This window comes from Mycolicibacterium obuense (genome assembly GCF_055397605.1).
In genome coordinates this window covers 337860-453202 of record NZ_AP043663.1, presented here as the reverse complement: position 1 = coordinate 453202, position 115343 = coordinate 337860, and the positions used below count along the sequence as shown (strand labels likewise).

Below are 115343 nucleotides of genomic sequence, written 5' to 3'. Positions count from 1 at the left end.
CACTCACGGGCTTCTGGAATCTTAGCAGCGCCGAATCATGGCAGCTACTACAACGAATCTATGTCGAACAGTATTCATTAGCAGGCCTTGAGAGACTCGCTGTGGCCGCCTACCAGAGACTCTATTCGGGCGATCCCAATCTCATCCTTGGCGAGATCCGAAATTTCTGTGACCGCCATATGCATCAAGACTTAACGGCGCCACAGCTAGCCAATCACCTCGTTGAGAAAGGCTTTCAAAGACGGCTTCTAGCCGGAGATACAAATGTAGGCAATCGGCTGCATCTCACTGTGCAACGTCAGCACCGCAGAGCTGAGATCGCAGAGCCTAGGTTTGGGTTGGTTCCACGACCCGAGTCTGCAACCCTCCGTGCACTACTAACTTCCCCTAGCTCGCCACAGATAACGATTCTGGATGGCGCTGCGGGAACTGGAAAATCCGCGGTAATCGCCGGCCTGGCCTCTAGCCTCGAGAGCGAAGGATGGTTTGTCGCGGTCGCACGAATGGACCACGGAATTCTAACCAGAACTTCTGACCAACTCGGTATACAAATGGGACTTTCCGAGTCGCCATCCGTACTGATTTCCGGGGTAGCCGATAAGTCACCCGGAATCCTTATTATCGATCAACTGGACGCCGTGAGCATCTTTAGCGGTAGGGCGCCGGACAGCTTCGATGCAGTCATCGATGTTCTCGAAGAAATCAGTCGTGCCCGGAACCTAAAACTTCTACTCGTGCTGAGGACGATTGACCTCGAACGTGATCCGCGAATGGCAGGTCTCTTACGTGGCAAACATGCGGTCGGGCGTATTACCCTGGCAAAATTGCCCCTTGAATTGGTTAGAGAATATCTCCAGGCGAATTATGCGAGTATGCCGTCACCTAACACCGTGGAACTGCTCCGAACACCGTTGCACCTCGCGGTGTATGACCGTCTTTCAGACGAAGCTCGCCAACAGTCATATCGCACTCGCCAGGAACTCTATCAAGAGCTGACAGAGGAAGTGCGGCGTCGCGCCGCGATCCGCCTGGGGAGCCTCGATTGGAACGGCATAACGTCGACGATGATCAATTTTATGAGCTCAAATGAGTCTCTTGAGGCTCCGATTTCGATTCTTGACCAGTTCGCGCCTGAAGCTGTAAGTGTTCTCGCTTCGGAAGAAATCCTCATACGTGACGATACTTCTATAGCGTTTTTTCACGAATCCTACTTCGACTACCTATTTGCTCGCGGATTTGTGAACAGCGGTGGCAATCTCCACAAGTTTCTCGCCGACTCCGGTCAACATTTGTTCCGACGTGGGCAGACACGCCAGATTCTTGAACATCTCGTCGCGACGGATCGGCCGGAATTTCGCCGAGTGGTCGCCGAACTCCTCGCCGCCGGGGACGTGCGGTCGCACCTCAAAGAGGTCGTTATCGAGGTACTGCGACAGATCGAACCGGTCGCAGCCGACTGGGAGGCCCTCGAGAACCTCGCCTGGTGCGACAACGCCGTCGCACTGAAGATTCGCACGTTACTATCCGGACCTAGCTGGTTCGATGCCGCAGATGAGCTCGGCAGGTGGGAGGCCTGGCTGGGGAACGATGATCGGGCCGATCTGGTCATACAACAATTAATATTCGCCGCGCGGCAACGCGCTTCTCGCGTGGCGGAATTAGTTAGACCCCACATTGGAAGTACTGAGTCGTGGCGGAACAGATTCAGCGCGTTGGTGGCTTGGTCGTTGACGCCAGAATTGGTCGACCTGGCGGTCGAACTGATCAGTGCTGGTGAGATCGATGACGCTCGCGGACCGATTGCCGTCAACAGCGATTTTTGGTCCATTATCTATGGTCTTGATGAGCATCCCGAAGCTGCGGCGCGCATGATTGGTGCGTACCTGACACGGGCTCTGTTCAGGTCGCAGGCTGCGGGCTCGATGGATCCTTTCAGATCGGAACATATCTCCTTGGACTCACAGAGCGCGACCATCATCAGGGAAGTTGCAGCACGGGCTCCTATGCAGTTCGTCACCGAAGTCCTGCCATTTGTGATAGCAGTTGCCACTGCAAACCAGCAATCGTTCAAAAACCGCCTGCCGACAGGTGGCCGCTGGGGTGTCCGATATCGCGACACCGCATTTAAGGTCGACGACCTTATATTCGCCGCAACAGAGACAGCTCTGCGACTCTTAGCGGAGCAGGGGTCAATTTCGGATTCGCACCTTCAGATGTTGGGTGACGCGGAAAGCAGTGAACTGCGTTTCCTGGCGTGTCGGACGCGAGCAGCCGGCGGCGACGCCGATGAGGCTGTCGAGTGGCTGCTTGGTGATCCGAGGAACCTAGTGCTCGGCTGGGCAGACAGTCCGAACTGGGCCTCTCGGGAGCTAATTCTCGCTCACTCAGCGGCCTGTTCTGGAGACCTGTTTGCGCGCCTCGAGGAGAAACTTCTCACAGACCCTTACTTGGCAAGCGTCGATCGGGAATACGAGCAATACACCCTGCTCTCGGCTCTTGATAACGAGCGGTCATCCCCGGACGCCCGACGCCGCTTGGGTGAACTGAGTCGACGTTTCAGCGAGCAAGCTCCCACGCCGCCGGAGCCGATCACTGCGCAGTGGGTGGGATCTCCAATTGGGGCGGATGCCACGAAGCGGATGTCGGACGAAAACTGGCTTAGCGCGCTTCGACGGCACCGCCACGACGGTGCAGACTGGCGGGGGAGAGTTCCAGTTGGTGGCGCGACGCAACTCGCGCAACTGCTTGGGCAGCGGGCAAACGAAGACCCAGATCGGTTTTCGCGTTTGGCGCTCAGGTTCGGACCCGAAATCCCCTCAGTTGCAATGGGTCACATCATCCGTAACATCGCGGCCGCCGTCGACGTTGACGCGCTTACGCAAGTCTGCGAACTGGCAGCGTCCTTATATGGCGAGCAAGTGGGCCATGACATCTGTATCGCCATCGCGTCGGCCAAGGTCGTGAATGCCCGTTTGGTATCCCTCGTCGAGAAATACTCTCGCGCAGAAGACCCGGACCAGGACGTAGCAATCGCGAGTGGCGAAGGTGCCGCTTTGTACGGTGGGGATCTGTTCAATGCCGGCCTTAACTCGACGCGCGGCGCCGCCGCGGTCGCCGCAACAAACATTCTCAACATCGGAGTCGAGTTCGCCGAGGCACTCCTTCCGACGATAACGCAGCTAGCGTCGGACCCCGTTGTTGCAGTTCGTACCCGTGCAGCCGAGGCGATCGTTGCCCTTAAGCAGCACCGACCCGAAATTGCCCTCACATTGGCCTCACGTCTGTTCGACTCTCGAGTCGAAGTCTTTGACGCTCCATCGACGGAGGAACTCCTGACAGACGTGCTCTTGGGCGATCCGGACCGCTTCGCTGAAACCTTGCAACGGATGCTCGACGGCCCGCCGCAGATTGCGAAGCGTGGAGGACGTATCTGGGCTATTGCCGGGCATCACGGGGCGCTCCGCCCGCCTCTGCCTCCGGACGTCACCCCACCTGACGATATTGGCGATCGCTGGCTGTGTAGGCGTGTTTGGGCGATCAGGCGCCCCCGTCAACGTCGTCGATTTTCACTGGGTTGGCCTAGATCACGCCGCAGTCTGCTATCAGCCGGCGCCAGAACCGGAGCTGCGGAAGTTCTTTCGGCGAACGTCTCTGAAAGTACGGAGCTCCTCGCAGTCCTCTTCAATGACCCCGAGCCTGAAGTTCGCCAGGCGGCCGCACGAAGTATGCGACGCCTTCCAGAAACGGGGACGCCTGACGTCGACGAACTAATCGAAAAGTTCATCGGAAGCGCGGCCTTCGTCGACCATATGGAAGACCTCATCGACGGGCTCGCCGTAGCGAGATCACGGCTTCCCCCAGCGACGCTCACTGCTTGCCAACGTGCCGTTGCCGTCGCAGCCGCAAATCTTGGCGATGTCAGAACCGGCCACGCCGCTATGGGGCAAAACTTGATACGCATCTTGCTCCGGCTTTACCGCCAGAGCGACGCCCCGACACGGGCGCAATGTCTCGACGTCATCGACACGATGATCGATCTGAATGCGTATGGGATCGCTCAAGCTCTCCAGGATGAACGCTGAGGTACGGAGATTCAGTTCTCGTCCGAAATGCGCCCGCATCACAGCGCGCCCGGCAATATTTGGGAATGAGACCGCAAATTGTGCTCGTCCCCGACCGAGACGGTGATCGCTACGACATGTCCACGTTCGAGCGTTTAAATTTCCTGCCAGGTATACGTAGACGCTTGTTTCATCACCCTTGATCACCTCTTCATCGGGGTGAGAGCTAACGAAAGACAGTGAGCCCTCCCCTAGTCGATGGCGGCCAGCAATGGTCAAGGCGCGGAAGTATCCGCGCACATGTTAGGAACGGACGCGGCCTGAAGACCGTCCGAATTACGTGCAGCGTTCCAATCGGTGGTCAGAATGGCGCCAACAGATCCGGCACACATGCATCCGTGCACGAAGGCAGGCGCGCCATAAAAGCTAGCGACGTCGCATATAGACCACGTTCGTCGGATCAGCCGCTCGGCTCATCGCCTCTAGCGCGGCCATCGTCTCTGCGTGATCGTCATCGAACAGGTGGGTGTAGACCGACAACGTTGTGGTGACCTTGGCATGACCCATGAACCGCGAGAGCTGTAGAGGCGGAATACCTGCCGCGACACACAAACTCGCGTAGGTGTGACGCAGCGCGTGAAACTTCAGCGCGGGCGGCAACACCGGATCAGGTCCGCCAAGGCGGTCGGCGCGCGCAATCGCAGGACGGAACACGGCCTTATAGAACGTCTGGTGACGAATCGGAGCCGACCAATCCAGCACCAGCCGGTCGGCGGCTTCATCGGCCGACAACGATGCCAGCGCATCGACGGCTGTGGGCGCGATCCGGTTGCCGTCGGAATCGGTGGCGCGCTTACCCGTCGGCTTGGCCGCTTTCAACGTAACCGCGCAAAACAGCGGCGCGGCAGGATCATCAGCGCGGGGATGCGCGGCCAGATACTCGCGCAACAGCTCGGTGGTCGCGCCCATCATCGGCACGCGACGACGTGACCCTTTCGTCTTGGGTGAGTCGTACACCAGCGCGCCGTCAACGGTGATCACGGTGCGTTCGACGTGCAGCGCGCCCGGCTTGGCAGGTGCGTTCGGGTTGATCGGCGCATCCGGCAACTCGACATCGCCAACCTGTAGGCCCGCCAGTTCTGCGGCGCGCAGGCCGCACCACGCGGCCAGGTGCACCATCACAGCGCACGGCCAGGGCGTCGCATCGACCAGCGCGGCCACCTGCGCGGCGGTGAGAAACATGTCGGGATCGTCTACCACGCCCGGCGTGCCGCCTTGGACGCTTCGCTCACTGGGCAACTTGACGTGATCGGCCGGGTTGACCGTCAGTCGTCCATCGGCCACACACTGCGAAAATATCTGTCGCACCACGAAATAGTGATGCCGCACCGTCGATGCCGACTTGCCCGCCTTGGACAGCTTGCCGACCCAGTTGGCAATGTCGGCGCGCCTGATCTCGTTGACCGGACGGTGGTCGAAAGTCGCCGCGATCGACAAGTCCGCGGTGCTCGCACCGTCGCCGTTGCGGCGTGCACGCGTCTTGGCGCTCAACAAGTTTGCGTATTCGGAGCGGGTGCGCGGCTTGAGATCGTGACGGCTGTCCAGCCATTGCGCAGCGACCACGCCAAACGTTTCCTTGCCGCGCTCGCGCAGGCTCGCCAACGATTGCCCTTGCGATAAAAGCGTTTTGGCGAGATCAAGCTTGTCTTGCGCCAGCTCGCGGGTGTCGCACGTCTCACGGTATTCGCGGCCGTGTTCGTACCAGACGGCTTGATAGCGCTTCACCGGTTTGCCGTTAACGCGCTTACCCGATTCGCGGACCCGAATGTGCATCGTCAGGTCGCGTCGGTCGGGTAGCCGTCGGCCTCGCCACGGCACGTTGGTTCGATCTCAAACGCCCACGAAAACGCCCGTGCTAAACAGCTTTCCCATTCCTCAACAACTTTCGCGCGTTTCCCGTCGCTCGTCGAGATCCACCGAAACTTGCCGGGATGCTGCGGGAACAGTAGCGCCGGGCTGTCGCCGCGATAGGGTGCGAATCCTTCGAGGGTCAACAGCGGCCAGGCCAATTCGGTCGAATCAGGATAGATCGCGCGCAACGCATCGTGGGCGTCATCACCGAAGCCGACGGCCAGGCGCGGTTGCACGATCGCGAGCTCTTCGCGCAGGTACGGCGAGCAGTTGTCGATCCATTCCTGTTCGGATGGAACATTTTTCAGCGGATGGCAGTGCACAACGTTAGTGGTATAGATGTCCATTTTGGTCAGCCCTGCATCTCTGAGCGCATTGTCCAAGTGCTTTCCGCTACCACCGTAGAACGGCTGTTGCTTCGCCATGCACGGGCTGCACAGGCTTTGGCCGACCACGACTACCGGTGAGCTGATGGCGCCGTAACCAGGTGATGATTGAGTGACGCCCTGCACGTTCATCTTGGGGCCGCACTTCTTGCAGGATCTGATCCGGTCTGCCAGCTTGTCGTGCGCGCGTTTGGCGGAAACAGCCATTAAGTACCCCTGTCAGCCCAGATCCGCCGATGATAACAATCCAACATGCTGAATACGCTACTTCAGCAATATCAATTTAGGACGGTACATGCGCATTTCAGAGGCGCGATACTGTGTTCCTGATCGCGCGGCGTGTCTCGTTGACCGTCATTCGACCGGGAGCTGGAGTAATTGCCCAAATGTCGCAAGTTGAAGCATTCGGCGGCTCAGCGGTGGTGAGCTCGGCTCTGACGTGGTACCCCGCGCAGAGCCTTCTTTCCTCCAAGGTCACAAGTATCGGCTTGGCTCGCGATCTTCAGCGCCTCTCAAGGGATATGCAGAAAACAGATTCACAACCGACCGGAGGCCAACTGGACCCAGCGCGTGTTACTACGGCTCCGAACGGTTGGGTGGGAACACCTGCCTGAACCACCTCAGCGCGGCTTCGCCGTCTTTTCTCGTGACATCGTTCATTGGCCGGCTATGCCGGATCGTATTGCGTAGCTCGGCGAGCTGGCCACATCGCATGTTGAAGTTCTCTTTTGTCCCGAATGCCAGCTCGAACCGGTCCCACAGGGTTTTGGCGGTGACGATGTCTTGAAGCTCACGGAAGTCGCTGTACTGAAGAAGCGCGTGAAGTGCTGTTAGTTCGGTTGCGGTAGCTGGGTTTTTGCGCGCCGCGTCGCGGACCTTGGCGTACAGCTTGTCACTGATGTGTCGGGGCAGCAGCGTAGTGTCAGTATCGAGCTGGGTGGCGATGAAGTCGCGGATGGCCAGTTCGACTTGTTCGATCTGGGTATCTAAATCCCTGACGTAGGGATCGGAATTCGATCCCGCGACGACGCCGCCGTCCGTGCCGAGGAACACATTGAGCCGATCAGCGATTAACTCCCGACGCCGAGCAAGAAACTGGTCGTAGTTGCTTAGCTCGTAAAGCGGATCTTCGTGCGGTATGCATTGGGCATCGAGGATTGCGGGGCCAGCTTGTTCGCATATGCCCGGCAGATACTCGCTCGGCGATTTGTCACTAATCCTGCGGTTAGTACGTCCGGCGATGAATGCGAGGTTGGCGATATCATCGGCGTCCCTTGCGGTTCGACCCAGCCTAGTCAGGACGGCTTTAGGGAAGATGTGGTGGAACTGGAGCTTGTGTTGGCTACCGGAGTGATCGAGTGCAATCGCGAGGCTGGAGTTCCAGTCCTTTGCTCCGCTTTGACGAAATGCGAGGAACATCGTCTTGAACAGCGCGCTGCGTTGATCGCGTCCACGAAGTTCGCCGGGCGTGGTGTCTAATCGACCCACTTGTTGCTTCAACCGTTCGATCAGATCCTGAATGGTGCCGCCATCGCGCAGCGTAGCCAGATCTTGATCCAAGACTGTTTCGCTCGATCCGCGGGAATAACGGCCTTTGGCGTTCGCTAGAAGAACCCACTGTCGCAGCTGCGCTGACTCATCGGGGTCGAGCTCGTAGTCACGCTTGTGACCAAAGTACGAGAGGGTCACGAGGAGAAACGGGGAAGCCATCAGGGCAGGACTGTCGAGCTCAGCGTTTCGTCGGAGATAGTTAAGCGCGAATTGCATGCCGCGCTTGCACTCTTCCCATGCCGACTGAAGCCGTTCGGTCTTGAGGCCGCCAACGACCGAGAATCGCGATTGTCCTGTGGTGATGGCGACCATGTTCCTCAGATGGATGGACAACTCGACCGGGAAACCGGATTGCGCGCACTCGTTCTCAAATTGTTGGAAAATCGACAGCGCCCCACGCCATTTCGAGGTCACCTGAGCGAGAGCGAGATCGGAGCTTCGTAGCTTGGCGCCAAGCGAGTTGACCCGAACGAAGATCTCAGTCACTTCCTCGTAGGACATGCTTCGCGGGAGAACATCCATCCGGTACACATACTTGCGGATATCTCTCAAACGGGCCAGCCGTTGGCTGTATTTGGCGAACCTAGGGTCGTCGAAATTTTGGACGCCGGCTCGCTTTAAGAACGGCGCGTCCTCCCCCGTTCTAAACACATCCGACACCCGTACCCATTGCGGAAGCCTTGCGATCTTTTTGTTCCCGACCACGAAGGTCATCCGGTTCACACGGTTCTGCAGCTCATCTTCGGTCGAGTCCGCCTCATCTTCAGCGATGTCGTCTTCGTCGGACTCTTCGTTTACTTCAGTGACCACCGCCAGCTCATCCGGATGGTCGAGGTTAAAGAGGAGCTCGATCGGCCTTTTACGGTTTCGGACGTAGACGGCCTCACCGCGGATCACGGCTGAGAGCGAAGTTAGTCGCTGCTGCCCGTCAAGCAGGAGTCGCAATGTGGTGTACGGGCTCACCTCTTGCTGAACGGCGAACTCTTGGAGCGGAACATCCTCGTCGGTTTCCCAGAGCAGGATCGCCCCTGATGGATAGTTTCGGTAGAGCGAATCGAGAAGGTCCCGGACGCGAGTTGACCGCCACACGTAGCGTCGCTGCATCTCCGGAAGGCGCAGGTCTCCGCGATGGATCATTCCTACAAGTTCTTCGACGCTAGCTTCGTGCTTAGCCACAGAAACCCCTCTGTCGTGGCGCAGTCGGGCAGTTGTTCCCTGGGTCCAAACCGTACAACTTGCGCCGATGGTGACATCGACGTACGGGAAGCAAGCTCATACGGAAGCAAGCCGAGCAGGTAGTGAACCGCCAACCCGCGGGTTCAATCCGGGCGATGTTAGATGCATGAAGCTGTTGCTAGTTGCGATGCGGACGGCCGAAGGTGAGATGGGCGAACTGTTGCCTGGTCCGCTTCAAACTGCGGGATGACCCGACTAAGCGCTGCGCTCAGTAATACTCGCGGACATAGGCGACAGCCTTCTCGTACACGTCGTTGTCGCGAATCTTGAACTGGATGTAGAGAGTCTTCCGGAGGGTCTGTCGAACGATCTGGTCGCCTCGGATCGTGGCTTGCCATCCGTCGAATCGAACAGCTTTCACGACTTCGTCTATGCGGTCGACTATGTTCTCTACGATCACAGGGGTTCCGTCGCTCTTCAGCGAGTTGAACAGCTCACTGAGAGCCGCTTTGCCCCGCTCTTCGCGCGGCACCTCGTTAATTTTTTTCTCGGCGGCGACGGTGTCACGGGCGAGTTGGAGCAGCTCGCGTAGAAAGTCCAGGCTTGACTGCTGGACGCCCTCGTACTTCTTCCGTAGCTCGTTGAGTCGCTTTCCCAGTTCGACGAACGTGGGGTTGTTTAGGTGGCGGGCGATGCGGGCGGTGATCTGCTTTTCGATCTCCTCAACCCGAACGTTCTTGTTCTTACCGCTCACGATGTCCTCGATGAGCTGGGCGTCCAGGACGATGGTCTCCAGGTCGGTGCGCGGTACCTCGACTACGACGTGTTCGTTGATCAAGTCCACCGTCTTGGACCCCAACGAGTGCCACACCAACCGGCCCGTCACATCGGCAGGACGCACCGACTCGTACACGTCAGTCAACCAGCGGTAGTCCTGCTCGTACTCGGTCAGCGTCGGCGACGGACTGATGGTTTCCCACAACTGCGATACCACGCTGTACGCCAGCCCGAAGGCGTCCTTGGCGGCATCCTCGGCGATAGCCGCCTGCGCCTGGATCAACCCTTCATAGCCGCCGACGGTGCGGTCCACACCAGGGAAGAACGACAGTGCCGCCGCAATCGCCGGCGCGAGTTGGCTCTTCAACTCCTCGATGTTGGTGATGAGCTGCTCGACACTCTTCTCGTCGAACTTGAACGCCTTCGCGACGTCGTCGAACACGCCGAGGTAGTCCACAACGAGCCCGTGGGTCTTGTTCGGCGGATACAGCCGGTTGGTACGGGTGATCGCCTGCAACAGCGTGTGCTCTTTGAGGGGCTTGTCGAGATACTGCGCGTACAAAATCGGGGCGTCGAACCCCGTCAGAAGCTTGGCCGTGACGATGATGATCTTCAACGGGTCGGCGGGATCGTTGAACCGGGCCAGGATGCGCTCCAACTCGTCGCCATCCGGGGTCCATGGCGCCCACGCCGGCGGGTCGGTGCGGCTCTTGCTCATCACCACCGTGGAGGCGGCGGGGTCGAGATATTTGTCCAATTCCGCTTTGTATGCGGCGCACGTTGGCTTGTCGTAGACGACAACCTGTGCCTTGAACCCTTCTGGCTCGACCTTCGTCGTGAAGTGCTCGGCGATGTCTGCGGAGACTTTGCGAATCCGCTCCGGTGCCTTGATGAGTGCTTCGATGGACGCCGCTTTCTTCGATAGCAGGGTCTTGTCGGCCTCGCTGAGCTGGTTACGCTCCGCCAATTCCTCGAACGCGGCGTTGATCGCCTCCTCATCGATGTGAATCTCGGACAGGCGCGGCTCAAAGTGCAGCGGCAGCGTCGCGCCGTCGCGGATCGAGTCGGCCATCGAGTACCGACTCAGGTAGCCGCCTTCGTCATCTTTGGAGCCGAACCACATGAAGGTGTTGCGGTCGCGGCGGTTGATGGGCGTACCGGTCAGGCCGAACAGGAATGCGTTGGGCAGGGCTTCACGCATCTTGCGTCCGTAATCGCCCTCCTGGGATCGATGGGCTTCGTCGACCATCACGATGATGTTGTCGCGGGAATCCAGCACACCCGACGCCTCGCCGAACTTGTGGATCGTCGTGATGATGACCTTACGAGCGCCCTGAGACAGCATGTCCTGCAACTGCACTCGGCTCTCAGCGGACACCAGACCCGGAACATCGGAGGCGTTGAATGTCCCGGTGATCTGAGTGTCCAGGTCGATGCGGTCCACCACGATAAGAATGGTCGGATTGGTCAACGCCGCCATCGCTCGCAGCTTTAGCGCGGTGAATACCATCAGCAGCGACTTGCCCGACCCCTGGAAGTGCCAGATCAGCCCCTGCTTGATGCGCCCCAGCAGCACCCGGTCCACGATCAGGTTCGTCGCCTGGAACTGCTGGAACCGGGCGATGATCTTGATCTTCCGGTACTTCTTGTCGGTGGCGAACACCGTGAAGAACCGCAGAAAGTCCAGCACCGCAGCAGGATTCAGGACGCCATCGACACCGTCCTTCACCGCCTCCAACCCGACCTTCACCGGCGCGTCATCAGGAGTGTCCTCATCCCGCCACGGACCCCACAGGTCCACCGGCATCCCGACACTGCCGTATCGGAAGTCTTTTCCCTCAGTTGCGAAGTTGAGCACGTTAGGAACGAAGAACATCGGGACGTTCTTCTCGTAGTCCTCGTTGATCTGTGCAGCCGCGTCGATCCACGTATAGGCCGGCCGGAATGGAGACTTCGCCTCGCCCACCGCGACCGGGAACCCGTTGCACCACAACACCAGATCGAACCGGCGCTCAACCCGCCCCTGAGCGAACGTAACCTCGGTTGAGACCATCCACTGGTTCGCCGACGGGTCCGGGTCATCGAACTCGATGAGCCGGACGGTGGTGTGGGAACCGTCGACCCCGAAAGGCATCGACTTCTGCCCCGTCAACCACGCCATGAACTCCTCGTTGGGAACGACCGGGTTGGCGGCGTGCCGCGCGGACAGGATGATCGCCCGCAACTGGTGCAGCACCTCCTCCGCTCGGTTCGGCTGAGCTTCGATCTCCGGATTGAGGCGGATCAGCGCATCAGTCGCCTGTTGTTCCAATATCACCTGGCTGGTGTTGCGCGGAAGTTGGCCGCCGGGGACGAATTGAACGTCGTCGGAGGAAACGAGATCGCGGACGAAGTCACGGACACTGTTGGCTTCGTTGAACTTCATGAGGCGCACCCGAACACTTCCGCACTGATCGCGCTCTTGGTCTTGCTCAATTCTGCAATCTCCCGAAGCACCTTCGAGCTCGCTTCGTCACAAACCCCCAGCTTCCCTAGGATCGCAGCTTGCTCGCGCAGAGAAGGCACCACTAAGGCGTGGCTTCTGACGTCTTTGCCGTTGATCTTCCAAATACCATTGGTAGACTTGGCCTTTTGTAAAAGTTTATGATGCGACGCTGCAGCGTTCCACTGTTCAGCGGCAAAATTGGATAGGATTTTCTCTTCATCCCAACGAAGCCGAATTAAGAGATCGGGGTAGACGCACCCCTCCGGTAGCCCTCCGGATACGAGACCACCCAACCCGACCAGATTCTTGTTTCCATTGCCCCTGACCACCAGGAAGTCCTTTGCTTGGAGTACAAAAGGATCGACGTCCACGTCGCCGAACTCGACGAACTTTATTGAGTCGCCTCCAACGACCCGGCCGCGGCGAACGGCACTGATGCTGAGTGTGGGGGTGCCCAGCCCCTGATCGTTGGCTGGAGCCGATCTTCCATTCGTTGGACCGCTTGTGAGAAGCTCTTGAACCGCCGTCGTTGGCCACTTTTTCTTACGACTGCTCGCTTCAAGAAATTGACCCAGTTGCATGGACTTCAAGCGTGAAATAGCTGCCTCTAGTTCGCGTAGCCGGTCCTTGGCGGCTTCGGCCTTTGACAGCAACTTCACAAGTCGTCGTTGCTCATCGAGGGGCGGAAGGTCGAACTCGTAGTCCGCGAGGTCACGCCAGTTCGTTCGTGGTGACAGCGACCCCGCCGAGGTTCCTAGCGCATGGTCGTAGAATCCGTCGCTTTGCACTAGGAATGGTAGGAATTCAGGAAGCACCTTCTGGGGGTCTGCCTCAAATACGAGGATGTCTCCTGAGCAGATGGCATCGAATTCGGCGTAAGCGGCTTTGCGCTGGTATGCACGGCGTTTGCCGAACAGGGTCTGTCCCGGACGGACGAGGCGGGTGAACGAAGTACCCTCCTCCAGATCGCCCCAACGACTGATCTTCAGTTCGCCAGGATCGAGGTGCTCCATAGCGATAATGCGACTGATGCCCGCCGGTGCGGGGTCCTTCACCGTGACGTTGAGATTCGCCACAACATCGCCGAATGCAACCCGCTTCCACGCGGTCCTATCGAGGCTCAAACTCACCGTGACGCCTCCTGGCCAAGAAGTGAAATCACCTGGGCGACTGCTTCGTCTGCAGCGGCTGCTGCGGTCCGCCATTGGGCGACCGCATCCTGGATACAGATCTCATCCTCGGGGTCAGTTGCGTTGCCGGCGACGACGTACAGCGGGATCGCCAAACTGTGCCCCTTGTCGGCGATCTGCTTCAACGTCGCAACGGTGGAGAAGCCCAGTTCGTCAGAGAAGCCTTGATATGTGGCGAGGATTCGCTTCTGGTGGTTATCCCGGAGGAAGGACTGTGCCTGCTCACGGGCCACCTCATTGAGAGCGTTGATGAACAGCACCTTCCCCTTCTGCTCAGGCGGCTTCTTGGCCCGGAGGGTGACCACGACTGCTTCCATGGGGCTGTTGTAGAACAGTCCGGCACCCAACCCGAGCACGCACTCCAGCAGATCGGACTTCACCAGTGCCTCACGCACCGCAGCTTCCTCGCGGCGGAACAGCACACCGTGAGGGAAGAGGATTGCGGCCCGACCCGTCCTGGAGTCCAGGCTCTTAGCTATGTGTTGGAAGAAGGCGTAGTCGGCGCGCCCCTGCGGCGGCACACCCCACATGTTGCGCCCGTAGGGGTCTTTGGAGAATGCGGCACGGTTCCACGCTTTGATGCTGTAAGGCGGATTGGCGAGCACCACGTCGAAGGTCATGAGTCGACCGTGGCGGTCGTGGAAGGCCGGTGCCGCGAGGGTATCGCCGTGGGCGATATGGGCATCGCCGATGCCGTGCAGAAAGAGGTTCATCCGGGCGATTGCGGAGGTGCCGTAGTTGAGTTCCTGCCCGTACAGCTTGAGGTTGCGCCACTCTTTGCCCTGTCGGCGCAGCTCGGCCACTGCGGAGATGAGCATGCCGCCGGTACCGCAGGTCGGGTCATAGATCGATTCGCCGGGTTGGGGTTGCAGCATCATCGTCATCAGGTGAACGAGCGTGCGGTTGGTGTAGAACTCCTGCGCGGTGTGGCCGGAGTCGTCGGCGAATTTCTTGATTAGGTACTCGTAGCCCTGCCCCAGTTCGTCCTCGGGCAGGTTCTCCACAGACAGCGTCTTGGACGAGAAGTGCTCGATGAGGTCGCTCAGAGTGGCGTCGGGAAGCAGATTCTTGTTGCCCCAGTCACCGTCGCCGAACACGCCAACGAGGGTGTCCGGATTGGCGGACTCGATAGCCCGCATGGCCTTGTGGATCGCCGCACCGACGTTCGTCGTGACCGTCCGGATGTCGTCCCAGTGCGCGCCCGCGGGGATGGCGAAGCGGTGGTTCTCCGGCAGATCAGCCAATTCCTCGTCGCCGTACTCCTGCAGGGCGGCAGCGTGCTCCTCGTCGTACACGTCCGACAGCCGCTTGAGGAAGACCAGTGGGAAGATGAACTGCTTGTAGTCTCCAGCGTCGATCAGCCCGCGTAGCAGTACCGCCGCGCCCCACAGGTAGTTCTCCAACTCGTTCTGCTTGATGCGCTTGCTCATTCGCTCAGCCCCCACTTCGCAAGCTCCTTCTCAAGCGCCGCCCGCGACTCGCCGGCGGCTGCGTGTGCGGCTTGCAGCTCAGCAAGTGCCTCGTCAAGGGTGACCTCTGAACCGGTGTCGACAGATTCGACGTAGAGCGGGATGTTGAGGTTGTAGCCGTTGGCTTTGATCTCGTCGAGGGTGGCGACGTGTGACAGCCCCGGTGACTCGATGAACGCCCGGTAGGCCTTCAGGATCGCGTCGGCGTGCTCGGGTTCCAGTGTGTTCTGATTGCGTCCACGCTTGAACAGGTGCTCGGCATTGACCAACAGCACCTGCTTGCTGCGGGCGGCGGACTTGCTGCCCCGCAGGACCAGGATGCAAGCGGCAAGACCCGTGCCGTAGAAAAGGTTTGGGGCAAGACCGATCACCGCTTCGATGTAATCGGCGTTGAGGAAGTGCTCACGGATACGACCCTCAACCCCCTGCCGGAACAAGGCACCCTGCGGCAGCACTACGGCGACACGTCCCTTGCCCGGCGTGGCCGACGTCAGCATATGCTGCACCCACGCCCAGTCCGCGTATCCGGTAGGCGGCACTCCTCCGAGTTGGTTGCGCCCCCATTTGTCAGTGGCCCATTGCTCGTGTCCCCAGTTCTTCAGGGAGAAAGGCGGATTGGCGATTACACAGTCGAACTGAGCCAGGTGTGGTCCATCGAAGTAAGCCGGGCTGCGGAGAGTGTCCTCGCGTACGACGCGATAGTCCTCGATGCCGTGCAGCAGGAGGTTCATCCGGGCGATACCCGAGGTGGCCAGAACCTTCTCCTGCCCGAACAACTTTCCCCACAGGGTTCGTGACTGTCCGCCTTCGGCTTTGACGTGTTCAATCACCTCGATGAGCATGCCGCCGGTCCCGCATGCGGGGTCGTAGACAGTTTCACTCTCCTGGGGGTCGAGGATGTTCACCATCATTCTGACCACCGAGCGCGGGGTGTAGTACTCACCGGCTTTCTTGTTGGACTGGTCGGCGAACCGCTTGATGAGGTACTCGTACGCCTGTCCGAACACGTCGGGCGGAACCGCCGCGTTGGTGAGCGGCTTAGTGGAGAAGTGCTCGATGACGTCAGCCAGCTTGGCGTCGGAGAGCTTGTCTTTGTTGGTCCACGGCGCGTTGCCGAAGATGCCGTACAGGGTGTCGGGGTTGGCTTTCTCGATCTCCCGGAACGCGGTGACCAACGCTTGCCCGATGTTTTCGGTACGCTCCCGCACGTCTTGCCACAGGCAGCCCTCGGGGATTGTGAAGCGGTGGTTCTCGGCGAACGCGGCGAACTCATGGTCACCGCCAGAGTCGGCCAGCGCGTGACCGTACTCCTCCAGGTACACGTCGCTGATTCGCTTGAAGAACATCAGGGGGAAGATGTACGCCTTGAAATCCGCCTGGTCGATTGACCCGCGCAGCAGGTCCGCCGCCGCCGCGAGATATTGCTCCAACTCGCTGAGGTTCAGCGGCTTGCTCGCGGTGGGGATCATCGACAACGCGATCACACGGGCTTCTTCCTCCGTCACTTCAAACGTCCCTCGGGATGATCGACAAACCGCCGCCGGATGGGGTGATAAGACCTAAGCGGCGAGCCATTACTCCCGGCGGAGGTTGCGATTGCGTCCGTTTGCGCCATGTTCTAGACGTCCTCCTAGTCAGCTTGAGGCAGGGGAAAGTTACCGCGAACCGCAGACACCGGAGGGAGGTTCAGGCCAGACGGCCGAAGTGTCCTGCCGCTGACCATTGTCGAGGCGCCAGACGACCCTGCTGCGGTGGCACAAGCTGTCCACCCGGAAGCGGAGCAACGAGCTGAGCGGACGACCGGGTCGGTGAGCTTCGCCCTGATCCCCCCCATTGTTTCCGGCACCTTCGACGTGACTGCGTGTGATCTTGTTGACCGCCAGCCCGATCTGGGCGAGGTCGGGCAGGAGGCGTGGGGCGTCGAGAATGGCCGGGAGGCAGTGTGCGGTCTGCGTCCGGTTATCACCGCAACCTCGGTTCTTCGACCACTGCGCCGTCGGAAAGGTACCGGTACACGGTGGCGCGAGAGACGCCCAACATCTTCGCGATGTCGGTCGCCGAGACGCCCTTGTCACGCAGGCTCCGCGCCTTCGCGGCGTCAGCATCGTCGACCTTGCGGGGCCGCCCGCCCCTACGACCGTTGGCTGCTGCAGCAGCCAGTCCTGCGCGCGTGCGTTCGATCATGGTGTCGCGTTCAAGTTGAGCGAAGGCCGCCATGACGGTCATGATGGCGATGCCCATCGGCCCGTCAGTAGTCAGCCCCTCGGTGAGGCTGCGGAATTTCACACCGCGTTCCGTGAGAGCATCGACCAGGTCAAGCAGATGCCGAGTCGAGCGGGCGATTCTGTCCAACTTCCAGACGACCAGAGTGTCGCCTTCACGGAGGTGTTCCAGACAGGCGTTAAGGCCCTTCCTCTCCACCGTCGCGCCGCCGACTCCCTGATCCCGAAACACCTTCTCCACGCCAGCTTCGCGGAACGCGTCGAGTTGAAGCGCCAAGTTCTGATCGGCGGTCGAGACCCTCGCATAACCGATGGTTGCCACTGCTTCTCCTGTCCCATAAATTCGTCCGCCGAGCGGTTATGAGAATAGAACTTATGAGACGGGTTTTCTAGACGCCAGCGAGCGGTGTAGGTGCAGGTGGTCGAGCAAGAAGTTGCTGGAGGTCTCAGTCGCAGCAACCCATCGTTTATGAGACATGCCCGACAATCGCACAGTATTCGCCTTTCGGATGAGGGTTAGCCTTGCCAGCTAGTCGGTGTCTTTAGCGGATCTACCCAATTATCTGTGACATCCAATACAGCCCGGGGCTGCGCCCAGCCCACAAGCAGGACGGCCACTCCAGCTCGCCGCACGAATGTGATTTGGTCGTAGCATCGGCTCGTGGACAAGTCGACCGGTCCGCTTCGGATCCTGGTCTACAGCGACCGCGCCCGCGTGCGCGAGCAGGTTCGACTCGCGCTTGGCAACCGCATTCGGCCAGAACTTCCTAATTGCAGCTACGTTGACGTCGCGACAGCACCCGTTGTCTTTAAGCAAGTTGCATCGGGCAACGTTGACATTGCGATCCTTGACGGAGAAGCCAGGCCAAGTGGCGGCATGGGCATTGCTAAGCAACTCAGGGACGAATCCACCAAGTGTCCAACCATCGTGCTACTCATTGGTCGCCCCGACGACTTGTGGTTGGCGCAGTGGTCTGGGGCCGAAGCTGTCGTTCAGCATCCCATCGACCCGTTTAAGCTGGCCGAGTCGGTCGTAGCCCTGCTGGAAAGCGACTCTGCCGTAGACGGCGACCAACACCTACGCACTCGCACCGGCAGTCCTACTCCACCCCGTACCGAACGTCCCACCGACACGCTGGAGAGTTCGCGCCTGCCAACCGAACAGCACACTGCAAGCGCAAAATTGAAGTCTGTCGAACCACCGGATATAGGGAGCTCGATGCTGAACGATGCTGACTTGAAAATTTTGTATCCGACCTTGATGGCGAAACCGTTACCGACTGATGTTGACGGCGCTCGATCACCTATCCAGCCGGCGTCGTTAGACCTATCGATCGGAGAGATCCACGTACCCGGTGCGAAGCCCGGCGAACTTGGAGCCGTTGAGACCCCTCAAACAGAGGCATTCTCCTTGAGCCCCGGACACACGGTCGTAGTAACGACGCTAGAGGAGCTGTCGATTCCGCCCACTCACGGGGCGATCGGGTTTCCTCCCACGACAATCTCCAATAACGGCATCTTGATGACGAACCCAGGCCACGTGGACCCGGGCTTCAAGGGTCGACTGACTTTTACTGTCATCAACATGGGCCGGCAACCCTTCGAATTGCGCCCTGGAGCACGCATCGTCACCATTCTATTTTTCAGGCTCGATCGCAGGCCCGACAAGGACTACGAGGAGCGGCGCACATCGTCAGGCCCAACCCCGATGCCAGAGCCGGTCACTCGGGGAAGGATGGACCGCTTGGCCCCGGATATGCTTGACGTTGACCGTCGGGTCAAGGCCATCACCGACGATGCAGAGTCCAAGACACGACGACTGGCGATCTGGGTTCCTCTGGCGCTTGCCTTGGTGGTCGGAGCCGGCACCATCATCGCCCCGATCGTGAGTAACTTGTTGAGCCAGAACGCCGACCTCCAACGACGCGTTTCGGTCCTCGAGGACCGGAAAAATCAAGAAGAGATCCAGAAACGGCTCGACCAACTCGAGCAGCAGGTCAGCACCTCAAGTCCGCCGCCAGCGCCTGGAGCACCAAGTGGAACTAGATGACGAAGAACGATTCTTAAGTGGTTTGATGGCGCCAACCGTCTTTACGGTGGCAAGACCAAACATCGACTGGACTTCAGTTGAGGCCTTCGAAAAACAAGAGGCAGTGTGGCGCAGAGGTACGGGTGTAACCGACGCGGACAACCTAGTCGAACTAGCCGGCCGGGTATGTTATCTCTCCTTCGGTGACCGACAGTCGCCCAGGACGAACGCCGAGTACATCACAAATCTCATCAACCGGGGACACGAGAGCGTCCTCGAACATGCCTCCTGGACTCTGGTCCTCACCGGTGTCTCCCGGGCGTTTACGCACCAGCTAGTCAGACACCGTGTTGGATTTTCCTACAGCCAGTTGAGCCAGCAGTATCACACGGAAGAGCGGGCTCGATTTATCGAGCCGTCATGGATCGCTCGTAACCCTGAGCGGCAGACCGAGTGGCGTCATGCGATCTTGCGGGCCCACGAGGCATATATGGCTTTGATCGCTGAAGAACGCGCAGATGCGATAGCACCCGAGAAGCTCAGTGAACGAGAATCCCTGCGCGCGCGTAGATCGGCCGCACGGAGCCTCCTACCGGCCGCTACCGAGACAAAGATCGTGGTCTCTGCGAACGCGCGCGCACTCCGCCATTTCCTCGCTGAACGTGGCGCCATAGAAGGCGACGAGGAAATGCGAGTAGTGTCTGCGCGACTGCTCGAACACATACGTGGTGATGCGCCAGCCCTGTTCGCTGATTACAGGATTGAAATCATGGCTGATGGTTCACCCGTTGTCCGTCAGCACTCATCAAGTTAGTCGCTGCCCGTCTGAGTTTCCGGGTGAGCGCTGCTAGCCCTTGAAGATGGATATGTGCCGCGCCGCGCGGCTCGCTTTCGAGCCGAACCGGAAGGCGAAGGGCAGACTCGTTCTTCCATTCAGATCCCTCGTTTCGGCTTGTTATGTCGACGGGCGTCGGATGGTGCGCCGCTTGATCGGGTAAACGGTGCTGTCGGGCGAAGTCTCTGAGATCTCTGCGTCCATTGGCGATTCGATGTCGTGAGGTAATTCTTCGACCACTTCGGTACTTGGGCTGCTTTCTAGCATCGCCCGCGATCGGCGAAAGGCTTCGCGAGAGCCGCCTTCGAGCACCATGATGCCGTTGAGTATCTGCTCGTACGGCTTAGGGGGTCCCACTTCTACTTCAACTGCATTCTTTGCCGCCAGCCCGGCCCGGTCGAGTGCGTCACGGATCGCTGCGAGCTTGACCGAATCAGCAACGTTGGCGTCGATCGCCATCTTCAACAGTTCGCACGCCATCCGATCGGCCGCTTCCTCTAGTCGTTGTCGCGCTTTGCGTTTCACCTGTGGCGCCTTGGCTCCGTGGAAGTCGCACACGTTGGTGCCGTGGCGGGCGGCGTTCTTGCACTGGTCGCCGTTCTTCCTGTGCGCGGTACATCGTCGCTCCGGGTGGGCACTGTGCGCCCAACGGTCGATAGGTCCAGCACTCGATAGGTCATTCATAGGTGCACCCCCTGTAGGCAATTGGAATGTCGACCTCTACCCGCCAGTAGGCGACGTAGGCGACTACATCGCACCGGGAGAACCTTCGACGGTAAAGCCAACCCACTTCTCTTAACCCGGCTCCCATCAATTGCGACGGATACAATAAGAAGCTGACTACGCTGCCTACGCACAGCTCAGAGTGTGTGTTGCAGCCAGCGACACGCTGCCTACTCGCCATCTATCGCACCGGCTTCCGCTACCACACGAAGCCTGGGCGCTGTGAGCGCACCGATGCTGTTGACCGTGTGCCGCAATCCAATCCCGGAGTAAACGCGAACTTGGTCGCCACGCCCACCACGGCGGCCGCGTGGGTCAATGACATCGCGGCCGAACGCAGCTACGAGCTTCTTTGTCAGATTCTCCTTGGTCCCAGCGTCATGTCCGGTCTGCTGGCACCATTCCTTCCACACTCGATGCAAGTCGTCCTTCACAACTGTTTGCCCTGATCTCAGTACACATCGCTCGGCCACGAATTGGGTTATGGGACTGGCGCCTTCGTGCAACAGTCCAAGCAATGAGTTGCTACTGGCGACAGGGGTGAATGCACCATGGCGAACCAACCGCTCCAAGCCATTCAGGCTCCAGTTGAAGATCCCGGGCAGTTCTTTCATCAGCTCGTCGACTAATGTCGTGTCTTCGCAGCCAAGGAATGATCGGGGCATGTAGAGCAGGATGAGGCGTCCAATGATCGCTCCAGAGCTGTCAGGCAGTGTCGGCGGCTCATTGCTCATGAACATGAAACGCGTGCCCAGTCGGCCCGTCCACGCCGGCTTGTACTTCTCTGCGACAGTGACCACATCTTCACCAGTGATCCTCAACAGCGTTTCAACAAACCGCTTCCCGTTCATCGACATTCGCTCGTCGGAGAACACAGCCAGTGTCTTATCCAAAAGGCTCGATAAGCCGAACTCACCCTGTAGGTCTCGGCCTGACAGTCCGATGTGGTTTCCGACTCCTACGAGCGCTGCGAGCACTTTGTCGATGGTGCCTTTGCCGGATCGGGTTGGGCCAATGAGCATCAACATCTTCTGAAGATCGGTTCGACCGGAGAGCACGTAGCCGAACCACTCTTGAATCGCCGCGATGGCTTCCGCATCATCATCGAACACTTCGGCTAGAAACCGTTCCCACCGTTCCGGTTTGGCTGCATGCGGCTTGTAGTCGAACGGTAGGGCAAACGTGTTGAAATAACATGGGGTGTGTGCCATCACAGTGCGATCCCGCAGCCGCACAAGACCGTTGGCGCACGCAATCACCGGTTCCGCAGTTCCGTCGAGCCAGCTCTGCACCGTTGTACCGTGCGGGAGGGCGACAACAGCTTTGAGGGCGTCTACGACCTTGTCGATTTTGGATTTGTCGGGATTCCAGGGAATTCGTTCCCCGTTCTTGTCGTAGATCGCCTGTGCGAGTTGCTGGTACAGAAACTGTCTGAATTCAGTCGGGCCGATGAATCTCCACTGCGGACCTTCCCACCACAGCCACTCTTCGCCCCAGTAGGCGACCGGCCGCCGCCGTACATTTGCGCGCCGAACTATCTCATCTGCGACCCGTAGGGGAGCGCTCGGCGACGGCCATTGGTTGCGATGCGCTCGCGCCCACAATTGCTCGGTCGTCCCGTCAGCATCAGCTGCGTGAATAGCGTCACGAAGCATGCGGTTGAACTCGTCACCATCCCCGTTCCGTGCCGGCGCGCCAATGGCGTTCTCCCACGCGGACTTGAGCTGATCCGCCGCCGACTGCGCTGGAAAGCATCCCGCCTTCGCCTCCCGCATCGCCCAGCACAGGGTGTCGTACATGGATCCATGCCGGCCACCGGGCGCCGGGTCGAAATTGTTCAGGATCGCAGCCAAGGCCGACGCATCGCGGCTGTCGTCATACTTCGACAGAAATGCCCTGGCGCCTACTTCTAGTTCAGCAGGCGTCAGAACACTGAAGATCTCCTGATCTGGAACGGCGTTGAGCTTGTCGCCGATTTCGTCGGGCAGCTCCGGCGCCACGCCGCCAGGTGCCGTCGAGTAGCGGCCACCTTCGTCAGCCCTGGGATGAACGGTTGGACCAAGAATTAGCGCACCACCCCAGCACCGGACCTCACCCCATGCTTGACCTCTGGCGGTCCTGAGCTTGCCTAGACCATTGCCGAATCGCTCGCCTGGTCGCAGCCGGAAAATGTAGTGCCCGCGGCGGCTCGTGGGCTCGCGCGTGGTTGGACGAAATATCGCCTTGCACAGTAACGGCCACAGCCACTTCGGCACCTTGTCCGGATCATCGACATCGACTACGAGGAATCCGCTGGCACCGGCGTGCATCGCGATCCCAGCATCTGGCCAACGTCGCCACCATGCGCGCACCGCGTCGACGTCGCAGGTTGCTCGGCGCTGCCAGCCCTTGCCGATATAGCTTCCGGGGTCTTTGGTGCCCGGTCGCACCGGCACAACGCAAACCCCGGCCTTCGCGTAGGTAAGGGCGGCCTCGACGTTCGACATACCGCTGACATCCGGCAGATTTGCGACGCGCATAGCGTCCGCGGGCTCGGTGATCATGCGCCTAACGACATTTGGTGGCGGTCACCCAACCGCGAAACCGCCCATCGCATCACGTCGTACTCCGACGCGAGGCGCTTCCCGGAATAGATCCCCGAAGCTAGCTCCTTGGCGTTGAAGGCCGTGACGACCGCGTTGCGCTTGACAGGCATGCCGCGGTCGTTGAGGAACTTCAGAGCGCCGTCCTTGGTCAAAGTAGGCAGTCTGCCGACGTTCTGAGAATCAAGCCACTGCTGCAAGTCGGCGGCCAATTCGCAGGTATAAGTCGATAGTGGTGGCCGGCGGTCCATTCTTGTCATACGGTTTAACTTCCGTGCGTGAGGCCTATTGAAGGCCACTTTCTGCGATCGATACCGGGCTTGGTGCCCGCTAATGTCCGATATTAGCGGGCACATATGTCCCACGTCCATACCAATGACCGACCATTCTCGATGATTACTGATCCATCGGGCCCTATAGCGTCTGAACTGGTCATACGATGCAAGAGCTGCCCGTTTTCACTTGATTTCGAGAAGGTTTGTTTCTAGTTTTTTAATTAAAATTAAGGACGTCTGCGCTCAGAGTATTTTTCCAACTTTGGCGACAGAATGATTTGCGTTTTGACGTTCAAAAAAGTTTTCAAGTTTCGACCATCTGAGCGCTTTTACGTTACGGCGTCCGAATGCTTTTCACGTTTTGGTGTCCGAAGCGCTTTTCACGTTTCGACCTTCGGCGCCTTTTCCGGGCCGATCTAACGATTCAGGTACGCCCAATCACCCCGGCGTCTGGTTGCGTCCAGCAGAGTGGTGTACGAGTCGGACCTGATCAGCGGTACCGGCGTGTCGTAGCCGAGTGATTGAAGGTCATCGCGTGATTCTTCGAGGGACCGACCAAAGTCACTCGAGCAAAGAAGGAACACACGCGATGACCACTGCCCACAATATCGACCTGCCCACCGTGCTGGCCGAACGACTCACCACCACCCACCCCGACGTCCTGCGCGAGCTGCTCGCCACGTTCATCCACACCCTGATGGGCGCCGAAGCCGACGCCCTGTGCGGCGCCGGATACGGCGAACGCAGCACCGACCGCACGAACTCCCGCAACGGATACCGGCACCGCCAATTCGACACCCGCACAGGCACAATGGACCTCGCGATCCCCAAGCTGCGGCAGGGTTCCTACTTCCCGGAGTGGCTGCTGGAACGCCGCAAGCGCGCCGAGCGGGCCCTGACCACGGTCGTGGCGACCTGCTACCTGCTCGGGGTGTCCACCCGGCGAATGGACAAGCTCGTCGAAACCCTCGGCATCACCAGCCTGTCGAAGTCGCAGGTCTCGGTGATGGCCAAGGAACTCGACACCGCGGTCGAGGCGTTCCGCACCCGACCACTGGACGCCGGCCCGTACACGTTCGTCGCCGCCGACGCCCTGGTCCTGAAGGTCCGCGAAGGCGGCCGCGTCGTCAACGTGCACGCGCTGATCGCCGTCGGGGTCAACAACGAGGGCCACCGCGAAATATTGGGCATCGACGTCAGCACCGCCGAAGACGGCGCCGGCTGGCTCACGTTCTGGCGATCGCTGACCGCTCGCGGCCTCTCCGGGGTCAAGCTGGTCACCTCCGACGCTCACGCCGGGCTGGTGGCCGCGATCGGCGCCACCCTGCCCGGAGCTGCCTGGCAGCGCTGCCGAACCCATTACACGACCAACCTGATGGCGCTGACCCCGAAGTCGTCGTGGCCGTGGGTGCGTACCTTGCTGCACTCGGTGTTCGACCAACCCGACACTGAATCGGTTGCCGCACAATATGATCGGATCATCGACGCGCTGTCCGACAAGCTCCCGAAAGTCGCCGACCACCTCGAAGCTGCCCGCCCGGACCTGCTCGCATTCACCGCGTTCCCCAAGGCGATCTGGCGCCAAATCTGGTCGAACAACCCCCAGGAGCGACTCAACAAGGAAATCCGCCGGCGCACCGACGTCGTGGGCATCTTCCCCGACCGCAACGCGCTGATCCGCCTCGTCGGCGCCGTGCTGGCCGAACAACACGACGAATGGGCCGAGTCCCGTCGCTACCTCGGCCTGGACGTCCTGAGCAAATCCCGAGCCGCCCAGAACTCACCGACCGAACAGGAGGACGTGCCAGCGGCCCTGACCGCCTGAACCATCACCTCGAAGAATCACACGACGACGTCGTACACCACGTCCCGGGACTTGACCCGGCGTCTCGACGTCCAGGCCGTCTCTGGCCTCAATGGACACTCTGATGGCCAGACGGCGCACCTACGAGCGCGACCGTCGAGGCCGGTTCGCGTCGACAGGCAGTTCTCGCGCCAGGCACATCGGCAGTCGCCTGCGCTACGTGCGCGGAAGCCTTGGCAAAGCGGTTCGGATCGGCCGCGTCGGCCCAGGTGAGTACGCGGGCGTCCACGTTGGAGCCAAACTGCGCACATGCCGCGCCGAGTACTACGTCGCGGCCCCAGCCGGTCGCCGGATCACTTCTCGTTAGCAATCGACAGGCTGCGCCTTCGGCCAGGTACTGATCGCCAGCCGTTCGGCGCTGTTGTCACGAAAGGCGGTCGCGCTTGAGGCTGCGAGAATCAGTCGGTGGGAACCGAGCCACCTAAGGGCCGATCAAAGCAGATCAAACGAGCGCCGGACGAAGACGGCTGGTATTTCGGCGAACGGTTGAGGCGGGATAACGGTGCAGGCGACATCGTCGCCCGAGTCGCTGATATAGACGGCTGCTCGGCCACTGAGCTGCAACGGGTGATGCGTGCAGAGCAACGCTCGGGGTTTGGTAGCCCCACGCTGCTGCTCAGCGACGTTGTGGAGAACTACTTTGACGAAGAAGAAAGTGTTGTTCAACCGGTCTCGTTCTCTTTGGTTGACAGTTCGTTGGCGTTGTCGATCAGCTTCATGCTGGACACGTGGATCGACGAACCCGAGGATCGCGCGAACCTAGCCGATGTATTTCAACCACTTCTCGCCCGCAGCCGCATGTCACTGCACACGCTAGAGCGCGACGACCACTACCTGGGTCCACCCTGGCTATGGCGTGCAGAGATGATCGTCAGCACGCGCAACAGAGCGCTGGTTGATCTCTATGAGATCGGAAAGCACGCCATTGCGCTTGCAGAGGCACTCGAGACCAAGCAGTTAACTCGGGAAGTTGCCCGCGACCTCGTTCGCGCCGGCCACATCGACGTTCTAGTAGGGCAGCAGGAAGGCCACTGGCTCGAAGTCAAACAACAGCATTACGATCAATCTGCCGTGTCCGGTCAGATCGCTTTGGCGCAGGCGGTCGCCAGATTTGCGAACGCCGAACTGGGCGGATTGGTCATCATTGGAATGTCTTCCAAGAAGGTTCCCGGCGGCGAGATGATAAAAAAGGTGTGCCCAGTTCCGTTGGACGGACACACGCTCCGGCGCTATCAACAGACAGTGGAAAATCGGTTGTTCCCGCCGCCTGATCATCTTTCGATCGAGGCTGTTGAGGTCGGTGACAGCGTAGTGATTCTGATCGACATACCGCCACAACCGGAGGAGCTCAAGCCGTTTCTCGTGCACGGCGCCATCGTCGATGGACGGACTGAAGGAAGCTTCATCAGCATTGTTCGCCGCCGGGGCGAATCGTCGATTCCCACGACCGCGCCCATGATTCACTCAACCCTCGCCGCCGGGCGGGCTTTGCTTCGCCGTGGACAACTGCCTGACGACTTCAAATCGCGGAACTAGCCGGGCGTAGCGCCCTTCAAACGTGGGTTCTCCGGAGTGGGAGGTCAGAATCAACTAGCGGCACCGGGGGTTGGCGGCCACTGCGCAACAGAATGCGGCCCGCACGGCTTGTGCCGACCCGCTTGAGGCCTACTCGAACGGGTCACTGCTGGTCCGGTCGCCGCCGAAGATTGACGCCGGCGGATGCAAGCCACTGTCTACTCCTGGCGGGGTATCGGTACATACCGGAACGAACATCGACTGCTCCTGTTTGCTGCGACTGACCGTCTAATGACCGTGAAGAGGGGGCGACAGGCATCTGCCAAGGGGTGGCAATAGGTCAGCGATGCTCGCCGGAAAGTGACGCTGAACTGCACCGACTCACGGCCTAACGACCAACTATTGATGCCTTCCAATCAGCGAGGATAGTCGCGAGGCAGCTTCCCAAGCTGAATACGCGGGTTCGATTCCCGTCATCGGCTCCACGAACATCGCATTGAAACATGTTGCCTGTCCATTCTCCGCGGTAGAGCGCCGCGTTTGCTCCCGCATTGTCCGCGGTTGCCACCCTGCGTTTTCGCTTCAGTGGTCTGCTGATTTCCGCATCTGCGGCGGCGTCTCGGTCCGCACGCGGGTGCGCTGCGAAGTAGTCGGCAAGCCGCGGATGTCGCTCTCATAAGTCGGACTAATACGCTCCAAAGTCCGATTTATTACTTCAAGTCGGACTAACGCTAGCGCTGATCCGAGTTAGGAGACGTCTATGCAACCCGTCGACGCGTGGCCGAGCCACACCGAAGAGCGACGCCCGTAGTCACAAACCCAAAGGGGTGTGGTACCCGCGAGGACAGGGCTCTTCGGTCCGTAACAGTGTCGCTTCCCCCCTACATCGCCAAAACCGACGCCACCATCGACGCGGATATCGCTGTCCAACTCGAAGCCGCCATGAGCGAGATCTCTCGACTCGACAGCACGCACGGACCCCACCTCGCAGCGCTCAGCACTCTCCTACTTCGAACAGAGGCGGTGGCGTCTTCGAAAATCGAGCGCGTCGAAGCGAGCTTGGACGACTACGCGCGCGCAGTGCACGGCGGAAGAGGCATTCGAGCGCGATCTCGATGGCGGCGGCGACCACCGCCCTGAACGAAATGATCGCGAGCGTCAATCGAGATGTCCCCGTACAGATGTCGGCGATCCTGCGCGCACACGAGGCGCTGATGCGAGACGATCCGACAGAGGGGCAGCATGCTGGTCAACTGAGGACTGTCCAGAACTCGATCGGCGGAAGCGACCACTCGCCGCGAGACGCGCTGTACGTTCCGCCACCGCCAGACACAGTGCACGCGTACATGGACGACCTGATGGAGTTCGCGAACCGAACCGACATTCCTGTTCTGATTCAGGCCGCCATCGCGCATGCACAGTTCGAATCGATCCACCCTTTCACCGACGGTAACGGCCGCATCGGCCGCGCACTCATCAACACAATCTTCAGGCGGAGGGGAGCAACGACGCGCCTCGTCGTTCCGCTGGCGTCGGCGCTTGTTGCTCACCGCGAGCGCTACTTCGGCGCGCTCAACACATACCGCGCCGGCGACCTACGCCCGCTGATCGTCACATTCGCGAACTCATCGAAGACTGCTGCCGCCGAATCACGCATTACTGCAGAGCGTCTGACTGAGATACCAGATGAGTGGCGAAGTATGGTCGGACCGATCAGGCGGCACAGCGCGGCCGACAAACTACTCCTGCTTTTGCCGTCGATGCCGATCCTTTCGTCCGACGACGTCGCAGCACGTGTCGATGCACCTCGAAGCAGCGTATTCGCTGCAATGAAACGACTGCACGACACCGGCGTTCTACGCCCATTGACTGACCGAAAACGAGATCAGGTATGGGGAGCCAGCCTCGTGCTCGACGAACTAGACGACTTGGGGCACCGGATCGAGCGAGCGAGCTCTTGAGCACGCGCTGTACATCTCACCGGCTCCGTGTGAGACGTGAACCGCAGCGAGTTCTGACGTCGTCGTCACAACCGTTTGTCGCGGTACGCCGGTGGTTACAGCCCTGATCATGATCACGCACCACCGCTGGCAGCTGTCCCTTGTCACCTGCGCCGCGGGTGCGAGTCTGGCCCTCGGCCTCGGAGCGGGAACCGCCGCCGCGGACACCGGTGGCACAGATTCCGCCCACGGCGCGAGCCAGTCCACCGAGCGCGCGTCCACGGCGAAAGACCGTCGAGACGCGCGGCGTGCCGACAGAGCCGCCAAGCAGACCGAACGCGCGAGCGATCGGGCTGAACGACGGGCCGAGCGCGCGGCCGCCAGGAAGACATCGGACGGTTCCGCGACGGAGACAAAACCGTTGCGGCAAAACAATTCCCGTCCGACATCAGCCGACGATTCGGCACCGTCGGAACCCTCGAACGGTCCTCTCGCCAACGCGTTGGCTACGCTCACCGGCGCCGCCTCCCGTCCGACCGCGGTGCGGACACCACCTACGACCGTGCCGTCAGTCGACGTCGACCAGTACCTCGGCACCTGGTACGAGGTCGGCAGCGTGAAGCAGTTCTTCTCGGTCGGTCTGGTCAACACCACGGCCGAGTACAGCCTCAACGACGACGGCACCATCAAGGTCGTCAACTCCGGCAACTACTTCTTCGACAAGGGGCCGAAGTCGACGATCAACGGCACGGCCTCTCCGGTGGACGACACCAACGCCAAGTTGAACGTCACCTTCTTCGGGCCGCCGTCCAACAAGGCCCCCGGCAACTACTGGATCGTCGACCTCGGTGACGACTACGAGTACGCGATCGTCACCGACCCCACCGGTCGAAGCGGATTCATCCTCAGCCGCGACCCCGTCGTCACCCCCGACGAGTACCAGGCTCTGAAGGCCCAGGCCAAAGCCAGCGGCGTGCGGGGCATCATCACCAAGACTCGCCAGCCGGGTGCACGGCAGGCTACCGAGATGACCACGGCGACAGCGCTTTTCTGACCGGCACCTCGTGCCCTGGTAGTGGCTCGTACACGAACCAGTTGCGGCCACCGAAGTCGAAGATCGCGGTCAGTGCAGCCTCCAGCACGGGATTCCACACGGGGCGCGCGGGATAGCCCAGCGGCAGGACCACGGCGTCGGCGGTGCCCGCCGGCGTCGGGATCGGGATGTCCTGCCCGGGTGAACCGTAGATTCCTTGCGATGGCGTCCCGGAGAACAGGTCGTTGACCCAACCGGCGGTGAGGATCTCGGCGGCTACGATGTTCTGCGGCTGCGAGAAGCCGGCCGTGAGGTATTCGACGAATTGGATGATCTTGTTGCCGCCCAGCATGTAATCGATATGCCGGCCGCCGACGAGGTGGACCCCGTTGAAGTCGTCAGGCCGGGCGAGTTGGAGCTTGTCGGCCATGTCGCCGTTGCGGCTCCAGAAGTAGCGATCCGACGAGATGAGGTAGATCGGCCGGTAGTTCTCTCCGCGGAGCTTGGACAGGGCGTTGTTGACGAACGGAGATCCGGCGGGTTCGACACCGTCGAGCATGACAATGCCTTGGAGGTCGGCGATCGCGCCATTGTCGACGAGGAAGCCGGCGACACTGGTGACCAGTGTGCCGCCTGCCGAGTGTCCGACGAGTATGAACTTCTGCGGCAGGACGATCTCGTATCCGGCTGCGGAGGAAGCACTTTGAGTGAGTGCCGCGCGATCGCCGACGAACAGCTCAGCGACAGCGCGCTGCACGGTCGAGCCGCCCACCCACTCCGCCGACGGCGAGAAGAAGTTCGACGACAGTGACGGCGCCACGACGATGCTGTCGGTGCGCTCGGCGAGGCGCGCGATCGTGTAGCTGTAGATCGGTCCGCTGGCGAGGAATCCGTGCTGGAAGTAGATCAGCCGTGTCGAGGCGTCGGCGTCCTCGGGGAAGTACCAGTCGGCCTGCACCGAGCGGCCCGCGCCAATGGGCAGCGTCAAGCTCGACGTCCGCACGGTGACGGTGCTGTTCGGTGGCAGAACGGGCGGCCCGTCGGCGAGGTGGATCAGCCCCACGAGGGTGTTGAGCACCAGCGATCCGACGACGTTGAGCAGTCCGGCGCGCCGCCCGGGTGCCGGCACCGGCCCGTCGTCATCGATCTGCACCCGGGTCGCGACGGACGGTACGGCCTCCGGCGCCGGCGGCGGCGTCGTCACCGCCCGGGTCGTGGCCCGCTCAGCCATGCGTTCCCGCGGAGTCACGCGGTCGACGAGCCTCTCCCGCACGGTCAGGCGTCCGGCAGCTTCGGGCGGAGCATCCACCGCGACGAACCGGTCATCGGCCGTGTTCGGTGCTGTCTCGTTCGCGGGTGCGCCGGTGCGCGGCGACGTGTGCCGCGCCTCGCGAGGTGCGCGCCGCGGCGCGGCTTTCGGGGTCTCGGCCGCGTCCGTGTCTTCGACGCGCGTATGGCGAGGTGTCAGCCATCGAGGACGGCGTTGCTCGGTGTCCGAGCGCTCGGCTCGACGGACGCGCGGGGAAGCCTCGACACGCGGCCCCGGTTCCGTGGGCGCACTCACCGTGGCCTGACTGCCGCCCGAATCCGGTTCCGCCGCAGCGATTCCCATGCCCAGGAACAACGCGGCCGAGATCGGTGCGGCCAGCACACCGAGCGTCACCGCCGTTGCAGTCCGTCGCTTCACAGCCATTCCCCTAAATAGACACTCAAATTGATTTGTTTATTTATAGATCGGCGACCTCGACACCGCAAGAGCGTCCGGCATAGGGTCGTCCCGAGGACTGCCAGAATGAGAAGACCCCCCGACGCCGCCGCTGCGGCACCGCCGCGCCGAGCACGAGGACGTCCTGTTGGCGGGGGCAACTCCGCCGACCAGGCCCGCACTGTCTTGATGGACGCTGCGGAGCGCTCGATCTTGGCGCGCGGGTTCCAGGCCTCCACCATGGAGCTCATCGCACGCGAGGCCGGCTATTCCCGCGCCGCGATGTACCGCCATTTCCCGAATCGCCAGCGCCTGCTCGAAGAGCTGGTGGCCCGCAAGACGCGGGGGCATCAGCAGGAGATCGGGGCCCGTCTCCCCGAGGGTGCGAGCCTGGCCGACATGCTGGTGGAGAGTCTCGTCATCGTCGCGGCGGAGCTCGTCGAGGACCCTCTGCTGCAGACCTTGTCGGAGCACACCGAAGACGGCACCATCGCGCAGTTGATCGCCAACGACCGTTCGCTGACCGAGCTGATCTCCGTGTTCGTCAGTTCGCTCGACGTCGACCGCGACGGACTACGCGACGGCTTGCGACCCGACGATCTCGCGCAATTCCTTGTCACCACTGCGATCACGTTGCTCATGGGGGTCGTCCCGAATTCCACCGATCCGCAGACGACGCGCCGCTACCTGCGGACCTTTGTGCTGCCGGCACTCCTGAGCGACCCGCCGGCTCCGGTGCGGGTGTTCACGACATCGCGCCCGGCGAGCAGATGATCGGAGAACAGAAAACTGGTGAGCCGACTCAGTTGACAGCGTCGAGCGACTCGTGGTCGTCGATGAAGGTCGCTATCCTCTCCCAGCACCGCTCCATGTAGTCGACAGGTTGCATGACCGGCTGGAAGCGGCCGGCTCCGATGGTGAGCAGGCTGAAGATCACCACGTGGAAGGGCTGTTGGCGGTATGCCAGCCAGGCCTCGTCGAAAGTCGGCGGTTGCGCGACACCCTCCTCGCCGAGGCGCTGCAGGTAACGCTCGAGCAGCTCGCGCTCCCACGCCCGTCGATCTTCGATGGCGAGGTTCACCGACATGGCGTACGCGTAATCGAGGGCCCATTCGCCCCTGGCAACGGCCTGCCAGTCGTAGAGTCCCATCCGACCGTCGGGGTCACGCAGCCAATTTCCTTGATGCACATCCTGGTGCAGCAGCGTCGGTACGCCGCGCGCGTTGAGGCGCAAGGCACGCATCGTCGTGGGGATCAACTCCTCCCGGCGGCGGAAGACGGCCGGCGGGGTCACCGATTCGATTCGATCGAGACCTCGACGGGCCGCACCGAGCAGTCCGACGCCGTTCAAGCGCTTCTGGAACACCTCGGTGTCGGCCAGCCTGCCCAGCTGCGTGGTCAGACGCGGGTCGTTCCAGAATGCCGCGTGGTAGTACGCCATCTGATCGACCATGTCCTCGGCATCGCGTCGGCTGATCGAGTCACCCATCGGGTCGGGGAACGTCCAACCTTCGGCCGCGAGATCGTCCATGATGACGAACGACCGATAGGTGTGGGGGTCGAAGGCGGCGTGGAACGCCCGTGGGCTTCGGAGCTTGGTCAGCTGCGGGCGGACATCCCGGTAGAAGATCGTCTCGCTTTCGGTCACCCCTCCCGCCACCAGCATCAGACGGGACTGAAAGCTGGACGCGCACTTGGTGAACAGGCGCGTGGGAAGACCCGCCCGCTCACCTTCGGCGTTGTAGCCGACCTGAAGGGCACGTCGGGAGCTCGTTCCGTCGGAACCTCCCACGACGTCGCAGGACACCACCGCTGCGCCCGGTGCGTCGCGGCACAGGACTGCGGTGAGCCACTCCGTCGTCACGGCCTCGGCCGTGTGCGGAACGTCGTCGAGCGTCCTCACCCGTCCTGGCCAGAACCGCTCACGAGCCACGTTGATCGCGAGTCTGGCCGCTATGCCCGGCAATTGCAGGTTGGCGGTCGTCATGTCAGCTCCTTGGCGACCAGACGTCGCCGATCGGCGGTGTGACTGACAACACTACCTTTTTTTAATTAGATTTCAATCTCTTGCACAACGTGACCCTGACCGCGCAGTCTTGGACACATGAGCAGGCCACGTCTCGCGTCGAACCGGCCCGACCGCGCTGCAGCGCTGCGCGCCGAGCGCGCCGCCCTTCTAGAGGTCTGCGAACGCCTCGACGAGTCGCAGTGGCAGGCGGCGAGCAAGGCTCCCGGGTGGAGCGTTCGTGACGTCGTCGCGCACGTGGGTTCCGGCTGCCATTCCATTTTCACACCATCGGCGCTGAAGGTGTTACGCAGCAAGGACATCGAGACCACCAATGACGATTTCGTGGCGCAGCGCCGGTCCTGGAACACCGCAGATGTCGTGACGGAGTATCGGGTGTGGAGCGCGCGGGTGGCGACACTGGCAGGTGCCATCTCCCGTACCCCGCTTGCCCGCGCACCGATGCCGCTCGCCGAGCTCGGCAGCTTTCCCGCCGCACTTCTCCTGGGCGGGGCGATGACTTTCGATCACCACACGCATCTGCGCCACGACATCCTGCCGGCACTCGACCTTCCCGATCCGGGCACAGATGCCAACCGCATGGGCGTCGTCGTCGAATGGATGCTGGCGGTGCTCCACAACCAGCTGAACTCGGCGCAGCCGTCGTGGCTGACACGCCCGATCACACTGGAGCTGCGGGGCGCAGGCGGTGGAGCCTGGACGATCGGCCGCGAAGGAGTGCGCATCGCGAACTCTCAGCGCACAGACACCCGAATCACGGCTGCAGTCAGTGAATTTCCCGAGTGGGCGACGAAACGCTGCGAGTGGCAGGGCCGCGCAGTCGACGTCTCCGGGGACGAGGGTTATGCCGCCACCGTGCTGGACCACATCAACATCGTCTAGGCCACCGAGATCACCTCTGCAGCATCAACTCTGCGGCGCGGTGCGCGATCATCATCGTCGGCGCGTTCGTGTTCCCCGAAGTGATGGTCGGCATCACCGACGCATCCACGACGCGCAGCCCGTCGATACCGTGCACCCGCAGCTGGGGGTCCACGACCGACTTTTCGTCCAGGCCCATGCGGCACGTTCCGACAGCGTGCCAGATGCTGCTCTCCGTCTCGGTCAGCCAGTCGCGGTCGTTGATGGCGGGCTCCTCCATGCGCGATCCCACCAGACCCTTCATCGCCGGTTGGTTCTCGATGAGGTCGCGGGTCATCGCGGCACCATCCATCAGTTTCGTCACGTCCGAGTGTTCTGCCAGCCGGGACATTTCGACGACGGGAGTATCGCCTCTGACGCTGACACGTCCGCGAGCCTCGGGGTGCAGCAACACCGTGAACACGCTGAACGCGTCCCGACGCTTGATGGCGGCCCGACCGCGGACGGCGTCGAGGAAGTATCGGACGGGGGTGATCGCCACCTGCAACTCGTCGGTGAACAACTGCGCCTCGAAAGGAGTCGTCGTCATCGGGCCGGTGCCGTGCCGGGCGAGCGAAGCGAGCCCCCGCGCGGCGGCCACCGGACCGAGGGTGTTGAGGGTGGGAACCCTGGATTCCCAATGCTGGTTGACCACGAGGTGGTCCTGGAAGTTCTCGCCGACCCCGGGAAGATCGAGCACTGCGCCGCCTGGCCCGATACCCGATCTGAGCAGCAGTGCCGGCGTCCCTATCGCACCGGCACTGAGGATCACGGCCTCGCGAGCTCGCACCGTCCCGCGGTCGCACTCGACCGCAACTGCTCTGCCTGACTCGACCACCACGCGGGTGGCTCGTGTCCGTGTCATCACCCGGGGGCGTTGTTCCTCGGGGAGTCCTCTGAGGTATCCACGCGCTGAGGAGAACCGGAGGCCGCGCCACTGATTGACCTGGCACCGGGCGACGCCGATCTGGCTGCGGCCGTTCTGATCCGGGTTGTGCTCGTGTCCGCCCTCGTTGGCCGCGGCGACGAACGCCGCGTCGAGTTCATGGTCGTGCCCGCACCAGGACACTCCGATGGGACCGGACTCGCCACGAAAGTCGTCGGAACCGCCCACCCAGCGCTCGAGGGACCGGAAGTGCGGCAGCACATCGGCGTAGGACCAGCCGGTTGCCCCGGCAGCAGCCCACCCGTCGAAGTCCGCTGCGCGTCCGCGGTTGAACACCATCGCATTGATGGAACCGCTACCGCCCACGACGCGACCCGCGGCGAACGCTGTGCGGTGCCCTCCCTTGCTCGGGTCCGGCGCGGTCGGGTACTTCCAGTTCGCGGTCGCGAACAGGGACGCCATCCCGAACGGGAGATAGACGTCGGGGCGTCGATCGGTGCCTCCTGCTTCGACGATCACGACGGTCGCGCCCGCAGACGCCAAGCGTGAAGCGATGATCGACCCGGCCGACCCGGCACCGACGACGACGTAGTCGGTATCGACGAGATGGTGGCGACTCACGGCTCTGCGCCTCCTTCCGCCGCGACACACCCGGTGCGTCTCCGGCGGACACCACCCTAGAACATTTTTGAATCTGAGTTCAACGAGAAGGAGCGCTGCCCTCTCACTCGTGTGACACGCTCGCCGGGCAGTTGTATCGATAGCGACTGCGAGCAACCATCGTCAGCTTCAGGTCGTCGATCAGCGGCTCGAGAAAGGTTCCCCGGTACTCCGAGTCGCTCACCACACGTGCCGAGATGTACATGAACGTCAGCGCAGCCAGGAACACCGTCATGTTCAGCAAGGCCTGCGGCACGGGAACCAGCATGCCGAAGATCTCCGCATCGGGCCGACCGCCATGGGCCCACCGCTCGAGCAACTCGGGACTGAGCACCACCAGCCCGATCACGAAGAACACGCCGGACGACACCAGCGACACCGTCAGAATCTGCGCGATCTGACTGGCCGCGAGAATGAAGACCTCGTTCCATCGCTCGCCCCGGGTCAGCGGGTCGGCGCGCGGCGGGTCAGCCATCTGCTCGAACGGCGTCCCCGCCAATCGCTCCAGATGGCGCGCCGACGCACTGGCCGACTCCAGCGTCGGCCTCGCCCGCTCGATCGTGCGCGACACCACGAACGTCACCGCGATCGTCACCAGGATCGCCACCAGAAGCCAAAGGCGCTTCGGCGTGATGGTGGCCGACATGATCCACACGTAGGTGTTGAAGAAGACGAGCACGATCAGCAGAACCACCGGCAGCACACCGATCATCAGCGCGCCGACAGCGCGCAGCTGCGCCCATGTGAGGCGGGTCGCCCAGCCGAGCACCGAACCGACGCCGGTGACCGTCAACGCCAGGATCGCGACGATGATGCCGCCGGTCGAGACCAGCGACAGCACGTCACGCTGCAGGACGTCGCAGACGATGGCCACGACGGACGCGACGGCCGAGACGATGGACTGGGACCGGTCGGCGTTCAGGCGAGCAGTCCGCCAGCCTGCGATCGCCGCCACCGGGACCGCGAGCGCGAGCACCACGAGCACCACTCGCTCGACGGTGGTCACGTCGATCGAGTCGATGGAGACGTACCGATCGCCGGTGAGCCAGTAGACCACCAGCCTGCTCACTGCCAGCACCGCAACGGCCGCCAGCGCCGGCGCCGAGCGGGGCCACACCGCAGTGAACCGCCCGCGCGGCGTGAGTACCGACGGCAGGCCCCGGTCCAGAAACCAGCGGTCCGCAGCGCGGGTGTCGATTCTGGAAGTCACGGATCAGGCTTTCTCACGGCGGAATTCGCGTCTCACAACTCTTCGGGAAGCGTCCTGCGCTTCGCCTTGTGTCGATACATGTCGAGATCCGCTGCGCGGATCAGTTCGGTAATGTCGCTGGGCACATTGCACGTCCACCCCACCGATGCGGTGACACTCACCTCACCGCTGTCGAGCTGATGACTCCCGCTCAGCGAGGCAGCGACGAGCGAGGCCAGCTGCGCAACGAGGTCGTCGGTGACGGAGTCGATCATCAAGACCACGAACTCGTCCCCACCCAGGCGATACGCCGAGTGGGGCGCCACCGCATCGGCGAGTCGACGTGCCGCGGCCTGCAGCACCGCGTCGCCGGCAGCGTGGCCGTGAGTGTCATTGATGCGTTTGAATCCGTCGAGGTCGGCGAACACGACTCCGACGGGCGAATGCGGCTGCTCTTCCCGGCATTCGGCGATCCGGGCCACCAGCGAATGCCTGTTGTGCAGGCCGGTCAATTGGTCGGTCACCGCAAGCCGGGCGAACTCGGCGTCGACCAACTTGCGGTCGGTGACGTCCTGGTACTGGCTCAGCACGACGTCGGCACCGCCGTGGGCGGCGGCGACGAGTACCGCGTGGCACTGGACCCAGATCGTGGCGCCGTCCCGACGCACATATCGGAACTCCGCGGAAATCTGCGGCGCAGAACGTTCGACGAGCTGACGCCACTCCTGCTCTGCGGCATCGCGATCGTCGGGATGGATGCCGTCGAGATAGTTCAGCGCCACTGCGTCTTCCCCGCGTGGGAGTCCGAACATCCGACACAGCGAAGGATTGGCGTAGAGCGCGTCTCCAGTCGTCGTGAACATCGCCTCGCCGAAAGGCGCGTTCTCTCTGCTGATGTGCAGCAGCCGTTGCGCCTCGTCCCGAGCTCGCTCGGCCTCGACGCGCGCCGTGACGTCGGCGACCTCGACATAGAGGCCCTGCACCGCACCGTCGACGAGATCTGGCAGATAGGACGCCTGAACGTGCCGGGTGAGGCCGTTCCCGTCGGTGAGCGTCTTCTCGAAGACCTGGTCGCGACCGTTCATCGCGGCCTCGACGTACGGTCGGCTGGTCTCACCGAGATCGCCGACCAACAACTCGAAGATGTGGCGACCACGAATCTCCGCCGGAGTCCTCGCGAAGAACTGCGCATGGGCGTTGTTGGCGATCACGTTGCACAGGTTGGCGTCCCAGTAGGCGACCATCGACGGCAATCGATCAATGAGCTGCCTCAGTCGCAAGGCGTCATCGGCTACCTCGTATGACATCGATCGACCCCTCACGCTCACCAGAATCCGTCGATTCCGTTCCGAAGCCTTCCACATCTTGCTGGTCACACACCGCGCTACGGAGTTCGGCTGCCTGCCATCCCCCGGGCGTCAGCCGGTCCGCAGTGTTCCCCCAGCCCGCGTCCAAACTCCGTCCCTACCCTCGCGGAGGCGTCGGGGAGCTCGAGACTAAGGAGCAGTCGATGAAGGCGAGATCGTTCATCACGTGCGCTGCGGTGACCGCAGGGATCGGCGCTGCCGTCCTCGGCCTGGGTGCCGCACCGGCGATGGCGCAGCCGGGTGGACCAGGGCCTGGTCCCGGCTGGCACGGGCCACCTGCGCCGCCCCCTCCACCGCCCGGCGGGCCCGGCTGGCAGGCACCTCCCGGTCCGCCCCCTCCACCGCCTGACTGGGGTCCGCCGGAAGGTCCCGGGTGGCGAGGGCATCCGCCGCCGTGGAGCGGTGGCCCGGCGCCGTGGGGCTGGGGTCCGCCACCGCCGCCCCCGCCGCACGGTCCGCTGCCTCCGCCGTGGGGGCCGCCGCCCGCGCCCTTCGACTACTGGGGACATCGGGTGACACCGGTTTTCGACCCCGGATTCCACGCATGGGGATTCTGGTTCTTCGGACTCTGGATTCCGCTCTGATCCCAGCGGTGCCGGATCGCCGCGCGGGGCGGTCCGGCACTGCATCAGATCTCGGTTCGGCGACACAACGGCCACAACAGAATCCGCCTACCGCTTCCGACCCTGACCAGGCCGTACATTGCGAAGACTATGGCAAAGTCCGCCCGCAAGGCTTTCCGCATCATCGCCCTCGTCGCCGCACCGGCGGTGGCCGCCCTGACCCTCGCCGGCAACGCGACCGCCGATCCGCCGCTACTCAACGGAACCTACGGCTCCACCGACGGCGATCCGTACAACGTCTGGACCATCGCCACCAGTTGCAGCCCCGCCGGGTGCACCGGCACGGTGTCCAGCAACCAGGGCTGGACCGCCCCCACCACGTTCACCGACGGTCACTGGGACTTCACCGTGTCCAAGCCGGGCGGACTCACCTGCGACGACGGCCACTACGAACCCGCCGTCGTGGCGATGTCGGTAGACCCGGTGACTCTCGCGGGCGTCGTCTCGTCGGATTCGAACTTCGGATGCGCGGGCGGCATCGTCACCCAGAGCCCGTTCCAGCTGCAGAAGGTCAGCTGACCTACAGCGACACTAGAGCGCATCCCGGATGTCGTTCTTCAGCACTTCGGATTGAGTGCCGAACACTGCCTGCACGTTGTTGCCCACCTCGATGACGCCCGCCGCGCCGAGCGCTTTCAGACGCCCCTGATCGACCTTCGACTTGTCGGCGACCTCCATCCGCAGCCGCGTGATGCACGCGTCGACGTTGACCAGGTTCTCGCGACCGCCGAACGCCGCGATCAGCTCCTCCGCCTTCGTCTGGGCCGGCGCAGCGACCGCTGTCGCGCCCGCAGAAGAAGGCGCTGCGTCCGCACCCGCCTCGAGGTTCGCCTGCTCCTCAGCCTCGAACTCGGCGTCCGGCTCACGTCCCGGGGTGCGCATGTTGAACTTCGTGATGGCGAACCGGAACAGCAGGTAGTAGACGACGAAGAACACCACACCCATGCCGATCAGCAGCGGGATGTTCTTCGCGGCCGGCGCCGTGCCGTAGAGCAGCAGGTCGATCAGTCCGGCGGAGAACGAGAACCCCAGGTGGATGTCGAGCAGGTAGGCGATCGCCAACGACAGGCCGGTCAGGACGGCGTGGATGACGTAGAGCGGGAACGCGACGAACATGAACGCGAATTCCAGCGGTTCGGTCACCCCGGTGAGGAACGCGGTCAGGGCGGCTGCCGACAGGATGCCGACCGCCACCTTGCGCTGCTTCTTGTTCGCGACGTGGATCATCGCCAGCGCCGCAGCGGGCAGCCCGAACATCAGGATCGGGTAGAAGCCGGACGTGAGAATGCCCGCGGTCGGGTCCCCTGCGGCGAAGCGGGTGAGCTCACCGGTGACGTTCTCCCCGCCCGGTGTCTGATAGTCGCCGTAGAGGAACCAGATGTAGGAGTTCGGAATGTGGTGCAGCCCCAGGGGAATCAGCATGCGGTTGGCGAAGCCGTAGACAAACGCGCCGATTGCTCCCGACCCACCGATGAATTCGCCGAGGCCGGTCAGACCCGCATCGAAGATGGGATAGAAGTAGCTCATCGCGAACGCGAGGAACAGACACGCCAGTGATACGACGATCGGGACGAAGCGTCTGCCACCGAAGAAGCCGAGATACGAGGGCAATTCGATCGTGTGGTAGCGATCGAACAGCCAGGCCGTCAGCAACCCGACCACGATGCCGGCGAACACGCTGTAGTTGATCAACGCCTGCTCACCGGATTTGTCGACCTCGCCGGCCAGCACGATCGGCGACATGGTCTTGAAGACTGCCTGCACCACGAGGTAGCCGACGACGGCAGACAGCGCGGTCGAACCGTCGGCCTTCTTCGCGAAACCGATGGCGACACCGACGGCGAACAGCAGCGGCAAGTTGGTGAACAGGGCGTCGCCGGCCGCACTCATCGCCTTGAAGAAGGCCCCGATGACTGGGACCTCGATCCGTCCCAGCAGGTCCGGTTGCCCGAGCCGCAGCAGGATGCCCGCGGCGGGCAGCACGGCGATGGGCAGCATGAGGCTCTTCCCCAGCCGCTGCAACTGGGCGAATCCGGGTATCCGCATACCTGATTTCTTCTGCGCTTCTTGTGGTTTCGCAGATCGATCCGTCACAGGTCAGCCTTCCTTCTCGCCGGTTTCGTGCCCGTGCGCAAGTTCTGCAAGCCTATTCTGGGTGCGATCGGCTTTCATCCGATCGACAAAAGGAGTTGCGCCTGTGAGCACCACATCCGTCCTCGCCCCCGTTGCGGGCCGCGCCGTCCCGCTCGCCGATGTCCCCGATCCGGTGTTCTCGGCGGGCATGGTCGGCTACGGCGCCGCGGTGGACCCGCCGCACGAGGTGATCGAGGCGGTGGCTCCGGTGGCCGGCAAGGTGCTCAAGCTGATGCCGCACGCCTACGTGATCATGACGGCCGACAACGTGGGTGTGCTGGTGCACCTCGGGCTGGACACCGTGGCGCTCGACGGTGAGGGTTTCACGACCCATGTCAGCCAGGGTGACGAGGTGACCGCGGGACAGACGGTGACGACCTACGACGTGCCCGCGATCGTCGCCAAGGGCTTGAATCCGATTGTGCCGGTGGTGGTGATGGACGAGCGTGAGCCCGGCAACATCACCCCGGACGAGGCCGTTCTCGAAGGCGCGGTGCTCAGCTCGGGCGACGGCCTCTTCACGGCCGGTGGCTGATGGAAGTCGTTGTCCTGCAGGATCGCACCGATATCGGCCGGATCGCTGCCGACGCGGTGAGCGCACTGCTGAACCGGAAACCGGATGCAGTTCTCGGATTGGCCACCGGGTCCTCCCCCTTGAGCATCTACGACGAGCTGGTGTCCCGGTACGAGGCGGGCGAGCTGTCGTTCCGGCAGGCCCGAGGTTTCACCCTCGATGAATACGTCGGTCTACCAGCCGATCACCCCGAGCGCTACCGCACCGTGATCGACGCGGTGTTCGCCTCCCGGGTCGATTTCGCCGATGGTGCGGTGCAGGGCCCCGACGGCCTGGCCGCTGACATCCCGGCGGCGTGTGCGGTCTATGAGGATGCGATCCGCGCCGCGGGCGGGGTGGACCTGCAGATCCTCGGGATCGGCACCGACGGGCACATCGGGTTCAACGAGCCCGGGTCGTCGCTGGCCTCGCGCACCCGGATCAAGACACTGACCCGGCAGACCCGCATCGACAACGCCCGCTTCTTCGACGACGACGTCGACGCGGTACCCACGCACTGTCTGACGCAGGGTTTGGGCACCATCTCCGAAGCGCGCCACATCGTGCTGGTCGCGACGGGGCGAGGTAAAGCCGAGGCCGTGCACCACCTGGTGGAAGGACCCGTCAGTGCGATGTGGCCTGCGACCGTGTTGCAGCACCATCCGCACGTCACCGTGCTGCTCGATGACGCGGCCGCGCGGCGGCTCCAGCTGGTCGACTACTACCGCGAGACGTATCGCAGCAAGCCCGACTGGCAGGGCATCTGAGGTGCTGCTGCGCGCCGATACCGTCCTCACCGGTCGAAAGTCGTTGCGGCCAGGGTGGATTGAGGTCGTCGGCAATTCGATCGGCACGCTCGGCGAGGGTGACGCGCCCGCGCCGGTCGACCGTGACCTCGGCGCGGTGAGTGTCGTGCCGGGGTTCGTCGACACCCACCTGCACGGCGGTGGCGGGGCGAATTTCACCGCCGCCGATTCCGAACAGACCGCCACCGCAGTCGCCACACACCGCCGCCGCGGCACCACCACGCTGATCGCATCGCTGGTGACCGCCGCTCCCGATGATCTGCTCCGCCAGGTGACCGCGTTGGCGCGCGACGTCCGGTCCGGACTGATCGACGGGATACACCTGGAAGGTCCGTGGCTGTCTCCGCAGCGCTGCGGCGCCCATCAGCCGGCGCTGATGCGGGATCCCGAGCCCGCGGAGATCAACGCCGTTCTCGAGGCCGGCGACGGCACGATTCGGATGGTCACCCTGGCCCCCGAACGCGCCGGGGCGATCGCCGCGATCGAACGACTCACCGCAGCGGGGGTGATCACCGCGGTCGGACACACCGAGGCGACCTACGCGCAGACTCGGGCCGCGATCGACGCCGGGGCGACGGTGGCCACTCATCTGTTCAACGCGATGCGGCCGCTCGATCGCCGGGAACCGGGTCCGGTCGCGGCGCTGCTCGAAGACGAGCGAGTCACGGTGGAACTGATCACCGACGGGGTGCACCTCGCGCCCGCCATCTATCGACTGGTGTCGCAAACTGTTGGGCCAGAACGTATCTCGTTGATCACCGATGCGATGGCGGCGACCGGCATGGCGGACGGCCGCTACGACCTCGGCCCGCTGGCGGTCGACGTGGTCGGCGGGGTCGCGCGGGTGGCGGGCAGCGACACCATCGCGGGCAGTACGGCGACGATGGACCAGGTGCTCCGCTGTGCTGTTCTCCACAGCAATGTTCCGCGCGACGAAGCCCTGCAGGCGGCGGTGACGCAGACGTCGGTGAATCCAGCCGCCGCACTCGGGCTACCCAGCCCCGAACTCGCCGCGGGATCAGCCGCCGACCTGGTGGTGCTCGATGAGCAGCTCTCGGTGAGTGCGGTGATGCGCAAAGGCGCCTGGCTCACAGCCGAACCGTCACCGCGTCCATCAGTGCCCGGGCGGCAGCCTTGAGCGAAAGGTCGGCCCGCAGTACGCCGAAGTTCTGCTCAGCGTCGGCAGGACTCGTTCCGCCGTCGACCAATTCGTAGTACATCAGCGGCCCGGCCCAGTTCCACAGCGCGACCTGGTCGCGAGCCTGCAGCATGATCGCCGCCTGCTGGTCCTCGGAGACGGCGTTGACACTCGTCCCCGTGGGCGCGCCGAATTCGGTGATCCAGACCTGCTTGCCGCCGTCAGCGTGGCTGGCCATGACGGCCTGCAGCGCGGGCAGGTCGTAGAAGCCGCCCTCCTGCGGTTGGGCAGGATCCATCGGCAGGTACGGGTAGCTGTACGGGTGCACGGCGATCGCATCGGCGAGCTGCGCGGTCCCGTTGGCGTACAGCTGTTCCAGGTACGTCACGGGAGGAGTTTCGCTGACCGCCCCGTCGTACTGGGGGCTGAGACCGCCGATGAGAAGCGTCGCGCGCGGGTCGACCCCACGGATGGCTGTCGCGGCTGCCCGGAAAACTCGACCGTATTCATCGGCGTCGGGCATGGTGGGCCAGAACTTGGCGGTGTTCGGTTCGTTCCAGACCTCCCAGGAACTCACCCCCAACGGCGCGTACCGCTGCGCGGCCAGCTGAGCGAACTTCGCGAAGTCGGCCAGATCGGTGGGCCGGGCATGGGTCGGCTCCGCCAGCGACTGTGTCGCCGACGACCGCGCCCACGCCGGGGTGAAGCCGAGCATCACGAGGACGTTCATCTGATGAGCGACCGCCTCGTTGACCAGCAGATCGGTCTGCGCCCAATCCAGGCGGCGCTTCGTCGACTGGACCGCCGACCAATCGATGTCGATGCGCACCCATGTCACGCCCATCTCCGCCATCAGGTCGAACTCTTTCTTGACGGTCGCCGCATCGGCGCCGCGCAGGTGCAGCGTCATCCCGATGCCGGACGCCGGATCGTCGTCGGCGATGACGACGTTGCTCTGACCGAGCAGTTGACCCGCGGTCCGGACGATCAGCGCCCCGACCGCGCTGGTCAGTTCGACGCGGACGATCTCGTCCGGCTCGTACTTCGTGTCTCCGATGACCGTGATCGGGATCGTCGCTGACGTCTGTCCCGGCGCGAACACGACTGACCCCGAGGCGGCGACGAAGTCCTCGCCCGCCGTTGCCCGATATCCGGTCCCGGTGTAGCCGGACACGGTGTAGTGGACGGTGACCGCGGTCTTGGACGCACCAGACAACTGGACTGTCACGAGCTGGACCTGAGGTCCGCTGTTCCCCTCGGTCACGTACGTCGTGCCCTGAGGGAAGCCCACGGTGATCGTCGAACTCGTCTTACTGCCCTTCACCGCCGCCTGCAGCTGCAGGCTCATCCGCTGGACACTCGCGCCGAACAGTCCGATCTTGTCTGCCAACGCCTCACGACGTGCTGTCAGTGCGGCGCCCCACACCAGCGGGACCGCCGCCGGTGAGACCGGTTCATCTCCCACGGACCGGGACTGTGCCCTTGTCTGTCGATCCGACAACCACATCCGTACCCGGGTGGTCGGTCGTGTCGACTCGGCAGGCGGCGGCGGCGCGTCGGTGACCACGCTCGATGCGATCCTCTCCGTCCTGTCGCGCCCTCGCGGCTCCTTCTCGACGTCGCTATCGCGAGCCTCGCGTGCGGTCACTCGGTGATCGATGTGCCGGGGGGCCACTGGTGTGAGGGCTTGTCGCCGCGCAGAGCGGGCCTCGTCGCGTGATGTGCCGCTGTCATGGACAGCGTTCGCTGTGCGCGACCGGGTGGGTGTTGATGCACTCTGTGTCGTCGAGCCGGCGCCGTCGGAGCCGCCGGTGTCAGCAAATGCCAGGCATGGCATGGACACCACGGCTGCACCGATCCCCAGCGCGACGGCGAGCGCGCCGGCACGCCCCACCCACGCGGAGCCGCGCGAGCCTCCGTGCCGGCACGCGCCGATCTGGGCTCGCGCACACTCAGTCCTGCATCGCCGGCTGTCCGCGGGCGAGCGCGGTTCACCCATCAGAGACATTGCGACGCCCGAAAGATCATGCTGTTCAGTCATTTTCACGACCACCCCCGACGAATCGACCCTGCCCGACACCGACATTCCCCGGCGTCCGGCAATTGACGGAAGTGTAACCGCCGGCATTTCCCGACGGGACCCGAACCGGTGCGACGCGGCTGTCGCCGGCCATGAGACCGCCTGGGTCCCACTCGGCCATCCGTGTCAGTCGTCGACACCCCGACGGCAATCCCGAAAGCCATCGACGATGACGTGCCGCGACGGCCGAGCAGGCGGCGTTCGGGCCTGCGGTGTGACTACGCTCACACGACAACGTATGTTGTCACCGGCGCACTTCCGAGGACGGGTGGTTTGCGGTGATGAGTACACGTGGTGCAGCGCGGCGGGCATGTCGACGCTCGACCGTTCGATCGATCGCCGCGACCGCGGCGCTCTGCGCGGCCCTGATGACGGCTCCGGCACCGGCTCTCGCGTGGGGGGACCCGGCCGACCAGGGCACCGAGCCCTCCGTGAGCCACCAGACCGAGGCGCCACAAGCGGTCGACCGCGCCGACGCGCCGAATGACACGTCTTCCGACCGGGATCGTCCGGAACGTCCCTCGTGGAAGCGCTTCACCGAGCGGCTCCAGGAGAACCGAGAGCAGCGCAAAGCTGACCGGGAGGCGCGCCGAGAGGCTCAGCTGGCGGCCGATGACGACGACACGGACCGCAGCGACAACGGAAGCCGGACCGCGGTCCAGACCGCGGCGGATGCAAGCACCACAGACGACGCCCCGCCGGCGCGCCACCTGAGACTCGTTCGCACCGATCAGCCCTCCCGGGACACCGTCCCCGAACCGGCTGCAGCCTCTGTCACCGTCACCGAACCCCCCACCGCCGACGCGCCGGCGCCACAGCCGCTCTCACCGCTGGGCAGGCTGATTCAACTGCCCGCGCGCCTGGTCAACACGGTGCTGCAGGTCCTGGACATCACGTCGTCGACCAGTGGCCCGCAGCCGCCCATCAAGATCATCCCCCCGATCAACGATCTGCTGTTCGCGATCTTCCGCGAGGGCGAGAAGTGGCTGCGCCTGGATCGAACCCCACCGCCACAACCAGCCATTCCCGAGGTGACCTACGACGGACCCCCGACCGGGACGACGCCGACAGTGGCGCAGTTCCTCAACGCATCGGCATCGGCGTACGGGCTCGGCACGACGCCCGAAGGCCTGGTTCCGTTCACCGTCAACGGCTTCCAGCTGGCTTCGGCGAACATCCTGTCCGGTATGGCCGCCCGGGCCTGGGTGACGCCGGAGGGGCAGGTCGTCATCGCCTACCAGGGCACCACCGGCGGGACGAACCTGCTGTTCAATCCGTTCATCGCGCCCGCTCAGCTGTTCACCGACACGCAGATCATCTTCACCTCGAAGACTCCTCGCGCGTTCTACGACGCACTGCGCTTTGCCAAGCGGGTGCAGGCCGCTGCGGAGAAGCAGGGCTACGACGCCGACGACATCTTCGTCACCGGGCACTCACTCGGCGGCTGGGAGGCGCAGTACGTGGCCCAGCAGCTCGGTCTTCCCGGCGTCAGCTTCGAGGCACCCGGCATGAACACGACCGTCGAAGGCAACGGCCGGGACTCGATGTTCGTCAACATCATCACCTACGGTGACCCGGCCGGGTTCATGGCGACCGATGTGCCGGGTTTGCAACCGTTCATGCCGCCCTACGTGCCGGGCGGGGGCAGCAAGCCGCACTACGGCAACATCGTGCTCATCGGGGATCCCGCGGCCATGACGCCGCTGCTGAACGCGGTGACCCTGTGGCACACCGGCCCGATCAGGAATCTGGTGTTCCTGGCTGACTTCTTCGGCAACTTCTTCCAGTACCACCTGCCGGGGATCCAGGCCTACCACCTCGACGTCGTGCCCGACCCGGGTGTGGTGCCGTGGCTGGGGACCGCGCGCGGACCGGTGAACACCGGCTGGGGCGAGTTGACGATCCCGGAACTGCTCACTGTGGTCGCAGGCCAGACAGCGCCGAACGTCCTGGCGGCCTGATCACGAATCAGGCTGTCGCGCAACATCTTCGGCCGTGGTGATCGCGGCCTGGACGTTGCGGTTGTGCAGCAGTACGTCGTCCATGACCGCAGTGGTCACCGACCGCAGCGCCAGCAGCGGGCGCACCCAGGCCGGTGCGCTGACACGCGGCGCACGCCGCTCGATCCCGTCGAGCAGGGCATCGGCGGCCTCGGTGACGGTCATCTCCTTGGTGAAGATGCGGGGCACGGCCTGTCGGATCGCCGCGGCCGAAGCATCGGCGAACGCATCAGCAGCCAGGTCGGTGTCGATGAACCCCAGATAGGCGATACCCGCGGTCGCGCCGTGGGAGGCCAGCTCCACCCGCAACGTCCGGGCGAGCTGCTCGACGCCGGCCTTGCTCACGGCGTACGGCGCGGCCAGCACGCCGTTGAAGAACGCGTAGATCGAGCCGACCAGCAGGACGTGCCCGCGACGCTCGAGCACGGCGGGCAGGGCGGCGCGCACGGTGCGCCACTGGCCCAGCAGGTCGACGTCGACGGTGCGCTCGAAAGCATCCGGGGAGATGGTGGCCACGGTGTGCGACGGCGGTGCGACACCCGCGTTCGCGATCACGACGTCGATGCCACCGAACGTGGCCACCGCATCGTCCGCCGCCTGCTGCAGCCGCTCCGCCGAGGTCACGTCGGCCTCGAATGCCGCTGCGCCCGAACCCAATTCATCGGCCAGCTGCTGGAGCGGCGCCAACCGGCGGCCCACGAGTGCCACCCGTGCTCCGCGCGCGTGCGCGCGGCGAGCCGTCTCGGCGCCCAATCCCCTGGCCGCGCCGGTGATGAAGACGACGCGGCCGGCCAGATCGTAGCGGGGTGTACGGGTGACGATCCGGGCAGCCGTTCGGCCGGCCAACCGCACGGCGTGGTCGAGAATCACACGACGAACGGTAGCCCGTGGCCGTTGAGGCCAAACCACCGTCGACACGACCGAATCTTGAGGGTGTGAAGGCCGATCACCCCCAGCCGTCATCATTTATGGTCATTCGGTGCCAGAGATGGATCGTCGTCACCTGATGTTCATGTTCGGTGTGGGCGCGGCTGCGGTCGCACTGCCCACCGGGACCGCCCACGCGCAGCCCCTGCCCGGCGACGTGCCGCCCGTTCCCGCTCCGCCGGGGGCCCCGCCGGCCCCGGCCGCGAATGTCGACCCCGGGCCGGTGTTCCTGTTCCAGGAGGAGTTCAACGGTCCCGCGGGCGCACCGCCCGATCCGGCATGGTGGTTCATCGTCCCCGAGCGCGAGACGATCAAGAACCCCGTCGAGTGGGACAAGCCCTACAACATGGGCCGTTACGTCACCGATCAGGAGCACGTCTTCCAGGACGGCAACGGCAACCTGGTCATCCGTGCCACCCGCGGGCCCGGCACGACGATCCAGGAGAAGTACGCGAGCGCCAAGATCATCGGGAACTGGCGCGGCGGCGTCGGCACGACCTGGGAAGCGCGCATCAAGCTCGACTGCCTCACCGACGGCGCCTGGCCGGCGTTCTGGCTCCTCAACGACAACCCGGTGCGCGGCGGCGAAGTGGACCTCGTCGAGTGGTACGGCAACAACGACTGGCCGTCCGGGACCACGGTGCACGCCCGGTTGGACGGCACGTCGTTCGCCACCGACCGCCATCCGATCGACAACGGCTGGCACACCTGGCGGATGACCTGGCTGCCGACGGGCATGTACTTCTGGAAGGACTACCAGCCCGGGATGGAGCCGTTCTTCACGGTGCCCGCGAACTCGATCGACGACTGGCCGTTCAACGATCCCGGGTACACGCTGGCGCCGGTGTTCAACATCGCCGTCGGCGGCTCCGGCGGGCGTGAACCCGCAGGTGGGACCTATCCGGCGCAGATGCTCATCGACTGGATCCGGGTTTTCTGACCGCGGCGCCGCGGCAGCGGCGTGAGCAGTAGACGATCTGGTCCCACTGCCCGCGCGACTCCCATTTCTTCCGATTGTGGAATGGGCGGCCGCACACTGGGCAGATCTTCACCTCGGATTGTGCGGGCATCCCGCCTTTGTACGTGACGCCTCACTGACGTCGTCGACAAATACCTCCACGACACGGCGTCGGCGGGCTAGGTTCGTGGCCGTGACGTCAAGACACTGGGGTTACTGGTTCTTTGCTGCCGGCGCGGGCGCCTGCATCGCCGTGGGCGCCGGGCACGGGGTGGCCGCCGCCGATTCCGACACCGGCGACAGCGCGCCGACCCGATCCTCGGACCCGGGTCCGACACGGGACACACCGGCCGGCGCGACCGAGAAAGCCGGCAAAACCGAGAAGAAGCCCGACCGCACGTTCACCCGTGCCGCCGATCGCAGGGCGGCCCGCGCCGCCGAAAACGATCCGGCGACGGTCCCCGCGTCCACCACTCGCCGGGGTCGCGCGACGCTGCGCGGCGACGCCGCCGAGGCGGACAGCACGCGCGCCACGCGGCAGCGAGTGTTCACGCTGCGGGGCGCCGACGACCGGCGCGTCGCAGACGAACCCCCGGTCGTCGCGCAGACAGCGCAGGTGGAGGCGGCGAACACCGTCACCGGGGTGCGGACCGGGAAGGCGAAGCTCGACATCCCGGTCGGCGAGAAGGACCTGAAGACCCGGGCGGACTGGTACTTCCCCACGCAGGCCGACGGCTCGGTCGACGCGACCGGCGTCATCTATCTGCAGCACGGGTTCATGGGTCGCAAGTTCTTCTACTCGGCGCTGGCCAAAGACCTGTCGCAGCAGACGAACAGCATCGTCGTGGTGCCCAACATCCCGTCGTTCCCGTCGCTGCGTTGCGGGGGCTGCTGGCTCAACGGCACGCAGACCCAGCAGGCGGTGGCCGACCTGTTCCTCGGTGACGAGAACGAACTCCTCACGAGCGCGGTCGCTGCCGGGTACACCGGCGATCTGCCCAAGGACTTCGTGCTCACCGGGCACTCGGCCGGCGGCGGTCTGGCTGCCGCCGCGGGCGGCTACTACGAAGCCGATCCCGGCAACGGCGGCAACCTGCGCGGCGTCGTGATGTTCGACGGGTTCGCCTTCACGAACGTCGTCCCCGAGGCACTGACCCGCCTCGGCGACGTCCCGGTCTATCAGATCGCGGCGCCACCGCAGGCCGGGAACCTCTTCGGCGCCACCACCAAGGAGCTCGTCACCGCGCGGCCCGGGCAGTTCGTCGGGGTGACACTGGCCGGCGGGTCGCACGTCGACTCGTTGCTGGGCGCCAATCCGGTGATCGATCTGCTGGCGCAGCTGGTCACCCGGTTCTCGGCGCCCGGCAACACCGCGGCGGTGTACACCCTGGCGTCCGGGTGGATCAACGACCTGTACCGGGGCCTCGGTCCGGCCGACGGCAGCGGCATCTACGGCGCGCCCGACCAGTACATCGTGCTCGGCGACACCTCGGCCGTCGTGTTGGCACCTCCGCCCGTCGTCGACGTGAACTCTTACCTCGGCACCTGGTACGAGGTGGGCAGCGTCAAGCAGTTCTTCTCGATCGGCCTGGTGAACACCAAGGCCGTCTACGGTCTGAACTCGGACGGTTCGATCAGCGTCGCGAACTCGGGAAACTATTTCTTCGACAACGGGCCGGAGTCGACCATCCAGGGCACTGCGCTGCCCGTCGACTCCACCAACAGCAAGCTGAAGGTCACGTTCTTCGGCAAGCCGAATGCCAATCCACCGGGCAACTACTGGATCGTCGACCTGGACCCGGACTACCAGTGGGCCATCGTCAGCGATCCGACGGGTCTGTCGGGCTTCCTGCTCAGCCGCACACCCGTCGTGTCCGACGAGTTCTATCGCGAACTGCTTGCCCGCGCCTCGGTGTATGGGGTCAAGGCCCGCATCACGCCCACGCGTCAGCCAGGAGCCGTCACAACCGCCCTCTGAGGATGCCGCGCCAGTAGGTCTGGGGAAGCACGTAGCGGTCGAAAGCCCACGCCGAGCGCCGGGGTTTCGTCGAATCGAGGAACGACGGCAGTGACGAAGAGAGCCGGCCGCGGCGATCGAATTCGCCGGCGATCAGGCGGCGCCGGTCGGTGGTGATGGGCGCGACGGTGTACCCGTCGTACTTCTTCATCTCGGCTCCCTCGCGGGCAGCGCGCACGTTGTGCACGAGGATCGCGATCTGCCGTCGTAGCGCCCCGCCGGAGGGGTCGGTGTCGATGGCGGCGCCATCACCGGCCGCCCAGATGTTGGGGTGCGCGCGGTGCTGCAGTGTGGTCGGGTCGATGTCAACGAGACCGTGGGGCTGCTGCCCCGTCAGCCCCGACGTCTCCACCCACCGCGGAGCCCGAAACGGCGGGACCAGATGCAGGAAGTCGTAAGGCAGCAGCTCCCCACCCCGGACGGTGATCGACTGTGCCTCCGGTTTCAGCTCGCACACCGCGGTGTCGTAGAGGACGCGAACGCCGAAGTCCGCCAACCGTTTCGTCAGCCGGGCGTCGATCTGGGGCACACCCAGCAGGTGCGGCCGGTCGATCACCAGGGTGATCTCCACGCCCGGCAGACGCCCGGTGTCGCGCCAGTGGGCGGCCGCCAGGAACAGCGGCTTGATCGTGGTTCCGGTACAGCTGACCGGGGCACGGGGCACGGTGAACACCGCGCTGCCGCCCGCCGGCATGGCGTCGATGCGCGACCACGTCTTCTCCGCGCGGTCGAGATAGTTGCTGGCGACGGCCGGGGTCTCCAGAGCCGCGGCGACGCCTGGCAATTCGTCGTCATCGGGTACCAACCCGGTTCCGATCACCAGGTCCCGGTACCGCAGCCGCCGGCCTGTGGCGCACTCGACCGTCGAGTCCGCCGGGTCGACGGACACCGCGGCGTCGCGAATCCAGGTGCACCGCGACGGCGTCACCGAGCGCTGGGTCCGCTCGGCCGAACGCAGTGAGGCCTGTCCGCCTCCGACGTAGGACAGCAGGGGCCGATAGGTATGCACGGTCTGCGGCTCGACGACAGCGATACGTTCAAACCCCTTACGCAGCAAGCGCGCCGCTGCGCTGATGCCGGCGTTGCCGCCCCCGACGACGACGACATCGAACCTCTGCTCGGCGTCACGCTCCACCGCACCGTCGTACCCCGGTTCCGCGGGGGGAAACCCGGGTATGTCTGGGCGCATGGCCGACATCATCGATCTCATCTACGCCGATCACGACTGGCTGCGCCGTCAGTTCTTCCGCCTGGACGACGCGCGCTCGCCCGAGGATCTGGCCGCGATCTGGGATTCAATCGGTACCCGGTTGGACGCGCACGCCGACGCCGAGGAAACGGTGTTCTACCCGGCTCTGCTGGCCCACGGCGGTCGTGACGATCCGGGCAACCCTGAGGGGGATCCCGAAGACGAGACCGAGGACGCGATCACCGACCACAACGCGATCCGCGACGCCGTACGGAGGTCCCGGGAGCACTAGCCGGGTAGCGACGAGTGGTTCGAAGCGGTGAACGCTGCCCGTAAGGAGAACGGTTCGCACCTCGACGAAGAGGAGCGCGAGGCGATGCCCGACTTCATCAAGAGCGCCACCCTCGAGCTGCGGCACGACCTCGGCATGAAGTGGCTGCAGTTCTACGCCGAACGCGAATCCATCACCGGCGTCGACACTGAAGACAAGGACGCCGACCACTACATCCAGGAGCACACGCCGTGATCTCCGGGTTTGACAAATCGACGGCCGGGTAGAGGTGTCGGCATGCTGCAAAAACCTGTGATCGCTGCGTGTGCCGCCGCTGCCGCACTCGCGTTCGCCCCGCTCGCTTCCGCCGGTGGTCCGGCCGGCTGCGTCGACACCTACGGCACGGGCTGTGCCGCGCCGCCGCCCCCGCCGCCTCCGATGGGCTATGCACCGCCTCCGCCGCCTCCCCCGGCCGGCTACGTCCCGCCGCCGGCTCCCGGGTACGTGGGTCCGGGTGGCGTGGCCGGCCCGGCCGGCGCCGCAGGTGCGATCCCCGGCGGTCCCGGCGGTGTCGCAGGACCCGGCGGTGCAGCTGGCACGATTCCCGGCGGCCCTAGCGGCGCGGCCGGACCTGCCGGCGCGGCCGGAGTGATCCCGGGTGGGCCCGGCGGTGTCGCTGGACCCGGCGGCGCGGCCGGCTCGATCCCCGGCGGACCCGGCGGTGTGGCCGGTCCCGGCGGCGCCGCGGGATGCATCCCCGGCGTCGGCTGCGGCGCCGTCCCCGCCGGCTAAGTCGTCACGATTCGCGGGCCTCGCTGGGATTCAGTGGTGGTCCGGTGATCGCGCAGTGCCGGCATTCGTCGATCCGGAACCGACCCTCGGTGGTCGGAGTGCGGTCACGACGAATGCCGGCCGCGGCGAATATCGCGGCCACCATCATCAGACCCGCCGAAATACTGACTGCGACATGGAAGCCCGCGTCGAACGCGGCGGGATTTGCGTAATCCGCGCCGCTGATTCCGGCCAGACCGGGTAGCACCGCGACCGCGAGCAGGCCACCCACGCGAGCCACCGCGTTGTTGACCCCCGATGCCGCGCCGGCCATGCTGCGCGGCGCCGCATCCAGCACCGCGGTCGTCAGCGGGGCGACGACGAGCACCATGCCTGCGCCGAACGTCAGCGCAGCCGGCAACACATCGCCGACCCACGTGGCGTCCGGACCGATTCGGGTCATCAGGAGCAGCCCAGCTGCAGACAGCAGCGGGCCCACCGTCATCGGGATCCGCGGCCCGATCCGAGCCGCCAACGCACCGGCGCGCGCGGAGAACACGAGCATCACCAGGGTGAAGGGCAGCAGTGCGGTACCTGCCGCGACCGGGCTGAAGCCCGCCACGGTCTGCAGCTGCAGCACCAAGAGCAGGAACGCAGCGCCCAATGCACCGTAGATCAGCAGCGTGATCACGTTGGCGACGCGGAACACGTTGTCGGAGAACAGCCGCGGCGGGATCAGCGGGTGAGATGATCGCCGCTCGACGACCACGAACGCCGCCAGCGACAACACACCGGCAGCCACCGTCGCCGTTGCCGTGACATCGGCGTCACCGTTGCCCAGACGGGTCAGCCCATAGGTCAGCGTGCCCAGACCCACCGCGGCGAGTACGGCGCCGGCGATATCGAGGCCCGGCGGCGCCGCGTCGTCTCGGCTCTCGGGCACGTGCAGGATCGTCACCACGATCACCACCGCCGCCAGCGGCACGTTCAGCCAGAAGACCGCCCGCCAGCTCCATTCCACGAGGAAGCCGCCCAGGAACGGTCCGATCGCTCCCGCGATGCCCCCGAGGCCCGACCAGGCGCCGATCGCGGCCGCCCGGTCGGCGCCTTGGAACGAGGCCGAGATCAACGCCAGACTCCCGGGGGTCAACAGCGCGCCGCCCACACCCTGCAGCGCCCGCGCGGCGATCAGCCATTCGGTGTTCGGCGACAGACCGCAGGCGACCGACGCGAGCGCGAACCACGCGACTCCGATGAGGAACACGCGACGCCGCCCGAAGTGGTCACCGAACGAGCCACCCAGCAGGATCAACGACGCCAGCGACAACGTGTAGGCGTTGACGACCCACTGCAATCCGCCGAAACCGGAACCGAGATCAGCGCCGATGTGCGGAAGCGCGACGTTGACCACCGTGCCGTCGATCATCACGATGCCGGACCCGAGGACCGTGGCCAGCAACACCCAGCGGGCGGAAGGGGGTCCGCTGGAGGGCACGACTCAGGACAGTACGCGGCGCACTGCGCCCTTCGCGACCAACGTAAGAATTGAATCCGTTTCGGCCGCTGCGCCCGGTGTATGTCCAGTGACATGCAGCAGCGGCGACGCATCCTCATCACCGGCGCCTCCGGCAACGTCGGTGCCGGCGTCCTGCGTGAGCTGCGCCGCCAGGAACCCGAGGCAGAGCTGGTCGGTGTGTGTCGGCGTCCGCCGATGCGGGGTCAGCTCTACGAGAATGTCCAGTGGTGTCCCGTCGATCTGGCGGCAGCGGATGCGACCTCCCGGTTGGCGGACGCCATGCGTGGCGCCGACGCCGTGATCCACCTCGCGCTCGCCGTGCATCCCGTCGACGACGAGGACTACCTCTACCGGGTCAATGTGGTTGGCACACAAGCGGTTCTGGACGCGGTGGTAGCGGCCGGGGTGTCGCATCTGATCTACGCCTCGAGCCTGGGCATCTACGCACCCAGTGAGTCCCCGACACCGGTTACCGAGGGCTATCCGACGACAGGTCAGTCCACGTCGGTCTACAGCAGGCACAAGGTCGCCGTGGAATCGCTGCTCGACCACTTCGAACGGGACCATCCGGCGACGGTGGTGTCCCGCTTCCGTCCCACGGTGGTCGTTGCGCGCCATGCGGCCTACGAGATCCGCTCGCTGTACGTCGGCTCGGTGATTCCCCGCGCGGCATTCGCCATGGCGCAGCGGTACGCGTTGCCGCTCCTGCCGTTGCCGCGAGGGCTGGCCCTGCAATTCGTGCACGCCGACGACGTGGGTGACGCGGTGGTGCGGCTCCTGCACCACCGGGTGCGTGGCTCGTTCAACGTGGCCGCCGACGTTCTCTCCGGCTCCGCGCTCGCGGCCCTGGTCGGTGCCCGTCCCGTGCGGGTCAGCCCGGCAGCCATGCGGGCGGTCGTCGTCGCCCTCCACCGATTGGGCGTGCTGGCCGTGACGCCGGGCTGGTACGACGTGGCCACCCGCTCCCCCGTGATGGATACCACAAGGGCGCGTAGGGAATTGGCTTGGCAGCCGCGATACTCGTCGACGGACGCGGCCCGCGAGCTCATCGACGGTCTCGCCGACGGAGCGACGGGCACCAGCCCGGCTCTGGGCGCGGTCGATGGCGCACCGCCGAGTCGCGACACAGCGCTGTCTCCGGCGCACGACGTCACGTTGACGCTCTGGTGGGCGATGGCCGTCACGGCCGCGGTCCGCGGCCGCCGTCCCGGTGCGATGTATCGCAGTGTCGTTGCGGCGAACCTGATGTCGGGCACGCCGGCCGCGCTGCAACGCCTCCGGCAGCGGCGCCGCGACCCGGTCGCGGTGCTCGCCCCCGTCACCGTCGCTGCAGCACTGCTCGCGACGCGACGCGGAGGCTGGCCCGCTGCTGCAACGGCCACCGCGCTCGGCGCTCTCGGGCTGGCTGAGCGCAGACGAAGGAAGGACCAGGCATGAGTGCGAAAGTCGTGGTGATCGTCGGGGCGTCGAGCGGCATCGGGCGGGAGACCGCACTGCAGTACAGCGCTCGCGGCGCCCGGGTGGTGCTCGCCGCCCGTTCCGAACCCGATCTGCAGGACGTCGCCGAACAGTGTCGCCGGGCGGGGGCAGGCGGTGTGCTCGTGGCGCCCACCGACATCGCGGACGCCCACAAGGTACAGCAGACGTTCGACCTCGCGATCGAGACTTTCGGGGGCGTCGACGTCGCCGCCCAATGTGCCGCGATCACCGCGTTCGGTCGCTTCGAAGACATCCCGACCGAGGTGTTCGACGCGGTCATCGCCACCAATCTGATCGGCGCAGCGAATGTCGCCCGCTGCGCCCTCGCCCACTTCCAACACCGCGGTCGTGGCCAGCTCGTCCTGGTCGGCTCTCTTCTCGGCGTCACTGCTGTGCCGTACCAATCGGCCTACGTGGCAAGCAAATTCGCGCTCTGCGGGCTGGTGCGTGCTCTGCGTCAGGAGAATCGGCACCTGCCCGGGGTGCGGGTGCACGGGATCTATCCGGGCCCGGTGGACACCCCGGTGTACGCGTCGGCGGCCAACTTCTTGGATCGGCAGTCTCCGCGCGTACCGCCGACCTCCGACGCACCGGGCACCATCGCGGCCGCCATCATCCGGGCCGCCGAGAAGACGACATCGACCGAACGCCAGGTCGGCTGGTTCAACCGGCCGGCGATCGCCACCTATCGCGTCGTGCCGTTCCTGTTCGACGCCGTGATCGGGCCGCTGATCCGGCGCGTCGTGTTCACACCCGAGTCGGTGGGCCAGTCTGCCGGCAACGTTTTCGAGCCACCGGCCGTCGGGCGCGCCTGACGTAGCGAAGCGCCGCCCGCTGCGACGGTGGACCTACGCCGGAACAGCTAAAAGTCGTTGGCAGAACTAATGTTTCGAGATGCAACGACGCCTCGAACCGCCCCTGGTGAGATGACCACTGCAGGAGGATACTGCGGGAATCTGGTTCAGCCTGTGCGCTAGGAGGACGGAAATGAAGTACGCCATGGCGTGGACGTCGCGCCTGACCGGATCGGGGAAAGACAACGAAGAAGCGTTGCGCCGCGCCCTGCAATTGTTCTCGAAATGGCAGCCGCCCGCCGGCACCACCTTCCACCAATTCGTCGGCCGGGTCGACGCCGGAGGCGGGTACGCCATCGTCGAAACCGACGATCCAGCAGCGCTGCTGACCGGGACGACCAAGTTCGCGCCGTTCAACGAGTTCCAGATCCATCCCGTCGTGGACATCGAGCAGTGGGCTCAGGCGGGACAGGAGGGCATCGACTTCCTGTATTCCATCAACTGACCGGCACCGCGACGGAGCGCGTGGCCCCGCGACGCGCTCCTGACGAAATTCGTGCTTGAACTGCGCTTCGGCAACGGAATTCCTAGGATGCCTGCATGCCATCCGGAACGGCGGTGTCGAAACCAGGCGCCGACCCCCTCGACGACGCGGCCGTTCCTCAGATCGAACTGATCGGCGTCCGCAAGGAGTTCGGCGACGCCCGGCATCCGGTGGTGGCCGTCGAACATGCCGATCTGACGATCGCCGACGGTGAGCTGTTCGCGATCCTCGGCCCGTCCGGCTCGGGCAAGACCACCCTGCTGCGCATGATCGCAGGCTTCGAGGCGCCGACGGCCGGCACCATCAAACTGGGCGGCCGCGACGTCACCCACCTGCCCCCGGCCCGCCGCGACACGAACACGGTCTTCCAGCAGTACGCCCTGTTTCCGCACATGACGGTCGCGCAGAACGTGGAGTACGGCTTGCGGGTGCGCGGGGTCGACAAGAAGGAGCGGCGCCGCCGCGCCGGGGAAGCCCTGGAGATGGTCCGACTGTCCGGACAGGCCGCCCGGAAGCCGGCCGAGCTCTCCGGCGGTCAGCAGCAGCGGGTCGCGCTGGCCCGTGCGCTGGTCGGACGACCACGCGTGCTGTTGCTCGACGAGCCGCTGGGCGCGCTCGACCTGAAGTTGCGCGAGCAGATGCAGGTGGAGCTCAAGGCTATTCAGCGCGAGGTCGGCATCACGTTCGTGATCGTCACCCACGATCAGGACGAGGCGCTGACGCTGTGCGACCGGTTGGTGGTCCTCAACGAGGGACGGATCGAGCAGGTCGGTGTGGCCCGGCAGGTGTACGAGCATCCCGCGAACCGCTTCGTCGCCGACTTCGTCGGGACGTCGAACGTGCTCGACGGCGACAGCGCGCAGGCGGTGCTGGGCCGGCGCGGGACGTTCGCGATCCGACCCGAGCGCATCGCGGTGGCGGCCCCGGGTTCCGACGCTGCCGCCGAGCACCGTGTCGACGCGCAGGTCGCCGAGGTGGTCTATGCCGGCCCGATCACGCGCATCGCCGCCACGGTCACCGGCCACGACATCCGGCTCACGGCCACCCTGCTCTCGTCGGATACAGATGCGGCCCTGACCCACGGCAGCCCCGTCGTCCTGACCTGGCCAGAGGCCGCCGTACGCGATCTCACCGACATGTCGACCCATCCTGAGGAGGAGTCATGAAGAATCCGCTGCACCGCCTGGGCGTCGTACTCGCCGTAGGTGGCGTGCTGCTCGCCGGCTGTTCGAGTTCGGGGGACTCCGGTGGCACCGCAGAGGGCCCGCCGTCGATGGCGCCGGTCGGCTCGGTCGGCGCCGGAGAGGGGCAACTGAACCTGATCGCGTGGCCCGGATACGCGGAGAACGGTTCCAACGACCCGGCGGTCAACTGGGTCACGCCGTTCGAGCAGCAGACCGGGTGCAAGGTCAACGTCAAAATCGGCAACACCTCCGACGAGATGGTGCAGCTGATGCGCACCGGGCAGTACGACGGCGTGTCCGCCTCCGGTGATGCCACGCTGCGGCTGATCTACGCCGGCGACGTCGCCCCCGTCAACACCGACCTGGTGCCGAACTACGCTACCGTCGTCCCGTTCCTCAAAGACAAGCCGTGGAACTCGGTGGACGGCCAGATGTACGGCATCCCCCACGGGTGGGGCGCCAACCTGCTGATGTACAACTCCGACGTCGTCAAGGGCAACCCGGACAGCTGGGGCGCAGTGTTCCCCGGCGCACCGGAGTTGAAGGGCAAGGTCACCGCGTATGACTCACCCATCTACATCGCCGACGCCGCGCTGTACCTGTCGAAGACGAAGCCAGATCTGGGCATCAAGGATCCGTACTCGCTGACCAGCGAACAGCTCGACGCCGCAGTCGAACTGCTCAAGCAGCAGAAGGAGAACATCGGCGAGTACTGGTCGGACTACACCAAGGAGGTGCAGGGGTTCGAATCCGGCACCACGGCGATCGGCACCAGCTGGCAGGTCATCGCGAACACGATCAAGGCCGACAACAAGGTCCCGGTCGCGACGGTGCTGCCGAAGGAGGGTGCCACCGGTTGGTCGGACACCTGGATGCTGTCGGCGAAGGCCGCGCACCCCAACTGCATGTACAAGTGGATGGACTACATCATCTCGCCGAAGGCCAACGCCGAAGTCGCCGAATACTTCGGTGAGGCGCCGGCGCAGACCAAGTCGTGCGACCTGACCTCCGACAAGGCGCACTGCGCGACCTACCACGCCACCGACGAGCAGTACGCGTCGCAGATCCACTACTGGACCACGCCGCAGACCAAGTGCGTGGACGGCAGCGGGGACAACTGCACCAGCTATGACCAGTGGGTGGACAAGTGGCAGGAGATCAAGGGCTGATGCCCGCCGCCCCGCGGCTACGGCAGCGGGTGACGCTGGCCTTCCTGCTGATTCCGCCCCTCGCCTGGCTGATCGTTGCCTATCTGGGATCGCTTGCGATACTTCTGGTTTCGGCGTTCTGGAGCCGCAGCAGCTTCACCGGCGCCGTGGTGCGTACGTTCACCACGGACAATCTGGTGCGGGTCGCCACCTCGGAGGTGTTCCGGACCACGACGCTGCGCACCGTCGGCGTCGCGTTGACGGTCACCGTGGTGTGCGCGGTGCTCGCGGTACCGCTGGCGCTGTACATGGCCAAAGTGGCTTCCCCCGCCGTCCGTGTCGCCCTCGTCGTCGCGGTCACCACACCGCTGTGGGCCAGCTACCTGGTGAAGGCCTACGCATGGCGGATGCTGCTGTCGCCGGAGGGCCCGATGAACTGGGCGATCGGCTACTCACCGGGCTACGGGCTGATCGCCACGGTGATCACGCTGACCTATCTGTGGTTGCCGTACATGGTGATTCCGGTGTTCGCGGCCTTCCAGCGTGTGCCGGACTCGCTGGTGGACGCGAGCGCGGATCTGGGTGCATCGGATCTGACCACGCTGCGGCTGGTGGTGTCCCCGATGGTGTTCCCCGGTATCGCCGCGGGATCGATCTTCACCTTCTCGCTGTCGTTGGGCGACTACATCGCGGTCACCATCGTCGGTGGCAAGACCCAATTGCTCGGCAACGTGATCTACGGCCAGCTCGTGACGGCGAACAACCAGCCGATGGCGGCGGCACTGTCGCTGATCCCGTTGACGGCGATCCTGTTGTATCTGTTCGCGATGCGGCGCACCGGGGCATTGGAGAACGTGTAGATGTTGTCGTCACGGATGCGCGGCGCCACCCGGGCCTGGACGGTGCTGGTGCTGGTCTTCATCTATGCGCCGCTGGCCCTGGTGGTGGTGAACGCGTTCAACGCGTCGAAGACGTTCGCGTTTCCACCGAGCGGCTTCACGCTGCAGTGGTGGCGGACCGCGCTGCACAGCGAGGGCATGTGGCACTCGCTGGGGAACTCGGTGATCGTGGGGCTGGCCGCGACCGCGCTGGCGCTGATCCTGGGCACCATGGCCGCGTTCGCGGTGCAGCGGTATGAGTTCTTCGGCCGCCAGACCGTCAATCTCCTTGTCGTGCTGCCGATCACGTTGCCCGGCATCGTCACCGGTATCGCGTTGAACGCGACGTTCACCTCCGCGCTGGGGGTGACGCTGGGGTTGGCGACGGTCATCGTCGGACACGCCACCTTCTGCATCGTGATCGTGTTCAACAACACCCAGGCGCGGCTGCGACGATTGGGCACCAGCCTCGAGGACGCCTCCGCCGACCTCGGGGCGTCGTCCTGGCAGACGTTCCGATTCGTGACGCTGCCGATGATGCGCGGTGCGCTGGTGGCCGGCGCCATCCTGGCGTTCGCGCTGAGCTTCGACGAGATCGTCGTGACGACGTTCACCGCCGGTCCCACGGTGCAGACACTGCCCATCTGGATCTTCGGAAATCTGTTCCGCCCCAACCAGGCGCCGGTGATCAACGTGGTCGCCGCCGCGTTGACGATCATCGCGATCGTGCCGGTGTGGCTGACCCAGCGCATCGGTGGAGACCCTGCGGGGACGCGAATCTGAGCGGTTAGGGTTGGCGCGTGACCGACCTCTTCGATCTCACCGCACATGTCAGCGTCGTCACCGGCGGCGGATCGGGCATCGGCTTGGGTATGGCCGACGGGCTGGCTCGGGCCGGCGCGTCCGTCGCCATCATCGGCCGTAGTGTCGCGCGCCTGGAGGCGGCTGCGGAGTCGTTGCGCGCGCACGGCAATCCCGTGCTCGCCCTGCCCTGTGACGTCACCGACGAACCGGCGATCGCGGCGGCGATGGCCCGGGTCCGCGACGAATGGGGTTCGCTCGACTCGTGTTTCGCCAACGCCGGCGTGGGCGGCAGGTTCACCCCGACGCTGGACACCTCATTGGCGGAGTTCAGGTCGATCACGGCGGTGGATCTCGACGGCGTGTTCGTTACGCTGCGTGAGGCAGCGCGGCAGATGGTCGCCGCCGAACGCGGCGGCAGCCTGGTCGGTGTGTCCAGCCTCGGCGCATTCCAGGGCATGCCCCGTCAACCCGCCTACGCCGCATCGAAGGGCGGGGTGATCTCATTGATCGACAGCATGGCCGTGGAATTGGCCCGATACGGCATCCGCGCCAACACCATCGCGCCCGGGTGGTTCGACACCGAGATGACGGCGGCCGGCCTGGCCGACGAACGGTTCCGCTCCCGCGTGCTGCCGCGCGTGCCGGTGCGGCGGTGGGGATCCGGTGAGGACGTGGCCGGTGTGGCGGTCTATCTGGCGAGCCCGGCCAGCAAGTACCACACCGGCGACGTGTTGAGGATCGACGGCGGTTACCTGAAGTTCTAGTGTGACGCCATGAGTGAGAAGACGACCTGTGTGGTCGTCGGCGGCGGGCCGGCGGGCATGGTGCTCGGCCTGCTGCTCGCGCGCGCCGGCGTCGAGGTCACGGTGCTCGAAAAGCACGGCGATTTCCTGCGCGACTTTCGCGGCGACACCGTGCATCCCAGCACGCTGCGGCTGCTCGACGATCTGGGGCTGTGGCCGGCGTTCGACGCCCTCCCGCAGAGCCGGGTGCGGGAGTTCACCATCGACGCCGCCCCGGGTCGACCGGTGGCGGTCGCCGATTTCGAACGGCTGCGCCTCCCGCATCGGTACATCGCGATGGTGCCGCAGTGGGATCTGCTCAATCTGTTGGCTCAGGCGGCCGCGGCGGAACCGTCCTTCACACTGCGGCTGGACCACGAGGTCACCGGCCTGCTCACCGAAGCCGGCCGCGTCGTCGGCGTACGCTACGAAAGCCCCTCTGGCTCAGGGGAATTGCGTGCTGATCTGACGGTCGGATGCGACGGGCGCGGCTCGGCGGTTCGACAATCGGCCGGAATGGCGGTGCGGGAGTACCCGGTGAGCTTCGACGCCCTGTGGTTCCGGCTGCCCCGCAACGCCGTGACCGCCGGCTTCACCCTGTTCCCCCGTATCGGACGGGGGAAAGCAATGATCGTGATTCCCCGTGAGGGGTACCTGCAGATCGCGCTGCTGATCAAGAAGGGCTCCGACGCTGCCCTCCGCCGCCGGGGGCTGGCCGCCTTCCACGCCGACGTACTCGAGCTCCTGCCCGAAGCCGGCGCCACCGTTTCCGCCGTCACCTCGCTCGACGAGGTCAAGTGTCTCGACGTGAAGCTGAACCGCTTGCGGCGCTGGCACACTGACGGTCTGCTCTGTATCGGCGATGCCGCCCACGCCATGTCTCCGGCCGGCGGGGTCGGCATCAACGTGGCCGTGCAGGACGGCGTGGCCACCGCGCGGTTGCTGGCCGACCCGCTGCGCCGCGGCGCGGTGACGGAGCGGGATCTGGCGAGAGTGCGGCGGCGGCGGATCGTCGCGACCGCGCTGACCCAGGCCTTGCAGCGTCAGCTCGACGCGCGGCTGCTGGGTCCGGTCCTGCGAGGCGAAGAGGGTGCGACCGGTCCGCCGGGCTGGCTGCTCAGGATCGTGCAGCGGGCGCCGTGGCTGTCGGTGATCCCGGCCTACCTCGTCGGGGTGGGGGTTCGCCCAGAGCGCGCGCCGGAGTTCGCGCGGCGACGGGCCGGTCAGCGGTAGTAGACCTCGCCACCGGTCGGGTAACCCCCGCCGTGGGTGGTGATGTGCACGTGGTCGTAGTGGCCGTAGCCGCCGGCGCGTCCGCCGCCCGGGGTGTAGTAGACGCCGCGCCAGATGCAGTCCTGCAGGCTGAACCGCTCGGCGTTCTTCATCGCGAACGCGACGATCTGGTTGCCCAACGCGATGCCTTCGGCACTGCTCGCGTTGGGGATCATCACGTCGATGGCCAGTCCGTTGGGATGCCACGGGAGCGGGTCTTGCCGGACGCCGCCGATGCTGCGGATCTCGGGAAAGATCGCACTGACTGCCCGGGCAACCAGAATGGTCTTCACCTGCAGGCCCTGTTCGGGCGCCAGCCCGGCGGGCAGGATCTGAGGCTGCCGGACGGCTGCCCGCGAGGCGACCCACTGCACGCGGGTGCCGCTCGGACCGCTCGTGGGCGCGACGCCCACCGGCGGAGCAGCCACGAGTTCCATGCCCGGCAGCGGCGCCGTCTCGGGACCGGCCACGGCCGGTGCGGCAGCCTGTTCGACCGGGCGTTGGACGTCGGCCCCGGCTATCAGCAGGGCTGCCACTGGCAGTCCGAGGGCGGTCAGCACACGCGCGTGCGAACGCCGCGGTCGTACCTGGGAATGCCTGCCCACGCACTGCAGACTACGAGCGCACATCACGAAATCACAGACGCATGGCAAACTTTCCATAACAAAACGCACCATGGGCACCACCAGCATCATCAGCCCCAGAATTTGCCGGCCATCGCGACGTTCCCGACGCGGTGTCATTTGCTCGCGGCTCTAGGCCGCCTCGTTGTCGGGTGGTGCGGGTCCGCCGGGTTCTGACGGCCCGCGGGTCGAGGGTGGCGGGCAGTCGTCAGCCTCGCCGACCGGCTCGGCCGGCGCGTCAGCACCACTGCCCGCCTCGTCCGGTGGACGCAGCAAACGTTCGGGGGTGTGGTGGGTGTTGATCCGGGTTTGGCCGGTGTCCAGGTTCGGTGGTGGGGTCCATTCGACGTCGTGGCGGGGGCTCATCGACGTGGTCCAGCCGCCGGGTGCGACGGCGCGGTTGTCGGGTGGGCAGGCCAGGCCGAGGTCGTCGATGTTGGTCACCCCGCCCTCGGCCCAATCTTGGGTGACGTGGTGGACCTGGCAGCCATACGCCCCGACGGGGCAGCCGGGTTTGGTGCAGCCCCCGTCGCGGGCGATCAACATGACCCGCTGCGCGGCCGAGGCGGTGCGACGAGCCCGGAACAGGTCCAGCGCTGACCCGGTGGCGCGGTCGAACACCGCCAGATAGTGGCTCGCGTGCGCCCCCATCCGGACCACATCCTTGATCGGCAGCCGGGTACCACCACCCGTCGTCCCGATCCCCGCCCGCGACTCCAAGTCCTGCAGGGTGGTCCGCACAATCACCGTCACCGGTAACCCATTCAGCTGACCCAACTCGCCGCTCATCAACGCGATCCGCCCCACCGCCACCAACGCATCATGCTGACGCTGGGCCAGGCTGCGGTGATCGTTGTCGATCTGCGCCTGCGACGGTGTCCCCGAGGTGCACGGCTCGTCATCGTCGGGGTTACACATGCCCGGCGCGGCGTACTTCGCGAAGATCGCCTCCCACACCGCCGCCGCCTCCGGCGTCAACTCCGCCCGCCACGCCGTCATCGCATCCCGACCCTGCCGAGATTTCGTCAGCGCACGTTTCCGGACGCGTTCGGCATCATCGGGTTCGGGCCCGTCCTGATCGAGCAGGAACAACTCCAACTCCGCGGCATCGCGGGTGGCCTTCGGACCGGCACCACAAGCGATACGCACCACCTCAGCCTCGAACTGTTCCCGCGTCGCGACGTCGACGAACCCGGGCAGCTTGTCCACGACCTTGCGGATCACCTCCACATGTTCGGGCGTGATGCGCCCCTGCGCTTGCGCGGCGGCGGTCGCCGGCAGCACCGGGGGTAGCCGCTCTCCGGTCATCGACTGACGCGGGGCGAGAAGCGCGGCGTCGGTCAACCGGCGGTTCGCTTCCGACCCGCTGATCCGGTAGCGGATCGCCAGCACGTCTTTCCAGTTCTTGGCCCCCATCTGCACCGCAGACGTCTCCACCTGCAAACGCGCCAACGCCCGATGCTGGGACGCGGGCAACCGGCAGCCCGCGTTTTCGAGCTCGTCGAGCAGCTCCACCACCTCGGCAGCAGTGGACCGATCCAGGCCGCAGGCCAGCACAGCATCGACCGCGGCGCGTAACCCCGCGACTGCCTGCTGCACCTCCGACATGATTCGAACATACATTCGACCACCGACAAATCCCGATCCCGCGACGCGGCGCACAGTCCGCACTAAGGTGACTCCAGCAGTGCGGTCGACACATTTCTGTGAACAGAAGTTGCCGATCGGAAAAATTTCTGAAAAATGCTCAGAGGCCCGGACAAGTCTTGGATTTTGGGCCGCCCGACCGAGGGGAACACTGTGAACACCGCACGTTCGGTTCGACATGGACTCGCGCTCGTCTGCATCATCGTGCTGGCCGCCTTCGGCGTGGCCGCATGCGGCAAGGACAGCGGATCGGGTGGCGGCTCCGGCGGAGGCGGAGGCGGTGACATCACCGTTGCGCTGACATCGTTCCCCGACTACGTCGACCCACAGCTCTCCTACACGGTCGAAGGCTGGGAAATCCTGTGGAACGTCTACACACCCCTGCTGACTTATAAGCACGCCAAGGGTAAGGAGGGCACCGAAATCGTGCCCGGTCTGGCCGAGGCGATGCCGGAGATCTCTCCGGACGGCACGACCTACAAGCTGAAGCTCCGCAAGAACATGAAGTACTCCGACGGCACCCCGATCAAGGCCTCGGACTTCACCTATGCCGTTCAGCGCCTGTTCAAGGCGGATTCGGGCGGGTCGGTGTTCTATGACGTGATCGTGGGCGCCAAGGAGTACGCCGACGGCAAGGCCGACACGATCACCGGCATCACGACCGACGACAACACCGGCGACATCACCATCAAACTGACCGGCCCCAACGGCACCTTCGAGAATCTGCTGGCGTTGATGTTCTCCGCCCCCGTGCCGCCCACCACCAAGCTGGACGGCGACACCACCAACACGCCGCCGCCCGCCAGCGGTCCGTTCATGATCAGCAATGTCGACGCGCCGCGCACGATGACCATGGAGCGCAACCCGCAGTTCAAGACGGTCAAGGACGCCGGCGCCTCCGAGGTCGCCGACGCAAATGTCGACAAGATCACCGTGGTGGAGAACAAGAACCAGAGCGCACAGGTCACCGACATCGTGCAGAACAAGGTCGATTTCATGGTCGACCCGGTGCCGTCGGACCGGCTGCAGGAGGTCAAGACCCGCTACGCCGATCGGTTCCGGATGGAGGAGTCGATCAACACCTACTACTTCTTCATGAACACCCAGAAGGCCCCGTTCAACGACATCAAGGTGCGTCAGGCGATCAACTATGCCGTCGACCCGGAAGCGTTGAACCGCATCTTCGGTGGCCGTTTGCACCCGACCCAGCAGGTTCTCCCGCCGGGTATGCCGGGCTATCAGGAGTACAAGCTCTACCCCGGCCCCGACATGAACAAGGCCAAGCAGCTACTCGCCGAGGCCAATCCGGCCGACCGCGACATCACGGTGTGGACCGACGACGAGCCGGACCGTAAGCGCATCGGGGAGTACTACCACGACCTGCTGACCCAGCTCGGTTTCAATGCGACGCTGAAAGTGATTGCCGGAGACGTCTATTGGACCACGATCGGCAACCAGTCCACCCCTGACGTCGACACCGGGTTCGCCGACTGGTTCCAGGATTTCCCGCATCCGGACGACTTCTTCCGTCCGCTGCTCAACGGGGCCAGCATCCTGCCGACCAACGGCAACAACCTGTCCCGGGCCAACCTGCCGGAGCTCGACGCGAAGATGAACGAGCTGCTGACCAAGCAGATCACCGACCCCGGTGTCGAACAGCAGTACGCCGATCTCGACAAGGCGTACATGGAGCAGGCGGTCTGGGCGCCCTACGGCAACGAACAGTTCACCACCTTCCTGTCCGAGCGCATGGACTTCGACAAGTCCTATCAGCATCTGTTGTTCAAGCAGGACTTCACCTCGTTCGCGGTGAAGTAGCGGCAGGAAGATGGTCGCCTCTGTCCCTGACGTAGAGGTCCCCGACGAGCCGCCGTTGCCCGTCGGGGTGCCCAAAGAGCATATCCAGGGCCGCAATCCGTGGTACCTGGCGTGGCTTCGGTTGCGCCGCAACAAGGTTGCCCTGGCCTGCGGTGTGCTGTTCGTGCTGATCGTGCTGTTCTGTCTGGCCGCGCCCCTGTGGGCGCACTACATCGCGCAGACCGGACCGAACGACAACCACATCACCGACACCGTGAGCATCAACGGTGTCGAGACCGACGTCGTCTCGCCCGACGGCACGCCGCTGGGCCCGGGCCTACACGGCCGGTATCTGCTCGGCGCCGATCAGAACGGTCGAGACGTCATGGTGCGCCTCATGTACGGAGGCAGGACGTCGATCTACATCGGGCTGGCGGCTGCGGCGGTGACCACCGTGCTCGCAGTCATCGTCGCGCTGCTCGCCGGGTACTACCGCGGGTGGATCGACGCGGTGCTGTCCCGGATCCTCGACGTGATCTGGGCCTTCCCTGTCCTGCTGCTGGGCATCGCCCTAGGCACGGCGCTGGCCATCGGCGGCCTGAAGCTGGGCTTTCTGCAGATCGCCGGGGATTCGATCTGGATCCCGATCCTGATCATCGGCCTGGTGTACGTGCCCTACATGGCCAGGCCGCTGCGCGGGGAGATCCTCGCCCTGCGCGAGAAGGAATTCGTCGAAGCCGCCGTCGCGCAAGGGATGGGTCCGTTGCGGATCATGGTCGGCGAGCTCCTCCCCAACATCATCTCCACGATCATCGTGTTCTTCACGTTGAACATCGCCAACAACATGCTGTTGGAGTCGGCGCTGTCGTTCCTCGGTGCGGGCGTGCGTCCGCCGAACGCGTCGTGGGGCACGATGATCGCTGACGGCTACCAGCTGATCTACACCGCACCACATCTGACGATCGTGCCGGGTCTGCTGATCGTCATCACGGTCCTGGCGCTCAATGTCTTCGGGGATGGTCTGCGAGATGCCTTGGACCCCAAGGCCCGGATAAGACTGGAGCACTGATGGCGCAATTCATCGTGCGCCGGGTCCTCGGCATGATCGCCGTGCTGTTCGCGATCTCGGTGATCGTGTTCCTGATCTTCAACGTGGTGCCCAATTCGGACCCGGCTGCGCGCATCGCCGGCAAGAACGCCGATCCCGATCTCATCGCCCGAGTCAACGCCGACCTCGGACTGGACCGGCCCCTGCCCGTGCAGTACCTGACGATGATGAAACAGATCTTCACCGGTGAACTCACGTCGTACGCGAGCGATCGCAATGTGGGCGAGCAGATCTGGCACGGATTACCGGCGACGTTCTCACTGTGTATTGGTGCGGCGGTCATCTGGATGACGCTGGCGGTGCTGTTCGGCTACCTCAGCGCAGTGCACGCCGGCAAGTTCGGTGACCGCGCGCTGAGCATCCTGTCGCTGGTCGGCATCTCGATGCCGGTGTTCTGGCTGGCCGCGATCCTGCTGTACTTCTTCACGTACAAGGTGGAGCTGTTCCCGACGGGCAGCTATGTGCCGCTCACCGAAGATCCCCTGGACTGGGCATACCACCTCGTGCTGCCGTGGTTCACGCTGGCCGTGCTGTTCATCGGCTTCTACAGCCGCGTGCTGCGCTCGAACATGCTGGACGCGATGAACGAGGACTATGTCCGCACGGCACGGGCGAAGGGTCTGACCGAACGTCAGGTCCGCGTCCGACATGTGTTGCGCAACTCGATGATTCCGATCGTCACGCTGTTCGGCCTGGACTTTGGCATGGTCGTGGGCGGAGGAGCGATCCTGACCGAGACGGTGTACAACCTCGACGGCGTCGGGCTCTACGCTGGTGAGGCGATCCGCAGCCTGGATCTGCCGCCGCTGATGGCGGTCACGATGTTCGGCGCGTTCTTCATCGTGCTGTTCAACACGATCGTCGACATCGCCTACGCCGTGCTGGATCCGCGAATCCGACTGGGACAGGCGGCACCGGCATGAGCGACGCTTGCGAGCGAATCGACGAACCCATGAGCGAGCCATTGCTCGAAGTGCAGGACCTACGGGTCAGCTTCGCCACCGAGGACGGACTGGTGCAGGCCGTCGACGGGGTCTCGTTCTCGCTCGCCCCCGGTGAGATCCTGGCGATCGTCGGCGAATCGGGCTCTGGCAAGAGTGTGACCGCTCAGACGCTGACGGGTCTCACCCGCTCGTCGAACAGTCGTATCACCGGGTCGGTGACCTATCGCGGGCGCGAATTGGTGGGTCTCGACGACGACGGGTTGAGGGACATCCGCGGCGAGGAGATCGCCATGGTGTTCCAGGATCCGATGTCCTCGCTGAATCCGGTGTACCGCATCGGCGATCAGATCGTCGAGATGATCCGCGCGCACCGCGACGTGCCGAAATCCGAGGCCGTCCGGCGTGCTGGCGAACTGCTTGCGGCGGTGGGCATTCCGAACCCACAGAGCCGGCTGCGCAGCTATCCGCACGAGTTCTCCGGCGGCATGCGGCAACGCGTGATGATCGCGATGGCGCTGGCCCTGGAGCCGGCCGTACTGATCGCCGACGAGCCCACCACCGCTCTCGACGTCACGGTGCAGGCTCAGATCTTGCGTCTGCTCGCCCAGCTGAACGCCGAACGCGGTCTGGCGGTGGTGCTGATCACTCACGATCTCGGTGTGGTCGCCGAGATCGCGGACCGGGTCGCAGTCATGTACGCGGGCCAGATCGTGGAGAACGGCAGCCTGGACGACATCTTCTACGCCCCGCAGCATCCCTACACCTGGGGTCTGCTCGGGTCGTTGGCCCGCCTGGACCGTCCACGCTCGGAGCGGCTCACGCAAATTCCGGGCCAGCCACCCTCGTTGCTCGATCCGCCACCGGGTTGCCGGTTCGCGCCGCGGTGCGCGTTCGAGTTCGACCGGTGCAGTCAGCCACCGGATCTGGCTGCCACGCAGAGCGGGTCGCATCTGGACCGCTGCTGGCTCGACCTCGAGGAGAAGGCGCGGGTGCGCGCATGACCGAACCGCTGCTCGAGGTGACCGATGTGGTCAAGCACTACCCGATCCGCTCGGGCATCGTGATCGAGCGTGATGTCGGCACGGTGCGTGCTGTCGACGGGGTGAGCCTGACGCTGAACGAGGGCGAGACTTTGGGTCTGGTCGGCGAATCGGGCTGCGGCAAGTCCACGCTGTGCCGGGCGATCCTGCAGCTGATTCCGCCGACCTCGGGGTCGGTCAAGTTCCTCGGTCAGGAACTCGTCGGTTTGTCGCGGCGTGAGCTGCGGCCGCTTCGCCGGCAGATGCAGATGATCTTCCAGGATCCGTATGCGTCGCTGAATCCCCGAAAGCGCGTCGGGCAGATCGTCGGCGATCCGATGGATCTGCACGGTCTGGCCAGCGGTGCCGAGCTGAAACGGCGGGTGCAGGATCTTCTCGATCGTGTGGGTCTGCGACCCGAGCACTACAACCGGTTTCCGCACGAGTTCTCCGGGGGTCAGCGTCAGCGCATCGGCATCGCCCGGGCGCTGGCACTGCAACCGAAGCTGATCGTCGCCGACGAGCCGGTGTCTGCGCTCGACGTCTCGGTGCAGGCGCAGATCGTCAACCTGCTCAAGGACTTACAGGCCGAGTTCGGGTTGTCGTATCTGTTCGTGGCTCACGATCTGGGTGTCGTGCGGCACGTGTCCGACCGCGTCGCGGTGATGTATCTGGGCAAGGTGATGGAGAATTCCGGGACCGACAGCCTCTATGACCGGCCGGTGCACCCGTACTCCAATGCGTTGCTGTCGGCCGTGCCGATCCCCGATCCGCGACTCAACGAGGCACGCGAGCGCGTGGTACTCGAAGGTGACGTGCCGAGTCCGAGTGATCCGCCGTCGGGGTGCCGGTTCCACACCCGCTGCCCGTGGGCGACCGAGATCTGTTCCACCGAGGAGCCGGCGCTGGTGTCCTACGAGGACGGTCACACCGCCGCCTGTCATCATCCGCGCAATGTGGAGTCCCTCCCCGCGTGACGCGGGCACGAGCACCGAAGTGAGGAACGACCCGATCGGCTGTCCCCTCCGCAGCCGATCGAGTCGATGCTGCCAAAGCTAAGCCGACCCGACGGTCGGAGCAATCGGGGAAACCCCTATATCTGCGCGCTCAGGGGGCTGCGGGAACCGGAATCGGGATGGGCACCGGAACGAAGGGCACCGTCAGGTAGCTGGTGGTGGTGACCTGCTGCGTGGTCGTGGGCGCCTGGGTCGTCGTGGGGACGGTCGTGGTGGGGACGGTCGTGGTGGGCACCGTCGTGGTGGTGGTCGGGACCGTCGTCGACGGTGTCGTCGTGGTGGTGGTCGTCGTCGTCGACGGTGTCGTCGTGGTCGTCGTCGTTGTTGTGGTCGTCGTGGTCGTCGTCGTCGTGGTGGTCGTCGTCGGCACCGTGGTGGTCGGCGTGGGGGCTGCACTGGTGGTGATGACGGGGGCCGGCGGCGCCGCGCTGGTCGGCGGCGCGGCCGGCTGCCCCGGCACGGTGACTGTCTCCCCGGCAGCGCTGGTCGGGGTGAGCTCCCGGCTCAACGGCGAGTTGCCCGGCGTCGGCCGGTCGGAATCGGAGCCGTCGACGCTGGTCAGAGCGATCGCCACACCCCCGACCGCGACCAGCGCGATCGCGGCCACCACGCCGAGCAGTGACAGCGGCAGCCGCCGCCAACCCACCGGCTCGTCGTCGGCGGGCGATTCCTGCGGGTCGCTGAGGCGGTACGGGTTCGGCCGCTCGGCTCTGCCGGTGGCATCGTCGGCGTAGTCGTCGATGACGTAGGTGTCTTCGCCGGCATAGGGTACGACGTCTTCGGTGGACGGATCGTCCTGGGACCATGCCAGCGCATACGTCGCGTCCGCGTCGGCCCCGGCGGGGGCGACGGCCGGCGCGGCGCGCGTCGCGGTCTCGGCGGCACCGCCGAAGGCGGCGAACAGAGCAGCGCCGACTGCGGCATCCAGCGCAGGTCGGGGCGACCACAGCACTCGACCCGGATAGGACGAAAACCGCTGCCGGACGGCAGGAATCGCCGATCCGCCACCGACCAGGACCACGGCCGACAATGCGGCAGAACCAGTGTTGTTGCGCTGCAGAGTGTCTCGCAACGCCTCGATCACGTCGTCGAGCGGACGGGCCAGCAGTGACTCGAGATCAGCTCGAGTAACCACGATCTCGCCGCGATATCCCGGCACGTCGACGTCGATGCGCGCCTCGGTCTCCGTCGAGAGCCGCTCCTTGGCGCTGCGACACTGCTCCCGCAGGCGGGCCAGCGAGCCGACCGCGGCGGTCGCACCGGTGTCCTCACCGCTGTGGGGCACCCGCTCGAGAACGTGAGTGAGCAGAGCCTGGTCGATCTGGTCACCGGCGAACTCGGCGAACCGCTCCGTGCGACCGATCAACTCCAGCGATCCGGCCTCGGCCAGGCTGATGCTCGTTCCGCTGCCGCCGATGTCGAGGACGGCCAGTACGCCGCGACGCTCCAGGCCGGGGTCGGCCACCATCGCCGTCAACGCTGCCACCGCGTCCGGGATGAGCCGGGGCGGCGGACCCCCCGGCGCCAGCGGGCCGCTGGCGGTCAGCGCCTCACGCAGTGCGTCGACCTGCCCCGGTCCCCAGTACGAGGGCACCGCGATCACCACATCGGACGGCGAGGCGGAGCCGGCCAGCGCAGCCATCGCTTCGAGCGCCTCGACGACGAGTTGCTCGGCCGGATACCGCGACCCATCCTGGCCGACGAGCGGAACCGGATCTCCGACGCGCTCGACGAAGCCGCCCAGCGTCACTCCGTCGCCGCGGCCCGCGGGCAGACCCACTTCGGGAGCGGTGTGGCCGTAGACGGTGAGCACCGAACGGCGCAGCACCGGAGGCCGCCCCACCCCGGCCGCCACCAGATTGGTGGCTCCGACGGACAACCCCAGTGCATCGCTCATGACGGGGCACACCTTAATCGCCGGCGCCCGCTGCAGCCCATCAGACACTCTGCCGGTCCGAACTGTGCTGCAATGACGCCATGGGTGACATCGACGACATCAAGACGGTCAAATACCGGTACCTCCGCACACTCGACACCAAGCACTGGGACGAGTTCGCCGACACCCTCACCGAGGACGTGATCGGCCACTACGGCGAATCCGTGGGCGAGGAACACCACTTCAGCAACCGCGATGAGCTGGTCGAGTTCATGCGCAATTCCCTGGGTCCGGACATCATCACCGAGCACCGTGTCACCCATCCCGAGATCACCATCGACGGTGACGAGGCGACGGCCACCTGGTATCTGCAGGATCGGGTCATCGCGCCCGCCTTCGACTTCATGCTGATCGGCGCGGGTTTCTACCACGATCGCTACCGCCGCACCGACGCCGGCTGGAAGATCAGCGAGACCGGGTACGACCGCACCTACGACGCCTCGATGTCGGTGGCGGCGCTGGACTTCAAGGTCAAGGCCGGCCGAGCGGTCAAACAGTAGGGGCTATCCCTCGGCGGAGGTGACGGCGATCATCGCGCCGGGCCGCAGCCACCGCATGATCTTCACCAGCGTCGCGTCGTCGATCGCCACACAACCGGCGGTCGCCCCGCCGTCGGTGCTGTGCACGAAGAACGCACCGCCCTTGCCCGGGATGCGCTCCTTGTTGACGCCCATCACCACCGCGTGGGCGTACTGCGGGATGTCGAGGTTCTCGGTACCCGAGCTCGGCGCGGTGTCGAAGCGGCAGTTCTGTTTGTCGCACACCTGCATCGTGTTGTAGGTGGGGCTCTTCATGTCCCCGTCCCACCAGTGGTTGGGCCCCACTCTGATGTAGCGCAGCCCGCCACCGGGATCGGGTTGGGTTCCGAAGGAGAAGTCGAGGGTGTAGATCCCCTGCGGCGTCATCATCGATCCGTCGAAGTGGTTGGGCGACATGCCCTTCGCACCGATTTTGGCGGGGATGCCCACTCCCCCGCTGACGGGTTGCCAGCCACCCGCGGTGCGCTGCCAGACGTCGAGAGTGGCATCGGAGCCGCCGGTCCCGGTCACGGCGAGCACCTGGGTGGCCCGCCCGACCGAGGCGGAGAACCACGGATTGAGCGCGGCCTGCGCGACCGCGGGTGGTACGCCGGCGAGCAGGATCGCCACGCACATCACGGTCAGCAGTCGGCGCATGGGCTTCGATCGTGGCCGTCCGACGCTGCATTCGCGGTAAAGATCCGGACACGATCGGGTCGCAGTACGCGAGGTTTGCCGGTGGACCCTCTCGGCTACGTTGGCGTGATGGACCTACTGCCTGAGCGTCTGCGGCGACCGCGACACCGTGGAATCACTCAGATCGGCCGGGGGCTGGGCACTCTGGATCGCGAGGTCTTCGAGGCCATCGCGGAGTCTCCGAGCCCCCTGATCGACACGGTCATGCCCCGGCTGACCAGGGCGGCCGACCATTCCAAGCTGTGGTTCGCGATCGCCGCCGGGTTGGCCGCGTTCGGCAATCCCTCGGTCAAACGCGGGGCGATGCGCGGTGTGCTGACCCTCGGGGTGACGAGCCTGGTGACCAATCAGGGCGCCAAACGGGTATGGCGCCGGGACCGCCCGAACCGGCTGTTGGTACCACTGGCACGACAGACGCGGCGGGCGCCCACGTCGAATTCGCTTCCGTCGGGGCACTCGGCGAGCGCTGCGGCGTTCGCGGTGGGAGTCGGCCTGGAGAATGCGCCGGTGGGCCTGGGTCTGGCTCTGCTGGCCGGGCTGGTCGGCATGTCCCGCATCGCGGTCGGTGCGCACTACCCCGGTGATGTGCTGGCGGGGCTGGGCCTGGGGGCGGGTATCGCCGTGCTGGGCGGCCGGATCGTGCCGCCGATCGTCGAGGAGCGGCTGCCCGGGGCGGCGCCGCTGACGGTCGACACACCTGGCCGGCCGCGTGGCGCCGGGGTGACGGTGGTGGTGAACCCGGCTTCTGGCAGTGGCACCGGAGCCCGAGTGCTCGACGAGGTCCGCGACGCGCTACCCGAGGCCGAGAGCGTCGAGCTCCGTGAAGACGACGACGTGCCCGCGGTGTTCCGGTCGGCGGCGCAGCGTGCCGATGTCCTCGCGGTCGGCGGTGGAGACGGCACGGTCGCCGTTGCGGCGAGCATCGCGCTGGAGGAGGGCGTGCCGCTGGCGGTCTTGCCGGCGGGCACGTTCAATCACTTCGCCAAGGACATCGGCTGCGAGAGCACGGCCAAAACGGTCGCCGCCATCCAGGGCGGGACCGTCTCCTGCGTCGACGTCGTGTGCCTCAACGAGAAGCAGATGGTGGTGAACACCGCCAGCATCGGCGCCTACCCGCAGTTCGTGCAGACGCGCGAGAAGTTGGAGCACAGGATCGGCAAGCCGCTGGCGGGCATCTATGCCATGTTCCACACCCTGCGTCGCGACCAGCCGGTGCGCATCTCCTACGACAACCAGACGCTGCAGACATCGCTGTTCTTCCTCGGCAATTCGATCTATCTGCCGTCGGGCTTCGCGCCGTCGCGGCGGACGAGAATGGACGACGGCCTCATCGACATCCGCATCCTGGAGACCGGCCGGCCACTGGCGAAGTGGCGCATCCTCATCGCGTTGATGTTCGGACGCTTGACGCGCAGCCCGCTCTACCGGGAGTTACGGGTGCCCGAGTTCACGTTCGAAGCCGTCGACGGTCCGACCGTGCTGGCTCTCGACGGGGAGGTCGGCACCGAGCTGACGAAGGCGAGTTTCAGCGTGCGGTACCGGTCGCTTCCGGTATTTCGTCCGGCTGTGTGATCGGCCGCCCCGGACGCAGCACCATCAGGCAGGCGACGACGTAGGCGTACCCCAGCGCCCACCCGGCGATCACGTCGGACGGGTGGTGCACATTGAGGATGACGCGGCCGGCCCCGATCGTGACGATCACGGCGACCCCCGCCGTGATCAGCCATGCGCGTCGGGCGGCGGGCACCAGCGGCAGCGACACCGTCACCAGCGCGATGACCGCGACCATGACCCCGACCGCATGCCCGGACGGGAAAGACGACGATGCGGCGTGCACCAGCGCAGTCGCCGGCCTCGGCCGGTCCACCAGCCTCTTCGCGATCTCGGTGACGAGTCCGGACAGCTCCACGCTGACGATCAGGAACACGGCGATGCTCACGTGGCGGCGTACGAAGGCGACCACGATCACGACGACCGTCACCAGCCGGAAGGCGGTCGGGCCGAGGACGGTGCAGTAGACGTCCCAGAACGTGACCCACCCTGGATGGCGTTCGCCGACCCGTAGGGTCGCGTCCAACGCGGCGTCGTCGACGTGCGAGAGCGGCGCCCAGCTGAAGCGGTACGCGAGGAGCATCGCGACGAACACGCCGAGCGCGACCACGGCCGATCCAGCCAGCAACCCTCTGCGCGCGTTCATCCGAACGTGTGTACCACCCGACGTTGTGAACGGGTCGCAGAACCCTCTGAGCTACCGTGCCTGCATGGCCGTATTCCTGCGCAAGTTGCTGCGCATCGGGAAGCTTCCGCGGGAACTCCGCACCGAGGTCGAGGCCGAGGGGATCGTGTTCATGGCCGAATACGTGGCCGTCACGCGGCGGTTCCGGGGTGCCGTGCCTGGCCTTCGTTCGGCGGGCAGCATCGCCAGTTACGTCGGGTCGCTGGTGCTGACCGAGCAGCGGGTGCTGGCCACGCTGTCGTCGGTGCCCAAGCTCGCCGGACGCACGATGGATCTGCGGTGGGATGCGCCGCAGTCCGGCGCGGTCACCGCGACACTCGACGAATCCGGGCTGACTCTCGACGTGGACGTGGCCGCGGTCGATCCGCGCTGCTCGGGCGAGCTGTCGCTGCACTACAAAGAAGATCTGCCCGCCGACGTGCTGGCGCGGCTGCCTCGGCGCTCACTGGCCTACGACGTGCCGCCGGAGTTCGTGTTCCGCGCGGTCGGCGTGCCGTATCACCCGTAGCGCTCAGCCCTCGATGTGCACCGGCGGGTCGTTGAACGCCGGGTCGCCTCCGGGGCGGCCCGGACCCATGACCGCACACTGCCGTACCGGGATCAGGTGCGTTCCGAAGCCGCTGGGCACCACCGAGGCAATCCCGACGCAACGCTGCCAGCTACCGTCCGGCTGGACCGGGTCGTCGCACTTGCTGATGTATCCGCCGCCGTAGACGCACCCCGCGCTGGCGGGTGCGGAGGTCACCACGCCCATGCCCACGAACGCCGCCGTCAGCAGACCTGCCGTCACCGCACTGATCGTCGCTTTCACGGTCGCATCTCCCCTCGCCGGCACCACCGACGCTACCGCGTGCTCACCGCCTTCTCGTCGTTTTGTCGTTACCGTGGGCCCGAACCGCCGTGTGGGCGCGGATCTCGAGAGGATGCAGCTGTGAGCGAAGGCCGGCGGGACAACGTTCTGCTCGTGCACTGGCATGACCTGGGTCGCTACCTCGGCGTGTACGGACATCCGGACGTGTCCAGTCCACACCTGGACGAGCTGGCCCGTGAGGGCATCCTGTTCACCGACGCGTACGCCACCGCCCCGCTGTGCTCGCCATCGCGCGGCTCCCTGTTCACCGGGAGGTACCCGCAGAGCAACGGGTTGATCGGGTTGGCTCACCACGGCTGGGAGTACCGGCCGGGCGTGCGCACCCTACCCCACATTCTCTCCGAGAGCGGTTACCACACAACGCTTTTCGGAATGCAGCACGAGACGTCGTTTCCCTCACGGCTGGGCTTCGACGAATTCGATGTGTCGAACTCGTACTGCGAGTACGTCGTGGACCGGGCGGTGCAGTGGCTCTCCGATCCTCCGGACGCACCGTTCCTCCTCACGGCCGGCTTCTTCGAGACCCACCGGCCCTACCCACACGATCGCTACGATCCCGCGGACCCGGATGCGGTGACGGTGCCGGAGTATCTGCCGGACACCGCGCCGGTGCGTCAGGATCTGGCCGATTTCTACGGTTCCATCGCGGTCGCCGACGCCGCCGTCGGCCGACTCCTGGAGGCCCTGGAAGCAACCGGCCTCGACAGCACCACGTGGGTGGTGTTCGTCACCGATCACGGTCCGGCGCTGCCGCGCGCGAAGTCCACCCTGTACGGCGCCGGGACCGGCATCGCGCTGATCATGCGGCCGCCCCGAGATGCCCAGGTGCCTGCCCGGACCTACGACGAGTTGTTCAGCGGCGTCGACCTGCTACCCACCGTGCTGGAGCTCTTGGGCGTCGACGTCCCCGCCGAGGTCGAAGGACGTTCGCACGCAACGCATCTGGTGACCGAGAGACGGCATGCCGATCCAGTGCGGACCGCCGTCTACACCACCAAGACCTACCACGACTCGTTCGATCCGATCCGCGCGGTCCGGACCAAGCGCTACAGCTATATCGAAAACTACGCGCCTAGACCGCTTTTGGATCTGCCATGGGACATCGCGGACAGTGCGCCCGGGCGGGCGGTCGAACCGTTGGTCACGTCACCGCGCCCGGAGCGGGAACTCTACGACCTCGCTGCAGATCCCACCGAATCGCACAATCTGCTCACCGCGCAGCCGACAGAGGAAGCCGAGACCGTCGGCAGCGATCTGGCGCTTATGCTCAACGACTGGCGCGAGAGCGTCGGCGACGTCATTCCCTCGGATTTCGCGGGGACGCGGATCGCCGCCCGGTACACGGAGACCTACCTGCTGGTCCAGGACCTCGAATTGCCAAGCCGCGCAGCTATTGCCGCTGAACGCGGCATCCCGGAGAACGAACAGACAGGGCAAGACTTCCCCTCACCGTGATCCTTTTACCGGGTGGTTCGCGGTCCCCGATTCACGGCTAAGCTCACGCGCATGCCTGCCCCGACGGCCTACCTCGTGCTTGCCTCCCAGCGCAGCGGGAGCACCCTGCTCGTCGAGTCTCTGCGGGCGACCGGGGTGGCCGGCGAACCCGGCGAGTTCTTCCAGTACCTGCCGACAACCAGCCAGTCACCGCAGCCGCGGCAGTGGTTCGAGGGTGTGACAGACGAGTCGATCCTGCGCCTGCTCGATCCGCTCGACGAGGGCAAACCGGACCTCGCCCCGCCCGAGATCTGGCGGGATTACATCCGCACTGTCGGGCGTACGCCGAACGGCATCTGGGGCGGCAAGCTGATGTGGAACCAGACACCGCTGCTTCTGCAGCGCGCCGAGGGGCTGCCCGACCGGAGCGGCACCGGGTTGCTCGCGGCGATCCGCGACGTGATCGGCACCGATCCCGTCCTGATTCACGTCTACCGCCCTGACGTTGTGTCGCAGGCGGTGTCGTTCTGGCGGGCGGTGCAGACACGGGTGTGGCGCGGCCGGCCCGACCCGGTGCGCGACGCTCGCGCCGAGTACCACGCCGGCGCGATCGCGCATGTGGTGACGATGTTGCGCGCCCAGGAAGAGGGCTGGCGCTCCTGGTTCGCCGAGGAGGGCATCGAACCCATGGACGTGCCCTATCCGGTGCTGTGGCGCAACCTGACGCAGGTGGTGGCGTCGGTGTTGGAGGCCGTCGGACAGGACCCGCGCCTGGCACCACCGCCGGTGCTGGAGCGCCAGGCCGATCAGCGGTCCGACGAGTGGGTGGACCGGTACCGCGCCGATGCCGAAAAGGACGGTCTGCCGACATGAGCACCGAGATCTCCGATAGCTACGACACCGTCCACGTCGACGAACTACGACTGCTGGAAGCCGAGGCCGTGCACATCATCCGCGAGGTGGTTGCCGAGCTCGAACGTCCGGTGCTGCTGTTCTCCGCGGGCAAGGACTCGATCGTGCTGCTGCGACTGGCGGAGAAGGCTTTTCGACCCGGTCCGCTTCCGTTTCCGGTGATGCACGTCGACACCGGGCACAACTTCGACGAGGTCATCGAGTTCCGCGATCGGCGCGTGACCGATCAGGGACACAAGCTGATCGTCGCCTCGGTGCAGGAGTCGATCGATGCGGGTCGGGTGCCCGATCCCGGCCCGGGCGCCTCGCGCAACCGCCAGCAGACCCGCACGCTGCTCGACGCGTTGGAGGCGGGTGGCTTCGACGCGGCGTTCGGCGGTGCACGGCGCGACGAGGAACGAGCCCGCGCCAAGGAACGCATCCTGAGCTTCCGCGACGAGTTCGGCCATTGGGACCCCCGCGCACAGCGGCCGGAACCGTGGTCGCTGTACAACGGTCGGATCCGTCGTGGTGAGCAGGTGCGGGTCTTTCCGCTGAGCAACTGGACCGAGTTGGACATCTGGCGCTACATCGCGCTGGAGAACCTCGAGCTCCCGTCGATCTACTTCGCCCACGAACGCGAGGTCTTCGAGCGCGACGGAATCCTGCTGGCGGTCTCGGACTACGCCCAGCCGGGCGACGGCGAGAGCGCGGCGGTCGAGTGGGTGCGCTACCGCACGGTCGGCGACCTGACGATCACCGGCGCCGTCCGCTCCCACGCCACGACGATCGACGGGGTGATCGGCGAGATCTCCGCGGCCACCGTCTCCGAGCGGGGCGAGACCCGGGCGGACGACAGGACGTCGGTTGCGGCAATGGAAGACCGCAAGCGTGAGGGGTATTTCTGATGACGGGGCGAGCGGAGCGCAGCGTAGCGACGGGGAAGACGACATGACACGCCAGCTGTTGCGCATCACCACCGCAGGATCGGTGGACGACGGTAAGAGCACGTTGATCGGCAGGCTCCTGCACGACACGGACAGCCTGCCGCTGGACCATCTCGAGGCCGTCACCGACGAGGAGGGTGTCGCCGATCTGGCGGCACTGTCGGACGGGCTGCGGGCCGAGCGCGAACAGGGCATCACGATCGACGTCGCCTACCGGTTCTTCTCGACCGAGACACGCAGCTACATCCTCACCGACACCCCCGGCCACGAGCGCTACACCCGCAACATGTTCACCGGCGCCTCCAACGCCCACGTCGCAGTGTTGCTGGTCGACGCCAGGGCCGGTGTGCTGCGGCAGACCAATCGACATGCACGCATCGCAAACCTGTTGGGCATCAAGCACTTCGTAGCCGCGGTGAACAAGATCGATCTCGTGGACTTCGACCGCGAACGCTTCAACGAGGTCGACCGCCAGCTGCATACGGTGACGGCGCGGCTCGGCGGCGCTGATCTGACAGTGATCCCGATCGCCGCCAAGCACGGCGACAACGTCGTGCACCGCTCCGACCGCACCGGCTGGTACGAGGGTCCCACGCTGCTCGAATATCTGGAGTCGGTGGAATTGTCTGCGCCGCAGCCGGAATCGCGTAAGTTGCGGCTTCCCGTGCAGTGGGTGTCACGGCCCACGGCCGAGCAGCGTCGCCGCTACACCGGGCGCCTGTCGGGCGGCACCCTGCAGGTGGGCGATTCGATCGTCAGCCTGCCGGCCGGCACCCGCTCCACGGTCACGGTGGTCGACACCCTCGACGACGATCGCCCTGTTGCTGTTGCACCGCTGTCGATCTCGATCGAGCTGGCCGATGACATCGACGTCGGTCGCGGCGACGTCTTCGTCAGCGGCGACGACGACGCGGTGGTACCGGTCCTCGCCCGCGAACTCGACGCCACGATCTGCTGGTTCCGTGACAGCCCGATGCGGGCCGGTGACCGCTTCGCACTCAAGCAGGGCGCTCGCACGGTCCGCGCCACTGTGCAGGCTCTTCATTCACGGCTCGACCCCGAAACTCTCGACGATCTCGACAATCCGGTGGAGTTGGTGCTCAACGACATCGGCGCGGTGACGCTGCGGACCAGCTCGGTGGTGGTCGCTGACAGCTACGCCGCCAACCGGGACAGCGGCGCATTCATCCTGATCGACGAGACCACCAATGACACGGTCGGTGCGGGCACCATCACCGAGCCGCGCGAGGTCAAGCCGGGTGAGCAGACGCGCAACGACATTCGCTGGCATCCATCGTCGCTGGAGAGGGAGTACCGGCGGGCGGCCACGGGGCAGCGTGGTGCGACGATCTGGTTCACCGGCCTCCCGGCCTCGGGCAAGTCCACCATCGCCGTCGCTGTCGAACGGGCGCTCGTCGATGCGGGGCAGGTCGCCTATCTCCTCGACGGCGACAACATCCGCCACGGGTTGTCCGACGATCTGGGCTTCTCCGCGGGCGATCGCGCCGAGAACATCCGCCGCGTCGGTCACTTGACGCGGCTGTTCGCCGACGCGGGCGTGGTGGCACTGGCGTCGCTGGTGTCACCGCTGAAGTCCGATCGGGAGATCGCGCGAGCGCTCAACGACGCGGCGAAGCTGCCGTTCATCGAGGTCTATGTCGCGACTCCGCGCGAGGAGTGCGAGAAGCGGGATCCCAAGGGGTTGTACGCGCGGGCCCGCGCCGGCGAACTGAAGGGTTTGACCGGCGTGGACGCTCCCTACGAGCCTCCTGAGGACGCCGATCTGGTGCTGGACACCACCGGGGCGGACATCGACGCGTTGGTCGCGCAGGTTCTCACCCTGCTCGATCAGCGCCGCTGACCCACCTGCGCGACCACGAAGATGCGGCGGAACGGAAAGAACGTGGTGCCGTCTGACCGCTGCGGATAGGCCTCCGCGAGCAGCGGCGCCAGCTCCTCGCGGAACTGCTCCCACTGCGCGTCACCCAAGGCGCTACGCACCGGCCGCAGCGCGGTGCCGTGAATCCAGTCCAGTACCGGATGCTCACCGGTCAGCTCGTGGACGTAGGTAGTCTCCCACGCGTCCGTGGTGCACCCTGCGTCGCGCAGCAGACCGGCGTAGTCCTGCGGCGACTCGACCACCTCCGCACTGCGGAAAGGGAAGTCCTGCAACAGCTCTGCCCACCGGGGTTGTGCCGCGAGGTCACGGACCGCGCGATGCGACGGCGCGTCGAAATTGCCGGGCACCTGGAAGGCGAGCCATGCTCCCGGGGCGAGTTCGGTGGCCCATCGCACGATCAGTTCCCGATGCTCGGGGACCCACTGCAGGGTGGCGTTGCTGATGACGACGTCGGTGTCCGGCAGCGGGGTCCACTCCCGCACATCGCCGACATCGGCGGCCACCCCGCGCTCACGCGCCGCGGCGACCATCTCCGAGGAAGAGTCCCAGGCCTCGATCGTCGCGCCCGGCCAGCGGGTGGCCAGCGTCTGCGTCAGGTTGCCCGGACCGCAGCCGAGGTCGACAACGCGGCGCGGGTCCGTGGCGGCCACGCGCGAGGTCAGGTCGTAGAACGGCCGTCCGCGGTGGTCGGCGTAGGCGAGGTATACCTCGGGATTCCACATGCGGCCAGTCTGGCAGGCGGTGGGCAGTTAAATTGGCAACCGTGGATTCACCCGTCGCGATCGAGGAACCCGACGAGCTGCCGCTGCCGGTTCCCGACGTTCCCGGCGCCGACGCCACCGCGCGCGGGCTGCCGCGCAGGGTGGATCTGACGCTGCGCCAGCGGGTCATCGTGGACTCCTCAGCAGTCGCCGATCTCGCCCTTCGCACCTCGATCGCGTCGCTGCTCAGCGTGACCATGACGCCGTCGGTGCTCGGCGCTCTGCGTCGGTCACGCTCGGCGGCCGAACAGCAGCAGCTGGAGTTCTACGCCGAGCTGGCGGCGATGAAGGATCCGGCCGTCGCGTTCCCGGCCCCCGAGTCACCGCCGCGCGTGTCGTCTCGACCGGCCAACCCGGTGGCCGAGTGGGTGGCGCGCGGCAACGTGCGCAACATCCGGTTCGAGAGCAGCTTCACCGCGGTGAATCCGGCGATGCGCAAGCAGTGCGCCGGCTTCGTTCGCAACAACGTCGTGCACGCGCAGCACTGGCGCCATGACGACGGCCCCCGTCCCACGCTGTGCCTCATCCACGGGTTCATGGGCTCGGCCTACCTGTTCAACGGGCTGTTCTTCGCCCTCCCCTGGTTCTACCGGTCGGGGTACGACGTCGTTCTGTACACCCTGCCGTTCCACGGCCGCCGGGCCGAGCAGTACTCACCCTTCAGCGGGCACGGCTACTTCGCGCACGGGTTCGCCGGCTTCTGCGAGGCGATGGCGCAGGCGGTGCACGACTTCCGTTCTGTGCTGGACTATCTCGAGTACACCGGGGTGGATCGCATCGCGCTGACCGGCATGTCACTCGGCGGCTACACCTCGGCGCTGCTCGCCAGCGTCGACGACAGGATCCAGGCCGTGATCCCCAACGTTCCGGTCGTCACACCCGATCGCACGGTCGACGAATGGTTCCCGGCGAACAGGGTCGTGGCGCTCCGCAACTGGTTGTCCGGAGCGGACAGCGAGCTGGTCGACGCGGCGACGATGTATTCCTCTCCGCTGAACTACCGGCCGCTGCCGGCCAAGGAGCGGCGTCTGATCATCGCCGGCCTCGGCGACCGTCTCGCACCGCCCCAGCAGGCCGAAATGCTCTGGAGACATTGGGATCGCTGCGATTTCCACTGGTTCCCCGGCAACCACGTGCTGCATGTCAGCCAGCCCGACTACCTGCGGCGGATGACCCGGTTCCTGGGCCCGGTCATGTTCGACTGAACCGCATCAGACCAGAGGTCGCCCGGTGCGGATGCGCCAGTCGACGTCCTTGAGCAACACATTGAACGGGAACTCCCGCACCACGCGGGGCGAGCAGGTGTTGACCGCCCGCAACACGCGGATGATCCGATCGAATCGTCTCTGCTGCTTGACATTCCAGTCCAATTGCATTTCGTCGCGGAAGCGTTGCGGCAGGAACCCGGTGGTGATCAGCAACGCGGTCTGTTCGGCCAGGCGTTGCAGCGGGCCCGGCAGTCGCACACCACGCACTCTCGACACCGCGATCGGGTACAGGTAGTCGCGAACAGTGTCGTCGATGTGCACCTCGTCCAGCGATTCCTGCCAGTAGCGGTCGAAGGCCGCCGGATCGGCCGGCCACATGTCCTCGGGCACCTGCAGCATGGTGCCGAGTTTGCGGCCCTGCTCGAAGAGTCTGGCCTCGGTGTCGGCATCCACCTCGCCGACGAAGAGGCGATACACGTCGAGGACGCCCTTGTACAGGCAGGCACCCACCCACAGTTGCAGGTCTTTGTCGAAGGCGTTGTAGGAGACCGGACTGTCCTCCAACGAATACACCTGGGCGTGAGCACGATTCACCGCGCGGCGGAACGCGTCCTTCTGCGCATCGGTGCCGCTGGTGGACACCGCCAGGTAGGTGAACGTGGTGCGGGCCCGTTTGATCGGGTGCAGATCGACCCGGCCGCTGTCGACACGGCTCTCGAGCACTCCGTAGCCGACACCGGGTCGCGCCAACTGCATGATCACGTTCGCCGGGCCGGCCAGCAGCCCGAGGCCCAGCATTCCCTCGTCGGGCTTCGCAGCAGCCGCCGGCGAGGCTGCCCTCGAGTCCTGTACCGCCACGAGCAGCTCCTCTCGCGCCGTCGCCCAAAGTTGCGAACGTGCGTTTCCTGATTGTGTTGCCGTGCCGCGCGGGTGTCAAGATGGGGTATGGCCCAGGTCCGTCCGTATCGCGGCGTCGATGCGTCGCAGCGGATGGCCCAACGCCGCCGGAAGCTCCTCGAGGCGGGACTCGACCTTCTCGGCGGGGCGCCTGTCCCCGCAGAGCTCACCGTGCGCGCCCTGTGCGCCCGATCGGGCCTGGCGGCCCGGTACTTCTACGAGAGCTTCGCCGACAAGGACGCCTTCGTCGCCGCACTGTTCGACCAGGTTGTCTCCGACATCGCCACGACTACCCAGGCGGCGATGGCCGCCGCGCTCCCGACAGAGCAGACGCACGCCGCGATGCAGAACATCGTTCGGGTGGTGTCCGAGGATGCCCGGCTAGGACGCCTGCTGTTCAGCGCGCATCTGACCAACCCGGTGGTGGTGCGCAAGCGCGCGGAGTCCGGCGCGCTGTTCGCTCTGCTGTCCGGCCAGCACGCCCGGGCCGCGCTCCACCTGGAAGACAACGAGAGGATCGCCGCGGCGGCGCATTTCGTGGTCGGCGGGGTCGCGCAGACGTTGAGCGCGTGGCTGTTCGGCGAGTTGCGGCTGCGCCCCGCCGAGCTGGCCACTCAGCTCGGCGCCCTGATCGATCAGCTCGGCGATCCGCGCCTGTACCGCACCGACGGCTGATCTTCCGCTGGCGGTGAACATCGGAGGCGGCCAGCTTCCATGACAGGAGCCCGCCGATCGATGAGAGTAGATGCCGAGGACACCCACGCAGGAGGACACCATGGGCATCACTTCCACATCGGCGCCGTTCACGACATCACTGCACGACGGGGAGATCGTCGAAGAGAACGACTTCGGCTCGATGCGGCGGGTCACCGCCGACAACCTGCCGACGCTGAAGAACCTGTCGATCAAGCGGGTGGTGCTCGCGCCGGGCGCGATGCGGACCCCGCACTGGCATGCCAACGCCAACGAGCTCACCTACTGCGTGGCGGGGACCGCGCTGGTCTCGGTGCTCGACGACCACAGCCGCTTCGCCAACTTCATCGTCACCGCCGGTCAGATGTTCCACATCGATTCCGGCGCGCTGCATCACATCGAGAACATCGGGGACGACACCGCGGAGTTCATCATCGCGTTCCGCAACGAACGGCCCGAGGACTTCGGCCTGGGGGCGACGTTCGGGGCGTTCACCGATGCCGTGCTGGGCAACACCTACGACCTGCCCGCCGCGGATTTCTCGACGATCCGGCGCAGCACCGTCGACCACAAGCTCGCCGGCCGCACCGGCGAACCGGAGATCCCCGCCTCGGCGCACTTCAGCGATCCGCACACATTCGACATCGAGGCCCAGGCCCCGGGCCTGAACTACGCCAGCGGCAACGCCCGCTTCGCCCGCGATCAGTTCTGGCCCGCCCTGAAGGACATGTCGATGTACAGCCTGCGCGTCACCGAAGACGGTATGCGCGAACCACATTGGCATCCGGTGACGGCCGAGATGGGATACGTGCGGCACGGGAAGGCCCGCATGACGATGATGACCCCCGACGGCCACCTCAACACGTGGACGATGACCGCCGGTAACATGTACTTCATCCCTCGGGCCTATCCGCACCACATCGAGAACATCGGCGCCGATCCTTGGCACTTCCTGATCTTCTTCGACCAGCCCTTCCCCGCCGACATCGGCTACAAGGCCTCCGCGAGTGCCTACAGCCGCGAGGTGCTGGCGGCGACGTTCCGCACGCACATCGACGATCTTCCGACGTTCCCCTTCACCCCGGCCGACCCGTTGATCGTGAGCCGAGTGAATCCCGTCGACGCCTGACGACCCACCCCGTGACCCCGTAGGCTCGATGAATGCCTGAAACGAAGATCACGGTCATCTACGACAATCCGGCCGACCCGGCGGAGTTCGAATCCGCCTATCCGGAGCAGCAATTGGAGGCCGCCAAGCGCATTCCGGGCTGGGTCAGGATGGAGACTTCGCGCGTGTGGCCGAAAGAGGACGGCAGTCCGACACCGGCCTACCGGATGATCGACCTCTACTACACCGACTACGACGCCGCGAGCGCCGCCGTCGCGACGCCGGAGGCGGGCGCGTTCTTCCAGGCGATGGCGCAGGTGTCCACCGGCGGTGTCCGGGTGTTGTTCTCCGACATCGAGATCGCGCAGCACTGACAGAGATCACCGTGCCGCCGATCAAGGTGCTGGCGCACTTCGTCCCGGGTGAGCGGGTGACGGCTTTCGTTGCCCCGCACAGTGACTGGCTCGACGTCACGTTCTGCGCCGAGGACGACGACGCGACGTTCTATCGCCTGCTTCCCGAGGCCGAGGTGCTCTGGCACGTGCTGCGACCGCTGTCGGCCAGCGATATCCGGCTGGGCAGCCGGCTCCGCCTGGTGCACAAGCTCGGCGCCGGCGTCAACACCATCGCCGTCGACACGGCCACCGAACGCGGCATCGCCGTCGCCAACATGCCCGGCGCCAATGCGCCCTCGGTCGCCGAGGGCACGTTGCTGCTGATGCTCGCGGCACTGCGCCGGCTGCCCGAGCTCGACGCCGCGACCCGCGCCGGCCGGGGGTGGCCACCGGACCCCGGCCTCGGCGACACCGTGCGCGACATCGGCGGCTGCACCGTCGGGCTGATCGGCTACGGCAACGTGGCGACCAGTGTGGAGCGCATCGTCACGGCGATGGGCGCCCAGGTGGTGCACACCAGTACCCGCGACGACGGCACGCCCGGCTGGCGCACACTCGCCGAGCTGCTGGCCGAGAGTGACATCGTGTCGCTGCACCTGCCGCTGACCGACGCCACCCACGGTCTGCTCGGCCGCGAGGCGCTGGCGGCGATGAAACCGGGCGCGGTGCTGGTCAACACATCGCGCGGGCCGATCGTCGACGAGTCGGCACTGGCGGACGCCCTGCGGTCCGGGCACCTCGCAGCAGCGGGTCTCGACGTCTTCGGGGTGGAACCGGTGCCGCCGGACAACCCACTACTGGCGCTGCCGAACGTCGTGCTGACCCCGCACGTCACCTGGTACACCGCCGACACCATGCGTCGCTACCTGGAGGTGGCGCTCGACAACTGTGAACGACTCCGTGACGGAAAAGACCTAGCGAACCTGGTGAACCAGGTCCCGGGGTAACCTCGACCCAACCAACCGGTTAGCCAGCCCAACGGAGGGTTTCCCCCATGCCCATCGCCATCCTCGAAGAGCACAACGACCTGGCCGATTCGGTGCGGTCCTTCGTCGCGCGCGTCGCGCCGTCGGAGGCACTGCACGAAGCGCTGGAGACTCCGATCCCCAATCCACCGCCCTTCTGGCGTGCCGCCGCCGAGCAGGGGCTGCAAGGCGTCCATCTCTCCGAGGACGTCGGCGGCCAGGGCTTCGGCATCCTCGAACTGGCGATCGTCGCGGCCGAGTTCGGCTACGGCGCGGTCCCCGGCCCGTTCGTGCCGTCGGCCATCGCGAGCGCGCTCATCGCCGCCCACGACCCCAAGGCCGAGGTGCTCGGCGGCCTGGCCGCCGGCGAGGTGATCGCCGCCTACGCCATCGATTCCGGCTTGACGGCCACCCGGCAGGGCAGCGGACTCGTGGTCCGCGGCGAGGTACGGGCGGTACCAGCCGCAGCGCAGGCGTCCGTCCTCGTGCTGCCGGTAGCGATCGAATCCGGTGAGGAATGGGTCGTCCTCGATGCCGACGCCCTCGAGATCGAGGCAGTGCCCAGCGTCGACCCGCTGCGCCCCATCGCCCACGTGCGCGCCAATGCCGTCGAGGTCGGCGACGATCGGGTATTGAGCGGTGTGAGTCGCGACCTGGCCCGCGCGATCATCACCACGGTGCTGTCCGCCGAGTGCATCGGCGTTGCGCGCTGGGCCACCGACACCGCGTCGGCCTACGCCAAGATCCGGGAGCAGTTCGGCCGGCCGATCGGCCAGTTCCAGGCCATCAAGCACAAGTGTGCCGGCATGATCGCCGAGACCGAGCGAGCCACCAGTGCGGTGTGGGACGCTGCCCGCGCGATCGACGAGGAGCTGCAAGGCAACTCAGAGAAAGCGAGCTCGTACGAATTCGCGGCGGCCGTCGCGGCCACGCTGGCGCCCGTGGCCGCTCAGCACTGCGCGCAGGACTGCATCCAGGTGCACGGCGGCATCGGCTTCACCTGGGAACACGACACCAACGTCTACTACCGGCGAGACCGGCGAGCCATCGTGCTGGCGGCTGCGTTCGGCCGGCACGCCGACTACCCCCAGCAGGTCGTCGACACCGCGACGACCACGGGGATGCGCTCGATCGACATCGATCTGGATCCCGACACCCAGAAGCTGCGCGAGGAGATCCGCGCCGAAGTCGCTGCGCTGAAAGCGATTCCGAGCGGGGCGGAGCGCAACACCGCGATCGCCGAGGGTGGCTGGGTGCAGCCGCATCTGCCCACGCCGTGGGGACGTGCGTCCAACCCGATCGAGCAGATCATCATTGCGCAGGAGTTCTCCACCGGGCGGGTCAAGAGGCCGCAGATGGGCATCGCCGCCTGGATCATCCCGTCGATCGTCGCGTACGGCACCGAGGCACAGCAGCAGCAGTTCCTCCCGCCCACCTTCCGGGGCGAAATGATCTGGTGCCAGCTGTTTTCCGAGCCCGGCGCAGGCTCGGATCTGGCCAGCCTCACGACGAAGGCCACGAAGGTCGACGGCGGGTGGCGGATCACCGGACAGAAGATCTGGACCACCGGGGCGCAGTTCTCGGCGTGGGGTGCGCTGCTGGCGAGGACGGACCCGAGCGCTCCCAAGCATCAGGGCATCACGTACTTCCTCCTCGACATGAAATCCGAGGGCGTGGAGGTCAAGCCGCTGCGTGAGCTCACCGGCAACGCGATGTTCAACACCGTCTTCATCGACGACGTGTTCGTCCCCGACGACATGGTGCTCGGCGAGGTCGACCGCGGCTGGGAGGTCAGCCGCAACACGCTGACCAACGAGCGCGTCTCGATCGGCAGCAGCGAGCCGCCGTTCCTGGCCAGCCTCGACCAGTTCGTCGAGTTCGTCCGCGACGGCCACTTCGACCAGATCGAACAGAACGAAGCGGGCCGGTTGATCGCCGAGGGCCACGCCGCCAAGCTGCTCAACATGCGGTCCACGCTGCTGACGCTGGCCGGCGGCGATCCGATGCCCGCCGCCGCGATCTCCAAGCTGCTGTCCATGAAGACGGGTCAGGGGTACGCGGAGTTCGGGGTGAGCTCGTTCGGCACCGACGCCGCCATCGGCGACCAGGGTCAGCTGTCGGGCAGGTGGGCCGAATACCTGCTGGCCGGCCGCGCGACGACGATCTACGGCGGCACCTCGGAGGTGCAGCTGAACATCATCGCCGAGCGTCTGCTCGGGCTGCCGCGCGATCCGTAAGAACGTCCCCGCGGCCCGGCGATGAAACAAAGTGAGACGCTGCTAACAGTGCGTGCTTTTGCAAGCGGTGGTGGGAACCCTGCAAGCAGGCCCGCTCACACCCTCGCCGCACCGCGGATTGGGCCCGCTCTCGACCTCAGATGGCGCGGCGGAACGAAAGGAAAGCTCATGGCAGACAGCACCAGCGGCCCCATCGCAGCTCTGCGCGCGCTCGTCGACGGCAGCATCGGCCTGTCCAAGCAGGTGATCGGCATCTTGCTCGACAACGACCGGCTGCAGGAGCAGGGCGAGGCTCAGCAGCAGAAGGCCCGCGCCCTGAAGGACGTGGCGCAGAAGGAAGCCGAAGCCGAGGCGGCTCGTGCCGAGGCGAAGACCCAGGAGGCCCGCCAGAAGGCCGCCAGCAAGTCCTGATCCTCAGCGCGACGTCAGCGGCCCCCGACATCTGTCGGGGGCCGTTGACGTTTTTGGTTGGCCCCCGCGGGAACCCGCCTGACATGTCCAATGACCGTGACTTCGCGGAGAAGCGGTTCGACAAGCCGGGCACGGCGCGCGCGGCGGTGACCTATACCGCCGTCGTCGTCGCCGTGGCCGGCCTGGCCTTCGCGTTCTATGCCTTCGGCGCACGCGACTCCGTCTACGCCGCGTCACTGGTGCCGCTGTTCCTGTTCCTCGGCGGGGTGGGCGCCTTCGTGCGCACCTATCGCGAGTGGAAGGCAGAACGCGGATGGGCGGCCTGGCAGGGTGCCGGCTGGTTCTTGATGCTGGTGATGCTGTTCACGCTCGCCGTGCCCGGGTCGGCGATCATGACCGGCGCTGTGGAGTAGCCGACTCAGGGCAGGATCGCGTCGACGTACCCGCCGTCGACCCGCAGCGCCCCGCCGGTCGTCGCCGACGCCAGCGGTGACCCCAGATAGACGACCATATTGGCGATCTCTTCGGGTTCGATCAGCCGCTGAATCAGGGACTGCGGACGGTGCAGACGCATGAACTCCCGCTGCGCCTCGTCCCACGGCAGCGACTTGTCGACGAGTTGGTAGACGAAGTCCTCGACGCCCGCGGTGTGCGTGGGGCCGGCGATCACCGAGTTGACCGTCACCCCGCTGCCCGCCGCGTCCTTGGCGAAGCCGCGAGACAGCGCCAGCAGCGCGGTCTTCGAGACGCCGTAGTGGATCATCTCCGCGGGCGTCACGATGGCGGAGTCGCTGGCGATCTGCAGCACCCGCCCCCAGCCGCGGTCCACCATCCCGGGGAGATAGAGCCGAATCAGGCGGGCCGCGGCCAGCACGTTGACCTCGAAATAGGTCCGCCACTGCTCGTCGGTGATCTCGCGGGCGGGCACGGCCCCGAAGATCCCGAGGTTGTTGACCAGGATGTCGACATCGGGCACCTCATCGAGCAGCGCCTGAGCACCCGCGGCGTCTGACACATCGGCAGCGACACCGATGACATCACCGTCGATTCCGGCGACGGCGGCGTCGACGCGGTCCTGGCTCCTGCCGTTGACGATCACTCGCGCCCCCGCCGAGGCGAGGCCCTGTGCGATGGCCAACCCGATGCCCTGGGTCGAACCGGTGACGAGTGCGGACTTTCCGTGGAGATCGATGTTCACGCAGGGGTACTACGACCGGCGCGGCGCGACTATTCCACCGTGCTCACTCGACGTCCATCTCCCGCAGCTCACGCTTGAGGATCTTGCCCGTGGGGTTGCGCGGGAGTTCGTCGAGGAAGACCACCTCGCGCGGCACCTTGTAACGGGCCAGGTTCTCCTTCACATAGGCCTTGATCGCGTCCTCGTCGATCGAGGCACCTTCGGCCCTGACCACGAAGCACCGCAACCGGTGGCCCCATTCCTTGTCCTCGACGCCCAGCGCGGTGGCTTCGATGACCTCGGGGTGGCCGCTGACGAGATCCTCGACCTCGGCGGGGAACACGTTCTCTCCGCCCGAGACGATCATCTCGTCGTCTCGGCCGCTGACGTAGAGCAGGCCGTCCTCGTCGAAATAGCCGACGTCGCCGGAGGACAGCAGCCCGTCGATGATCTGCTTGCCGCCACCACCGGTGTAGCCCTCGAACGGGAAGAAACTGCCGACGAAGATGCGGCCGACCTCACCCTGGGGTAACTCGTTGCCGTTGTCGTCGAAGATCTTGACCTTCATCCCCTTGACGACGGGACCGACTGTCGACGGGTTCTTCGAAAGATGCTGCGGCCCAGCGATTGTCGCGAAGGACACCTCGGTCGAGCCGTAGAGGTTGTAGATCACCGGACCCAGTGCCTTGAGCGCCCGGGTGGCCAGTTCGGCGCCGAGCTGGGACCCGGAGACGAACACGATGCGCAGCGACGACAGATCGGGTTTCGACGACATCTTGTCGAGCTCGTCGAGCATGCGGGACAGCATGACGGGGACCACGACGACGGCGGTGGCCTTGTGCTTCTCGATATCGGCGAGCACGGTGGCCGGCTTGAAGCGCCTGCGCAGCACCAACGTGGTGCCGAGCATCATCGCCACAGTGGCGTGCAGGAAGCCCAGCGCGTGGAACATCGGCGCAGGCAGCGATGTGACCTCACCGCCCTTGAACGGCACCGAGGACAGCACACCGCCGATGGGTGCCAGCGACGGCGGGGCACTGCGGTTGGCGCCCTTGGGCGTTCCGGTGGTGCCACTGGTCAAGATGATGATCGACGAGTGCTTGGTGACCTTCGGCGGCGGCGTCAACCCCGTGCGGGCGATCAACTCCTCGAGGGTCTCGTCGGTACTGCCCGACGGCTCGTCCTTGTCCGGGTTCACACCGAGTGCGCGTAGCTTGCCCAGCGCGGGTTCGGCCTGTGAGACCGCGGCGGTGTACTCGTCGTCGTAGATGACCAGCTTGGCGCCCTCACGCTCGGACACCTCCTTGATCTGCGGCCCGGAGAACTCGCTGTTGAGCAGGATGATGCGCGCACCCGTCTTCGCCACGCCGAACCACGACACCAGGAACCAGCGGTGGTTGCGGGCCAGGATCGCGACGCCGTCGCCTCCCTTGACCCCCTTGGCGAGCAGTCCGTTGGCGACCGCGTTGGCCGCGTCGTCGAGCTCTTTGAACGTCATCTCACCGAAATCGTCGATCACCGCGACGGCGTGCGGGGTGCGCCGGGCGTTGAGCGCCGGGATCATGCCGATCTCACCCCATCGGCGGATGTCTCCCAGGAACGCGGCGATGTCCTGCGGCGGTTCGAGTTTCAGTGCACCCGCCTCGAACATCTTGCGGGCGTAGTGCAACTCCGCGGTGCCGCGATCCCAGTAGATCTCCGCGGACTGGGTGATTTTGCCGAGCGCCTGGGCGGCCAGGTCGGTGAGCGTGGACATGGGTCAACTTTATGTGACGCCGGTCGCAGTCCGGCCTGGAACCTACGATGAAGGAATGGCTGCTCGGGAGTCTTTCGAGATCGGCGGGCAGCAGGTGCCGATCACCCATCCGGACAAGATCGTCTTCCCGGATGCGGGGGTGACCAAGGGCGCGTTGATGGAGTACTACGCGGCCGTGGCCGACGGCGCGCTGCGCGGGGTCGCCGACCGCCCGATGATCCTCAAGCGATTCGTCAAGGGCATCACCGAGGAGGCGGTGTTCCAGAAGCGAGCTCCGCAGAAGCGTCCCGACTTCGTCGACGTCGCCGAGCTGAAGTACGCGTCGGGGACGTCGGCCGCCGAAGCGGTGCTCACCAGTCAGGCCGGCCTGATCTGGGCGGTGAACCTCGGGTGCGTCGACCTCAATCCCCACCCGGTGCGGGCGGATGATCTGGACCACCCCGACGAACTGAGGGTCGACCTCGACCCGATGCCGGGCGTCGGCTGGCGGCAGATCCTCGACGTCGCGTTCGTGGCCCGGCAGGTGCTCGAGGACCACGGTCTGGTGGCGTGGCCGAAGACGTCCGGGTCCCGCGGTTTCCACATCTACGCGCGCATCCACCGTCGCTGGCCCTTTAAGCAGGTGCGACTGGCCGCCGAGGCGGTGGCCCGCGAGGTGGAACAGCGCGCCCCCGAATCCGCGACCGCGCGGTGGTGGAAAGAAGAACGTCACGGCGTCTTCGTCGACTTCAACCAGAACGCCAAGGACCGCACGGTGGCCTCGGCCTACTCCGTACGCGCCACGCCGGACGCCCGGGTCTCGACGCCGTTGTTCTGGGACGAGGTCGCCGACTGCCGCCCCGAGAGGTTCACGGTCGCGACCGTGCCGAGCCGGTTCGCCGAGCAGGGGGATCCATGGGAGGGAATGGACGACACCCCGGGGGGACTCGAGTCTCTGTTGGAGTTGGCGGAGCGACTCGGCCCCGCGGAGAAAGCTCCGCGCGGCACACACCGCGTCACCGACGGCCGGCGCCACTCGACGAAACCTCTGATCGAGATCGCCAGGACCAAGACCAAGGACGAGGCGATGGCCGCACTGGCGCAGTGGCAGGACATGCATCCTGCGGTGGCTGAAAGACTCACTCCCACAGACATTCTGGTGGACGGAATGAGGGGGCCGAGTTCGATCTGGTACCGCATTCGCATCAACCTCGAGCACGTGCCCGAATCGGCCAGACCTGACCAGCAGGAGCTGCTGGCCGACTACAACCCCTGGGCCGGTTACACCGGTTCACAACAGCAGCGCCGCGGCTAGAAGTTACCGGCGAGTTTGCTAGCGGGTCTGAAAGCAGTTCTTAGCGAAGTATTAGTCGTTACTCCCCACGGCCTTAAATTGGGCCCCTACCTTGAGACATGTCAGGTTCGAACGAACCCGACATCCAGCACATGATCGAGGGAGGCGGCAATGTACGGCAATCCGACGTTTGATTGCGGTGGCGCCGAGATTCGTGCGCACTGCCGCCAGTTGGCCACCGTGGTCACGGTCACGGGTGCGCTCGGCGACGCTGATATCGCCCGGGCCACCGAGTACACGCGCCGCTTCGTCCTCGCGGAGAAGCCGTTCGTGCTCGACCTCAGCGGCGTCACATCGTTTGACGCTGAGGCGCTTTCACTCCTGTTCGCCGTGGACGACGCATGCAGCGCGGCCGGCGTGGAATGGTCGATGGTGGCCAGCCGCCCGGTCGAGCAGACCCTGCGGGCCCACGGCATCGACTTCGACGCGGCCGGCTCTGTGCCCGAGGCCCTCAACCGCTTCGCCGATGCAATGGTCGCTCGGCGTCAGCTCCTTCCCCTGCTCACCAAGACTGCGTAAGGATCACTGTGTTAATCGATGTTCGGTGGCTCCGTTACCTCCTGCAGCGTCATCATCGGTCCGACCTGGGCCGCCCCGCGCTCACCGCGGGCTAGACGGACAGCAGTCGCCGGTTAAGGTGCTCGTATGGGCACTGCCGTCGATGCTGACCGGGTAGCCGAGGCCGCGCACCAGGTGGTGCGCGAACACGATCCACGAGCGGTGCCCATTCCCGAATTCCTCGGAGCCTGCTTCGACGCGGGGCTGTCGTGGGTCCATTTCCCCGAAGGATTCGGCGGGCTTGGCGTGTCCCGTGGCATGCAGGCGGTCGCCGACCGCATCCTGCAGGGCGCCGGCGGACCTGTCCCCCTGGGCCTCAATCCGATGGGCTACGGCATGGCCGCGCCGACCATCCGTGAGCACGCCCAGACCGACGACGTGCGCCGTGAATTGCTCCGGCCGCTGGCCACCACCGAGCACATCTGGTGCCAGTTGTTCTCCGAGCCGGGCGCAGGCTCCGATGTCGCCGGGCTCGCGACATCCGCGGTGCGCGACGGCGACACCTGGGTGATCAACGGTCAGAAGGTGTGGACCAGCCTGGCCCACCGGGCCCGGTGGGGTCTGTTGCTCGCCCGCTCCGACCCGAATGCGCCCAAGCACAAGGGCCTGACCTACTTCGTCGTCGACATGCACGGTCCGGGCGTCGAGACCCGCCCGCTGCGACAGATGACCGGCCACGCCGAGTTCAACGAGGTCTACTTCAACGACGCTCGGATTCCCGATACCCACCGGCTCGGCGAAGTCGGTGACGGCTGGCGCGTGGCGATGACGACGCTGATGAACGAGCGCAGCGCACTCGGTGCCAGCGGGAGTCGGCGCGGCGCCGGAACGATCGCCGATGCGGTGAACCTGTGGTCGTCGCGGCCTGAACGGCAGACCGCCGTGCTCCGCGACCGCCTCACCAGTCTGTGGCTGAGGGCCGAAGCGCAACGGTTGACCTCAGAGCGATCGCGCGCTTCGGCCACGGTGGGCGGTCCGGGCCCCGAGGGGTCGATCGGCAAGCTCGTCGGCGCGGAGCTCAATCAGCACATCTACGAGTTCTGCATGGACTTCCTCGGCCCCGAAGGCCTCCTCTACGACGGATACGGAGCCGGGGACGGCGATCCGGACGATTACCGCGGCCCCATTCAGCAGCGCTTCCTGCGCAGCCGGGCGAACACGATCGAAGGCGGCACATCCGAGGTGATGCGCAACATCCTCGGCGAGCGGGTGCTCGGCCTGCCCGGTGATCTGCGGGCGGATGCGGGGATGGCGTGGAAGGAGATCCCGCGTGGCTGAGAAGCTTGCGGATCAGCCCAAGGGCACGGCTGAGGAGCTTGCGGATCAGCCCAAGGGCACGGCTGAGGAGCTTGTCTCGGCGGGCGACGAGTTCGTCTTCACCGACGAGCAGCAGCAGCTGCGCGCCGCAGTGCGCAAGTTCTGCGCCGAGCGCATCGACGAACGCGCGATCCGCGCTGTCATGGAATCCGATCCGCCGTATGACCCGGCGGTGTGGACGCGGCTGGGCACCGAGCTCGGTGTGCTCGGGTTGGCGGTGCCCGAATCCGCCGGCGGCGCGGGCGGGACGCTGATCGACCAAGCGGTCGCCATCGAGGAACTCGGTGCGGCACTCGCGCCTGGCCCACTGGTCGGCACCGTGTACCTCGCGATCCCGGCGCTCGTCGCGGCCTCGGCGCCATCTGATCTGCTCGACTCCCTCGCCGATGGCACACGCACCGCCGCGTTCGCGATCGGCGATGTCGCCGCCGCGCCCGCGGGTGAGAGTTGGAGCCTCACCGGGACGGTGGACGGGGTGATCGACGCCGGAGCCGCTGACCTGATCCTCGTCGCCGCCGACGGCCCAGACGGCACCGCACTGTTCGCCGTCGACACGAATTCTGCTGGGGTGCAGCGGGTTCCGCTGACGACGCTGGATCCCACCCGTCCGCAGGCCACCGTGACGCTGTCCGACGCGCCGGCACAGCTGATCGCCGGCCCGGAGGACGCGGACCGGGTGATCGCCCACGCACTGCACGTGGGTTCGGCACTGCTCGCGGTCGAACAGGTGGGGGCGGCACAGCATCTGCTGGATCTGAGCGTCGACTACGCGAAGAACCGTCTGCAATTCGGCCGCCCGATCGGATCGTTCCAGGCGGTGAAACACAAGCTGGCCGACGGTCTGGTCGCCGTCGAGCACGCCCGCTCGGCCGCCTATCACGCAATCTGGGCGCTGGCCCACGGCACCGACGACCCGGCGCTGGCCGTCAGCATCGCTCAGGCGGTGTGCTCGGCGGCCCTCACCCGGGTGGCCAACGACACCATCCAGGTGCACGGAGGTATCGGGTTCACCTGGGAGCACCAGGCCCATCTGTACTACAAACGGGCCTACACCAACGCCGCGCTGTTGGGCAGCGCAGAAGACCACCGGGCTCGGGTCGCCGAACTCGTGCTCGACGCCGTGACCGACACACCGGGACCACGCGTCGCCACCGGGAAGCCACGTTGAGAGGGGACGAGAATGGCTCGTAGACAACGACTTCTGGGAGCGGCGATGATCACCGCAGCCCTCGCTGTGCCGGTCGTGGCTCTCTCCGCGGCACCGAGCGCCGTCGCACAGCCCCCCGGCTCGTGCCCGCCCGGCCAGACCGGCGTCATCTACGGATGCACGCCGTTCTGCCTTCCGGGCAAGGCACTCGACCTGAACACCGGTCTGTGCATGCCGGTGGCCCCGCCGCCGGCTCCGGCTGCGGCTGCGGCCCCGACGTCGCAGTACTGAGCCGCCGATGAACCGAGTGGACCGCTTCTTCGAGATCACGGCCCGCCAGTCGACGGTGGGCACCGAGATACGCGGTGGCGTGGTCACGTTCATCGCGATGGCCTACATCATCGTGCTGAACCCGATCATCCTGTCGAGCCCGAAAGACGTCAGCGGTCAGTCGCTGAACTTCGCGCAGGTGTCTGCCACCACCGCGCTGGCGGCCGGCGTGATGACGATCCTGTTCGGACTGATCGCACGGTTGCCGTTCGCGTTCGCCGCGGGACTGGGCATCAACTCGTTCCTCGCCACCACCGTCGTCGGTGAACTGACCTGGGCCGAGGCGATGGGCCTGGTGGTCATCAACGGTGTGATCATCGTGTTGCTGGCGGTGACCGGATTGCGCCGGCTCATCTTCGATGCGGTCCCCATGCCGCTCAAACTGGCCATCACCGCCGGTATCGGGCTGTTCATCCTGTTCATCGGGCTGGTCGACTCGGGGTTCATCTCTTCCACCAAATTGCCCTCTCCCCCAGTCGGATTGGGTAGCGGCGGCCTGGGATCGCTGACGACCGTACCGACGCTCGTGTTCATCCTGACGCTGCTGCTGACGGGCATCCTGGTGTCGCGCCGGGTGCGCGGCGGCATCCTGATCGGGCTCGTGGCCGGCACCGTCGTCGCCGTCGTCATCGAGGCCATCTGGCACCTCGGATCGGCCACCGAGAAACCCGGGGGATGGTCCCTGTCGGTGCCCACCCTGTCTGGCTCTCCGTTCGCACTGCCCGACCTCGGGCTGGTCGGCGAGTTCAGCTTGAACAGCTTCAGCCGCATCGGTGTGATCGCCGCGGTGGTGCTGATCTTCACGCTGGTGTTCGCGAACTTCTTCGACGCGATGGGCACGATGACCGGCCTGTCCCGGGAAGCCGGACTGTCCGACGCGCAGGGCAATTTCCCCCGTCTACGTTCGGCGCTGATCGTCGAAGGAGCCGGCGCGGTGGTCGGCGGCGCCACATCGTCGTCGTCGAACACGGTGTTCATCGAGTCGGGGGCCGGCATCGAGGAGGGCGCCCGCACCGGGCTGGCGAACCTGGTCACCGGTGTGCTGTTCCTGGCGGCGATGTTCGTCTCCCCGTTGGCGTCGATCGTGCCCACCGAGGTGGCCGCCGCGGCGCTGGTGATCGTGGGGGCGATGATGGTCTCGCATCTGCGACACATCGACCTCTCGGAGTTCTCCGTCGCGCTGCCCGTCGTCCTCACGGTGGCCGTGATGCCGTTCAGCTACTCCATCGCCAACGGCATCGGCGTCGGATTCATCTCCTGGGTCGTGATGCGAACCGCCGCGGGCAAGGCGCGCGAGATCAGCCCGCTGCTGTGGGTGGTGGCTGCCGGGTTCGCGATCTACTTCGCCCGCACGCCACTGGAATCGCTGCTCGGCGTCTGACGGGCTGCGTACTCGACAGCCACGCCGACGAGCACGGCGTGGATCTGCCGCTCGATGTCCTGCCGGGTCAGCACCTCGGGAGAGTCGTTCGACAGCGCGAACGTCTGGCCGCTCAGGTAGGCCATCAGGACAGAGGTCTGCTCGTCGCACAGCGCGTGATCGACGTCGAGGCCGTTGTCGTGGTGCAGGGCGAGCACCAACCGCTCGACCAGCGCCCGATAGCTCTCCGAGATCTGCCGGAAGCCCGACGCGACGCCCGGATCGCGGCGTGCCGACATGGTCAGTTCCAGACGGGCCCGCGTCCATGACAACTGCGGCTCACTCCTCACCGCCAGGAGCTGATCGGCCAGCATTCCCGCGATGACTCGCCCGGTGCTGTTCGGCGCGTCCTTGAACACCTCGGTGAACACCTCGGCGTCGTAGCGCACCAATTGATCAGCGATTCCCTGCAGCAGAGCGGCCCGCGTCCGGTAGTAGAACGACGTGGTGCCATCGGGTACACCGGCCTGCCGGTCCACCTTGAGGTGGCTCAGTCCGCGGGGCCCTTCGTCGGCGAGCAGCGAGATAGCGGCGTCGCACAGCTGGCGGCGCCGCTCGGCGGCATTGTGCTTACGCTTGTTCTCGACATGGTCGATCGTACGCGGCGCCGCCATCCCGCGATGGCATCAGCGGTACTTGTCCACATACTCAACCATCGTTTTCAGCTGATAGCGCGACACCTCGTGGGCCGTTTCGTCTTCGGCGAACACACTCGACACCATCACGGTGTCGTCCCGGTCGTAGAAGCCGAGCCGGGCGAGGCCGCTGAAGAACTCGTCCCAGTCGATGTCACCGTCTCCGATCTTGAGGTGCTGATGCACTCGGACGGGATTGCCCGGCGGATTCGTGATGTAGCGCAGACCGTGCGAGCGATGGTGGTCCATGGTGTCGGCGACATGCACCAGCCGCAGCAGGTCTCCCGCTTCCGACATGATCTCCGCCATGTTGGAGCCCATGTGGAAGCTGTGGCATGCGACGTAGACCATCCCGACGTGTGATGAATTGACGCCCCGGATGATGCGTATCGCCTCCAGACCGTCCTCCACGAAATCGTCGGGGTGGGGATCGATTCGGACGTCGATGCCCTCCCGCTCGAAAATCGGGAGCAGTTCCTCCATCGACCGGAAGAACGCGCGCTCGGATTCCTCCGCCTTCTCCGGACGTCCGGAGAACTCGGTGTTGATCACGTTGACACCGAGATCCACGGTGATCTGCACGACGCGCTTCCAATTGCGGACGGCTGCCTCGCGGGCGTCCTCATCGGGGCCTGACCACCGCAGAACCGGTAGAACCGAGGCGATGCCCACCCCGGCGTCCGAGCAGGCCTTGCGGAGCCTCGCCACCAGCGCGTCGTCGGCGCGCGGGTGGTTGAAGAACGGGATGAAATCGCGATGCGGGGTCAGCTGTAGGTGTTCGTATCCCAATTCGGCAACCAGCGCGGGAAATTCGAGTAGCGAGTAGTCGTGGTGGAACGGGGTCGGGTCCAGCGCGATCTTCATCGGTGCCACCCTGCCTGGATCGACGCGCGCTCGACCATGCTGACCGCGACGGGTTGTCCGGATTGCAGAGCCTGAACTCCGGCTTCGCAGACGGCGGTCGCGGCATAGCCGTCCCAGGCGCCCGGGCCTTCGACGTAGGTTCCCGTGATGCCGCCACGGCGGACGGCATCGACCCAGCGCTGGATCTCCATGTCGTAGGCGCGGCCGAAACGCTCCTTGAAGCTCGGGGTGATGGTTCCACCCCAATGACCGGGGGCACTCTTGCGCACCAGACCGACATCGAGACCGATCATCGCGCTGCCCTTTTCGGCGACCAGCTCGGTGCGCACCTCGTAGGCCACCCCGGTGGTGACGAACAGCTCGACGTCGACGTGTTTGCCGCCGGCGGTACGCAGGATCGCGATCAGCGGATCGAACAATCCCTGGCGCGCAGCGGGATTCGGTGTCGGTGTGACGATCTGGATCGAGGTGACCTCCTCGCCGAGGAGGAATCGGGTGACATCCACCTCGTGGACGAGCGAATCGCGTACGGTCATCGCCGAGTCGAAGTTGTCAGGCACGGCGGGGTTGCGGTGCACACAGTGCAGGAGAAGCGGATCGCCGAGCTCGCCACCGTCGATGAGCGCTTTCAGTTCGACGTACTCGTCATCGAAACGTCGCATGAAGCCGACCTGGATCAGCCGTACGCCGAGTTCGGCTTCGCGGCGCACCACTGCCAGTGAGGTCTCGACGTCGGTGGTGAGGGGCTTTTCGCACAGCACCGGCTTGCCATGCTCGAGGCATGCGAGCAATTGCTTCTCGTGCGTCGGGCCCGGGGTCGCGAGCAGTACCGCGTCGACGTCGGGATCGGCGATCGCATCGAGCGGATCGACGATCGCGCGACAGCCGGGGATGCTTGCGGCGAGCTGCTCGGCCTTGTCGGTCACGTAGTCGTTGACCACGGCCACCCTCGCCCCGGAGATGCGCGACTGGATACGGGCGACGTGGTCAGCGCCCATCAGGCCGACGCCGAGGACGGCGATTCTCGAGTCGGACATTGCAGGCGCTCCTAACGGAAGGTGACGGACGGGATGCCGCAGGACCCGAGGTATTTGCGGGTGCGCTGGGCGATGGGCAGCGGGGCGTCGACCTCGCACGGGTACATGTCCTGCTCGACGATCGCGAACACGTCGATGCCGAGACGCTCGATCTCGGCCAGCAAGGGCGGCATGTCCGGAATCCCCAGCGGTGGCTCGATCATCGCGCCGAGTGTGACGGCCTCGCCGAACGGCAGGTCCTCGGCCTCGACTTTGGCTCGCACTTCGGGATCGACCTGCTTGAGGTGCAGGTACCCGATACGTTCGGGCGCCCGGCGGATGATGGCGATGTTGTCGCCGCCGCAGTAGGAGATGTGACCGGTGTCCAGGCAGAGATTCACATAGCGGCTGTCCGTCCCATCGAGGAATCGGTACACGTTGCCCTCGGTGTCGACATGGGAGTCGGCGTGCGGATGGTATTGCGCACGGACACCGTAGGTTTCGAACATCGCCTTGCCGAGTGCGTTCATGCCCTCGGTCTTCTTACGCCACTGCTCGTGGGTGAGCACCCGGTCTTCGAGCACCACACCGGTCGACGGATCACGCCACATCTCGGGGATGACAACGACGTGCGAGCCACCCACCGCGGCAGTCAACCGCGCGACGTCCTCGATCTGCGTCCACACCGCGTCCCATGCATCGTCTTTGTGCAGATGCTCGAAAACCGTTCCGGCGGAGAGCTTCAGCCCCCGTGAGTCGAGTTCGTCGCGCAGCGTGCCCGGATCGGTCGGCAGGTAGCCGTAGGGGCCGAGTTCGATCCACTCGTAGCCCGATTCGGCGACCTCGTCGAGGAAACGGCGATACGGCGTCTGCTGCGGATCGTCGGGGAACCAGACCCCCCACGAGTCCGGCGCGGAACCGACACGAATGCTGCTCATACGGATGTCCCTCTCGTCGGCTCTCTCTGCGCTGGACTAACGCGCGTTAGTAACGCGCGTGAGGTCTACTATGGGCATCAGTCCGCAACTGTGTCAACCGTCACTTCCCCGAAGGATCTCGCCTGTGAGCACCGCGCGTCAGCGTCGCCCGACGATGGCTGACGTCGCCGAACGCGCCGGGGTGTCCCGCACGCTGGTCTCCTTCATCCTCGACGGCAAACCAGGCGCCAGTGACGAGACCCGCCAGCGCGTTCTCGCGATCGCCGAGGAAATCGGCTACCGGCCCGATTCTGCGGCCCGACTGTTGGCGCAGGGGCGCAGTCGCACCCTCGGCGTCATGATCGACGTCCGTCAACTCTTCCAAGCCGAAATGGTCACGTCGATCTATCCCGCCGCGGAACGCCTCGGCTACGAGGTGCTGCTCTCGGCCAATCTCCCGGACCGCACCGAAGGGGCTGTCGTGGAGTCGCTACTCAGCCATCGTTGCGGCGCGCTGCTCCTGCTGGGTCCGTACGCCGCCCAGTCCGACTTGGTGCGGATGGCAGAGCGGGTACCGGTGGTGGTGGCGTGTCGCCGACTGCCGGGGCTGACCGACGATGTTCCGCTCGCGACGGTACGCACCAACGACGTCAGGGGAATTCGGCAGGCGATCGACTATCTGGCAAGCCTTGGCCACCGCCGCATCCACCACGTCGACGGCGGCTCCGATCCGGGCTCGGCCGACCGCTCCCGCGCCTACCGGTCCGCGATGCGGGCGCACGGCCTGGCCGCCGAGACCACCGTGATCGCAGGCGCCCACAACGAAGAAGCGGGTGCAGTAGCAGCCCACGCCATGCTGGCCGCGCCCGAACTCCCGACGGCGGTGCTGGCGGGCAACGATCGTTGCGCCCTGGGCATCCTCGACGTGTTCACGCGATCGGGAATCTCGGTGCCGGAACATGTTTCGCTTGTCGGATACGACGACAACCGGATCTCGGAGAACCCTCGCATTGATCTGACCACGATCCACCAGGATGCGCCCGACATCGCCTGCCGGTCGGTGGAACTCGCGGTCGCGATGCTCATCGACGCGCCGCTGCCCAGCAGGGACATCGTGCTGGAGCCCACACTGGTGGTCCGGGGCACGACGGGCCCACCACGCACCTGATCGAACCGGGTCACCCTGTCGCGCCAGAGCCGGCAAGGTAGGCCACTATCGCGCTCGTCAGGCCATCCCGAGCGACATCGAGATCGTTGAAGCTGCCCAGCTGCTTCTCCGAGACCAGCCCGCGCATCGCCCCCGGGATGAACATCGCGACCTTGTGCACCCGATCGGGATCCACCTTCAGATCGGCGAACGCCCTCTGGCACATGTCCGCCCAGGTCTGTCCCCACGAGCGCAATTCGGCCGCCGTCGCCGGGTACAGCCGGTCGAGCTCGGTGGGGTCACGAGGCAGCGCGGCCCGAAGATTTTCGATCGCGCGGGAGTCGGGAGCCTCCAGCCCGTCGTAGAGCGTGTCGACGATGCCCGCGACGCGGGCGCGCAGCGAGGCCCTGCTGTCGGACGCCGTGACGGTGTCGCCGCGGCGTTCCGCGGTGTGGTGCAGCACCGCGGCCCAGAATCCGTCGGCATCCCCGAACTGATACTGGATGGTCCCCCACGTCACCCCGATCGCCTTGGCGATCCGATTGGCCGACACCGCCGCGGGATCGCCGGTGGCCAGGGCGTCCACCGCCGCGCTCAACAGCGCTCGGCGCGTTGCTCTTCCACGCCGGTTCGCCGTGCGACCCGCGCTGTCAGGTAGCGGCATCGAGCCATCCTAGCGCCGGAGCACCAAGATTCATTGACACCTCTATGAACTTTTCCTAGAGTCATCGACGAGAAGCGGAAGGGGATCGCCGTGGCCAAACCGCCGTTGTCGATGACGCCGACCGGATGGTTCCAGGTGGCGTGGTCCGACGAGATCGGCGCCGGCGACGTCCACCGCATGCACTACTTCGGCCAGGATCTGATCGGCTGGCGCACCGAATCCGGTGAGCTGTCGGTGATGCATGCGTACTGCGAACACCTCGGTGCGCACCTGGGTTTCGGCGGTCGCGTGACCGGGGAGGTGATCCAGTGCCCGTTCCACGGATGGCAGTGGAACACCGAGGGCCGCAATGTCTGCATTCCTTATGAGAAGCGACCCAACCGAGGCCGGCGGATCCCGTCGTTCCCCGTCGTCGAACGCAATGCCTCCGTGTACATCTGGCATGACGTCCACGGCCGTGAGCCGTTCTTCGACGCGCCCGACGTGTTCGCGAGTTTCGACGACGGCTCCAGCGTCGACGATTACTACCCCCAGCAACGGCTTTTCGAACAGGGCCACGAGATGCATCCGCAGTACGTGCTGGAGAACGGCGTCGACGTCGAACACTTCCGCTATGTGCACGAGACACCGATCAACCCGGTCTTCACCCGACACGACTTCGACCAACCGATCTCCTACGTCGACTTCACGATCACCTTCGACGGAGACGAAGAGCAGGTGATCGACGACGTCCGCAGCGGCGTACAGGCGATCAACGGTGGTCTCGGCATCGCGGTGACCAAGAGCTGGGGGATGATCGACAACCGGACGATCTCCTGCGTCACTCCGGTCGACGACCGCACCTCCGACGTCCGATTCATGACCTACATCGGCAAGCCGAAGCGAGCGCCCCGCGACCCGGAGAGGGCCCGCATCAAGGCCGAGCAGTTCGGCAACGAGGTCATCAGACAGTTCACCCAGGACATCTTCATCTGGTCGCACCAGCGGTATTCGGACCCGCCCGCCTTGGCGACCTCAGAAGTGCAGGGCTTCACCGCGATTCGCGAGTGGGCACGCCAGTTCTATCCAGACGGCATCGGCGGCAGTGCCGCTGAAGTCAATGCGGCACGACAGAAGGGCTGAACCAGCAGATGACGAACGGCACCCCCATTCGAGTCTTCCAAGTCGCCACCGGCAACGTCGGCTCGGAGATGATCAAGCGCATCGCCACCCAGCCGGATCTCGAGCTCATCGGGGTGCACTGCTACACACCCGAGAAGGTGGGCAAGGACACCGGCGAACTCGCCGGGTTGGCGCCCAACGGAGTCATCGCCACCGGCACCGTCGACGAGATCATCGCTGCCGCACCGGATGTCGTGACCTTCCATGGCGTCTTCCCCGACGAAGACCTCTACGTGCGGGTGCTCGAAGCCGGCATCGACATCGTCACCACAGCGGACTGGATCACCGGTTACCACCGCGACACCAACCATCCGCACCATTCCGGCAAGAAGGTGACCGAGCTGCTCGCCGAAGCCTGCCGGACAGGCGGATCGACCTTCTACGGCACCGGCATGAACCCCGGCGTGAATCAGATCCTCGGCGTCGTCGCCTCGGCCGACGTCGCGGAGATCGAGCACATCGTCACGCTCGAATCCGTCGACGTGTCATGCCATCACAGCAAGGACACCTGGATCGAGGTCGGCTACGGCCTGCCGGTCGACGATCCGAGCATCCCGGGCAAGTTGCGCAAGTACACGGAGGTGTTCGCCGACTCGGTCTACATGATGGCGGACTGCTTCGGCTTGACGCTCGACGAGGTCAGGTTCGAATTCGAGCTGGGCGCATGCACCAAGGACGTCGATCTGGGGTGGTATCAGCTGCCCAAGGGCTCGCTGGGCGGCAGCTACATCCGCTACGTCGGCACGGTCGACGGAATCCCCCGTGTCGAAACACATCTCGAATGGCAGATGACACCGCACACCGATCCGAGTTGGGACATCAAGGGCTGCTACATCACCCAGATCAAGGGCGATCCGTGCATCTACAACAAGCACATGATCTTCCCGAAACCCGGTGTCGACCTGTCGAACCCCGACAACTTCGCATCCATCGGCATGACGGTGACGGGCATGCCCGCGATCAACGCCATCAAGTCCGTCGTCGCGGCGCCCCCCGGAATCCTGACGAGCGCCGACCTGCCTCTGCGCGGCTTCGCCGGCCGGTTCGCCCTCGGCTGATCACCGCTGAGCGGCGGCCGCGATCATCCGGTCGATCACCGAGAGCAGATCCTCGTCCGCATCGGAGGCGACGAGATGCCCGCCGAGGGCCCGGTGCAGCGCGTTGTAGTAGAGGCCGTCACCGATCAGTTTGACCGCCCGCGCCGTGTCGAGGTCCCCGATCGCCTCGTGCAGGATCGACAGCCACTCGGCGGCGGCGGACTCGATGGCGGCACGCGCGCGGGCATCCCCGGCCTGCCGCAGCCGGGACGCCGCGACCAGAATCCGATCGAGCGGAGTGCCGGCGTAGTGGGACGACCTCACGTAGTAGCGGGCCGGCCCCTCCTCGGCGACGCGCATCTGGAGTGCGTCCTCGGCGGCGAGCGTTTCCAGCCGCTCGCAGACCGCGCCGGCCAGGTGATCCTTCGAGGGGAAGTGGTAGAGGACCCCGCCCTTGGACACCCCGGCGCGCGCCGCCACCGCGTCCACGGTGGCGAACCGCTCACCCTCTTCTGCCAGCAGCTGTGCGTAGGCATCGAGGATGCGATCACGCGAGGACATGGGGCCAGCCTAAAACCCGGTGGTCTACTACACCGTCTGGACGGTACAGTCCGCGCATGGGGATCTACCGGGAACTGTTCCGCGTGCCCCGCGTCCCGAACATCACCGCGGCACAGCTGTTCGCGCGGCTGCCACTCGGCATGCTCTCCCTGGCCATCCTGGTGCACGTCGAACACCGCACCGGCTCCTACGCCACCGCAGGAGTGGTGGTCGCCTGCCTGACCGTCGGCGAAGCGATCGCCATGCCGCTCACGTCACGCATGGCGGGCCGGGGTGACCGCACCACGGCGACGCTGGCGATCTGCGCCGCGGTCAACGGCGCCAGCATGCTCGGACTCGCGCTCGCGACCTTCTCGGGTCCGCCGTTGATGGCGCTCGGCCTGCTGGTCGGGGCGTCGGTGCCGCCCCTGATGCCCGTCGTCCGCGCGTTGTACCCGCAGATGCTGCCCCGAGACGGGGTGCGCGCGCTCTTCGCGCTCGACACCACCGCCCAGGAGATGATCTGGGTCATCGGTCCCGTGGCGGCCATGGCCCTCTCGACACTGGTGTCCACGGCGATGCCACTGATCGCCTCGGCCGCGATCACGGTGGTGGGCACGGCATGGTTCCTGGCCAGCGCCCGCGGGCTGCGTCCCCGCTCGGGTCCGCGTGCCCGTGGCCGTCGCCGGGTCTTGGGCCGCCGCAGCGTGCTGCTGGCCATGGTCGCCGGGTGCGCGCTCGTGGGCTCGTTCACCGCACTGGAGGTCGGCGTGGTGGCCGAGCACGGCAACAGTGGCCTCACCGCGGGCGTTGCCATCGCGCTGGCCAGTGTCGGATCCGTGCTGGGCGGCCTGACCTTCGGGCACCGCCGCCTCGGCCTGGGTGGCGTCGTCACTGCCCTGTCCGTCGTGGCGGTGGGAACCGCGGCGTTCGGGCTCACCCATGTGCTGGCGCTGCAGATGTGTGCCCTGTTCGTCTCCGGCATGGGCTTCGCACCGGCGATGTCGGCGCTGTACTTCATGGTGTCGCAGGACGTCGACGAGGACGTGGCCACCGAGGCGTTCGGGTGGCTGCACAGCGGCGCGCTGATCGGCGCCGCGCTGGGCACATCGGCCGCCGGCGCGGCCACCGACGCGCACGGTCCCGCCGGTGCGGTCGTGGCGGCGACACTGTTCGCGGTCGCCGCCGCGCTGAGCCCGCTGGTGGCTCGCGCGACAGGACGCGTCGGGGGCCTGGAGGAACCAGCGGCGCCGGAGCCCTGTCCTACACTTCGGGTCGATGGATGACGACCGGGCAGTGCAGTTCGTCGGTGCCGGCCCGGGTGCCGCCGATCTGCTGACGGTGCGGGCCACACGCATGCTGGCCGACGCCGAGGTCGTGCTCTATCCCGGCAGCTATCTCGATCCCGAGGTCCTCGCGCACTGCTCCCCTGCCGCCGAACTCGTCGACACCGCCGAACTCGACCTCGACGACATCGTCGAGCGCGTCGTCACCGCCCACCGGGCCGGGCGCCGCGTGGTGCGACTGGTGTCGGGTGATCCGTCGGTGTACTCGGCGCTGTCCGAGCAGACCCGGCGGCTGGATGCGGCCGCCGTCCCGTGGGCGGTCACTCCCGGCGTCCCCGCCTACGCGGCCGCCGCCGCGCGCGTCGGGCGCGAGCTCACCGTGCCGCTGGTCGCGCAGTCGGTGGTCCTGACCCGCACCCAGCAGCGGTCCACCGCGATGCCCGAGACCGAAACGCTCGCCGCGTTCGCCACCACCCGCGCCACACTGGTGCTGCACCTGGCCATCACCCGCATCCGGGAACTGATGGCCGAACTGACTCCCCACTACGGAGCGGACTGCCCCGTGGTGGTCGTCTACCGGGCCTCCCAACCACAGGAGGTCGTGCTGCGGGGGACGGTGTCCGACATCGCCGACGCCGTGCAGGACGCTGGTTTCCGTTACGCGGCAGTCATTCTGGTCGGTCGAGCGCTGGCTGAACGCAGCGATCCGTGCGCCGGCGAGAGCCATCTGTACGACCCCGCGCGCGATCGGTCCATCCGGCCGTGACCGACCTGTACGACGTCATCCGGCGGCGCCGCGACACCCGCCGTGAGTTCACCGGCGGATCCGTACCGGACGATGTCCTCGAGCGGGTCCTCCTCGCCGCCCACGCCGCTCCGTCGGTCGGCATGAGCCAGCCGTGGGATTTCGTCCTGGTGCGCTCACCGGAGACGCTCCGAGCGTTCCGCGACCACGTCGCGACCGAACGTGAGGTCTTCGCCTCGACGCTGACCGGCGAACGCGCCGAGACGTTCTCGCGCATCACGATCGAGGGGATCTGCGAATCCGGACTCGGCATCGTCGTCGGCTACGACCCCACCCGCGCGGGTTCGCAGGTACTCGGCCGCCATGCCATCCCCGACACCGGGCTCTACTCCGTGGTGTGCGCGATCGAGAACCTCTGGCTCGCAGCGACTGTCGAGGATCTGGGCGTCGGCTGGGTGTCGTTCTTTTCCGAGGACGTCCTGCGGACCCTGGTCGGTATGCCTGCCCACGTCCGGCCGGTCGCCTGGTTGTGCGTCGGTCCGGTCGCCGACGTCCCCGAGGTTCCCGACCTCGAACGCTTCGGCTGGCGCGCCCGCAGCCCACTCTCCTCCGTCGTGCACGAGGAGCGTTACCGCGCGCGGTGACACTCTCTAGAGCCGTAAGACTCGGCCCGCGATCACGAGGTGCACCTCGTCGCACACGGCCGCGACGCGCTGGTTCACCGTGCCCAGCAGATCCCGGAACAACACGCCCGAGCGGTGAGCGGGCACCACGCCCAGACCGACCTCGTTCGTCACCACCACAGCGTCAGAGGTGCGCCGCAGCGCCTCGCACAGCGCGTCGGTGCGGGCGCCGACGACAGCGTGCACATGCGCCGAATCTGCCTCCCACAGGGCGGCTTCGTCGACGACGGCGACCACCCAGGTGCTCACACAGTCGAGCAGCACGGCACCCTCCGCGTTCCCGAGGGCGGTGACGAGGTCAGCGGTCTCGACGGTCGACCAGCCCGCCGGCCGGCGCGCGCGATGCGCGGCCACCCGCGCATCCCAGTCCGGATCCTGGCCGTCGGCGGGCCGGCCCGGGGCGATGTAGGTGACCGCGCCGGCGTCGGCGAGCAACTCTTCGGCGTGCCGGGACTTGCCCGAGCGGACACCGCCGGTGACGAGGATCCTCACCGGCTCATCGTAGAGACAGCCCGCACCCAGGCGACGGCGTCGTCGATGTCGGAGACGGTGGGCACGCCTGCGGTGCGGGCAGGACGGGCGACCACGACGACCGGGACGCCGAGCTGCTCTGCGGCTTCCATTTTGGGCCAGGTGAACTCACCACCGGAGTCCTTGGTGATGAGTACGTCGGCGGCATGGTCGCGCATCAGCTCCAGTTCGCCGGCCAGCGCATAGGGGCCGCGACTGGTCACCAACCGCCACGCCGGCGGCAGGGCCTCGTCAGGGGCCTGCACCACCCGTGCGAGCGTGGCGTGATCGCGCAGGGCGGGAATGAACCGGGCGATCTCCTGCCGACCCACCGTGAGGAACGGTCGCCGGCCGAGGCGTGCGGCCACCGTCGCCGCATCGTCGTGCGATGCGCTCCAGTGCCACGAATCGCGGGAGCGGTCGGCCCAGCCCGGCCTCTCGAACCGCAGCAGCGGCACCCCGCGTTGCGCACACGCCTCTGCCGCATTGCTCGAGATCGTCTTGGCGAACGGGTGCGTCGCATCCACGACGACCTCGAAATGCGCCAACGCAGAGCACAACCCGTCGACACCCCCGAATCCGCCGATGCGCACCTCACCGACCGGCAGACGAGGATCGGCGACCCGACCCGCCAACGAGGTGGTGACATGGTCGGTGGCGGTGAGGATGCCGGCCAGTGCCCGAGCTTCCGCGGTGCCCCCCAGCAGCAGGATTCTCACGGCGCCCCCGGCGGGAGGAACGGCACATCCGCCGGTGCACCTCTCAGCGCCAGGGCGAGAAGTGCGTCGACGTCGAGATGCTGCTCGACGAGGTCACCCAGGCGGTCCAGCCGATTTTCCCGCGCCGCGGGGAACGAGACACCCGACGGCGCGACCCCCAACGTCTCGTGGAGGAATCGACTGCGCAGTGCGTCGCCCTCGAGGGCCCCGTGCCACATCGTGCCGAAGATCTGGCCGTGGCGCGCACCGGCGAGGAAATCGTCCTCCGTGCTCCCCACCGCCACCCGCCCGTGGTGGATCTCATAGCCCGATGCCGTTGTACCGAGCCAGGTTCCGTGAGGAAGGCGCAGTGTCTTCTCGGCGACGAAGTCGGTCTCGACGTCGAGCAGCCCGAGACCGGGGACTTCGGTGGGCTCGCCTTCGACGCCGGCAGGGTCACGCACCACGCGGCCGAGCATCTGGAAGCCGCCGCAGATGCCCAGCAGCGGCCGGCCGGCGGCGGCGTGGGCGATCACCGCGTCGGCCAGTCCGCGTGCGCGTAACCAGGCCATGTCGGCGATCGTGGACCGGGTGCCCGGCAGCACGATCAGGTCGGCGTCGGCCAGCGCGCCGGGGTGCGAGGCGAACACCACGTCGAGCTCGGGCTCCAGCCGCAGCGCGTCGACGTCGGTGAAGTTGCTGATCCGCGGCAGGCGGATCACCGCGACGCGGTGTGCACCCGGCCGGGAGCGGCGGACGCCCCCCAGGTCCAGGGCGTCCTCCGAATCCAGCCACACATCGGGCTGCCAGGGCAGGGTTCCGTACACCGTTCTGCCCGTGGCCTTTTCGAGAGATTCCAGGCCGGGCTGCAGCAGCGTCGCATCACCGCGGAACTTGTTCACGACGAAGCCGGCGACCAGAGCTTGATCCTCCGGCGAGAGGAACGCCACCGTGCCGAGAAATGCGGCGAAGACTCCGCCGCGGTCGATGTCGCCGACCACCACGGTGGCCATTCCGGCGTGTCGCGCCAACCCCATGTTCACGTAATCGCCTGCACGCAAGTTGATCTCGGTAGGGCTCCCGGCACCCTCGGCGACGACGACGTCGTAGCGGGAGGCCAGGTCGTCGTATGCGGCGTGGGCGGCAGTGGCGAGTGCTCGCCGACCCTCGAGCCAATCCGCCGACGACACCTCTCCCCACGGCCGGCCCATCAGCACGACGTGGCTGCGCCGGTCACTGCCCGGTTTGAGCAGCACCGGGTTCATCGCCGGCTCGGGGGTCACACCGGCCGCCAGCGCTTGAATCCATTGCGCCCGGCCGATTTCCACGCCAGGGTCGGCGACCATCGAATTGTTGGACATGTTCTGCGCCTTGTACGGGGCAACGCTGACTCCGCGGCGCGCGAGTGCCCGGCACAACCCGGTCGTGACCAGGGTCTTGCCCGCGTCACTGGTGGTACCGGCGATCAGCAGGCCTGCCATCAGGTGCGCCTCAGCAGAAAAAGATCCATCACCCAGCCG

103 protein-coding genes and 1 pseudogene (2 of these 104 cut by a window edge) are annotated in these 115343 nt (G+C 65.7%); 62 read left to right on the top strand and 42 right to left on the bottom strand.

Going from position 1 to position 115343, the window contains the following annotated elements:
- Window positions 1-4082, top strand: the 3' portion of a protein-coding gene (locus ACZ50N_RS02115; RefSeq protein WP_464474511.1) for a hypothetical protein. It extends 403 nt beyond the left edge of the window; the window shows 4082 of its 4485 coding nt (coding positions 404-4485); the start codon falls outside the window, past its left edge; the stop codon is at window positions 4080-4082.
- A gap of 405 nt (window positions 4083-4487) precedes the next feature.
- Here the strand turns inward: ACZ50N_RS02115 and ACZ50N_RS02110 are convergent, their stop codons facing one another.
- The 8 genes from ACZ50N_RS02110 to ACZ50N_RS02075 form a co-directional block, all read right to left on the bottom strand.
- Window positions 4488-5894 (bottom strand): tyrosine-type recombinase/integrase, encoded by a 1407-nt coding sequence (locus ACZ50N_RS02110; protein ID WP_464474510.1) that lies wholly within the window; start codon window positions 5892-5894, stop codon window positions 4488-4490.
- Between the two features lie 2 nt (window positions 5895-5896).
- Window positions 5897-6565, bottom strand: coding sequence for a uracil-DNA glycosylase family protein (locus ACZ50N_RS02105; protein WP_464474509.1), 669 nt, complete (start codon window positions 6563-6565; stop codon window positions 5897-5899).
- Between the two features lie 369 nt (window positions 6566-6934).
- Window positions 6935-9085: a GmrSD restriction endonuclease domain-containing protein gene (locus ACZ50N_RS02100; protein WP_464474508.1), complete on the bottom strand. Its 2151-nt coding sequence runs from the start codon at window positions 9083-9085 to the stop codon at window positions 6935-6937.
- Window positions 9086-9353: 268 nt separating this feature from the next.
- Entirely contained in the window at window positions 9354-12287 is a 2934-nt protein-coding gene (locus ACZ50N_RS02095) for a type I restriction endonuclease subunit R (protein ID WP_464474507.1), read from the bottom strand.
- Entirely contained in the window at window positions 12284-13477 is a 1194-nt protein-coding gene (locus ACZ50N_RS02090; RefSeq protein ID WP_464474506.1) for a restriction endonuclease subunit S, read from the bottom strand. Before ACZ50N_RS02090 ends, ACZ50N_RS02095 begins: the two co-directional genes overlap by 4 nt.
- Entirely contained in the window at window positions 13474-14940 is a 1467-nt protein-coding gene (locus ACZ50N_RS02085; protein WP_464474505.1) for a type I restriction-modification system subunit M, read from the bottom strand. The genes ACZ50N_RS02090 and ACZ50N_RS02085 overlap by 4 nt, the downstream gene beginning before the upstream one ends.
- 23 nt (window positions 14941-14963) lie before the next feature.
- Window positions 14964-16511 carry a type I restriction-modification system subunit M gene (locus ACZ50N_RS02080; RefSeq protein WP_464474504.1) on the bottom strand — a complete coding sequence of 516 codons (1548 nt, stop codon included), beginning with the start codon at window positions 16509-16511 and terminating at the stop codon, window positions 14964-14966.
- Window positions 16512-16968: 457 nt separating this feature from the next.
- On the bottom strand, window positions 16969-17550 hold the full coding sequence (locus ACZ50N_RS02075; protein WP_464474503.1) for a recombinase family protein: 582 nt from the start codon (window positions 17548-17550) through the stop codon (window positions 16969-16971).
- Between the two features lie 339 nt (window positions 17551-17889).
- Between ACZ50N_RS02075 and ACZ50N_RS02070 the strand changes: the two are divergent.
- The 3 genes and pseudogenes from ACZ50N_RS02070 to thyX all read left to right on the top strand — a co-directional run.
- Window positions 17890-18279, top strand: a pseudogene (locus ACZ50N_RS02070) (hypothetical protein); the annotation flags it as partial.
- A 168-nt stretch (window positions 18280-18447) separates the two neighbouring features.
- Window positions 18448-19278, top strand: a complete 831-nt coding sequence (locus tag ACZ50N_RS02065) for a dCTP deaminase domain-containing protein (RefSeq protein ID WP_464475746.1) — start codon at window positions 18448-18450, stop codon at window positions 19276-19278.
- Window positions 19265-20071, top strand: coding sequence for an FAD-dependent thymidylate synthase (thyX, locus tag ACZ50N_RS02060; protein WP_464474502.1), 807 nt, complete (start codon window positions 19265-19267; stop codon window positions 20069-20071). Before ACZ50N_RS02065 ends, thyX begins: the two co-directional genes overlap by 14 nt.
- Window positions 20072-20212: 141 nt before the next feature.
- On the opposite strand, the gene ACZ50N_RS02055 is transcribed toward thyX, so the two are convergent.
- From ACZ50N_RS02055 to ACZ50N_RS02045, 3 genes are all read right to left on the bottom strand, one after another.
- Window positions 20213-20776: a hypothetical protein gene (locus tag ACZ50N_RS02055; protein ID WP_464474501.1), complete on the bottom strand. Its 564-nt coding sequence runs from the start codon at window positions 20774-20776 to the stop codon at window positions 20213-20215.
- A 209-nt stretch (window positions 20777-20985) separates the two neighbouring features.
- Window positions 20986-23358 (bottom strand): phage/plasmid primase, P4 family, encoded by a 2373-nt coding sequence (locus ACZ50N_RS02050; protein WP_464474500.1) that lies wholly within the window; start codon window positions 23356-23358, stop codon window positions 20986-20988.
- Window positions 23355-23552, bottom strand: coding sequence for a hypothetical protein (locus ACZ50N_RS02045; protein WP_464474499.1), 198 nt, complete (start codon window positions 23550-23552; stop codon window positions 23355-23357). The genes ACZ50N_RS02050 and ACZ50N_RS02045 overlap by 4 nt, the downstream gene beginning before the upstream one ends.
- 709 nt (window positions 23553-24261) lie before the next feature.
- On the opposite strand from ACZ50N_RS02045, the gene ACZ50N_RS02040 reads away from it, so the two are divergent.
- The 4 genes from ACZ50N_RS02040 (at window position 24262) to ACZ50N_RS02025 (ending at window position 30045) form a co-directional block, all read left to right on the top strand.
- Window positions 24262-25497, top strand: coding sequence for an IS256 family transposase (locus ACZ50N_RS02040; RefSeq protein WP_464473616.1), 1236 nt, complete (start codon window positions 24262-24264; stop codon window positions 25495-25497).
- 444 nt (window positions 25498-25941) lie between these two features.
- Entirely contained in the window at window positions 25942-27072 is a 1131-nt protein-coding gene (locus ACZ50N_RS02035; RefSeq protein ID WP_464474498.1) for an RNA-binding domain-containing protein, read from the top strand.
- A gap of 1094 nt (window positions 27073-28166) precedes the next feature.
- Entirely contained in the window at window positions 28167-29012 is an 846-nt protein-coding gene (locus tag ACZ50N_RS02030; protein ID WP_464474497.1) for a Fic family protein, read from the top strand.
- 541 nt (window positions 29013-29553) lie between these two features.
- Window positions 29554-30045 (top strand): lipocalin family protein, encoded by a 492-nt coding sequence (locus ACZ50N_RS02025; protein ID WP_464474496.1) that lies wholly within the window; start codon window positions 29554-29556, stop codon window positions 30043-30045.
- Here the strand turns inward: ACZ50N_RS02025 and ACZ50N_RS02020 are convergent.
- Entirely contained in the window at window positions 30011-31711 is a 1701-nt protein-coding gene (locus tag ACZ50N_RS02020; RefSeq protein ID WP_464474495.1) for an alpha/beta hydrolase family protein, read from the bottom strand. The two genes, ACZ50N_RS02025 and ACZ50N_RS02020, sit on opposite strands and share 35 nt — an antisense overlap.
- A 105-nt stretch (window positions 31712-31816) precedes the next feature.
- Here ACZ50N_RS02020 and ACZ50N_RS02015 point away from each other — a divergent pair, with 105 nt between their 5' ends.
- Window positions 31817-32503: a TetR/AcrR family transcriptional regulator gene (locus tag ACZ50N_RS02015; RefSeq protein ID WP_464474494.1), complete on the top strand. Its 687-nt coding sequence runs from the start codon at window positions 31817-31819 to the stop codon at window positions 32501-32503.
- Between the two features lie 28 nt (window positions 32504-32531).
- On the opposite strand, the gene ACZ50N_RS02010 is transcribed toward ACZ50N_RS02015, so the two are convergent.
- A complete protein-coding gene (locus ACZ50N_RS02010) occupies window positions 32532-33716 on the bottom strand; it encodes a phosphotransferase (RefSeq protein ID WP_133412915.1) in 1185 nt (394 codons plus the stop codon).
- Between the two features lie 117 nt (window positions 33717-33833).
- Here ACZ50N_RS02010 and ACZ50N_RS02005 point away from each other — a divergent pair, with 117 nt between their 5' ends.
- Entirely contained in the window at window positions 33834-34637 is an 804-nt protein-coding gene (locus tag ACZ50N_RS02005; RefSeq protein WP_464474493.1) for a maleylpyruvate isomerase N-terminal domain-containing protein, read from the top strand.
- 10 nt (window positions 34638-34647) lie between these two features.
- On the opposite strand, the gene ACZ50N_RS02000 is transcribed toward ACZ50N_RS02005, so the two are convergent.
- The 3 genes from ACZ50N_RS02000 to ACZ50N_RS01990 form a co-directional block, all read right to left on the bottom strand.
- Window positions 34648-36162 (bottom strand): GMC family oxidoreductase, encoded by a 1515-nt coding sequence (locus ACZ50N_RS02000; protein WP_464474492.1) that lies wholly within the window; start codon window positions 36160-36162, stop codon window positions 34648-34650.
- A 103-nt stretch (window positions 36163-36265) separates the two neighbouring features.
- A complete protein-coding gene (locus ACZ50N_RS01995) occupies window positions 36266-37411 on the bottom strand; it encodes a hypothetical protein (RefSeq protein WP_052765300.1) in 1146 nt (381 codons plus the stop codon).
- A gap of 32 nt (window positions 37412-37443) precedes the next feature.
- A complete protein-coding gene (locus ACZ50N_RS01990) occupies window positions 37444-38697 on the bottom strand; it encodes a diguanylate cyclase (RefSeq protein ID WP_464474491.1) in 1254 nt (417 codons plus the stop codon).
- Window positions 38698-38900: 203 nt separating this feature from the next.
- Here ACZ50N_RS01990 and ACZ50N_RS01985 point away from each other — a divergent pair, with 203 nt between their 5' ends.
- Together ACZ50N_RS01985 and ACZ50N_RS01980 are read left to right on the top strand one after the other, a co-directional pair.
- Window positions 38901-39341 carry a hypothetical protein gene (locus ACZ50N_RS01985; RefSeq protein WP_464474490.1) on the top strand — a complete coding sequence of 147 codons (441 nt, stop codon included), beginning with the start codon at window positions 38901-38903 and terminating at the stop codon, window positions 39339-39341.
- A gap of 129 nt (window positions 39342-39470) precedes the next feature.
- Entirely contained in the window at window positions 39471-39899 is a 429-nt protein-coding gene (locus ACZ50N_RS01980) for a hypothetical protein (RefSeq protein WP_464474489.1), read from the top strand.
- Between the two features lie 12 nt (window positions 39900-39911).
- Here ACZ50N_RS01980 and ACZ50N_RS01975 read toward each other — a convergent pair whose 3' ends face one another.
- Window positions 39912-41426 carry a PTS transporter subunit EIIC gene (locus tag ACZ50N_RS01975; RefSeq protein WP_046365956.1) on the bottom strand — a complete coding sequence of 505 codons (1515 nt, stop codon included), beginning with the start codon at window positions 41424-41426 and terminating at the stop codon, window positions 39912-39914.
- Window positions 41427-41577: 151 nt separating this feature from the next.
- On the opposite strand from ACZ50N_RS01975, the gene ACZ50N_RS01970 reads away from it, so the two are divergent.
- From ACZ50N_RS01970 to nagA, 3 genes are read left to right on the top strand one after another with little or no spacing between them, the layout of a single operon-like run.
- A complete protein-coding gene (locus ACZ50N_RS01970; RefSeq protein WP_046365955.1) occupies window positions 41578-42048 on the top strand; it encodes a PTS sugar transporter subunit IIA in 471 nt (156 codons plus the stop codon).
- On the top strand, window positions 42048-42833 hold the full coding sequence (gene nagB / locus ACZ50N_RS01965) for a glucosamine-6-phosphate deaminase (protein WP_464474488.1): 786 nt from the start codon (window positions 42048-42050) through the stop codon (window positions 42831-42833). Before ACZ50N_RS01970 ends, nagB begins: the two co-directional genes overlap by 1 nt.
- 1 nt (window position 42834) lies before the next feature.
- A complete protein-coding gene (gene nagA / locus ACZ50N_RS01960; protein WP_464474487.1) occupies window positions 42835-44010 on the top strand; it encodes an N-acetylglucosamine-6-phosphate deacetylase in 1176 nt (391 codons plus the stop codon).
- Here the strand turns inward: nagA and ACZ50N_RS01955 are convergent.
- Entirely contained in the window at window positions 43961-45475 is a 1515-nt protein-coding gene (locus ACZ50N_RS01955) for a cellulase family glycosylhydrolase (RefSeq protein WP_464474486.1), read from the bottom strand. The two genes, nagA and ACZ50N_RS01955, sit on opposite strands and share 50 nt — an antisense overlap.
- Window positions 45476-46371: 896 nt before the next feature.
- Here ACZ50N_RS01955 and ACZ50N_RS01950 point away from each other — a divergent pair.
- Complete coding sequence (locus ACZ50N_RS01950; RefSeq protein ID WP_464474485.1) at window positions 46372-48051, top strand: hypothetical protein; 1680 nt, start codon at window positions 46372-46374, stop codon at window positions 48049-48051.
- Here the strand turns inward: ACZ50N_RS01950 and ACZ50N_RS01945 are convergent, their stop codons facing one another.
- Window positions 48052-48960 (bottom strand): short-chain dehydrogenase/reductase, encoded by a 909-nt coding sequence (locus tag ACZ50N_RS01945; protein WP_464474484.1) that lies wholly within the window; start codon window positions 48958-48960, stop codon window positions 48052-48054.
- 118 nt (window positions 48961-49078) lie between these two features.
- Between ACZ50N_RS01945 and ACZ50N_RS01940 the strand changes: the two genes are divergently transcribed.
- Window positions 49079-49957 (top strand): glycoside hydrolase family 16 protein, encoded by an 879-nt coding sequence (locus tag ACZ50N_RS01940; protein WP_046365951.1) that lies wholly within the window; start codon window positions 49079-49081, stop codon window positions 49955-49957.
- Here the strand turns inward: ACZ50N_RS01940 and ACZ50N_RS01935 are convergent.
- Window positions 49932-50087, bottom strand: a complete 156-nt coding sequence (locus tag ACZ50N_RS01935; RefSeq protein WP_082164278.1) for a DUF2256 domain-containing protein — start codon at window positions 50085-50087, stop codon at window positions 49932-49934. The two genes, ACZ50N_RS01940 and ACZ50N_RS01935, sit on opposite strands and share 26 nt — an antisense overlap.
- A gap of 81 nt (window positions 50088-50168) precedes the next feature.
- Here ACZ50N_RS01935 and ACZ50N_RS01930 point away from each other — a divergent pair, with 81 nt between their 5' ends.
- A complete protein-coding gene (locus ACZ50N_RS01930; protein ID WP_464474483.1) occupies window positions 50169-51953 on the top strand; it encodes a lipocalin family protein in 1785 nt (594 codons plus the stop codon).
- On the opposite strand, the gene ACZ50N_RS01925 is transcribed toward ACZ50N_RS01930, so the two are convergent.
- Entirely contained in the window at window positions 51937-53181 is a 1245-nt protein-coding gene (locus ACZ50N_RS01925; RefSeq protein WP_464474482.1) for an NAD(P)/FAD-dependent oxidoreductase, read from the bottom strand. The genes ACZ50N_RS01930 and ACZ50N_RS01925 overlap by 17 nt on opposite strands.
- On the opposite strand from ACZ50N_RS01925, the gene ACZ50N_RS01920 reads away from it, so the two are divergent.
- Genes ACZ50N_RS01920 through ACZ50N_RS01910 form a run of 3 tightly spaced genes read left to right on the top strand, consistent with a single transcriptional unit; the run spans window position 53180 to window position 54244 of the window.
- Window positions 53180-53473 carry a hemerythrin domain-containing protein gene (locus tag ACZ50N_RS01920; RefSeq protein ID WP_464474481.1) on the top strand — a complete coding sequence of 98 codons (294 nt, stop codon included), beginning with the start codon at window positions 53180-53182 and terminating at the stop codon, window positions 53471-53473. The genes ACZ50N_RS01925 and ACZ50N_RS01920 overlap by 2 nt on opposite strands.
- A gap of 27 nt (window positions 53474-53500) precedes the next feature.
- Window positions 53501-53707 carry a hypothetical protein gene (locus tag ACZ50N_RS01915; RefSeq protein ID WP_464474480.1) on the top strand — a complete coding sequence of 69 codons (207 nt, stop codon included), beginning with the start codon at window positions 53501-53503 and terminating at the stop codon, window positions 53705-53707.
- Window positions 53708-53749: 42 nt separating this feature from the next.
- Window positions 53750-54244: a hypothetical protein gene (locus ACZ50N_RS01910; protein WP_464474479.1), complete on the top strand. Its 495-nt coding sequence runs from the start codon at window positions 53750-53752 to the stop codon at window positions 54242-54244.
- 4 nt (window positions 54245-54248) lie between these two features.
- Here the strand turns inward: ACZ50N_RS01910 and ACZ50N_RS01905 are convergent, their stop codons facing one another.
- On the bottom strand, window positions 54249-55718 hold the full coding sequence (locus ACZ50N_RS01905) for an MFS transporter (protein WP_464474478.1): 1470 nt from the start codon (window positions 55716-55718) through the stop codon (window positions 54249-54251).
- 81 nt (window positions 55719-55799) lie between these two features.
- Between ACZ50N_RS01905 and ACZ50N_RS01900 the strand changes: the two genes are divergently transcribed.
- From ACZ50N_RS01900 to ACZ50N_RS01860, 9 genes are all read left to right on the top strand, one after another.
- Entirely contained in the window at window positions 55800-57176 is a 1377-nt protein-coding gene (locus ACZ50N_RS01900) for an NAD-dependent epimerase/dehydratase family protein (protein WP_464474477.1), read from the top strand.
- Window positions 57173-58033, top strand: coding sequence for an SDR family NAD(P)-dependent oxidoreductase (locus ACZ50N_RS01895; protein ID WP_464474476.1), 861 nt, complete (start codon window positions 57173-57175; stop codon window positions 58031-58033). Before ACZ50N_RS01900 ends, ACZ50N_RS01895 begins: the two co-directional genes overlap by 4 nt.
- Window positions 58034-58205: 172 nt before the next feature.
- Window positions 58206-58517 (top strand): DUF3303 domain-containing protein, encoded by a 312-nt coding sequence (locus tag ACZ50N_RS01890; RefSeq protein ID WP_464474475.1) that lies wholly within the window; start codon window positions 58206-58208, stop codon window positions 58515-58517.
- Between the two features lie 95 nt (window positions 58518-58612).
- The gene (locus tag ACZ50N_RS01885) at window positions 58613-59722 is read left to right on the top strand and encodes an ABC transporter ATP-binding protein (RefSeq protein WP_046366225.1); all 1110 of its coding nucleotides are present in this window, start codon (window positions 58613-58615) and stop codon (window positions 59720-59722) included.
- Entirely contained in the window at window positions 59719-60909 is a 1191-nt protein-coding gene (locus ACZ50N_RS01880; protein ID WP_464474474.1) for an ABC transporter substrate-binding protein, read from the top strand. The genes ACZ50N_RS01885 and ACZ50N_RS01880 overlap by 4 nt, the downstream gene beginning before the upstream one ends.
- Complete coding sequence (locus ACZ50N_RS01875) at window positions 60909-61748, top strand: ABC transporter permease (protein ID WP_073684794.1); 840 nt, start codon at window positions 60909-60911, stop codon at window positions 61746-61748. The genes ACZ50N_RS01880 and ACZ50N_RS01875 overlap by 1 nt, the downstream gene beginning before the upstream one ends.
- A complete protein-coding gene (locus ACZ50N_RS01870; RefSeq protein WP_046366228.1) occupies window positions 61749-62549 on the top strand; it encodes an ABC transporter permease in 801 nt (266 codons plus the stop codon).
- A 17-nt stretch (window positions 62550-62566) separates the two neighbouring features.
- On the top strand, window positions 62567-63334 hold the full coding sequence (locus ACZ50N_RS01865) for an SDR family NAD(P)-dependent oxidoreductase (RefSeq protein ID WP_048421623.1): 768 nt from the start codon (window positions 62567-62569) through the stop codon (window positions 63332-63334).
- A gap of 9 nt (window positions 63335-63343) precedes the next feature.
- Window positions 63344-64585 (top strand): FAD-dependent oxidoreductase, encoded by a 1242-nt coding sequence (locus ACZ50N_RS01860; protein ID WP_464474473.1) that lies wholly within the window; start codon window positions 63344-63346, stop codon window positions 64583-64585.
- On the opposite strand, the gene ACZ50N_RS01855 is transcribed toward ACZ50N_RS01860, so the two are convergent.
- Entirely contained in the window at window positions 64576-65229 is a 654-nt protein-coding gene (locus ACZ50N_RS01855) for a VldE C-terminal domain-containing protein (protein WP_464474472.1), read from the bottom strand. The two genes, ACZ50N_RS01860 and ACZ50N_RS01855, sit on opposite strands and share 10 nt — an antisense overlap.
- A 150-nt stretch (window positions 65230-65379) precedes the next feature.
- Complete coding sequence (locus ACZ50N_RS01850) at window positions 65380-66870, bottom strand: HNH endonuclease signature motif containing protein (RefSeq protein WP_464474471.1); 1491 nt, start codon at window positions 66868-66870, stop codon at window positions 65380-65382.
- Window positions 66871-67098: 228 nt separating this feature from the next.
- On the opposite strand from ACZ50N_RS01850, the gene ACZ50N_RS01845 reads away from it, so the two are divergent.
- Genes ACZ50N_RS01845 through ACZ50N_RS01825 form a run of 5 tightly spaced genes read left to right on the top strand, consistent with a single transcriptional unit; the run spans window position 67099 to window position 72739 of the window.
- Window positions 67099-68712: an ABC transporter substrate-binding protein gene (locus tag ACZ50N_RS01845; RefSeq protein WP_419196943.1), complete on the top strand. Its 1614-nt coding sequence runs from the start codon at window positions 67099-67101 to the stop codon at window positions 68710-68712.
- A gap of 10 nt (window positions 68713-68722) precedes the next feature.
- On the top strand, window positions 68723-69760 hold the full coding sequence (locus tag ACZ50N_RS01840) for an ABC transporter permease (RefSeq protein ID WP_198529315.1): 1038 nt from the start codon (window positions 68723-68725) through the stop codon (window positions 69758-69760).
- Entirely contained in the window at window positions 69760-70722 is a 963-nt protein-coding gene (locus ACZ50N_RS01835) for an ABC transporter permease (RefSeq protein WP_046366600.1), read from the top strand. Before ACZ50N_RS01840 ends, ACZ50N_RS01835 begins: the two co-directional genes overlap by 1 nt.
- A gap of 29 nt (window positions 70723-70751) precedes the next feature.
- Window positions 70752-71744, top strand: a complete 993-nt coding sequence (locus tag ACZ50N_RS01830; RefSeq protein WP_048421627.1) for an ABC transporter ATP-binding protein — start codon at window positions 70752-70754, stop codon at window positions 71742-71744.
- On the top strand, window positions 71741-72739 hold the full coding sequence (locus ACZ50N_RS01825; RefSeq protein ID WP_046366601.1) for an ABC transporter ATP-binding protein: 999 nt from the start codon (window positions 71741-71743) through the stop codon (window positions 72737-72739). The genes ACZ50N_RS01830 and ACZ50N_RS01825 overlap by 4 nt, the downstream gene beginning before the upstream one ends.
- 130 nt (window positions 72740-72869) lie before the next feature.
- On the opposite strand, the gene ACZ50N_RS01820 is transcribed toward ACZ50N_RS01825, so the two are convergent.
- The gene (locus tag ACZ50N_RS01820; RefSeq protein WP_464474470.1) at window positions 72870-74675 is read right to left on the bottom strand and encodes an Hsp70 family protein; all 1806 of its coding nucleotides are present in this window, start codon (window positions 74673-74675) and stop codon (window positions 72870-72872) included.
- A gap of 80 nt (window positions 74676-74755) precedes the next feature.
- Here ACZ50N_RS01820 and ACZ50N_RS01815 point away from each other — a divergent pair, with 80 nt between their 5' ends.
- On the top strand, window positions 74756-75214 hold the full coding sequence (locus ACZ50N_RS01815) for a nuclear transport factor 2 family protein (protein WP_046365879.1): 459 nt from the start codon (window positions 74756-74758) through the stop codon (window positions 75212-75214).
- A gap of 3 nt (window positions 75215-75217) precedes the next feature.
- Here ACZ50N_RS01815 and ACZ50N_RS01810 read toward each other — a convergent pair whose 3' ends face one another.
- Window positions 75218-75889: a L,D-transpeptidase family protein gene (locus tag ACZ50N_RS01810; protein WP_046365880.1), complete on the bottom strand. Its 672-nt coding sequence runs from the start codon at window positions 75887-75889 to the stop codon at window positions 75218-75220.
- Window positions 75890-75997: 108 nt separating this feature from the next.
- On the opposite strand from ACZ50N_RS01810, the gene ACZ50N_RS01805 reads away from it, so the two are divergent.
- A complete protein-coding gene (locus ACZ50N_RS01805; protein WP_464474469.1) occupies window positions 75998-77500 on the top strand; it encodes a bifunctional phosphatase PAP2/diacylglycerol kinase family protein in 1503 nt (500 codons plus the stop codon).
- On the opposite strand, the gene ACZ50N_RS01800 is transcribed toward ACZ50N_RS01805, so the two are convergent.
- Window positions 77454-78125 (bottom strand): phosphatase PAP2 family protein, encoded by a 672-nt coding sequence (locus ACZ50N_RS01800; protein WP_464474468.1) that lies wholly within the window; start codon window positions 78123-78125, stop codon window positions 77454-77456. The genes ACZ50N_RS01805 and ACZ50N_RS01800 overlap by 47 nt on opposite strands.
- 64 nt (window positions 78126-78189) lie before the next feature.
- On the opposite strand from ACZ50N_RS01800, the gene ACZ50N_RS01795 reads away from it, so the two are divergent.
- Window positions 78190-78672 (top strand): hypothetical protein, encoded by a 483-nt coding sequence (locus ACZ50N_RS01795; RefSeq protein ID WP_048421751.1) that lies wholly within the window; start codon window positions 78190-78192, stop codon window positions 78670-78672.
- A gap of 3 nt (window positions 78673-78675) precedes the next feature.
- On the opposite strand, the gene ACZ50N_RS01790 is transcribed toward ACZ50N_RS01795, so the two are convergent.
- Entirely contained in the window at window positions 78676-78975 is a 300-nt protein-coding gene (locus tag ACZ50N_RS01790) for a CDGP domain-containing protein (protein WP_236693805.1), read from the bottom strand.
- Between the two features lie 120 nt (window positions 78976-79095).
- Here ACZ50N_RS01790 and ACZ50N_RS01785 point away from each other — a divergent pair, with 120 nt between their 5' ends.
- From ACZ50N_RS01785 to cysC, 4 genes are read left to right on the top strand one after another with little or no spacing between them, the layout of a single operon-like run.
- Window positions 79096-80490 (top strand): sulfatase family protein, encoded by a 1395-nt coding sequence (locus tag ACZ50N_RS01785; RefSeq protein ID WP_464474467.1) that lies wholly within the window; start codon window positions 79096-79098, stop codon window positions 80488-80490.
- 51 nt (window positions 80491-80541) lie between these two features.
- Entirely contained in the window at window positions 80542-81342 is an 801-nt protein-coding gene (stf0, locus tag ACZ50N_RS01780) for a trehalose 2-sulfotransferase (RefSeq protein WP_464474466.1), read from the top strand.
- Complete coding sequence (cysD, locus tag ACZ50N_RS01775; protein ID WP_464474465.1) at window positions 81339-82268, top strand: sulfate adenylyltransferase subunit CysD; 930 nt, start codon at window positions 81339-81341, stop codon at window positions 82266-82268. The genes stf0 and cysD overlap by 4 nt, the downstream gene beginning before the upstream one ends.
- A 43-nt stretch (window positions 82269-82311) precedes the next feature.
- The gene (cysC, locus tag ACZ50N_RS01770; RefSeq protein WP_464474464.1) at window positions 82312-84168 is read left to right on the top strand and encodes a sulfate adenylyltransferase subunit CysN; all 1857 of its coding nucleotides are present in this window, start codon (window positions 82312-82314) and stop codon (window positions 84166-84168) included.
- Here the strand turns inward: cysC and ACZ50N_RS01765 are convergent.
- The gene (locus tag ACZ50N_RS01765) at window positions 84156-84929 is read right to left on the bottom strand and encodes a trans-aconitate 2-methyltransferase (protein WP_464474463.1); all 774 of its coding nucleotides are present in this window, start codon (window positions 84927-84929) and stop codon (window positions 84156-84158) included. The two genes, cysC and ACZ50N_RS01765, sit on opposite strands and share 13 nt — an antisense overlap.
- Window positions 84930-84970: 41 nt before the next feature.
- On the opposite strand from ACZ50N_RS01765, the gene ACZ50N_RS01760 reads away from it, so the two are divergent.
- A complete protein-coding gene (locus tag ACZ50N_RS01760) occupies window positions 84971-86173 on the top strand; it encodes an alpha/beta hydrolase family protein (protein WP_464474462.1) in 1203 nt (400 codons plus the stop codon).
- Between the two features lie 6 nt (window positions 86174-86179).
- Here ACZ50N_RS01760 and ACZ50N_RS01755 read toward each other — a convergent pair whose 3' ends face one another.
- On the bottom strand, window positions 86180-87034 hold the full coding sequence (locus tag ACZ50N_RS01755) for an oxygenase MpaB family protein (protein ID WP_464474461.1): 855 nt from the start codon (window positions 87032-87034) through the stop codon (window positions 86180-86182).
- Between the two features lie 87 nt (window positions 87035-87121).
- Here ACZ50N_RS01755 and ACZ50N_RS01750 point away from each other — a divergent pair, with 87 nt between their 5' ends.
- The 7 genes from ACZ50N_RS01750 (at window position 87122) to ACZ50N_RS01720 (ending at window position 93295) form a co-directional block, all read left to right on the top strand.
- The gene (locus ACZ50N_RS01750; protein WP_046365889.1) at window positions 87122-87748 is read left to right on the top strand and encodes a TetR/AcrR family transcriptional regulator; all 627 of its coding nucleotides are present in this window, start codon (window positions 87122-87124) and stop codon (window positions 87746-87748) included.
- Between the two features lie 100 nt (window positions 87749-87848).
- Window positions 87849-88895: a cupin domain-containing protein gene (locus ACZ50N_RS01745; protein WP_464474460.1), complete on the top strand. Its 1047-nt coding sequence runs from the start codon at window positions 87849-87851 to the stop codon at window positions 88893-88895.
- 32 nt (window positions 88896-88927) lie between these two features.
- Complete coding sequence (locus ACZ50N_RS01740; RefSeq protein WP_048421637.1) at window positions 88928-89248, top strand: EthD family reductase; 321 nt, start codon at window positions 88928-88930, stop codon at window positions 89246-89248.
- 20 nt (window positions 89249-89268) lie between these two features.
- Window positions 89269-90216 (top strand): 2-hydroxyacid dehydrogenase, encoded by a 948-nt coding sequence (locus ACZ50N_RS01735; protein WP_133413139.1) that lies wholly within the window; start codon window positions 89269-89271, stop codon window positions 90214-90216.
- Window positions 90217-90263: 47 nt separating this feature from the next.
- A complete protein-coding gene (locus ACZ50N_RS01730; protein WP_464474459.1) occupies window positions 90264-92471 on the top strand; it encodes an acyl-CoA dehydrogenase family protein in 2208 nt (735 codons plus the stop codon).
- A gap of 168 nt (window positions 92472-92639) precedes the next feature.
- On the top strand, window positions 92640-92882 hold the full coding sequence (mbp1, locus tag ACZ50N_RS01725; RefSeq protein WP_046366806.1) for a microaggregate-binding protein 1: 243 nt from the start codon (window positions 92640-92642) through the stop codon (window positions 92880-92882).
- An 83-nt stretch (window positions 92883-92965) separates the two neighbouring features.
- Complete coding sequence (locus ACZ50N_RS01720) at window positions 92966-93295, top strand: hypothetical protein (RefSeq protein WP_073684711.1); 330 nt, start codon at window positions 92966-92968, stop codon at window positions 93293-93295.
- Window positions 93296-93300: 5 nt separating this feature from the next.
- On the opposite strand, the gene ACZ50N_RS01715 is transcribed toward ACZ50N_RS01720, so the two are convergent.
- Together ACZ50N_RS01715 and fadD2 are read right to left on the bottom strand one after the other, a co-directional pair.
- Window positions 93301-94080: an SDR family NAD(P)-dependent oxidoreductase gene (locus ACZ50N_RS01715; protein ID WP_464474458.1), complete on the bottom strand. Its 780-nt coding sequence runs from the start codon at window positions 94078-94080 to the stop codon at window positions 93301-93303.
- 43 nt (window positions 94081-94123) lie between these two features.
- A complete protein-coding gene (fadD2, locus tag ACZ50N_RS01710) occupies window positions 94124-95815 on the bottom strand; it encodes a long-chain-fatty-acid--CoA ligase FadD2 (protein ID WP_464474457.1) in 1692 nt (563 codons plus the stop codon).
- Window positions 95816-95870: 55 nt separating this feature from the next.
- On the opposite strand from fadD2, the gene ligD reads away from it, so the two are divergent.
- From ligD to ACZ50N_RS01680, 6 genes are all read left to right on the top strand, one after another.
- Window positions 95871-97109 carry a non-homologous end-joining DNA ligase gene (ligD, locus tag ACZ50N_RS01705; protein ID WP_464474456.1) on the top strand — a complete coding sequence of 413 codons (1239 nt, stop codon included), beginning with the start codon at window positions 95871-95873 and terminating at the stop codon, window positions 97107-97109.
- A 150-nt stretch (window positions 97110-97259) separates the two neighbouring features.
- A complete protein-coding gene (locus tag ACZ50N_RS01700) occupies window positions 97260-97667 on the top strand; it encodes an STAS domain-containing protein (protein ID WP_046361526.1) in 408 nt (135 codons plus the stop codon).
- Window positions 97668-97793: 126 nt separating this feature from the next.
- Window positions 97794-98984, top strand: coding sequence for an acyl-CoA dehydrogenase family protein (locus tag ACZ50N_RS01695; protein WP_464474455.1), 1191 nt, complete (start codon window positions 97794-97796; stop codon window positions 98982-98984).
- The gene (locus ACZ50N_RS01690) at window positions 98977-100191 is read left to right on the top strand and encodes an acyl-CoA dehydrogenase family protein (protein ID WP_464474454.1); all 1215 of its coding nucleotides are present in this window, start codon (window positions 98977-98979) and stop codon (window positions 100189-100191) included. Before ACZ50N_RS01695 ends, ACZ50N_RS01690 begins: the two co-directional genes overlap by 8 nt.
- 45 nt (window positions 100192-100236) lie before the next feature.
- Window positions 100237-100461, top strand: coding sequence for a hypothetical protein (locus ACZ50N_RS01685; protein ID WP_318257975.1), 225 nt, complete (start codon window positions 100237-100239; stop codon window positions 100459-100461).
- A gap of 7 nt (window positions 100462-100468) precedes the next feature.
- Entirely contained in the window at window positions 100469-101881 is a 1413-nt protein-coding gene (locus ACZ50N_RS01680) for an NCS2 family permease (RefSeq protein WP_048421643.1), read from the top strand.
- Here the strand turns inward: ACZ50N_RS01680 and ACZ50N_RS01675 are convergent.
- The 4 genes from ACZ50N_RS01675 to ACZ50N_RS01660 are packed head-to-tail and all read right to left on the bottom strand — an operon-like array spanning window position 101839 to window position 105373.
- The gene (locus ACZ50N_RS01675; RefSeq protein ID WP_464474453.1) at window positions 101839-102534 is read right to left on the bottom strand and encodes a TetR/AcrR family transcriptional regulator; all 696 of its coding nucleotides are present in this window, start codon (window positions 102532-102534) and stop codon (window positions 101839-101841) included. The genes ACZ50N_RS01680 and ACZ50N_RS01675 overlap by 43 nt on opposite strands.
- Before the next feature lie 12 nt (window positions 102535-102546).
- A complete protein-coding gene (locus ACZ50N_RS01670; protein WP_048421757.1) occupies window positions 102547-103419 on the bottom strand; it encodes a sugar phosphate isomerase/epimerase family protein in 873 nt (290 codons plus the stop codon).
- Window positions 103416-104456 carry a Gfo/Idh/MocA family protein gene (locus ACZ50N_RS01665; protein ID WP_464474452.1) on the bottom strand — a complete coding sequence of 347 codons (1041 nt, stop codon included), beginning with the start codon at window positions 104454-104456 and terminating at the stop codon, window positions 103416-103418. The genes ACZ50N_RS01670 and ACZ50N_RS01665 overlap by 4 nt, the downstream gene beginning before the upstream one ends.
- 11 nt (window positions 104457-104467) lie before the next feature.
- Window positions 104468-105373 carry a sugar phosphate isomerase/epimerase family protein gene (locus ACZ50N_RS01660; protein WP_464474451.1) on the bottom strand — a complete coding sequence of 302 codons (906 nt, stop codon included), beginning with the start codon at window positions 105371-105373 and terminating at the stop codon, window positions 104468-104470.
- A 154-nt stretch (window positions 105374-105527) separates the two neighbouring features.
- On the opposite strand from ACZ50N_RS01660, the gene ACZ50N_RS01655 reads away from it, so the two are divergent.
- Window positions 105528-106520, top strand: coding sequence for a LacI family DNA-binding transcriptional regulator (locus tag ACZ50N_RS01655; protein ID WP_082163841.1), 993 nt, complete (start codon window positions 105528-105530; stop codon window positions 106518-106520).
- A 10-nt stretch (window positions 106521-106530) separates the two neighbouring features.
- Here the strand turns inward: ACZ50N_RS01655 and ACZ50N_RS01650 are convergent, their stop codons facing one another.
- Window positions 106531-107163, bottom strand: coding sequence for a TetR/AcrR family transcriptional regulator (locus tag ACZ50N_RS01650; RefSeq protein ID WP_464474450.1), 633 nt, complete (start codon window positions 107161-107163; stop codon window positions 106531-106533).
- 90 nt (window positions 107164-107253) lie between these two features.
- On the opposite strand from ACZ50N_RS01650, the gene ACZ50N_RS01645 reads away from it, so the two are divergent.
- Together ACZ50N_RS01645 and ACZ50N_RS01640 are read left to right on the top strand one after the other, a co-directional pair.
- Window positions 107254-108285, top strand: coding sequence for an aromatic ring-hydroxylating dioxygenase subunit alpha (locus ACZ50N_RS01645; protein ID WP_464474449.1), 1032 nt, complete (start codon window positions 107254-107256; stop codon window positions 108283-108285).
- Window positions 108286-108293: 8 nt separating this feature from the next.
- Window positions 108294-109382: an NAD(P)H-dependent amine dehydrogenase family protein gene (locus ACZ50N_RS01640; RefSeq protein ID WP_464474448.1), complete on the top strand. Its 1089-nt coding sequence runs from the start codon at window positions 108294-108296 to the stop codon at window positions 109380-109382.
- Here the strand turns inward: ACZ50N_RS01640 and ACZ50N_RS01635 are convergent, their stop codons facing one another.
- Complete coding sequence (locus tag ACZ50N_RS01635; protein ID WP_046361534.1) at window positions 109383-109922, bottom strand: TetR family transcriptional regulator; 540 nt, start codon at window positions 109920-109922, stop codon at window positions 109383-109385.
- A 56-nt stretch (window positions 109923-109978) separates the two neighbouring features.
- Here ACZ50N_RS01635 and ACZ50N_RS01630 point away from each other — a divergent pair, with 56 nt between their 5' ends.
- The 3 genes from ACZ50N_RS01630 to bluB are packed head-to-tail and all read left to right on the top strand — an operon-like array spanning window position 109979 to window position 112576.
- Window positions 109979-111187, top strand: a complete 1209-nt coding sequence (locus ACZ50N_RS01630; RefSeq protein WP_046361535.1) for an MFS transporter — start codon at window positions 109979-109981, stop codon at window positions 111185-111187.
- Window positions 111180-111953: a precorrin-4 C(11)-methyltransferase gene (cobM, locus tag ACZ50N_RS01625; RefSeq protein ID WP_464474447.1), complete on the top strand. Its 774-nt coding sequence runs from the start codon at window positions 111180-111182 to the stop codon at window positions 111951-111953. Before ACZ50N_RS01630 ends, cobM begins: the two co-directional genes overlap by 8 nt.
- Window positions 111954-111958: 5 nt before the next feature.
- Window positions 111959-112576, top strand: a complete 618-nt coding sequence (gene bluB, locus ACZ50N_RS01620; RefSeq protein ID WP_464475745.1) for a 5,6-dimethylbenzimidazole synthase — start codon at window positions 111959-111961, stop codon at window positions 112574-112576.
- A 6-nt stretch (window positions 112577-112582) separates the two neighbouring features.
- On the opposite strand, the gene ACZ50N_RS01615 is transcribed toward bluB, so the two are convergent.
- The 4 genes in view from ACZ50N_RS01615 to cobF are tightly spaced (each overlapping or abutting the next) and all read right to left on the bottom strand, a layout consistent with a single transcriptional unit that may run on beyond the window.
- Window positions 112583-113107: a bifunctional adenosylcobinamide kinase/adenosylcobinamide-phosphate guanylyltransferase gene (locus tag ACZ50N_RS01615; RefSeq protein WP_464474446.1), complete on the bottom strand. Its 525-nt coding sequence runs from the start codon at window positions 113105-113107 to the stop codon at window positions 112583-112585.
- Window positions 113104-113844: a cobalt-precorrin-6A reductase gene (locus tag ACZ50N_RS01610; protein WP_464474445.1), complete on the bottom strand. Its 741-nt coding sequence runs from the start codon at window positions 113842-113844 to the stop codon at window positions 113104-113106. The genes ACZ50N_RS01615 and ACZ50N_RS01610 overlap by 4 nt, the downstream gene beginning before the upstream one ends.
- Complete coding sequence (locus ACZ50N_RS01605) at window positions 113841-115304, bottom strand: cobyric acid synthase (protein ID WP_464474444.1); 1464 nt, start codon at window positions 115302-115304, stop codon at window positions 113841-113843. The genes ACZ50N_RS01610 and ACZ50N_RS01605 overlap by 4 nt, the downstream gene beginning before the upstream one ends.
- Window positions 115304-115343, bottom strand: the 3' portion of a protein-coding gene (gene cobF / locus ACZ50N_RS01600) for a precorrin-6A synthase (deacetylating) (protein ID WP_048421656.1). 749 nt of this gene lie beyond the right edge of the window; 40 of the gene's 789 nt are visible here — the last part of the coding sequence; the start codon falls outside the window, past its right edge — the gene reads right to left on this strand; its stop codon occupies window positions 115304-115306. Before cobF ends, ACZ50N_RS01605 begins: the two co-directional genes overlap by 1 nt.

Excerpts from the sequence above, each read along its gene's own strand:
- ACZ50N_RS01880 (WP_464474474.1), top strand. The coding sequence starts at position 59,719 with ATGAAGAATCCGCTGCACCGCCTGGGCGTCGTACTCGCCGTAGGTGGC.
- ACZ50N_RS01605 (WP_464474444.1), bottom strand. The coding sequence starts at position 115,304 with ATGGCAGGCCTGCTGATCGCCGGTACCACCAGTGACGCGGGCAAGACC.
- ACZ50N_RS01990 (WP_464474491.1), bottom strand. The coding sequence starts at position 38,697 with ATGTCATACGAGGTAGCCGATGACGCCTTGCGACTGAGGCAGCTCATT.
- ACZ50N_RS01640 (WP_464474448.1), top strand. The coding sequence starts at position 108,294 with ATGACGAACGGCACCCCCATTCGAGTCTTCCAAGTCGCCACCGGCAAC.
- ACZ50N_RS02065 (WP_464475746.1), top strand. The coding sequence starts at position 18,448 with ATGCTGAACGATGCTGACTTGAAAATTTTGTATCCGACCTTGATGGCG.
- ACZ50N_RS01825 (WP_046366601.1), top strand. The coding sequence starts at position 71,741 with ATGACCGAACCGCTGCTCGAGGTGACCGATGTGGTCAAGCACTACCCG.
- ACZ50N_RS02030 (WP_464474497.1), top strand. The coding sequence starts at position 28,167 with ATGGCGGCGGCGACCACCGCCCTGAACGAAATGATCGCGAGCGTCAAT.
- mbp1 (WP_046366806.1), top strand. The coding sequence starts at position 92,640 with ATGGCAGACAGCACCAGCGGCCCCATCGCAGCTCTGCGCGCGCTCGTC.
- ACZ50N_RS01745 (WP_464474460.1), top strand. The coding sequence starts at position 87,849 with ATGGGCATCACTTCCACATCGGCGCCGTTCACGACATCACTGCACGAC.
- ACZ50N_RS01635 (WP_046361534.1), bottom strand. The coding sequence starts at position 109,922 with ATGTCCTCGCGTGATCGCATCCTCGATGCCTACGCACAGCTGCTGGCA.
- ACZ50N_RS01695 (WP_464474455.1), top strand. The coding sequence starts at position 97,794 with ATGGGCACTGCCGTCGATGCTGACCGGGTAGCCGAGGCCGCGCACCAG.
- ACZ50N_RS01985 (WP_464474490.1), top strand. The coding sequence starts at position 38,901 with ATGAAGGCGAGATCGTTCATCACGTGCGCTGCGGTGACCGCAGGGATC.
- ACZ50N_RS01655 (WP_082163841.1), top strand. The coding sequence starts at position 105,528 with ATGGCTGACGTCGCCGAACGCGCCGGGGTGTCCCGCACGCTGGTCTCC.
- ACZ50N_RS01875 (WP_073684794.1), top strand. The coding sequence starts at position 60,909 with ATGCCCGCCGCCCCGCGGCTACGGCAGCGGGTGACGCTGGCCTTCCTG.
- ACZ50N_RS01840 (WP_198529315.1), top strand. The coding sequence starts at position 68,723 with ATGGTCGCCTCTGTCCCTGACGTAGAGGTCCCCGACGAGCCGCCGTTG.
- ACZ50N_RS01870 (WP_046366228.1), top strand. The coding sequence starts at position 61,749 with ATGTTGTCGTCACGGATGCGCGGCGCCACCCGGGCCTGGACGGTGCTG.
- nagB (WP_464474488.1), top strand. The coding sequence starts at position 42,048 with ATGGAAGTCGTTGTCCTGCAGGATCGCACCGATATCGGCCGGATCGCT.
- ACZ50N_RS01850 (WP_464474471.1), bottom strand. The coding sequence starts at position 66,870 with ATGTATGTTCGAATCATGTCGGAGGTGCAGCAGGCAGTCGCGGGGTTA.
- fadD2 (WP_464474457.1), bottom strand. The coding sequence starts at position 95,815 with ATGTCCACGCTCACCGACCTGGCCGCCCAGGCGCTCGGCAAAATCACC.
- ACZ50N_RS01860 (WP_464474473.1), top strand. The coding sequence starts at position 63,344 with ATGAGTGAGAAGACGACCTGTGTGGTCGTCGGCGGCGGGCCGGCGGGC.
- ACZ50N_RS01675 (WP_464474453.1), bottom strand. The coding sequence starts at position 102,534 with ATGGCGGCGCCGCGTACGATCGACCATGTCGAGAACAAGCGTAAGCAC.
- ACZ50N_RS01900 (WP_464474477.1), top strand. The coding sequence starts at position 55,800 with ATGTCCAGTGACATGCAGCAGCGGCGACGCATCCTCATCACCGGCGCC.
- ACZ50N_RS01685 (WP_318257975.1), top strand. The coding sequence starts at position 100,237 with ATGATCACCGCAGCCCTCGCTGTGCCGGTCGTGGCTCTCTCCGCGGCA.
- ligD (WP_464474456.1), top strand. The coding sequence starts at position 95,871 with ATGGCTGCTCGGGAGTCTTTCGAGATCGGCGGGCAGCAGGTGCCGATC.
- ACZ50N_RS01720 (WP_073684711.1), top strand. The coding sequence starts at position 92,966 with ATGTCCAATGACCGTGACTTCGCGGAGAAGCGGTTCGACAAGCCGGGC.
- ACZ50N_RS02050 (WP_464474500.1), bottom strand. The coding sequence starts at position 23,358 with ATGATCACCGAGCCCGCGGACGCTATGCGCGTCGCAAATCTGCCGGAT.
- ACZ50N_RS01805 (WP_464474469.1), top strand. The coding sequence starts at position 75,998 with ATGGACCTACTGCCTGAGCGTCTGCGGCGACCGCGACACCGTGGAATC.
- stf0 (WP_464474466.1), top strand. The coding sequence starts at position 80,542 with ATGCCTGCCCCGACGGCCTACCTCGTGCTTGCCTCCCAGCGCAGCGGG.
- ACZ50N_RS02055 (WP_464474501.1), bottom strand. The coding sequence starts at position 20,776 with ATGAATGACCTATCGAGTGCTGGACCTATCGACCGTTGGGCGCACAGT.
- ACZ50N_RS01940 (WP_046365951.1), top strand. The coding sequence starts at position 49,079 with ATGGATCGTCGTCACCTGATGTTCATGTTCGGTGTGGGCGCGGCTGCG.
- ACZ50N_RS01910 (WP_464474479.1), top strand. The coding sequence starts at position 53,750 with ATGCTGCAAAAACCTGTGATCGCTGCGTGTGCCGCCGCTGCCGCACTC.
- ACZ50N_RS01670 (WP_048421757.1), bottom strand. The coding sequence starts at position 103,419 with ATGAAGATCGCGCTGGACCCGACCCCGTTCCACCACGACTACTCGCTA.
- ACZ50N_RS01740 (WP_048421637.1), top strand. The coding sequence starts at position 88,928 with ATGCCTGAAACGAAGATCACGGTCATCTACGACAATCCGGCCGACCCG.
- ACZ50N_RS01830 (WP_048421627.1), top strand. The coding sequence starts at position 70,752 with ATGAGCGAGCCATTGCTCGAAGTGCAGGACCTACGGGTCAGCTTCGCC.
- ACZ50N_RS01950 (WP_464474485.1), top strand. The coding sequence starts at position 46,372 with ATGAGTACACGTGGTGCAGCGCGGCGGGCATGTCGACGCTCGACCGTT.
- ACZ50N_RS01630 (WP_046361535.1), top strand. The coding sequence starts at position 109,979 with ATGGGGATCTACCGGGAACTGTTCCGCGTGCCCCGCGTCCCGAACATC.
- ACZ50N_RS01730 (WP_464474459.1), top strand. The coding sequence starts at position 90,264 with ATGCCCATCGCCATCCTCGAAGAGCACAACGACCTGGCCGATTCGGTG.
- ACZ50N_RS02010 (WP_133412915.1), bottom strand. The coding sequence starts at position 33,716 with ATGACGACCGCCAACCTGCAATTGCCGGGCATAGCGGCCAGACTCGCG.
- ACZ50N_RS01765 (WP_464474463.1), bottom strand. The coding sequence starts at position 84,929 with ATGTGGAATCCCGAGGTATACCTCGCCTACGCCGACCACCGCGGACGG.
- ACZ50N_RS02005 (WP_464474493.1), top strand. The coding sequence starts at position 33,834 with ATGAGCAGGCCACGTCTCGCGTCGAACCGGCCCGACCGCGCTGCAGCG.
- ACZ50N_RS01700 (WP_046361526.1), top strand. The coding sequence starts at position 97,260 with ATGTACGGCAATCCGACGTTTGATTGCGGTGGCGCCGAGATTCGTGCG.
- cysD (WP_464474465.1), top strand. The coding sequence starts at position 81,339 with ATGAGCACCGAGATCTCCGATAGCTACGACACCGTCCACGTCGACGAA.
- ACZ50N_RS01835 (WP_046366600.1), top strand. The coding sequence starts at position 69,760 with ATGGCGCAATTCATCGTGCGCCGGGTCCTCGGCATGATCGCCGTGCTG.
- cobM (WP_464474447.1), top strand. The coding sequence starts at position 111,180 with ATGGATGACGACCGGGCAGTGCAGTTCGTCGGTGCCGGCCCGGGTGCC.
- ACZ50N_RS01975 (WP_046365956.1), bottom strand. The coding sequence starts at position 41,426 with ATGCGGATACCCGGATTCGCCCAGTTGCAGCGGCTGGGGAAGAGCCTC.
- ACZ50N_RS01935 (WP_082164278.1), bottom strand. The coding sequence starts at position 50,087 with ATGCCCGCACAATCCGAGGTGAAGATCTGCCCAGTGTGCGGCCGCCCA.
- ACZ50N_RS01810 (WP_046365880.1), bottom strand. The coding sequence starts at position 75,889 with ATGCGCCGACTGCTGACCGTGATGTGCGTGGCGATCCTGCTCGCCGGC.
- ACZ50N_RS01820 (WP_464474470.1), bottom strand. The coding sequence starts at position 74,675 with ATGAGCGATGCACTGGGGTTGTCCGTCGGAGCCACCAATCTGGTGGCG.
- ACZ50N_RS01895 (WP_464474476.1), top strand. The coding sequence starts at position 57,173 with ATGAGTGCGAAAGTCGTGGTGATCGTCGGGGCGTCGAGCGGCATCGGG.
- ACZ50N_RS01665 (WP_464474452.1), bottom strand. The coding sequence starts at position 104,456 with ATGTCCGACTCGAGAATCGCCGTCCTCGGCGTCGGCCTGATGGGCGCT.
- ACZ50N_RS02105 (WP_464474509.1), bottom strand. The coding sequence starts at position 6,565 with ATGGCTGTTTCCGCCAAACGCGCGCACGACAAGCTGGCAGACCGGATC.
- cysC (WP_464474464.1), top strand. The coding sequence starts at position 82,312 with ATGACACGCCAGCTGTTGCGCATCACCACCGCAGGATCGGTGGACGAC.
- ACZ50N_RS01680 (WP_048421643.1), top strand. The coding sequence starts at position 100,469 with ATGAACCGAGTGGACCGCTTCTTCGAGATCACGGCCCGCCAGTCGACG.
- ACZ50N_RS01890 (WP_464474475.1), top strand. The coding sequence starts at position 58,206 with ATGAAGTACGCCATGGCGTGGACGTCGCGCCTGACCGGATCGGGGAAA.
- ACZ50N_RS01650 (WP_464474450.1), bottom strand. The coding sequence starts at position 107,163 with ATGCCGCTACCTGACAGCGCGGGTCGCACGGCGAACCGGCGTGGAAGA.
- ACZ50N_RS02015 (WP_464474494.1), top strand. The coding sequence starts at position 31,817 with ATGAGAAGACCCCCCGACGCCGCCGCTGCGGCACCGCCGCGCCGAGCA.
- ACZ50N_RS01925 (WP_464474482.1), bottom strand. The coding sequence starts at position 53,181 with ATGCGCCCAGACATACCCGGGTTTCCCCCCGCGGAACCGGGGTACGAC.
- ACZ50N_RS01885 (WP_046366225.1), top strand. The coding sequence starts at position 58,613 with ATGCCATCCGGAACGGCGGTGTCGAAACCAGGCGCCGACCCCCTCGAC.
- ACZ50N_RS02040 (WP_464473616.1), top strand. The coding sequence starts at position 24,262 with ATGACCACTGCCCACAATATCGACCTGCCCACCGTGCTGGCCGAACGA.
- ACZ50N_RS01750 (WP_046365889.1), top strand. The coding sequence starts at position 87,122 with ATGGCCCAGGTCCGTCCGTATCGCGGCGTCGATGCGTCGCAGCGGATG.
- ACZ50N_RS01815 (WP_046365879.1), top strand. The coding sequence starts at position 74,756 with ATGGGTGACATCGACGACATCAAGACGGTCAAATACCGGTACCTCCGC.
- ACZ50N_RS02095 (WP_464474507.1), bottom strand. The coding sequence starts at position 12,287 with ATGAAGTTCAACGAAGCCAACAGTGTCCGTGACTTCGTCCGCGATCTC.
- ACZ50N_RS02110 (WP_464474510.1), bottom strand. The coding sequence starts at position 5,894 with ATGCACATTCGGGTCCGCGAATCGGGTAAGCGCGTTAACGGCAAACCG.
- ACZ50N_RS01920 (WP_464474481.1), top strand. The coding sequence starts at position 53,180 with ATGGCCGACATCATCGATCTCATCTACGCCGATCACGACTGGCTGCGC.
- ACZ50N_RS01795 (WP_048421751.1), top strand. The coding sequence starts at position 78,190 with ATGGCCGTATTCCTGCGCAAGTTGCTGCGCATCGGGAAGCTTCCGCGG.
- ACZ50N_RS01800 (WP_464474468.1), bottom strand. The coding sequence starts at position 78,125 with ATGAACGCGCGCAGAGGGTTGCTGGCTGGATCGGCCGTGGTCGCGCTC.
- ACZ50N_RS01660 (WP_464474451.1), bottom strand. The coding sequence starts at position 105,373 with ATGAGCAGCATTCGTGTCGGTTCCGCGCCGGACTCGTGGGGGGTCTGG.
- ACZ50N_RS01980 (WP_464474489.1), top strand. The coding sequence starts at position 39,471 with ATGGCAAAGTCCGCCCGCAAGGCTTTCCGCATCATCGCCCTCGTCGCC.